Source organism: Caulobacter sp. GW821-FHT12A07 (assembly GCF_058807655.1).
The window spans coordinates 57,135-154,522 of sequence record NZ_JBXAQX010000014.1; the positions used below are offsets into that span (position 1 = coordinate 57,135).

A 97,388-nucleotide genomic window follows, 5' to 3' on the forward strand; every position below is an offset into this window, starting at 1 on the left:
CCGCCTACCAGTATGGAACGGCCACGACCACCTTCACTCTTAGCAAGCAGCTCGGCCCGCAGCTTGGTCCGCACACCAAGGTCTTCGACCTCGGCAGCTACTTCGTGAACGGCGGGCTCAGGGGAAAGCTCGGCAACTACATCTGGGAATTGGGCGCGGCGCACGGCGTGTCGACCCAGAAGTGGACCACGGAACGCAACATAAACCTGCAGCACCTGGCGGCCGCGCTCGACTCCGTCTCGGTTGGCGGGAACATCGTGTGCCGGATCAACGCCGACGCCATCACCACCAACGACGACGCGGCTTGCGCGCCGTTCAATCCCTTCGGCCCGAATGCGGCCTCGGCGCAGTCGGTCGCGTATCTGACCGACAGGACCGTCGGTAAGGCCAAGGGAACGATCGCCGACATCACCGGATCCATCACCGGTTCGCCTTTCGACACCTGGGCGGGGCCGGTGAATGTCGCGCTGTCGGGTGAGTGGCGCCGCGTCGGCCTGTCGGCGACCAGCGAGGTCCCGCCGGAGGACAAGGCTGACTGCACCGGCATCCTCTACAACTGCACCCAGGGCACGACCAATCTTCACCAGGTCACCTTCGGCATCACGCCGCTGGTGCATCAGACCGTCCAGGAGGCGGCGCTGGAGGTCGAGGTCCCGCTGCTGAAGGACGTGTGGCTGGCGCAGGACCTGAGCGTCAATCTGGCCGGCCGCTACGCCAACTACGACAGCTTCGGCGGCGCATGGACCTGGAAGGTCGGCGGCGTCTGGCGGGTCAATGACGAGCTGACGATCCGGGCGACCCGCTCGCGCGATTTCAGGGCGCCCAACCTCAACAACCTCTACGGCCCCGGCACGGTCAGCCGCTCCACGGTGATTGACCAGCTCACCGGCGCGACCCTGGTCAATGCGCCCAATCAGGGCGGCGGCAATCCGGATCTGAAGCCCGAGATCGGCAACACCCTGACCGCGGGCGTGGTCTATCGGCCTGGCTGGCTGACCGGCGCCAGCGTCTCCGTCGATTTCTACGCCATCAAGATCAAGGACGCGATCACCGCCCTGAACGGGGCGAATGTGACCGTGCAGAAGCTCTGCATCGCCAGCGGGGGAACATCCTCGCTCTGTGATCTGATCGTCCGGCCCAACGGCTATACCGACACCAGCACGGCGAACAACGCGACCTACTTCTACACCCGCTCGGTCAACGCCGCGGAGATCTACACCAGGGGCGTGGACCTCGAGTCGAGCTACGCGACCCGGCTCCTGGGCCGGCCGCTCTCCCTTCGGGTGCTGACCACCTACCAGCCTGTCTTGCGCCAGGACACGCCGAGCATCGGGGTCGTCGACATGGCGGGCTACGCCTACGCCCCGGCCGGCGGCCTGGGCGCGTCTCCGAAATGGCGCGTGACCAGCTTCGCCAGCTATGCGCTGACCGAGCAGTTCAAGGCGACGGTATCGACCCGCTGGCGCAGCGCCCTCGGCTGGAACGCGGACAAGACGCTGGTCTATGACGAGCCCAAGATCTCGGCCTTCTGGACGGCCAACCTCAATCTCGCCTTTTCGCCCGAGATCCAGGGCGTCAGGCCCGAGTTCTTCTTCAATATCCAGAACCTCTTCGACAAGTCTCCGCCGATCGCGATCAACTCATCGGCCGACGCCGGGCGGTTCGGCGCCTACCTGCAGTCGGACGACCTGGTCGGCCGCTACTACACGACGGGCGTCCGTCTCAAGTTCTGATCATCGCGACAGCAACAAGCTCCTGGAAAGCACGAGACCATGGATCGTAGAATCTCCCGTCTGGCGTTGCTTGCGACGACGCTGATCGCGCCCCTGGCCATCGCCGCGGCCGTCGTCGCGCCGACGATCGCGCCGGCTCAGTCCGGGGCGAGCCCTCCGCCGACGGCCGCCCCGCCCGCCAACGGCGCGCTTCTGGCCGGGGCGGCGCGGATCGACATCACCCCCGCCGTCGAAGACCTGCCCAAGCCGTTCGAAGCCATCGAGAGCCGGCTCCATGTCCGGACCGTGGTGCTGGACTCGGGCGGCAAGCGCGCGGTGCTGGTGGTCGGCGACCTGCCGATGTTCGCGCCCGACATCTTCGAAGACACGATGGCGCGTATCGCCAAGGCCTCCGGCGCGCCGCCGGAGAACATCCTGCTGGCCGTCACCCACACCCACGACACGGTGCGGATGGACAACAATCCCGTCGGCATCATCCTGCCGGGATCCGAGAAGATCACCCGCATGACCACCGACGCCATCGTCGCGTCGGTGAAGCAGGCGATCGCCAACCGCCAGCCGGCGCGTGCGGGCTACGCCAACGGCGTTTTCCGGCTGGCCGGGCGCAATGAAGGCGGCCCAGGCGCCGAGGGGGCGGCCGAAAGCGGCCGAACCCAGAGCGCGGACGCCTCGATCGGCGTGTTCAAGGTCGAAACCCTGCAGGGCGAGCCCATCGCCCTGATGGTCAGCAACGGCCCGGGACCCGGCGTGCCGGGGCTGGGCGGCGGCAAGCGCTCGAAGGTCAGCGCCGACATGGTCGGCATGGTCGAGCGCTACGTCGAGCAACGCTTCGGCGACAAGGTCGTGGCGATGTACACGGTCGGCGCGCCGATGGGGATCGCGATGAACCCCGGGCGCAAGGGGGCGGGGCTGACCCCGCCCGAGCCGAACGCGGTCAAGGGCGCGGTGGCGACCGTGCTGGGCGAGGAGGTCGTGGCGACCGCGCTCAGGATCAAGACCTCGGACAAGCTGACGATCTCCGGCTCGCTCGAAGTCCTGATGTGTCCGGGCAAGTCGACGTTCCCGCTCAACAATCCGGGCGCATGCTCCGATGCGCCGGACTCGAAGCTGCCCCGATGCGTGTTCACCGACACCGACATCGCGCCCGTGCCGCTGCGGTTCGGAACCATCCAGCTCGGCGACTTCACGATCGTCCACAGCGACGCGAACGTGATGCCGCCGCTGTGGGTCAGGGTGAAGCAGGGCGCGCCCCGGCCCGCCAGCACCATGCTCGTGTCGCTGGGCTACGGCCCGGTCCACTACGTCGTGCCCGACGAGGACTATCCCTCCAACAGCTATCCGGTGACGGCGAGCATGGCCAAGCGCGGCTGCGCGGCGGGCGGCTTCGTCGAAGGCGCGCTCAAGATGGTCAACGCCTCCAGGGCCAGCGGCGGATGACGACCCCGGAGCGACCTTCAACCCAATCGAGATCGACCATGACAGATGTCCAACCTGGCAAGTTCCATCCCCAGGCCGCGCTGAAGGGCTACGCGCTCAACCGCATGTGCTTCACGCTCAATTCGGCGGAAAGCCGCGCCGCCTTCATCGCCGATCCGGACGGCTACTGCACGCGGTTCGGCCTCAACGACGAGGAAGTCGCGGCGGTGCGGTCGCGGGACAAGAAGCGGCTCTTCGCGGCGGGGGGGAACATGTACTTCCTGGCCAAGCTCGACAGGGTTCCCAAGCCGCAGGGAGACCGCTGATGGGCGTCGTCATCGGAGGACTGGGTACCAGCCACGTGCCGATGATCGGCCGGGCGATCGCGGCCAACAAGCAGGCCGAGGTGCCGTTCGCGCCGTTCTTCGCCAGCTTCGGCAGGGTCCATGCGTGGCTGGACGAGGCCAGGCCCGACGTCGTGATCGTCTTCTACAACGATCATGGCCTCAACTTCTTCCTCGACAACATGCCGACCTTCGCGATCGGGGTGGCGCACGACTATCGCAACGCCGACGAGGGGTGGGGCCCGCCCGAGCCGAGGACCTTCCGCGGCGACGCGGAACTCGCCTGGCACATCGTCGGGTCGCTGATGGCCGACGAGTTCGATGTCGCCACCTGCCAGGAGATGATCTTCGATCACGCCGGCATCACCGCCCTGGACCTGCTTTTTCCGGCCGAAGGCGCGGGGCACGGCGACATCCCCGTCGCCACGATCCCGATCATGATCAACGGCGTCCTGCCGCCGCTGCCGACGCCCGCCCGCTGCTACAAGCTGGGGCAGGCGATCGGTCGGGCCATTCGCTCCTTCCCCGGCGATCGCAGGGTCCTTCTGGTCGGCAGCGGCGGGCTGAGCCACGAGCTCGGCGTCAGCGGCAAGATCAACCAGGACTTCGACCGGCTGACCCTTGAGAAGATCGAGCACGACCCGCAAGCCCTGACCCAATTCACCAATGACGAGATCGTCGATCTGGCCGGCGCCCAGGGGCTGGAGCTGATGACCTGGCTGGCCATGCGCGGCGCGGCCGCGGGCGGCGACATCGTCACCAGCCTCTATCACGCCCCGATCTCGCATACCGGCGGCGCGATGATGCTGATCGACACACGCGAAGGCGAACGCTGATGACTAAGGCCGTTTCCCTGAGCGCGCCGACCGAAAAGGCGCCGCCGCGCGCCAAGCACTGGGGCATCTTGCTGCTGCTCTCGGTCGGCGTGCTGATCGCCTATGCCGACCGGTCGAGCATTTCCGCGGCGCTGGCCAACAAGGACTTCGTCCGTCACTTCGGCATGACGTCCGTCGGGCGCGGCTGGGTCGGGGCGGCGTTCTTCTGGGCCTATGCGGCCGCCCTGATGCCGCTGGGCTGGGTGGTCGACCGCTATGGCGCGAAGATTCCCTACGCCATCTGCTTCGCGCTCTGGTGTCTGGCCACGGCGGCGACCGGGGCTATGCCGGCCCTGATGGGCATCGTGATCATGCGCTCGCTGGTCGGGGCGGCCGAGGGGGTCGTGATGCCGGCCAGCTACCGCTGGATCCGCCACAACGTGCCCGAGCGCCACACCGGCGCGGCGCTGGGCGTGTTCTCGTTCGGCAACAAGGTCGGAACGGCCATCGGCGCGCCGATGGGCGCCTGGCTGATCACGGCCTCGGACTGGCGGCTGATGTTCGTCATCACCGGGGCGTGCGGCCTCGTGTGGCTCGTTCCCTGGATGATGCGCGTGCAGAACGACTTCCCGCGCAAGGACCAGCGCGCCGAGGCCCGGCGGCGGGCCGCCTCGGTGCCGTTCGGGCGCATCATCACCTCGCCGGTGGTCTGGGGCGGGATCATCGTCAACTTCTGCTACAGCTATTTCGTCTTCTTCTGCATGACCTGGATGCCGTCCTATCTGGTCGAGCAGCGCGGGTTGTCGCTGACCAATTCGGGGCTCTACACCTTCTTCAGCTTCGCCGGCATCGCGATCGTCGCCGTCGTCGCGGGCTGGGCGGCCGATCGCATCATCGACCGGGGCGGAGACCCGGTGGTGACGCGCAAGGTGTTCATCGTCGCCGGCTTCATCGGCGCGACGACGGTGTTGTTCGGCGCCTACGCCCACAGTCTGGGCGCGGCCCTGTTCTGGAACATCTTCTCGCTGTCGTGTCTTGGCCTCGCCAGCGCCAACAACCTCGCGCTCACCAAGGTCACGCTCATTCCACGGCCGGCCATCGGCATGATCGTCGGCGTCCAGCACGTCGCCGCGGGACTGTCCGGCGGCGCGGCGGCGGCCATCTCCGGCTGGCTGCTCCACGTCAGCGGCGGCTATCAGCTGCCGATGCTGGTGATCGTGGTGTTCCTGGTGCTGGGGGCCACGACGTCGGTCGTGCTGCTGCGCCCCAAATGGTCGCCGAAGGTGACGGACGGGGAGGCGTGATCCGTCCGCCGCCAACCCCTTGTGACGCGCCGATCCCAGGTTTCGGAAAATTTCCGGGCGGCGTTCGGGGGGAACTCGCCGCCTGACGCATCTAACCCTCAAACAAACGGGCAAGCGCCCAAGAACGAGGGGAAACGATGAAGCGCTATCCGAGCATTTTCTGTGGGGTCTCGCTGGCGGTCATGCTGGCGGCGACCGGCGCGGCGGCGCAGGAGCGGACGTTCGACGTGCCGGCCGGACCGGCGTCCGACGCCATCCCGCTGTTCGCGCGCCAGGCGGGCGTCCAGATCATCGCCCCCGCCGGCCGCCTGAAGGGCGTCTCGACCCCGGCGGTGAAGGGCCGCCAGGACGCCCGCGCGGCGCTGAAGACCTTCCTGGCCGCGACCAATCTCGAGATCGCCGCCGATAACGGCTCGGTGATCATCCTACGCGAAGCCGCCCGGCCCGCCGCCGCTCCGGCCCAGCAGACCTCCGCCACCGGCGACGCGGTCGAAGGCGGCGCCGAGCTGGCCGAGGTGATCGTCACCGCCGCCCGCCAGACCCAGAACATGCAGAAGGTCTCGGCCGCCGTGCAGGTGGTTGGCGGCGACGAACTGCGCCGTCAGGCGGCGAGCAACGTCTCGCAGGTCTTCGCCTCGACGCCCAGCGTCCAGGTCACGGCCCAGCCCGGCGGCTTCTCGATCGACATCCGGGGGCAGGGCGGCGACATGCCGTCGGGCACCACCCAGGGCTCGGTCGCGCTCGAGTTCGACGGGGTCTACAGCATCCTGTCGCAGTCCTCGATCGTCGGCTTCTTCGACGTCGATCGGGTCGAGGTGCTGCCGGGGCCGCAGAGCACCCGCTACGGACCCAACGCCGACGGCGGCGTGGTCAATGTCATCACCAAGGACCCGATCCTGAACGACGCCTCGGGCGCGGCGTCTCTGAGCGTCGGCAACTACGGCCTGGTGCGCGGCGAGGCGGCCCAGAACCTGGCGCTCGGCGACAAGGCCGCCCTGCGGATCTCGGCGGCCGCCATTCACCGCGACGCCTATCTCAAGCCGATCGGCGCCAACGCCGTGGGCCAGTCGGTGCGCCTGAAGTTCCTGGCCCAGCCCACCGACGACCTGACCCTGAAGCTCGCCTACCAGTACGACCACATCGGCGGCACCGGTCCCGGCGTCGAGCCCTATGTGATGTCCAAGGTCGCGCCCTACAGCGGCGACAGCATCAACGACGCCTCCAACCCCTGGGACATGGGCGACAGCTCGACCAACACCACCTCGTCGGACAACAAGGCAGACATCAAGCAGCAGACCCTGACGGCCAATCTGGACTACCGGATCTCCGACTGGGGCGTGTTCGACGTCACCTCGTCCTACACCAAGGTGACCGGCAAGGAGACCGACTGCTACGCTGGCGGTCCGCCCTGGATCACGGGCGGCGACCACACCTGCTACCAGTACTACCAGTTCGCGCCGTTCCATCAGTTCTCGACCGAGGCGCGCCTGCACAACGCGCCGGGGGCCGAGATCCTGTGGAACCTGGGCTACTACCACTTCGACTACCGGCGCGGGACCTACAACAACACCTCGGGCAACGTGCCCTCCGGCATCGTCGGCGGCACCATCGCGGCCACCACCACCAACGCCGTGTTCGGCGAGCTGACCTATCCGGTGAGCGAACGCCTGCGCGTCATCGTCGGCGGCCGCCAGAGCTACGACACCCGTGAGCTGAAGCCGGCCGGGATCGCCACCAACTATTCCCGCGACCTGCATCATTTCGACTATCGGCTGGGCGGCGAGTTCGACGTCTCGCCGACCTCCATGGCCTATCTGACCGTCTCGACCGGCTACCGTCCCGGCGGCCTGACCGGCTACGACACCACCACGGCCAAGCCCTACACCTACGAGAGCGAGGTCAACACGGCCTTCGAGCTGGGTTCGAAGAACCGCTTCCTCGACAACCGCCTGCAGGTCAACGCCGACCTCTTCTACTACAAGCAGGACGGCTATCAGAACATCGACACCTACCACGGCTTCGTGCCGTCGACCGGCGGTTCGGCCTGCACGCCCAACGACGCGCGGCCGTCCTGCACCGTGCCGACCTTCAACCTCGACGCTCATGCCATTGGCTTGGAGACCCAGGTGCGGTTCAACCTGACGCGGGTCGACACCGTGGGCCTGAACGCCACCTGGCTGAAGGCCAAGTTCGACAAGAGCCAGGGGACCTGCGCGACCGTCGGGGCGCCGACCACGGCCGGTTGCTGGATCGGCTACAACGACCAGGGCACCGACGCCCTGCTGTTCTTCGACGTGGCCGGCGCGGTGCAGCCGCACTCGCCGAACTTCGCCGGTACCCTGACCTATCGCCACAGCTTCGAATTCGCCTCGGGCGCTTCGCTGGCCGTGGGCGGCGAGGTCTTCTACAGCGGCGGCTATTGGGTCCACCCGGTGCAGGACGCCTCGAAGTACGGCTGGCAGCCGGCCTATACGCAGGGCGGGCTGAACGCCAGCTACACCCCGGCCGACGGCCCGTGGAGCCTCAGCGCCTATGTGCGCAACATCAGCAACTACGCCGTCAAGCAGTCGACCCTGCCGGTGACCACGATCGGTGATCCGCGGACCTTCGGCCTGACGCTGAGCACCCGCTGGTGATCGACGACGCCCGGCCGTTCACGCGGCCGGGCGACACATGAAGGCGCTGAACGGAGACGACAGATGGGTGCGAAGACCGGGATGGCCATGGGGGCCGTGATGGCGCTGACGCTGGCGATCGCCGCCGTCGCGTCGCCGGCGATGGCGCAACTGCGGGCCGGCGCCGGCAAGGCCGAGATCGTGCTGGGGGCGGACCTGCTGCCGATGCAGGGCTTCTCGGCGCAGCGCGACCCGCTGGAGGCCCGGGTTCTGGTGGTCGAGGCCGGCGGCCGTCGCGCCGCATTGGCCGTGATCGACCTGACCTCGATCTTCGCCGACGAGGTCGCGGCGATGCAGGGCGTGGTGGCCGATGCGACCGGCGTCGCGCCGACGAACGTCCTGATCGTCGCCAGCCACACCTTTTCGGCGCCGCACATCATGCCCGTCGGTCGGCCGTTCCCCGGGCTGGAGTCCGAGGCCGAGCAGCGCAAGAACGCCCTGTTCAAGGCCGCGGTCGAGGACGCCCTGAAGCAGGCGGCCCTGGCGGCTAGCCACCTCAAGCCCGCCAGGCTGGGCGCGGGCCGGGGCGTCAGCGACATCAACATCAACCGCGACCAGCACACGCCGGAGGGGTTCTGGCTGGGCGTCGACAGCGCCGGCGCGTCCGACAAGACCCTTTCCGTGGTGCGGATCGAGGACGAGGCCCGCCATCCCATCGCGCTGCTGGCCAACTACGCCGTACAGCCGTCGGTCATGGACCAGGCGATCGTCTCCGGCGGCGGCAAGGCCGTCACCAGCGACCTGGCCGGTGCGGCCATGCGACGTGTCGAGGCGCTGTACGGGGAGGGGACGGTCGGCTTCTTTCTGATCGGCGCGGCCGGCGACCAGGCGCCGATCCTCAAGGCCGTCCGCGCGGTTCCCGACAAGGACGGCCGGCTCAAGACCGTCGACATCGGCGAGGGCGGCTATCTGCTGGTCGATCTTCTGGGCGAGCGCCTGGCCCAGGACGTGGTGCGCACCAGCGAGCGCATGGCGCCGCCGGCCGACGTGGCGCTTGTCGACATCGCCGGCGGCGCGGTCGATCTCACCGCCCAGGCGCGGCCCAAGGCGCTGGCGGACCTCAAGCCCAGCAAAACCTACGCCTTCACGCCGGCGGGCCCCGCGACCGCGCCGTTCACCGTCCTGCGTCTGGGTCCGGTGGTCATCGCCGGGGTCCAGGTCGAGCTTTCCAGCGAGACGGGGCGGCAGATCCGGTCCCAGTCGCCGTTCGCCGACACGCTGGTGACGACCATGGTCAATGGCGCGGCCAAATACATGCCCGACGCGGCCGCCTATGACAAAATCACCTACGAGGCCATGAATTCGTCCTTCGCGCGCGGCTCGGCCGAAACGCTCGCGGCCGAGGTCGTCGGCCGGTTGCGGCAGCTCGGCGCGGGCCAGTCCAGCAAGTGATCACGGGACCTCCCGTTGGTCCGGGAGCCCACCAGCGTTCTCCCGCCGGACGGCGCGAGGATCGAGAATGAGAAGGGTTTGAGGAATGGGACGCATGAAAGGCCTGTCGCGGCGCAATTTGGTATCGATGGGCGCGGCCCTGGTGTCGGCTGGCGGGCTGGGCGTGCGCAAAAGCCGTGCCCAGGCCGACGGTTTCACGGCGGCGACCTCGGCGGCGAGCGGTCCTGGCAAGCGCAAGAGCGCCGGCCCAGGCCTGCAGGCCATTCAGGCGCTCTGCGAGGTCACCGGCGGTGGTCAGAAGGTCTACGGGATCGCGGTCGAGTATGACGTGGCGATCGACCCCGCGAGCCTGGCCCTGGACACCTACGGCGCGGCGGTCTTTCCGGCGGCCAAGGGCTTCTTCGCGGGCATGCCCCAGTCGGTCGACAAGAACGCCACGACGGCGCAGGCCGCGGCGCGAAGCCCCGTGGCCGTCTACACCAACGCCGCGCCGGCCCTGCGTTCCGATCGCGCCAGCGTGGCCGGTCCCTATGTCATCGTGGAGTTCGCGCGTGACCCCGACCTCAGCCTCCCGACGGGCGACAGCGACAAGGTGGCCCTGACGCAGGACAAGGATGTCAGGACAGCGGCCGGCGCCGTCTATCCCGCCAGCGAGACCGCCTGGAGCAATGCCGGGTCCCGCGGCAACAGCGTCGTCATTCGCGGCGTCGACGCCTGGGAGCAGAACCACTGGTGGTGGGACGACACGCGCTCGGCCTGGCTGGAATACAGCATCTACCTGCCCAAGTCGTTCCTGGAGAAGGGCGGCGAGAACAAGGCCTATCCGCTGGTCCTGGCCGTCACCCACTCGGGAACCAGCTATGACGGAACCTGCGCCCAGACCCTGACCGAACAGTGCATCGCCAGCATCTGGAGCCTGCCCGAGGAGCAGGCGCGGAACGAGTGCGTGGTCATCACGCCGCGCTACGAGCGCACGACGATGAACGACTATTGGGAGCATACCGCCGACGTCGAGAACACCTACAGGCTGGTGCAGTCGCTGTTGAGCAACACCTGGAACTTCGGCAATCCCAACCTCGACGACCGCAGGGACAAGGTGCTGAAGATCGATCCCAAGCGGGTCTACTGCACCGGCTGGTCCATGGGGGCCATGACCTCCCTGTGGCTGATGGCCAAGCACCCCCAGACCTTCGCGGCGGGCCTGATCATCGCCGGCCAGCAGCGGCCCGCCGACGTCGCGACCTTGGCCAAGCAGAAGCTGCTGATCATCACGGGCACGGAGGACAGCAAGGCCACGCCCTGGAACGAGCAGTGCGTTCCGATCTGGGAGCACGCGGGCGGCAAGGTGACTCGGCCGGCCGAACGCCTGGACCCCGCCCTGATCTTCCCGGTCGAGAAGCAGCAGGCGCTGACCTCCCAGATCGACGGTTATCTGGGCAAGGGCGGCAACATCACCTTCCTGACGTTCGAGGGCGTCGACCACATGGCGTCGGCGCGCAAGTTCTTCCACATCCAGGCGGCTCGCGACTGGTTGTTCAGGCAGAGGAAAACCTAGAGGCGGTCGAGCCGCCGACGTCCTACCTCCCGACTTTGCCCGGCGCTATGCGCCGGGTTTTCTTTGTTCGAAAGTACAGGGTGCGCTATCGGCAAATAGAAATGCGAACCTGGTGATAGGTTTTGCGCGCGCCATAAATCATCGCCTGCTCCTCGTGTTACCGTCCTGAAAAGATCATGCTTCGGGAGATCAGGGCGTGAACGAGCAAGTTTCCTTCGAGCGCTATTCGCGGGTGGCCGTGTTTCTGCATTGGGTGATGGCCGCGCTCATCCTGGTCAATCTGATCCTGGCGGTCTTTTCGGCCAATTCCGAGGGCGGCGCGCACCGCGTCGTGCTCAATCTGCACAAGTCGATAGGCTTCAGCGTGCTGCTGCTCAGCCTGGGCCGGCTGGCCTGGCGGCTCTATCGTCCGCCGCCGCCGATGCTCGCGGGCAAGGCGGCCTGGGAGCGTCCCGTCGCCGGGATCGTGCACACGGCCTTCTACTTCATGATGGTGCTGATCCCGTTCCTGGGCTGGTGGGTCAGCTCGGCCGCGCCCAAGCGCCATGCGATCAATGTCCTGGGCTGGGAGGCGCCGTTCCTGCCGGTCATGCAGGGCAAGGCCTTCGCCGGGGCGGCGATGGCCGGCCACAAGGTGCTCGGCTTCACCATGGCCGCGCTGCTGGTGCTGCACATCGGCGCGGCGCTCAAGCACCATTTCGTCGATCGCGACAAGGTCCTGAGCCGCATGACCTTTCCGCCCCTTCGGCCGCGCGCCTGACGTCTGGAAGCCGCTTCGCGACCGCGCCGGAATCAATGCACGCCGTCGTCGATTGAATGATCGCCGCGGCCTGGCTTTGGTCATGCTGGCGGTCACGATGCGGCCTCGCGCCGCGTCGTCGGGCCGCCGTTTCGGCGTCGGCCCCAACGACTTGGGAGGACGGCGCCCGTGAAGAGGCCCGCAGAAGACCTGGCGCCCGAAGCCCGCGCCTATTTCGACCCGGAGCGCGCGCTCTGGCTGTCGCGCAACATCCTGCCTCACGAGCCGGCGCTGCGCCGATGGTTGCTCAAGCGTCGCCAGCCGCCGGCCGACATCGACGATCTGATCCAGGAGAGCTACGCCAAGATCTCCGGGCTCAAGTCGGTGGCACACATCGATCACCCGAAGGCCTATTTCTTCCAGACCGCCCAGTCGCTGATCCTGCGCCAGGCCAGGCGGGCCAAGGTCATTCCCATCGGCGCGATGGAAAGCCTGGATATTCCAAGCCTTACCGACGAACTCTCGCCCGAGCGCCAGGTCGCCGGCCGGGAAGAGTTGCGCCTGATCAACGAGGCGCTGGAGACCTTTCCGAGCAAGCGCCGCGAGGCCTTCCGCATGCGCAAGGTCGAGGGGCTGTCGCAGAAGGAAGTCGCCGCGCGGCTAGGGCTAACGGAGAAGGCGGTGGAGAAGCACGTGGCCCGTGCGGCCGCCCTGCTGATAAATCTTTACAGCCGTGGCGGGAAAATCGGTTCTCGCGCATCTATCATGGAGACCATCCGCTCCCGGTTCAGGCGTGACCAGACGAGACACTAGCCAGGAAATCGACGAGGCCGCCGCCGCCTGGGTGGCGCGCCTCGATCGTGGCCCTTTGACCGACGACGAGCGCGGGGCGCTCGACGCCTGGCTGGACGGTGATGTCCGCCGCCAGGGCGCCTTCGCGCGCGCCAACGCCGTCATGGCCCGTCTGGACTCCGCCTATCCCACGCTCGAGGCCGCCTACAGCCTGCGCGGCTCGGCCATGTTGCGTCGGCGCCTGATCGGCGGCGGGCTGGCGGCCGGGTTCGCCGGCGTCGTCCTGGTCGGGGCGCGGTCCTGGAGCGCGCCACTGGTCCTGAAGTCGTCCAAGGGCGAGGTGCGGCGCGTGCCGCTTCCCGACGGCTCGAACGTGACCCTCAACACCGCCTCGCTGGTCAAGGTGCGCTACACCTCCAGGAGCCGCGACGTTCAGCTGCTGTCGGGCGAGGCCCTGTTCAATGTCGCGCCGGACCCGCAGCGGCCTTTCCTGGTCCGGGCCGGCGAGGTGAGCCTCGCCGGGCAGTCGGGCAGCTTCGTGGTGCGCAAGGACGAGCAGGGGCCCGTCCGCGTCCTTGTCCAGGGCGGACATGTCGAGATGACCTGCAAGGGCGCGCCCGCGCCGCGCCTGGTCGCCGCCAACACGGCCGCCGTCGTGCCCAGCGGCGATCTTGGCGGTCGCGAGGCGCCGCACCCCGTCAGGCTCGACGCCGACGAGGTCTCCCGCCGTCTCAGCTGGCAGGACGGCCTGCTGTCCTTCAACGGCGAGACCCTGGCCCAGGCGGCCAGCGAGTTCGCGCGCTATTCCTCGACGCGGATCATCGTCGATGATCCGGCCCTGGCGGCCGAAACCCTGACCGGCCTCTATGCTTCAAGCGACCCGGGCGGCTTCGCCCGCGATGTCGCGGTGTCGCTCGGCGCGCGCACGGTCAGCACGGCGGACGGCGTCCACATCCTCCGTTAGTATTGCGGGCTTGAAAAAATATTGCGGCAGGGGAGGGGGAAATCCTCTCTCGGCGCATCTTTTCCCAAAACAACGGGCGACAGCCCACGCAGGGGGAAACGATGACCACCACTTCACGCATGTTCTGCGGCGCGTCCTTGGCGGTTCTGCTTTGCGCGACCAGCGCCATGGCTCAGGACCGCACCTTCGACGTTCCGGCCGGTCCCGCGGCCAACGCCATTCCCATCTTCGCCCGCCAGGCCGGTCTTCAGATCGTCGCGCCGGCCGGCCGCCTGAAGGGGATCTCAACCCCGGCCGTGAAGGGCCGCCAGGACGCCCGCGCCGCCCTCAAGGCCCTGCTGGCCGGCGCCAACCTGGAGATCGCCAGCGACAACGGCTCGACGATCATCCTGCGCGAGGCCGGGAGCGCCGCTGGCCCCCAGGCCGACCGGGCGGCCGAGTCCGCCCAGGCCGCCGGATCCACGATTGAAGAGGCTTCGGCCGTCACCGAGGTGGTGGTCACCGGTTCGCGCGTGATCCGCAACGGCAACAACAGCCCGACCCCGATCACCGTCGTTCCGGCCGAGGACATCCAGCGCGTCCAGCCGACCACGATCGCCGACGGCCTGAACCAGCTGCCGGTCTTCTCCAGCCCGCGCAACCAGTACGGCAACCCCAACGCCGGCGTCGGCGGCGGGGCGGGCGGCAACGCGGCCGCCAACCAGCTGAACCTTCGCAACCTCGGTTCGGTGCGCAATCTGATCCTGCTCGACGGCCACCGCGTGCCGCCGACCTCGGTCAACGGCATCGTTGACGTCGACATGATCCCTCAGATGCTGCTGCAGCGGGTCGACACGGTCACCGGCGGCGTCTCGGCCGTCTATGGCTCGGACGCGGTGACCGGCGTCGTCAACTTCGTCACCGACACCAAGTTCAACGGCCTGAAGCTGGCCGCCCAGGCGGGCGTCTCCAAATACGGCGACGACGAGCAGCAGAGCTTCGGCGTCGCCTACGGCCGCAAGATCCTCGACGACCGCGGCCATTTCGAAGCCAGCTACGAGTACCGCAACGACGAGGGCGTGCTGCGACGCTCGGACCGTCCCTGGTTCCGCCAGCAGAGCATCAGCGGCGCCGGCACGACGGCCGCGCCCTACCAGCTTTACAGCGACGTGCGCCTGCTGAACTTCCCGTTCGGCGGCAAGATCACCAACGGCGTCCTGGCCAACCAGTATTTCGCCGCCGACGGGGTGCTCAGCCCGTTCGTCAACGGAACCGCGATCACGGGGTCCAGCTGCTGCCAGATCGGCGGAGCAGGGGGCTATTACGACTCGTCGCTGAAGGCGCCGCTGCGCAGCCACCAGGCCTATGCCCGCTTCGACTACGACCTGACCGACGACGTGCACGCCTATGCGGCCGTCAGCTTCAACGACAAGCGCAACGAACAATATCTGACCCCGCCGCTGCTCAGCAACGTCACCATGAGCAGCACGAACGCCTTCCTGGCCTCGGCCTACCAGACCCAACTGGCGACCGCCGGCCAGTCGACCTTCACCTTCAACCGCATGTTCGCCCAGGCGCCGCGGCTGAACCCGGTCGCCGAGGAGCGCCAGACGACGGTCAACATCGGGCTGGACGGCAAGCTCGGCGACTACAGCTGGGGCCTGAACTACACCCACGGCGGCGCGCGCCTGAAGACGACGCTCAACAACAACCCCAACAACCAGCGCCTGGCCGCCGCGCTCGATGCGGTCATCAGCCCCACGACCGGCCAGCCGGTCTGCTACGCCTCGCTGACCAACAGCGCCTACGCCAACTGCGCGCCGCTGAACGTCTTTGGCCCCACCTCGGCCAGCCAGGCGGCGATGGACTACATCATGGGCAGCACGCACATGGTCGCCGACACGGGCCTGGACGCCTTCTCGGCCGAGATCGGCGGCGCGCCGTTCTCGACCTGGGCGGGGCCGGTGAACATGGCCCTGTCGGCCGAGTGGCGACGGCTGGAATACCAGTCGTCCAGCGACGCCCTGCCCACCGACCGGGCCAACTGCGCGGGCCTACGCTACAACTGCACGAGCTCGACGGTGCTCTACCAGAACACCTTCGCCGCCCGCTCGCCGGTCAGCGACGAGGTCAAGGAGGCCGCCGCCGAGATCGACGTGCCGCTGCTCGACGGCTTCGTCCTGGCCAAGTCGCTGAACCTCAACGGCGCAGCCCGCTTCACCAGCTACGCCAGCAGCGGGAACTACTGGACCTGGAAGCTGGGTCTGGACTGGCACCTGACCGACGACCTGCGGGTGCGGGCCACGCGTTCGCGCGACATCCGCGCGCCGACCCTCGACGACCTCTACGCCCCGGCCTCGGTCAACGTCCTGACCAACAAGGACGAACTGACCGGCCTGACCCCGGGCCTGACCGCCGGCACCTCGCCGGTGCCGGGTCTCTCGGCCGGCAATCCCGACCTGAAGGCCGAGATCGGCCACACCAGCACGGTCGGCGTCGTCTGGCAGGCCCTGCCGCGCCTCAGCTTCGCGCTGGACGCCTACTGGATCCGCATCAGCGACGCGATCACCAACATCCAGGGCTTCAACCCGACCATCCAGAAGGCCTGCTACGACAGCGGCGGCTCCTCGCCCTACTGCGCCCTGCAGGTCCGCCCGCTGGGCTACACCAACACCACGGCGGCCAACCTGGTCACCCAGTGGATCTCGACGGTGATCAACATCGCCGAGATTGAGAGCAAGGGCGTCGACTTCGAGGCCAACTACGGGACCGAACTCTTCGGTCGCTCGCTGTCGCTGCGGGGCCTGGCCAGCTACCAGCCGCACATCTACTACCGCACGCCGGCCCTGGTGACGATCGACGCCGCCGGCAGCGCCTTCGGCACCAACGGCCTGCAGGCCAGCCCCAAGCTGCGCCTGACCGGCTTCCTGCGCTACGCCATCACCGACACCCTGACCATCGACGTCATGGAGCGTTGGCGCAGCGAGCTGAAGCACAGCGCCGATCCCACCCAGGTCTGGACCGACAACCACGTCGACGCCTTCGCCACCACCAACGTCAATCTGCTGTTCCGACCCAAGGACGCGTTCGGCGACGCCGAATACTTCCTCAACGTCCAGAACCTGTTCAACGCCACCCCGCCGGCCACCGCCTTCTTCGGCGCGGCCACCATCCCGGGACAGTTCGGCGGCTTCGCCATCGGCGATGATCCGACCGGCCGCTACGTCACGGTTGGCGCGCGGATGAAGTTCTAGCGTCCCCCCCTGGGTGTTCCTTCATCCCCAGGGATCCTGCGCCGAGGCGGCGGCCTTCTTCTCCACGTCGCCGCCTCGGTTCTTTTCGGCCTCGCTTCTCTCGGGGACGGCCGAATAGTGTGAGAACGACATGATGCACGGCTTTCGCGGCGTCGCGGCTTTGATGGCCCTCCTGCTTCTGGCCCCGGTCGCGGCCGGGGCGCAGACAGCGCTCGCGCCCTCGATCGGTCACGCGCCGACCCTGCTGACGGCGGCTGTCCCAACGCCGACGGGCGCGCGCCTGATCGTTTCTTCGCCGGCCTTCGCCGATGGCGGCGACCTGCCGATCGACAACACCCAGTACGGCGCCAACCGCTTTCCGGGACTGGCCTGGTCGGCGGGGCCGGCCGGAACGCGGTCCTATGTCGTGGTCCTGCAAGGGCAGGGCGGCAAGGCCACCTCCATCCATCTGACCTTGTTCAACATCCCCGCCGGTACGACGCGCCTGGCCCCCGGCCTGACGGATCCGCCGTCGGGCGCGATCTACGGCGTCAACGTCCATGGCGCGAACCAGCCCTATGTCGGTCCCCACACCCACGGCGCGGCCAAGGTCGCCTATCCCTTCCAGGTGTTCGCCCTGGATCGGATCCTGCCGGCCGATCCGAACCTGAGCTTCGAGGCGCTGACCGACGCCATGCGAGGCCACGTGCTGGCCAGCGGAACCCTGACCGCGATGTCGGCCCGCCCGCCTGGGGCCGGTGAGGAGACCGCGCGCTCGTCCCTACGGATCGAGGCTGGCCTGCTGGCCGGCGTCCCTGGGCGGGATCCGGCGATCACCGTCTACAAGGGCGTGCCCTATGCCGCCGCGCCCGTGGGGCCGCTGCGCTTTCGTCCGCCGGCCGCGCCGGTGGCCTGGGAGGGCGTTCGCCAGGCCGACCGCTTCGGCGCGCTCTGTCCTCAGCCGCAAGGCGGCGGGCCGCCGCCGGCCGGCCCGATGGACGAGGACTGCCTGACCGCCAATGTCTGGACCGCCGCAGCGGCCGGCGAGAAGCGGCCGGTGCTGGTGTGGATCTACGGCGGGGGCTTCCTCACGGGCACGGGCGCCAGCCCCGAGTTCGACGGCGAGGGTCTGGCCCGCAAGGGCGTCGTCGTCGTCACCTTCAACTACCGGCTGGGCGCGCTGGGCTTCCTGGCCACGCCCGCGCTCAGCGCCGAGGCCGAGCATGGCGTCTCGGGCAACTACGGCCTGCTCGACGACATCGCCCTGCTCAAGTGGGTCAGGCGCAATATCGCGGCCTTCGGCGGCGATCCCGACCAGGTGACCATCGCCGGCCAGTCGGCGGGCGCCGGTTCGGTCGGCTTCCTCAGCATGTCGCCCCTGGCCAAGGGGCTCTTCAAGCGCGCCATCGCCCAGAGCCATTCGCGCTATCCCCGCGACCCCGATCTGCGTTTCCTGTCGGTGTCCTACCGCACCCGCCCAGCGGCCGAGCAGGCGGGGCAGGCCTACGCCCAGGCCCATGGCGCGACCACCGTCGAGGCCCTTCGGGCCATGCCCTGGCGCGAGCTGATCGAGGGCAGCGACGCGGTCGAAGCCGCGGTCGAGACCGGCTCGACAGGCAAGCCGCCGCTGTTCCGGCCGGTGCTCGACGGCTGGGTGATCCCGTCCACCTACGAGGCCGCTCTGGCCAAGGCCGCGTTCAACGACGTGGTCGTGGTGACCGGCAACAATCGCGACGAGACCGGCGCTGTCCCGGTCACCGCCTTTGCGGCCCTGCGCGCCCGGTCGGGGCCGCCCAGGGCCGGGGCGCCGCAGGTCAGCGTCACCCTGGCGGCCTATGTCCAGGCCGCGCGCGCCAAGTACGGGGCGATGGCCGATGCGTTCCTTCGGCTCTACCCGGCGACCACCGACGACGAGGCGGCCCTGGCCAGCAACGCCGCCGCCTACGACAACAACCGGGTCTCCACCTATCTCTGGGCGGCCGAGCGCGCCAAGGGGACCTCGCGGCCGATCTTCACCTACTGGTGGACCCACGCGCCGCCCGGCGCCGGCCACGACCTGCGCGGCGCCTATCACGGATCCGAGATCACCTACGCCTTCGGCAATCTCGACGCCAACGACCGTCCCTGGACGGCCGAGGACCGGGCCATCGCCGAGCGGATGTCGTCCTATTGGGCCAACATCATCAAGACCGGTGATCCGAACGGGGAGGGGCTTCCGACCTGGGCGCCGTTCGACGTCAAGGCCCGCTCGGTGATGATGCTCGGCGACCAGTGGGGCGCGACGCCCGTCGCGGCGAGCCCGGAGAAACTCGATTTCTGGCGGCGCTTCTACGCGACCCAGGACGCGTGGTGAGCACGACCATGCGCCTGGCCGCGCGGGCTCTGTCGGCGGCGATGCTTCTCGTAGCGAGCGGAGCCGTCGCCGCGCCACGGGACCAGATCCCCTATATCGACGCTCATTCGCACCTGCTGACGGTGATTTCGCCGGACGAGGAGATCGCGCTGTTCCGAAAGGCCGGTCTGGCGGGCGTGGTGATCATGTATCCCGACATCGAGGCGCTGCAGCGCGTCGCGGCCCGCAATCGCGGCTATGTGATCCCGTCGGCCAGCGTGGCGCGCACCGCCGAGGCCGCAGGCCTGCGCCTTGGTCCCGACACGGCGGCGGTCCTTGGGCGGTTGCAAGGGCAGGGGACGATCTGCGGGTTCGGCGAGTTGCCGACGCGGTTCGCGCCCAACCCCTATCCCAGCGATGCGGCCTCGCTCACCGCGCCGGAGCGGCGGGCGATCTACGCCCTGGCCGCCGCGCGAGGCGTTCCGGTGTCGGCGCATGTCAGTCTGGAGACGGCCGAGACCATCGCCGCCGTCGAGACCATGGCCGCGGCCTATCCCGGCATGCCGCTGATCCTCGCCCACGCCGGATGGGGCGCCGACGCCGCGTTGATCGGACGGCTGATGGCGGCGCACCCCAATCTCTACGCTGACCTGTCGATCCGGCTCGATCCGGCGCGCGCCGACAATCCCAATCTGGCGCTCTCGATCCTGACGCCGGAAGGCGCGCTCAAGCCCGCGTGGCGGGCCGTGATCGAGCGCTTTCCCGGCCGCTTCCTGTTCGCCATGGACATCACCGAAACCCAGCGCCACGGCCGTATGTCCGAACTGCTGGCCGCCGGCCGCACGGCCTTGGCGCCGCTCGCCCCGGAGGTCGAAGCCGCCGTGGCCCACGGCAATATCCAGCGCCTGATGCGCGGGTGTCCGGCGGACTGACACGCACGTCCATCATACGGAGATTTTCATGTTGAACGGGTTCTCGCTGGCCGGTCCGCTGGTCGTGGTTTCCCTGCTGGTCTCGACGGCGGGGCAGGCGCAGCCCGTCGAGCATCCGATCGGCCGCGCCGGCGCCCTGGTGAGCTATTCGGACGCCGACGTCACCCTGCGGGACAAGGAAGGCAAGGACGTCGTCGTGGCGATGACCCCGGGGTGGACGGTGGTCACCGCGCGCAAGGTCGCTCCGGACACGATCAAGGCCGGCGATTTCGTCGCCACCATCAACACCGACCTCGGACCCGACGCGGGCCGGGCGACGGAGCTGCGCCTGTTCGAACCCGGCTATCGCCCCGAACTGGGCACGCACGCCATGCCGCAGCCGGCGACGTCGATCACCCACGGAACGGTGACCCTTGTCCGCAAGACCGAGGCCGGGCTGGAGTTGGAGGTCGGTTATCCTGGCGGCGCCCGCCGCATCGAGGTTCCGGCGGCGATCCAGCCGATCGCCTACGAGGTCCACGACCGCCTGTTTGCTCAGCCCGGAATGCAGGCGACGGCGGTCACCCGACGAGACGCCGACGGCGTATGGCGCGGGGGCCGTATCATGCTCCAGCCTTAGGGGGGGGCGAAAGCGCCGGGCGTCCCTGGAAATTTTGATCGTCACGCCGGCTTCCGGCCACTCGACTGTTCCGCGACCGGCGAAACCTTCGCGACCCTTTATCCTGCATTCGCACTCGCCGCCCAATCACAGCAGGCGGGAGGATCCATAGGCGTAGTCCGCACGGATTTTGTCGAAGTGAGGATTCCACTCGCACACACCAAAATGCCCCTGCACAGCCTCCTCAATCGCTGCCGGCGACGACACGCTGCGGTATCTCAGCATCTCGGCTTCAGACGGGGATGCCGGCCGGCTCATCGAGCGATCCCGGGCTTCGATATGTACGATGCCTGATTGCCGCACCTTGAAGGCCGGTTGCGGCAGGCCCGAAAGGTTTTCCTGCACGTTCCCAATAATCGGCCATTCCCCGTGGAATAGCTTGGCGTCCAGGGTCAAAGCCAGAAGAGCTGGCTCTAGGCCAATGACGCTGCGAGGGTCCACTTGCCGCGTTTCGAACTTCTGGCCAAATATCGCCACGTACAATTCCTCGTTCCATGCGCTGACAAGCTGGCCGAGCGCCCAGCTCTTACCGTCCAGAGGAACGAGGAATACGTCGCCGATATTCACTTGAATGCCCATAATTTCTCGCTCTTACTTTGGCTCAGGAAGTCCGAAGATATGCGATCGACGAGGTCCGGCGCCTTTAACAGCGCGAGGGCCTCATCCCGGTCGCCTTCCGACAGGATCGCTCTCTCGACCTTCTGCAAGGCCTGCACGATCTCGCTGTCCTTTAGGGCTTCGACCTTCAGCAGCACCCTGGCGAGGTCGTGCTTGATCGGCTCTTCGGCCTCGCCGATCTCGATGCCTGCCTGCCTGCCTGCTTGACGAAGCTGGCGCGCGCCTTCGCGCGGTACAGGTCGAGGGTGTCCACGTGGAACCGCTCGCCGCGCTGGACCAGCAGATTGATCTTCAGCGACTCCGGGTTCAACGGCTTCTTCCAGCCGCGGATGCGATAGCGGCGATCGCCAAACAGCATGACGATCTCGTGCTCGGCCTGGGAGAGCACTGGGTCGTCGATCGGTGGCTGGATGGATGACGGTTGACCTAACGGTTCAGCACGGTCTTCCAGCGGGCTGCCGACATCGTCATCTGACCCGGCCGTGGTCGCCGCCGCCGCCCGTCCCTGCCCCAGCCACGTCGCCTTCCGGATCAGTCTGCCGAGGATTTCGGCGGCCGGGCCAACCTTCAGGGCGTAGGTGTTGGCGCCCATGCCCTTCGGGAACTCGATCCGGTAGATGGCGAAGCCCTCGGCCATCAGCCGCTCGGCGACAGCATCCGCCGACGACTGGCCCTCGTCGTCGCGGGCGAAGGCGATCAGCACGCGCTTGATGCGGGCCGCGTGGAAGGCCGCCACGATGTCGCCCGTCAGACCGTCAGGACCAAAGGCGGCCGTGACATTGCGAAAGCCCGCGCACCAGAACGTCATCGCGTCGAGCAACGACCCAGCCAAAACAACCTCGCCCTGGCCACCGGCCAGGGCTTCTCGGTTCCAGACGCCGCGCATCGGGCCGGGCAGGTAGAGGTCGGTGGGCGTGCCCGGTCGCAGATCGTCCCTGATCTTCCGGCCATGCACCTGCACGACTTCACCGTTCTCGCCGAAGATCGGGACGATGAGCGAACCGTTGAAGTGCTCGTGGCCGGATGAGCGGTAGAGGCCGATCCGCTCCAATTGGCCCCGGATCGCCGCGCCAGCCTTGCGGTTCTTCTCGGGCAGTCGCAGGCCGAGCGTGCGGTTGGCGTAGCCGAGGCGGAAGCAGTCGATCAGTTCGCCGTGGACCAGACCCTTGGCCTGAAGGAACTCGATCCCTTCCGGCGCCTGCTTGAGAGCGTCGGTGTAGAAGTCGAGCACACGCTCAAGCAGAGAATGGTCGTCGATCTCCGACGCGAAAGATGGATGCAACGCTTATCCTCGATATATTTCCAAGATGCGTTCAGCGAAATCGCATAAAGTTTACAAAATTCGCCGCAACTATGGAAACATACCGGGATCACCTTACGATAACCAGGGGATTTAGAAACCGCAAAGCGCACTAAACTCTTTTATAGAAATGAAATTCCTTTGCATCTCGGCGAAGCTTACCGCGCGCGTAGACACCGATAAGGCCATGATCCTGCGGAGCGTTACTGGGCACGGTAATCTTTTCCCCCGGAAAGCAAAGCTCGCTTAATCGAGAAATTATCTCGCTTCTACGCGCCTGAAACTCGCCTTCCGACACGTATACTGCGACCGCATCATGGAAGCCGACCAAATACCCGCCCACATCCACAGGAACGACCTTAAAGTTGTATAAACGGTCGAATTCTTGGATCAAATCGCGCGCAAACTCCTCATCATCATCGTTCTTCTTGACAAAAAGCAAGGTCCCATTCTTTAGAATGCTTACACCACCCCTACCATCCGTAAGCTTACCGATGACAATCTCAAGCTCTTCCAAAGAGATTGCACTTTCTGGATTCCACAAAACCTTTTCGGGAATCATCGCGGCTTAACCTTCACCTGCCCGGCAACATATTGAGCGTCAACCTTACCACTGAACAAATACTCCCGTTCAGGCAGGCCAATGCTTGGGTTTGGCTCGAAGAATGACATCGGATTATCAAAATTCCTTATCGCCAGCCTTTCCGCATCCGCCACCGGAACTCTGAAGGTTGTGACATACCCAAGCTGATCCTGGCCTGGACCACGTGCGAAATATTCTGCAACCCTGATATCATCGGTCACGCTAATCAGCGGCGAGTCCATGCTGTGGATGCCATGCATAGCATAGATGTCCGTCAACCCACCGGTAGATGCTGCAGCATCAAGACGCGCTGTCGCTGACGGCAGACCGCTGACCTCCGCCATGTTCGACAGGAACTCGGTGCGCGCAAACGAATCCCCTCTGTAGAAGGTCTTAAACACCGGTGCTGCCTCGGGAGCAAACTCACCACCCAACACGAGAGGCCGAGTCGTCAAGCCGCTGGAGGCGGCCTTTCCGCCAGGAAGCAAAACAGTTTGCGCGGCGGTCCCCACGATACCCCCAGCGACCGTCTCTACCGGTGACTGAGAGGCTCTTACGCCATCCTTTCGCTGCTCCCACTGCAACTGGCGACTAAACGATGCCTCATCCCGCGCTGTGAACAAGGCTATGCCCTTGTTCACAAGCCCGAAGGTGACCGTATTGGCCGCGCTGCGAACAAACGCGTCCGCCCTTTCAAGTACATTAGGGGTGTAGGGCGCGCTGAGAGTCGGCTCGGTGTTCAAGTCTCTCGCATCGAGCCAGGAGAGACTACTAAATCCTCCAAGAACGGGACTCTTGTAGAGGTCCCCTTCCTGCCAAACACCATTTCGGCCGGAAGCCCCCGCGCGCTTGTAGAATTCTCCGCCATTCTCGTCAGAAACAAGCACGGTGTCTTCGGTTAGCAAGAACCGGGTTTGGTCGACATCGTGATCATTCCAAGTGGGCGCCTGCCTCACCCACCCGCTCGCAGGCGTGCTTCCGCCAGGAATTAGCGGGAGCAGGGATGACGATACTTTTCCAGGCGAGCGAACCCGCACTCCCGTCAAGCCATTGTCGACAGGCGCGAAGGCTTGCTTCAAGCCGCCAAGCGAAAGCTGGCGACCGTTTTCCCCCTGATAGCCGAACCGTCCGTCGAAGCCGAGGAAGTCGCCAACGCTGCCGATCAGCCCGTCCTTCTTCAACCGCAGTTCGCCGACATCGCTGTTGGACGCTTGGCTGGACCGTTGTGTCGACAGTTGTGATGAGAGTTTGGCGCCGACAGCGTTTCCGATGGTGCTGCCGATCACGTCGGGCAAGGCGGCGATGACGTTGTCGCCGAAGTCGGTGCCGTCGATCAGCGAGCGGGTGGCGGCTCCGGCTACGGCGCCGGCGGCGCCGGATATGGCGCTGTTGAGCAGGCCGTCGGACGTCCAGGCCTTGCCTTGCGGCATCCAGGAGGCGTTGCTGAGGCTGGCCGACACGCCGCCGACCACGGCGCCGACCACGGCGCCGACGGCGACGCCGGTCCAGTCGAAGCGGCTCTGCAGGCCGGTGGCGGTCGCGACGCCCTGGGTGATGACGTTGGCCGCCGCGCCTCGCGCCGCGCCCTGCAACAGCGGGCTGGAAATGCCGTCGAACAGGTTGAAGGCCTTGAAGCCGCCGCCGACCGCGCCGCTGATCGCGGCGAGCGCCACGCCCTTCCAGTTGAACTTGTCCTGGATGCCGGTGGCCACACCGAAGGCCTGGCTGGCGATGCTGCCCGCCGCGGCGGCGATGGCGCTGCCGGCGATGGTGGCTGCGGCCGTAACTGTCGCGCTGCCTGCGGCCGCCGTTACATTCGCGACTGCGGCTATTGCATACGGGGCGACAATCGCGGTGACCGCCACGGCGATGACCACCATGATGATCGCGCCGACCCCGCCGCAGCCCTTGACCTTGCCCTGCGGCTTGACCTGGGCGAGCGCCGTCGGGCTGGTGTCGCCGATCGCCTTGTTGGGGTCGTAGACCCGGAAGGTGTCGGCGTTGTGCTTGGCGTTGAGAATGTTGGCCGGGACCACCAGGGTCTGGCCTGCCGCCACGCTGTCGTTGACCGACAACCCGTTGGCCTCGGCCAGCTTCCACCACAGCGAAGCGTCGCCCCACAGGCTTTCGGCGATCGAGGCCAGGGTGTCGCCCGCGCGCACGGTGACGCTGGTGTCTGCCCGGCCGCCGTTGTTGGTGTCGGGATTGATCGGGACGTAGTTCTGCGAGAAGTCGCCGGACTTCACCGCCGCGCCGGTGCGGAACGGCGAGGTCTTGGCCGAGGCGCGCAGGGCCACGGTCTCGGCCCAGTTGAGATCGGAGGCGCCGTCGTTGCCGTACTCCCCGATCCGGTGGTCCTCCATGAAGTAGCTGTAGGTATAGGGATCGGCCAGGGCGCTGTTGCCGTCGGCCTCGCGGCGCGACAGAACCATGCCCCCGGCGTCCATCACGTAGCTCACCGTGCGCGTCCGGCCGTCGTTGATGGTGACCGACTGCAGCTTCCCGGCGGGGTCGTAGACGAAGAAGGAGTGGTTGCTAGCGGCGTTGTTGATATTGGCCTGGTAGTAGATTTGGCTCTGCCGCGCGGTGTCCCACCAGTCGTACGAGGTGGTGGTGCGGGAGGTGACGCCGGCCGCGGTCGTCGTGGTGGAGATGACGACGCCCTGGTAGACGCCCCATGCGTCCACATAGCTGTTGACGCTCTCGGCCGAGGTGGTCGTGGTCTGACTGCCGCTGGTCACCTGGCGCCAGGTGGCCTCCCCGACGACGTTCGAGGCCAGATCGTAGGTCAGCGTCTGTTCGTAGGTCTTGAAGTAGTTGGTGTATTCGATGTGCTTGGTCAGCCGGCCCATGGCGTCGCGGGTGTCTTCCCACGTCATCACCGTCTGGTCGGGCTCGGTCTCGCCGATGTCGCCGACCACTTCCTTCCCGGACATCGCCGAGAGCAGGTAGCCGTCGGCCGTATAGGTGTAGTTCTCGACGTTGTAGATTACGTAGGTGCGCGTATTGCCCGGCGCGCTGGCGTCCGGGATCGTCTGGGTGGTCGTACGGGTCGCTTCCACCCGCTGGCCGGCGGCGTCGTAGAGCACATCCGTGCCCTGCATGCCGCGGACGATGCTGCTGACTCCGTTGACGGTCTGCAGCACGCCCTTGTCGGTGACCACGCGGTCCATGGAGTCGTAGCGGAACCACTGGTCCTGGGCGAGATAGGTGGCCGAGCCGGAGACGCCGTAGGTGGCGACGATGTTCCGCACGTTGCCGGACTTGTCGTACTTCCAGGCGACATTGACCGGCCAGGTCCCGTTCTCGCCGCCGTCGGTGTACGAGATCATCCGGCCCAGGGCGTCATAGGTGGCGCGGGCCGAGCGATAGACGACCAGGGTGTTGTACTCGACCGGGATCAGGTTTTCCTCGGGCTCCTGGTATTCGGTCTGCCAGGGCGGCGGAGTGCTCTCGGCGGGGACGTAGGTCACGCCCTGGTGGCGGATCGAATAGTCCTCGGCCACGCGGTTGCTGGTCAGGTCGTAGGCATAGGTGGTCGTGCCGGTCATCAGGTCGTCGCCCGACTGCACCACCTCCAGGATCTGTCCCACCAGCCCCGAGTTCAGGTAGCTGATGATCTTGGTCTCGATCAGTTCGTTGCCGAGGGGGCTGTAGGTCTTCTGCTCGATCGAGCGACCCGCCTGGTCGTAGGTCTGGACCGAAGAGCGGCCGCCCAGGTCGACGTGCGAGAGCCGCCGCCCGAAGACGTCGATGCTGTCGGTGCTGGTCCGGCCGCTGACCGTGGTGGTGGTCTGGACCCAGCCGCCGGCGACGTAGCCGGCGCTGGCGAGGCCGGCGTCGAAAGCGTAGCTGTAGGTCGTGGCGTGGCCGGCGAAGTCGGTCTGGCTGATGACGCGGCCCTGCAGGTCGTAGGTCGTGACCTCCGATACGCCGGCGCCGAGCTGGCTGTTCCAGTGCTTCAGGCGCTGGCCCAGCCCGTCATAGGAATAGTATTCGGTCAGTTGCACGCCATCGGCGCGCATGGGCAGCCCCATGGCGAAGACGCGGCCCATCTTGTCGTAGTCGCGCACGATGGTCTTGTTCAGCGCGTTGATCTCGACGCGCAGGTCGCCGAACACATCGTAGTTCCGGCGAACGAGGCCGCCGTCGGCGTGCATCTCGACGACGCTCAAGGCCTCGACGCCGTCATAGCCGCTGCCCTGGGCCAGCTGGCGCAGGGTGCGGTTCCCGTTGGCGTCCTCGGTCGCGACCAGGCGGCCGAGCCGGTCGTACCAGTAGCGCTCCGTCGGCCGGGCCTGGGCGGTGACGCCCGCCTCGTTGGTCCAGGAGATGCTGGGCGACTCCCGCTTCGTCAGCTTGCCCAGGGTGTTGTAGGTGTAGTCGGTGGCGTAGTTGCGGGAGTCGATTTCCTGCACCACCTCGCCGAAGGCGTTGTAGACGCGCCGTTCGATCAGGGCGGAAAGCTGGGTCGGGCTCGAGCCGCTGGTCTGGCGATAGGGTCTGCGGGTGGCCGCGATCTGGCCGCGCCGGTCGAACACGGTGACCGTCACAACGACGTCGGACGAGGCGCTCATGCCCGTGAAGGCGCTCTGGCCGATATCGGCGATGGCGGCTTCGAGGCTGGCGTAGGCGGCGAGGTTCTTGGCGCCGGAGGACTCGATCGTCAGCGTCGCGCCGCCGGCCCCGTCGTACATGTAGAGCCGCACCACGCCGTCGGCGCCCCGCGACCGCCACAGGCGGCCGCCGGCGTCGTACTCATATGTTTCCTGATAGGTCGCCGAGGCGGTTCCCGCGGTCAGGCCCTTGCCGGTGACCTCGCCATAGGCGTTGTAGCGAAGGTGGGTCTTGTCGCCGCGAACGATCACGTTGCCGTTGAACGAAGCGGAGGACTGGGTCTTCAGCCGGCCCAGCGCGTCATAGTCATAGAGCGTGCCTTCGATGGAAGTGGTCCCGTCCGCCTTGGCGCGCACGTAGTTTTCGCGGACGGTGCGTCCGGCGATATCCTGGGCGAAATAGCGGATGAAGCCCGAGGCGTCGGTCGTGGCGGCCAGCATGCCGCCCTTGCCATAGTGGTACTTGGTGATCCGATCCCGGGTCGCGTCGACCTCGGTCCGTCCCTCGCTGGTGCGCACCAGGTTGTTGAGGCCGTCGTACTGATTGGATAGCCGGTGGCGGGTCGCCGCGCCGTCGTAGTCGGTGGTCGCTGGGCCGAGGGTCTGGGTCAGCCGTCCCATGAGGTCATAGCTGTAGTCGGTCCGCTGCAGGTCGCTCTGGATCTTGGCGGTGACCTGGCCCAGGCCGTTGTAGGCGTAGGTGATGGTGGCCCCGGCGACGCCTTCGGCGAGAGACCCGCCGACGATGGCGCCGTTCTGCACGTTGAAGACCGACTGACCGTAGGCCACGTTGAGGCGGGTCTGGGTCAGGCGGCGGCCGTTGCGATCGTAGGTGAAGCTCGTCTGGCGATCGTCGGCGCCGACCGCGACGCCGGCCTTGAGCTGGGCCAGGGTCGTGCCCACGCCCGCCTGGATCGACAGTTTGGCCGCGAAGCGGGTCTCCAGCAGGACGTTGCCGGCCGCATCGCTGTCGTAGACGGTCAGGTAGGTGTCGTTGTCGACCGTCGCGATCTTGCGCCCGACCTTGTCGTAGTAGCTGAACGACCAGCCGCGCTCGTCGAACTGGGCCACGACGTTGCCCATGGCGTCGTACTGGGTGCGCGCCGTGATCGTGGTGATCTGGGTGGCGAACGTCTCGCCCTGCTGCGAGCCGGTGCGCAGGTTCGCCACGCTGGTGGCGACCAGCCGATTGTTGCGGTCGTATTCGTAGGTGGTCACCCGATAGGAGGCGGGGTTGACCGGCGGGGGACGGGCTCCGCCCGGCTGGGTCGGCAGCGTCAGGGCCTCGCCGTAGATCTTGACCTGCACGGCGTTGCTGGCCGCGTCGTAGGTCCACTCGGTCAGCGTGCCCAGGGCGTCGATCTGGCCGATCTTGCGATCGAGGGCGTCGAAATAATACAGCGTGCGCGCGCCGGCAGGATCGACGCTTTCGATGATGTTGCCGCGCTTGTCGTAGATGATCTTTTGCTTGGGAACGACCGTGGAGAGGGTGATGAGGTCCGCGTTCAGGACGTCCACGGCCTCGCCGATCTGCTCCACCACCCGGTCGAGCTTGTCATAGACGAAACGGGTGATGCGCTGCTCGGCCAGGCCCGACGCCTCGATCTTGCGTTCGAGGTTGCCGCGCGCATCGTATTCGAAGCGGTTGACGATGTTGGTCGCTCTCAGCCCGCCCTCGACGTCGTAGACCGTGACGGGCAGGGTCTCGCTCAGCTTCAGGCCGCGCTTGTCGAACGTGTTGACGACAATGCCGCCCAGCTTGTTGGTGACCTTGACCCGATCGCCGAAGGCGTTGAGCTCGTAGACCTCGCTGAAGTTCTCGGCGTCGGTGATCGAGATCACCCGATCCAGCTTGTCGCGGCCGATGACGGTGACCGCATCGGCGGCGTTGGCGGTCAGGGTCGGGCGCGTGGTGGTCGAGCCGAGGTTCGTGGCCTTCGTCGCATACTGCTTGATGCTCTTGACCTCGCCGGTGACCGTATAGCCGGTCTCGGTGGCGTAGCCTTCGGGATCGATCTGCAGGACCAGTTGGTTGGCGCTGTCATAGTAGAAATAGCCGACCGAGCCGCGGGCGTCGGTCACCTTCACCCGGTTGCCGAAGGCGTCGTACTCGTAGCTCGTGACGGCGTTCGCGCCCGCGTCGAGGGGGACGGTCTCGCTCTTGAGCTGGCCGGCGGCGTCGTAGGCGTAGGTGGTGGTGAAGTTGCGGCCGTTGGTGCGCGTCAGAACTCGCCCGACGCCGTCGTAGCCGTAGCTGGTGGTCGAGGCCTCGGCGAACCCGTAACCGAGGGTCTCGCTCGTCAGCCGGCCGGCGGCGTCATAGACCCGATGGGTGGTGGTCGCGTCGGCGGTTCCGTAGGCCACCGTGCTGTCGGTGACCCGGCCCATGGCGTCGAGCACTCGGTGGGTGACGACGCCGAGCGGGTCGGTGACGTCGGTCAGCCGTCCGGCCGCGTCATAGGTGTAGCGGGTGGTCTTCGCGGAGGCCGGCAGGGCGCCGATCAGGGCCGCCAGGCTGGCCTTGGTGGAGCTGTCGCTCACCGCATAGCGGTCGGCGTAGCGGATCACCTGGGTGACTTGCCCGGCCGCGTTGTACTGGGTTTCTGTGACGTAGCCTTCCGCGTCGACCTGGTAGACGGGGCGTCCGGCGCCGTCATAGAGGGTACGGCCGATCCGGTCGTCGTCGATCTGGGCGCCCGCCAAGCCTGCAGACCAGGCGGTGATGGCCGCAAGGCTGACATCGGCGGTGTCGGTGTAGAGCGTCTCGTAGAGACGGCTCTTCACCACGTTGCCGGCCCGGTCGTAGGTGTAGGCGGTGACACGCCCCCCCTCGTCGATGCTGAAGGCCAAGCGGTTGGCGGAGTCGTAGATCGAACGGGTGATCCACTTGTCCTGCGCCAGATTGTTCTGGGCGTTGATCTGCGCTTCGACATAGGCGACCGAGTAGCTGGCCGCCGCTGCGATCGTCAGTGAGGAGCGCACGGTGCGGACGAGGTTACCGGCGGCGTCGTAGGCGTACTTCGTGCGGTGCAAGGTCGAGTCTACGACGAAGACCAGGCGGCCGTCGCGGTCGTAGACGTAATTGGTCGTCTGGTCGTTTGAGCCGGACGAAACCAGAGCGCTGGCGGCGGCCGCCGTGAGGGTCTGGGACAGTCCGACTAATGTCGCCGTCGGGACCTGGGCCGCATAGACCAGTTCGGTTACGATCCGGCCTTCGCCGTCATAGGTGGTGCTGGTCACGGTCCCCGTAGGGCCTACCGTCCAGATCACCCGGTTCTCGCCGTCATAGACGTAGCGGGTGACGCCGCCGGCCGCATCGGTCACGGCCACCGCGTTGCCGTTCTTGTCGTAGGCGTACTGGGTGGTGAGGTTCTGGCTGGCGGGATTGACCTGGGTCTTGGTCAGTCGGTCGGCGTTGTCATAGGTGTATTGGGTGACCCGCGCGGCGCCCGTGCCGGCGGCCTCGGTGACGGTGAGAACGCGACCCTTCTTGTCGTAGGCGTACTCCGTGCGCAGGGCCAGGCCGCCGGCGTCGGTCACGATCGCCGTCTGTCGGCCGGCCAGGTCGTAGGTGATCGTCGTGACCCGCAGCGTGGGGTCGGTGACCTTCACCTGCTGTCCCTTGGCGTCGTATTCGTAGCGGGTGACGAGGTTCAGGCCGTCGGCGTCCTCGGTGCGGGTCAGCACGCGGTCGGCGGCGTCGTAGGTGTAGGTGGTCTTCGAGCCGTTCGGATTGGTCACCCGGATGAGATGGCCGGCGGCGTCGTAGTCGGTCTTGACCTGGTTGGCGAGGTCGTCGGTGACGACGATCAGGTCGCCGTCGGCGTTGTACTGGTAGTAGGTCGAGCGATTGGCGCCGTCGGTGACCTGGATGGTCTGGTCCAAGGCGTTGGTGATGGTGGAGACCACGATCCCTTCGGGCGTGGTCATCGTCATCTGACTGTTGAAGGCCGTATAGGCGAAGGACGTGACGGCGCCGGTCCGATCGGTCCAGGTCAGGACATTGCCGCGCCCGTCATAGGTATAGCTGGTCGTCAGTCCGGCGGTGTCCGTCGCGGTCACCACCCGGCCCGCGCGGTCATAGTCGGTCTTGGTCCACCTGTTGTTCGGGTCGGTGACCTGAGTGACCCGCCCGAAGGCGTCGAGGGCGAAGATGGTGATCAACTGCAGGCGGTCGGCGCCGACGTCCCGACGTGCGGTGACGAGCAGGCCGCGCCGGTCATAGGAGCGGTTGTCGACCACCACGGTCGAGCCCTCGGTGGGCGTGCGGACGGCGGTCAGCTGGCCGAAGGAGTTGTAGTCGTAGGTGGTCGTCACGCCCAAGGCGTTGGTCGTCTGGCTGACCGCGCCGTTGAGGTTGTAGTCGGTGTGGGTCTTGCTATCGAGGCTGGCGTTGGCGATCGCGGCGACCGCCGAGGTGAGGGCAGGGGTGATCAGCCCCCCCGTCAGCGTGGCCAGGACGCTGGTTCCGATCCGCGCGCCGTGGATGATGACGTCCGACAGGCGGCCAAGGCCGTCGTAGACCCGCTCTTCCACTTCGCCCAGGGCGTTGACGACGTGCGTCAGGTTTCCGTCGCTGTCGTAGTAGTAGAGCGTGCGCTGACCCGCGCCGTCGACGCCGTTGGGCTCGGTCTTGGAAATCAGGCGATCGGCGGCGTCATAGGCGTAGGTCGTGCCATAGATAGCGTAGATCGCATTGACCTGCGCGGCGGTCGGATTTTCGCCCAAGCCCGCCAAGGCCGCGCTGCCCACGCCCGACAGTTCGCCGATCAGGCGCCCGTGCAGATCGTAGCGACGGGTGGTGGCCTGGGACACGCCGGTGGCGCTGACGAGGGTCGTGGTCAAGCGGCCCAGGGCGTCGTAGCCATAACCGATGGTCTCGGTTCCGCCGCTGGCGAGATACTTGATCTTGGCGACCACCTGCCCGTTGGCCCCGCGAGTGTAGGTCGTGGTCTCGAGGGCGCCGACAGCGCTCGCCGCGAGGACATTGGCCAGGGTCGCGGCCACGCCGCTGGCTAGCCGCTGGCCGCGCACCTCCTGGCTGACGTCGCCGGCGGCGGTGTAGCTGTAGCGGGTGATCTCGCCTTCGCCGTTGACGATCGCGCGCAAGCGGTTCTGGCCGTCGTAGACGTTGCGTTCGTGGATGTCCTTGGCGCTCAGGGCGCCGGAAACCACGCTCGCCAGCAATTGCGCGAAGGTGTCGGTTTCGCGGTTGCCGCTCGTCGACGTCGCGAAACGGATGGTTTCGATCAGGCGCCCGGCCTTGTCGTAGACGAGCTGGGTGAGCAAGCCCTCGCCGTCCAGGGTTCCCACCAGTCGATCGGCGCCGTTATAGAAGTTGCGGGTCACGCGGTCGTAGATCGGAGCCGCGGCCGGCAGCACCTTGGCGGTTGGCGGCGTCGCCTTCAGCGTCGCGATCGTCAGGCGGTTGTCGTAGCCTCGCGTCATGACGAGGCGCGATGCGCCGTCGTAGATGAATTCGACGACAGCGCCGCTTGCGTCGATCGTCTCGACCAGGCGGCCGGCCGCGTCGTAGATGCGCCATTCCCATTGATCGACGGCCGCGTCGGCCGCCGGCCGCACGCTGGCCAGTTCGACGCTCGTCGGCTTTCCGGCGCTGTCGGTGAGACTGGCGAGCTGGCTGGCCGACAGCGGGGTCTTGTAGCGGATCGTGCGGATCAGCAGGTTGTCGCCGTTGTAGACGTATTCGATCAGCGACCCGTCATGGGCGATGTCGGCGACCTTCCGGCCAAGGCGGTCGTAGAGATACTGGGTCTTGATCCCGGTAGGATCGGTGCTCGCCCGCAGACGGCCGAGGTTGTCGTAGACGAAGCTGGTGGTCGAGATTCCCTGTCCGGCCGCCGCGGCCGAGCGCGAATAGCTGATCAGTTCGCCCGCCGTATTGTAGGTCGACGTCTGGATCAGGCCGTCGGCCAGCGTCACGATGGTCTGGCTGGAGGCGTCGACGAAGGCGATGTCCGTGCGCTTGCCGCGCAGATCGGTCGAGGCGATCAGCCGGCCCAGGCCGTCATAGACGAAGGTCTCGTAGGGCTGGGCGCCCTCCGGATCGCCGTAGCCGTTCGTGGTCATCCGCCGCAGCAGGTTGCCGGCCTGATCGTAGATGAAGGTCGTGACGGTGTTCTGCGAGGGATCGGACAGGTCGCCCTGTCCGTTGGCCAACAGCTTGCCGTAGCGCGTGACCGTGGCGACGCCGCCGCGATAGTCGTAGGTCGTTTCGATGCGGACGCCGGTGCTCTTGTCTGTGATCGTGGCCCACCAGTCCGCCATCTGGGTTTCCGGCGGCTGCATATCCGGAGTCCAGGGGGCGATCTCCAGGTAGTTGGCGGGCAGGCTGAGCTCGACGATCCGTTGGCCGGCGGCGTTGTATTCGTAGGCGATCGCCAAGCCGTCCGGATCCATGCGGAAGCGCAGATGGTTCTCGGCGTCGTAGACGAAGCGGGTGGTCAGGGGCGTCGCCGGCTGACCGGCGCCGGCCCCGTCCGGATCAGGGGTCAGGTAGCGCGTTTCGGCCAGCAACTCGTTCCTGGAACCGTAGATGCGGGTGATGGTGACGCCGGCCTGATCGCGTTCGAGCGTGATGTTGCCGTTGGCGTCGTATTGGTAGGTGACCGAACCGGTTCCCGAGGTCACGCTCGTGACGTCGCCATTGGCGTTGTAGGTGAAATCGGTGACCTGGGACGTCCCGCCGGCGACGTCCGGCGGCGTGGTCACCCGCGTCAGCTGGCCGGCGGCGTCATAGACCAGGCTGGTGACCTGGCCGGACGGGTCGGTGACCGTCGTGGTCCGCGTCGCGGTGTTGTAGGTGAAGCTCGTCGTCCGCTGGACGCCGTTCACCGTCTGGGTCAGCGTGGCGACCCGATAGTCGTTGGCGGACGGCTGCACGTAGGTGATCTGCAGCAGCGAGCCGTCGCTCTGGGCGATCGACGCCACCAGCTTGCTATCGCCGAGGTAGGTATAGGTGGTGACGTAGGTCTTGCCGTCGGTGATCGAATTGTCTTCGGGCGTGAGGTCGACGCTCACCGTGCTGAGGCGGCCCTGGGCGTCGTAGCCGTAGCGCACCCGCGTGAGGGTCGTGACGCCGCCCGATCCCGGCTTGTAGCCGGTGACCACCTGGGTCAGCAGCGCGCCGGAGTAGACGAGATCGGTGTAGTAGCCGTCGGCCGTCGTCACCCGCGACAGCTTGCCGTTGGCGTAGGTGAAGGTCAGCGCATTGCCGTCGGTATCCCTGCTGGAGGTGATCCGGCCGCTGCTGGCGTGATCGTAGAGTTCGACGGTGCGCGTCGAGCCGTCGGTCCAGGTCCAGGTCGAACCGGCGAGGGTCAGGGTGTCGTAGGCGCCGTCGCCGTCCTTGGAGACATAGGCGCCGCGCGCGGTGTCATAGGTGTAGACGGCCTCGGAGCCGTCCCAGTCCACCCGCTTGACCGTGCTGCCGGCGGTGTTGACGCTGCCCTGTAGGCCGATGACCTGCCGATAGGCGCTGATGCGCCAGTTGTCGCCGTTGTCGTCGGAAAGATCGCCGCGGCTGTTGTAGGCGCGGGCGATGACGTCGTCGGGCCCCAGGCCCATCAACATCTCGTCGACCTTCTGGATCACCAGATTGCCGTTGGCCGCGTTGACGTAGACGTTCTCGCCGGCGCGGCCCAGCGAGGCCTGCCCCAACTGGCCACGCGACCCGAGCACGAAGGCCGAGCTTCGCGCCAGGCCGACGCCGTCGCCGCTGATGATCGCAACCATGAAACGCCCCCGAGACCTGGGGCGTCATCGACTGTACTCCGCCCCTATCTAAGGGTCCGGACCTGGAAAAATCCGTTTAGCGATTTCTTCCGGCGATCCGCAGAAAAGCGCCTAGTGCTTGAGGCCGGAGCCGTCGAAGCGCTGGAGCAGAAGCTGCGTCGATGACAGCGGCTCGTCCTGCGCGCCGGCCAGCTGAGTTCGGATCGTCTCGATCAGAAGGCGCATGTCGGCGTTCATCGGCGCGTTTTCGTGATTGAGGGCGATGCCCCGCTCCAGGGTGGCGATCCCGGCGTCGATCTCGTCGCGCGCCAGTTGGCCCAGGCCTTGGGCGAACAGCCGCGGAGGCGTGTCGGCCGGCAGGTCCGCCAGCGGCAGCCAGACCCGCTCGGCGGCCTGGGCGTCGCCGGAAGTGTAGTGCAGGAAGCCCAGCTGGAAGCGGGCGGGCACGAAGTCCGGAGCGATCTCCACCGCCTTGCCGATCGCCGCGATCGCGGCTTCGTAGCGCTTCAGCCCGGCCAGGACCGACCCGCGCAGGAAGTGCAGCCGGGCGTCGCCGCCATAGTCGTTCAGCAGGATGTCCAGGCGCTCCAGGCCGAGTTGATCGTCCTGGCCGAGCACCTCCAACAGGCTGCTCAGCAGGGCGGGGGGGCATGTTTGAGAGGTCATGGGTCTTCCTATCGTCTCAGCCTGAAGTCCTGGGAATTCAACATTCGCTTTTTCATCAGCATCAGCGCCGCCCGGTGCAGCTGGGATACTCGTCCTTTGCTGACCCCCAGCACCGCGGCGATCTGCTCGAAGGTCATGCCGTCGAGATAGTGCCGGGTGATGATGAACTGCTCGCGGGGCGGCAACTGCGCGATCTCGGCCCGCGCCCGTTGCTGGGTCTCTCGCCAGACGAGGCTGTCATAGGCGTTCGGGTGCGGATCGGCTTCCTGATCGGCCACGTAGAGCGAGGTGCCTTCGAGCATGAAGCCCAGGGCCAGGCCCAGCGCGGCGTCGATCAGCTCGTCCATGACCTCGGTCGAGGTCAGGGCGTCGACGTCGCCGCTGACCATCGAACGGGCGCGCTCGTAGCGGACGCGATTGCGGAACGAGATCTGCTCGCGCATCTCGCTCATCTTGGCGATCCCGTCGCGTATGCTGCCGGACACCCGGCGTGAAGCATATCCGGTGAAAGGGGAGCCCCGCTCGGGATCGAAACGGTCGATGGCTTCCAGCAGGCCCGCATAGGCCAGCTGCAGCAGATCGCCGAACTCGATGTCGCCCGTTCTGCGGTCGAGCGCATGGCGTCGGGCCAGCCTGCGCGCGAACGGCGTGTAGGCGGCGAACAGCGCTTCGCGCGCGGCGGTCGATCCGGTGTTTCGAAATTCCGCCCAGAGCGCGGCCTCCTCGCCGTCAGACGGCATGTCCGCGCTTCGGGCTCGCGGCCCCAGGATCACCGAAAGCTTCCAACCACGTTCTCGAGCACGAGCGACCAACCGTCGATCAGCACGAACATCAACACCTTGATCGGCAGGGAGAGCGTGGAAGGCGGCACCATCAGCATGCCCAAGGCCAGCAGGATGCTCGACACCACCAGATCGATCAGCAGGAACGGCAGCAGGATGACGAAGCCGATCTTGAACGAGACGCGCAGCTCATTGAGCATGAAGGCCGAGGTCAGTTCCATCAGTCCGACGTCGGCGGCCCGCTCTGGCAGCGCCTTCTTGCCCATGCGGTAGACCGCGGCGATGTCCTGGTCGTGAACCTGGCGCAGCATGAACTGGCGCATCGGTTCGGCGCCCCGGTCCATCGCCTGCTGCACCGAGATCGAACCGTCCATGAAGGGCTTGAACGCCACGTCGTTCACCGTCGTCAGGGTCGGCATCATCGTGAACGCGGTCAGGAACAGGGCGAGGCTGACCAGAACCTGGTTGGGCGGGGTCTCGGGCATCCCGAAGGCGTGGCGGATCATCGACAGCACGACGACGATGCGCACGAACGGGGTCATGCAGATGACGATCGCCGGGATCAGGGCCGCGACGGTCAGCAGCAGGGCCGTGCGCAGCACTTCGGAGGTGCGGGCCGGCTGGTCGGCCTGGTTGACGGCCTTGGCGCGGGACGACAGGGCGGCCGCGGCCTGGGCGGGGACCGACTGGGCGTGCGCCACGCCGGCGGGGATCGCCAGGCTAGCCGTGAGCGCCAGGACGAGCGCGAGCAGCCACGGCAGGAAGGCGAAACGGGTCATGCCTGCGTCTCCGGCTGGACCGGGGCCGCAACATCGACGGGCTTCGACAGCAGGATCACGCCCTGGGCCGTCGCGGCGATCACGAAGTCGGCGTCGTCGCAGCGCATCAGGCAGATGTCGGTCTGGTGGCTGAGGCGAACGGTTTCGACCAGCTTCAGCCGCCGATCGACGGGCGCGAAGGCCCGCCCCAGGGCTGGGACGCCCGACCCTCGCAGGCGATGGCGCAGGGCGTAGGCGCCGGCCACCGCCAGAACCAGGCACAAGAGCAGGGCGCCCAGCACGCGCCAGATCGACACGTCGCCGGCGCTGGTCGCCTGGCCGAGCTTCTGCGCGATCGCCGGGCCGCTGGCGGTCCACAGGACCACGGTCGTCGAGCCGAGCGACAGAAATCGCCCGAGCTTCATGTGGCCTTCGCGATCTCGGTGATGCGCACGCCGAAATGGTCGTCGACGGCGACGATCTCGCCGCGCGCGACGACCGCCTGGTTGAGCCGCAGTTCGATCAGGTCGTTGAGCTTGGCGTCGAGTTCGAGCACCGCGCCGGGCCGCAGGCCCATCAAGGTGGCGATCGACAGGGTGACCTGGCCGAGCTTGGCTTCCAGGTCGACCTGGACGTCCTTGAAGATGGCCGCGTCCAGCCCCGCCAGGAGCGGACCGTCGGCCCCCGTTTCCGGTTGCGTATCCGCAGGCTTGGATCGGGTTGTCATGACTCAAACACGCTCTTTTACAATGGACTGCAGGGTCAGGGCTCTCCGACCCTCATGTTCGACGAGCCGGGCCCCGGCGACAGCGCCGCTGGGGGCGGTCAACAGGAGCTCGCCGGCCAGCGGCGTGGCGAGGACGAGGACGTCGCCGGCCGCCAAGCCCCGCACGTCCGCCAGTCCGGCCCGGGCCCGGCCCAGCACCACGTCCAGCGTGACTTCGGCATCGGCCGCGGCGGTCAGGATCGGCGTCAGCGGCGCGCGCGGCGCGGCCGGCGGCCCGGCCAGGGCCTTGCGCAAGGCCACGAAGACCGAGAGCGGCGCCGCCAGCGACAGCAGCTTCAGGCCGTTGGCGTCCGCGAGGTCGAGCGTCAGCCGCTCGCCGCCGCCGCGGGACGGTTCCTGGCCCGAAACGCCCAGGGTCTCCTCCAGCGCGCCGACCAGATCGTCGACGGCCTTGTCGAAGAACGCGTCGAGGACGCGGTGATCCGCCGGGCTGGGCGTGTCCTGCTCGAAACTGACGTCCAGCGCCCATTCCAGCAGCCGGGTCTTGCCGCGAGCGGGGCAATGGGCGGCGACGGCTGTGCGGGGAACACGCCAGTCGCCTTCGGGTGCGGCGCGGTCGGCGGCGGGAGACGCGCGCCAGCCGGAAACCACCATGCGGCGCTGGCCGAACCAGCGCGCCGCCCAGCCCTCGACGACCGTCGCCGTCCTGGCGACGATACGCGGGTCCGAAGCGCCGCCGGGCGGCGCCCAGGGGCGAGGCCTTGAGCTCACCCCTGACCTCGGACGCCGAACAGCTGCTGGATCATGTCGTTGGAGATGCTGACCACCTGCGAGGCGGCCTGGAAGCCGCGCTGGATCAGGATCAGCTCGCCGAACTCGGCCGACAGGTCGACGTTGGACGCTTCCAACTGTTTGGACACCAGCTTGCCGACGCCGGCCGCGCCGCTGCTGGTGACGTAGGGGATGTTCGATCCGGCGTACTCGAACAGGCCGTCGCCGATCTGCTTCAGCTTGTCCGGGTCACGGAAGTCGACCATGGCGACCGCTCCCAGGAGCTTGGTCTCGCCGTTGTCGTAGGACAGCTTGATCTTGCCGTCGGCGTCGACGCCGACGGAGCTCAAGGCGCCCGAGGCCGAGCCGTCCACCGAGTCGGCGCGCAGCGAGGAGGTCGTGCCGGAGGAATACGAGGTCACCCCGACGGAGAAGTCGAGCACCACCGAAAGCGGATCGGCGCCCGCCGGGGTGTCGGTGATCGTCATGGTGGCGCTGGTCGAGTCGACGATGCCGCCGGTGAACATGATCGTGGAGGTTCCCATCGTCTTGCCGTTCTGGTCGGTCACCGTCGCCGTCCACTGGCCTGTGGCCGAGGTGACCGGCGTCAGCTTCACCTGCCAGACCTGCTTGGCCCCGGCGGAGTCGTAGACGTTGATGCTGGAGACCGTGGCTTCGGTTCCGGTCGACGAGATGTTGCCGGAGAAGGCGATCTTGGTGGTCGCGGCCGGCGGATCGACGCGGTCGCCGTCGATGTCGAGCGGGGCCGGCTTGCCGTCGGCGCCGATCACGGCCAGCCGGCGGTCCGTGCCGGAGAGGGTGATGTAGCCGGAGTCGTCGACCACGAACTGCCCTGTGCGGGTGTAGTAGGTTTGCGAGCCTTCCAGCAGCATCAGGAAGCCGCCGCCATCGATCGCCAGGTCGAGCTCGCCCGTCGAGGTGCGCAGCTCGCCCTGCTTGAAGTCGATCTGCGGCAGGCCGACGTGAACGCCGGTCCCGCTTTGCGCGTAGGCCAGACCGCTGGCCGAGCCCAGCCAGCCGCCGCCGCTGTTGAACGAGTCGGCGAAGCTCGCCTTCGTCGCCTTGAAACCGAGGGTGTTCATGTTGGCGACGTTGTTGCTGATGGTCTGAAGGCCTTTGGAGAAGGCGTTCATGCCGCTCAGTCCGACGTAGATGGATCCAAGCATTTGATGGGCTCCTAACGGACTTGGGTGATGTCGGCGATCGAGATGCTGGAGATGATCGCGCCGTCGGACGTCTTGATCGTCGCCAAGGGCTGACCGTTGCTGAATGAGACCGACTGGACCACGCCCGACTGGGTCGTCACGTCGCTGACGACGTCGACCGTGCGGCCCAGGAGGCTGACCGCCTGGTTGGCCGCCTGGGCGGAGAGCAGGTTGGTGATCTGGTCGTTGAGCGTCTGGCTCTGCTGGAGCTGCGAGAACTGCGCCAGCTGCGAGACGAACTGGAAGTTGTCCACGGGCTTCAGCGGATCCTGATAGGTCAGCTGGGTCAGGATGATCTTCAGAAGGGACTGAAAATCGAGGCCGTAGGCGGCCGACGAGCTCACGGAACTAACGGACTCGGTCGCCATGGACGTCTCCAAGGGCCAGAGGGAAGGAAGGATCGAGGGTCTCGCCGTTCAGCGAGAGCTCCGACAGGGCAAAACCCAGTTCGGCCGCCAGTTCGGCGATCTTGCGCCGCAGGCGATCCAGCGCCGACGGGGCGAGCGACAGGCCGCCGATGGCCACCCGCAGGCCGTCCGGCTGATCGGCGACCACCACGCTGAGGTTCGAGCCGGCCGGCGGCCGGGCGTCGGGCCTGGCGGGCGGCGCGGCGGTCGCTTCTGGACCTTCGGCGGTCTCGGCCAGGGCGGCGGCCGGGTGGACGAAGATCTCGATGGGGCCATCGGCATGAGCGGCGAGCGCCGAAGGACCAAGCGTCGTCGGTGGCGCGGCTTCCGCGGTTTCCCGCAGGACGATATGGGCCACGCCGGAGGCGAAGCCGTCAGGCGTCGACGGGGGTGCGGCCTGCGCCCGGGGCGTCGCAGAGAGCGCGGTCTCGCCGTCGCTCACGGGGGCGGCCGACTGGTCGGACGGAGCCAGGGGCTCGTCCGCGCGGTCGGCGGCCTCGACGACTTCGGGACGGCGGCCGAACATGCCCAGGTCGTCGAAACCGCGCGGCTGGTCGGCGCCGCGCAGCAAGGCCTCGAACGCGCCCGTCGGCAGGTCGGCGCGCAGTGTCGGCGCGCTTCGGGAAACGAGCAGGGGAGGGGCGGTCGCGGCGATCTTCATCGGCCGACGCTCCTCTGCGTCGTACGGTCGGCGGCGTCGGCCAGCTGGGCCTCCTCCCTGGCGCGCCGCGCCCGGCGCGCGGCCGAGCGTTCGACCCGCTGGGCCTGGCGTTCCTTGGCCAGGGCGACGCGCCAGGCCTTCGAGCGGGCGTCGGCGACATCGCCGGCGTCGCAAAGGCGCGTCTCCAGGACGCCCAGTTCGGCGCGCGCGAGGTCGATCGAAGCACTCCAGGCGCCGATCACCTCCAGCGCCATCGACGGGGCGGCCAGGGCGGCCGCCCAGCGGCCCTGTTCATCGGCCAGGCGCTCGTCGCCACGGTCGCGACGCGCGCGGGCCTCGTCGAGGTCGGCGGCGGCGCGGGCGGCGGCGGCTTCGGCGACCTGGCTCTGCAGCGCCCGCACGCGGCCGATCTGGCGCAGTCGCTCGGGCTGATCGCGTCGCGCCATCAGGCCCTCGCTCCGATCAGAGAGACCAGTCGCTCGCAGGCGGTCGAATAGGGCGTGCGCTCGTCCTCGGCCTGTCTCAGATAGTCGAGCAGCGCCGGTCGAAGCTCGAGCGCCCGGTCGATGTCGGCGTTGGCGCCGCGCACGTACATGCCGGTCTCGATCAGGGTGCGCGAGGTCTCGTAGGTGCTGAGCGCCTCGACGGCCCGCGTCGCCGCGGCGCGGGCGGTGGGTTCGGCCACCGCGCCGGCGAGGCGACTGATGCTGCGCGGCACGTCGATCGCCGGATACCGACCTTGCTCGGCCAGGTCGCGCGACAGCAGGATGTGGCCGTCGAGCAGCGACTTCATCATTTCGGCGATCGGGTCGTCGATGTCGTCGGTTTCGCTCAGCACGGTCATGATCGCCGTGATCGAGCCGCCGCCGGCTACCGCGCCGCAACGCTCGACGATCCTGGGAATGGCGGCGAACACGCTGGGCGTATAGGCGCGAATGGTCGGCGGCTCGCCGGCCGCCAACCCGATCTCGCGCAAGGCCATGGCCAGGCGCGTCGCCGAGTCGATGAACAGCAGCACGTCGTGCCCCTGGGCCCGCCAATGCTCCGCCAGGGCCAGGGCGTAGCGGCCGGCGCGGGCGCGCATGGCCGCGCTCTGGTCCGAGGTCGCGGCCACCAGGGTCGAGCGCGCCTTGGCCTGCGCAGGCAGGCCGCGCCAGAACGCCTCGACCTCGCGGCCGCGCTCGCCGACCAGGCAGATGACGCAGCGGTCGACGCCGACCTGCCGCGCGATCTGGGTCATCAGGGTCGTCTTGCCAACGCCGGCGGCGGCGAAGATGCCGACCCGCTGGCCGCGGGCCAGGGTCAGAAGGCCGTCGATGGCGCGCACGCCGGTCTCGAACACCCGCTTGGGCGAGGTCCGCTGCATCGGCGCGGCGACCTCGCCGTCGAGGCGTCCGCGCGCGGTGGCGGCTACGGGGCCACGGCCGTCGATCGGACGGGCGAGGGCGTCGACCGCCCGCCCGAGGAAGGCGTCGCCGACCGGCGCGCCGTCGGACTGGGCCGAAGCGGCCGTCACTCGCGCGCCCGAAAAGGTCGCCGCCGCGTCGTCGAACGGCGCCAGCACGACGCTGTCCTCGTTGACGCCGACCACCTCGGCCAGGCTGACGCGGTTCTTCGCCGTGGTCTCGATCTCGCACAGCCCTCCCATCGGCAGGTTGGGCCCGTCCGCCTCGATGTAGGTGGAGCGAATGCGGCGCACGCGTCCGGTGCGGACCACCAGGTCGACCGCGCGGACCGCGTCCAGGAAGGCGTGCTCGATCATTCGGCGGCGCTCCGCGCGCCGAGATCGGCGAACAGGGCGTTCAGCCGCTCCCATTGGCGATCGACGCCGATCTCCATGGCGCCGAGCTTGAGCCGCAGCTGGCAGTCGCCCGAGGCCAGGTCGGGGGAGGCGACCAGCCGCAGTTCGGAGCGATCGACCCCGCTGGCCAGGCGCGCGAGAGCCTCCGGATCGGCGAAGTCGTCGCGGGAGACCGCCACTTCTATGACCGTTGCGCCGGCGATCGCATCGACATGGTGGCGGATCGTCCGGGCCAGCAGGTCGTGGTGGACCTCGACGTCGCCGATGATCTTGCGCAGGCCCTCGGCGGCCAGGGCCACGGCCAGCTGCTCCATCCGCTCGGTCTCGACGGCGAAGCGGTTCAGGGCGGCGTCGAGGGTCTTGTCCAGGCGTTCGAACCGGCGCGCGCCGTCATCCTCGGCTTCCCGAAGCCCAGCCTCGCGCCCCTCGGCGCGGGCTTGCCGAACGGCTTCGGCCAGCTGCTCGTCCAAGCGTCCGATCCGGGTGTCGCGATCCGCCAGTTCGGCGGCGAGGGCGGCGCCTTGCGCCTGGGCCTGGCTCAGCTCTTCGGCCAGGGCGGCGAGCTTGGGATCGACCGGCGTCGCCGAACGGGGCGCCGATAGCGGGCGCACCGCCCGCGCGGCCTGATCGGACTGCGAGGACTTGATGATGCTCATCGTCGCCCCCGCAGGCGGGCCAGCAGGCCATCGAGGCCGTTGGCGCGACCAGGCGTCGGCGCGCGCGGCCGCGGCGACGGGCGCGCCTCGTCGCCGAGCGCGGGGATGCAGCCGCGCAAGGCGACCGTCGCCGTCGGGGTCATGGAGAAGCCGAGGTTCGGACCTGCGCTCCGGGCCCGAGCCTCCAGCCAGGGGGACAGGCCCGATGGTTTGGCCTGTTCGGCCGTGCGTGGACGGACGGTTTCCACGGGCGCGCCGTCATAGGCGGCGAGCAGGGCCCGAACCTCATCCCGGTGGGACGGGGCGAGCTGATCCAGTACGCCCCGAACGTCTTCGGGGGCGGCCTGGGCCAGTTCGGCGACGAGCCTGCGGAAGGCCCGGTCAGATACCTGAGGTCGCAACGGCGTCCCTCTCATCCAACAGCGCCGCCAGGCGACGGGCATAGGCTTCCTGTTCGCGCGCGCTCAGACGGCGGCCAGGGCGACGGGCGTGGAGCAGGAAGGCCACGGCCAGCAAGGCGACCAGCAGGACGACCGCATAGACCGTCACGACGCCGCTGAACGGCGTTTCCGACCGCGCCGCCGTCGGGGGCGGGGGCGCGACGGCTGGGATGGCGGGGGCGAGGGCCGGCGCCGTCGGCTCGGCCACGACCGGCGCCAGCGGCTGATCAGAGGCCGACACGGTCACCAGGTCGCCCGCCGTGGGATCGGCGCCGATCGCCGCCTCGGCCAGGGCCTTGGCGCGGAGCTGAAGCTCGGGGCTCGCCGGGGCCTCCAGCGTGATGTCGACACGCACGCCCGAGCGGGCGCCGGGCACGGTCTGGGCGTCGGGGACGATGGCCTTGCCCGCCAGGACGACCACCTGGAAGCGGCCGTCGGGCAGCAGGCTCGACAGGGCGCGCCGGACCCGGGCCGAGAGGTCGGTTTCCGCGGCCGTGGACCCGGTGTCGAGCTGGGCGGAGGGCTCGGCGCTGACGATCTGGCCTTCGCCGTCGAGGACGACGACGTCCGACGCCTTCAGGTCGGTGACGGCGGCGGCGACCAAGCGCTGGACGCCGCGGATCGTCGCCGGCGTCAGGATCCGGCCGGTTCGCGGCGCGAGGGTCACCGAGGCCTTGGCCGGCTGGCGGTCTCCGCGAAAGATCGTCTGCTCGGCCAGGGACAGGTGGACGCGCGCGGTCTCGATCCCGTCCAGGGTCATGATCGTGCGCGCCAGCTCGCCCTGCAGAGCCCGCTGATAGTTGATCTTCTGGGCGAACTCGGTCAGCCCCATGTCGGACTTGTTGAACAGCTCGAAGCCGACCATGCCCTTGAGCGGCAGGTCCTGGCTCATCACGTCCAGGCGCGCGCCGTCGACCTGATCCTCGGGCACCAGGATCGTGGCGCCGTGATCGGCCAGCTTGTAGGGGATCTTCTTCTTGTCGAGCTCGCCTACGATGGTGGCGGCGTCCATGTCGCGCAGATTGGTGAACAGCAAGCCGTAGGGCTTGCGGAGCACCAGCCAGTAGACGGCGAAGAAGACGGCGCACAGCAGCACGACGCCGGTGGCCACGATGGCCACCTGGCGGGTCGGGGAAGCGGTTCGGAACTGTTCGAGCGGCGTCATGCTAGGACGAAGTCCGGGGAGAGGAGAGGGCGGCGCGCGTCATCGACGTCTAGAGCTGCATCTTCGAGAGGTCCTGGTAGGCCTCGACCAGCCTGGCGCGGACCTGCAGGGCCAGTTCGAACGACAGACGGGCCTCTTCCAGCGCATAGGTGACCTGGTGCAGCGGCACGCTGTCGTCGAGGGCGAAGGCCGTGGCCATGTCCTCGGCGGCGAGCAGCTTGCGGTTCACCCCATCGACGCCGTCGGCCATCAGCTGGCTGAACGAGGTTTCGGGGGCGCGCGAGACGGCCGGCGCGGGCGTCATCGGCGCCATGGCGCGGGCGAGAACGGGATCGACCGCGGCGGCGTCCAGGGCCTGGATCGGTACGATGCTCATCAGCGGCGTCCCAGTTCCATGGCCTTGGCGTACATCTGCCGCGCCGCGCCCAGCGCGACGAGATTGGCCTCGTAGGCCCTGGAGGTTTTCAGCATCAGGGTCATTTCGCCCGCGTGGTCGTAGCCGGGATAGGAGACGTAGCCGTCGGTGTCGGCCTGCGGATTGGCCGGCTCGTACACGCGCCGAGCCGGGGCGTTGATCGGCTCGACGCCATAGACCATCACGCCGTCCGCGGGGGTCTCGCCGGCCTTGAGCATGTCGGCGAAGCCCTGCCGCGGCCCCGACACCAGACGCATCGCCCGATAGGGCTCGCCCGTCGCCGTGCGGGCGGTGTTGGCGTTGGCCAGGTTCTCGGCGATGATCTCGAGCCGTCGCCATTCGACGTCCAGGCCGGTGCGGCTGATTTCCATGGCCTGCATGGTCAGAGGCTCCCCTTGATCGACAGGGCCCGCAGCTGGGCCTGCCGGTTCAGCACCTCGATCAGCGCCGCGTAGCGCATCTGGGTGGTGCTGGCCGTCGACATTTCCAGGTCCAGCCGGACCTGCGGCTCGACCGAGGCCTCGACCGACGGTTCGACCGCCAGCACGGCCGGCGCGCCGCTACCTGCGGCGCTGGCCAGGGCCTGTTCAAAGCTCACCCGCCGGGGGCGGTAGTTCGCCGTTCCCGCGTTGGCGATGTTCTCGGCGGTGACGACCGCGCGACGGGAAAGCCCGTCCAGAGCCTTCAGCGCGACGATGCTCGAAAGGGAACTCACGGCGCGCTCCTATTGAACCAGGATGTCGGCATGCAGCGCTCCAGCCGCCTTGATGGCCTGGAGGATGGCGATGGTGGACCGCGTGTCGACGTGGGCGCGCGTCAGGCCCTGCACGAGGTCGGCGACCGTCGTGTCGGGAAACTGCACGACCGCGTCCTTGGATTCGGCCACTTCGAGCTTGGTGTTGGTGACGATCAGGCTGCGTACGCCGCCCCCTTCGCCGCCGGCGCCGTAGGTGTAGCCGTAGACCGGCTGCGAGGCCTGGTTCTCGGCGGTCACCGAGACGCGCACGTCCCCCTGCGAGATCACCACGCTGGAGATCCGCACGCCGCCGCCGGCCACCACCGTGCCCGAACGCTCGTTGATCACCACGCGCGCCTGGGCGTCCGGATTGACCCGGACGTTTTCGACCCGCGTGATCAGCCGATAGAGGCGGGCGCGGTCGGCCTGGGCCGCGATCGACACGGCGTCGGCGTCGCGCACCGAGGCCACGCCGCTTCCCAGGGCCTGGTTGATCGCGTCGGCCACGCGCTCGGCGGTGGTGAAGTCCGGATCCTTGAGGATGAAGGTGAGGGTCCCGTCCGCTCCCAGCAGGTGGGCGTCGACGGCCGCCTCGACCGTGGCGCCGGCCGGCATGATCCCCGAGGTGGGGTAGTTCTTCTGCTGGCGGTTGAGGTCGGAGTCGAAACGGTATCCCCCGACGACCAGCTGTCCCTGGGCCAGGGCGTAGCTCTTCTGGTCGGGACCGACGAGCGGGGTCATCAGCAGGGTGCCGCCCACCAGGCTGCGGGCGTCGCCGATCGAGGAGACGGTGACGTCGATGCGGTCGCCGACATTGGCCGACGGCGGCAAGGTGGCGGTCACCATCACCGCCGCGACGTTGCGGCTCTGCACCTGGTCCGGCGTCACGTTGACGCCCAGGCGTCCCAGCACGTTCTTCAGGGCCTGGCGGGTGACTTCGCTGCGCGGGGAGTCGCCCGAGCCCGACAGGCCGATGACGACGCCGTAGCCGACGAGGGCGTTGTCGCGCCAGCCCTGGAAGCGGCCGATGTCCTTTACGCGCACGTCCTCGGCCCGGGCGGGCGCGGCGGCCGTGGCCGCGGCCAGGGCGAAGACGGCGACGAGGAGGGCGAGCGGACGGCGCATCACAGCAGGCCCAGCCAGTTGAAGATCCGCGCGGCCGCGCCGGGCTTGCCGGTGCGGGCCACGAAGCCCGAGCCGTCGTAGTCGATCATCACGTCGGCCAGCCGCGAGGAGACGATCGCATTGTCGCCGGAAATGTCGCTGCGCCGGGCGCGCCCCTTCAGGCGGATGAAGGTGCGGTCGCCATTGATGTTCAGGACCTGTTCGCCGGCGACATGCAGGTCGCCGTTGGGCAGGACCGCATCGACGGTCACGCTGATCTGGGCCAGCAGCTTGCCCGAGCGACCGGTCTGGCCCGAGCCGTCGTATTCGCCGCCGAGGTTCAGGTGCGCGCTCTTGCCGGCGCCGCTTCCTGTTCCGGCTTCGCCGGACAGCCGGTGGGTCTTGCGCGCGCCGGTCTGGGCGGTGTTCGAGGCGCTCGAGCTTTCGTAGATCACCACGGTCAGGGTGTCGCCGACCTGCTCGGCGTGACGGTCGGAGGCCATCGCCGACCAGTTGCCGGGCTTGTAGAGGTCGGACGCGACGGCCGCACCGATCGGCGCGATCGCGATGGCCAGGGCCATGACGGCGGCGCGCCTCGCGGCCTGGGCGGGGAGGATCATTGATCTTGCTCCACGGCGGCGACGGCGAAGATCCCGCCGCCGGCCTTGACGAAGAGCGGTCGGCCCGCGCGCGCGGCCTGCACCGCCTGGGCGTCGCGCTCGACCGTGACGGCGCCGATCCGCGCGGTGACACGGACGGTCTGGCCCGGGCGCACGGCGGCCAGCAGGCTGGCGGGCGGGGCGGCGAGGGTGTCGCTGGTCGCCAGGTCGCGATCGGCGCGCAAGGCCTGGGCGGCGCGGTCATAGCGCCAAGCCGTCCGAGGCGCGTCGACGGCGCAGGCCGCGTCGGTGAAGTCCGCGGCGGTCAGGATCTGGTCGCGATCGATCGCGTGGAGGGGGCGCACGCATGCGGCGGAAGTCTGGAGCGACGGCGCGCCCGTCGTACGGCGCACCACGACCCCGGCGGTTTCGCTGGACCGCCAGGCGGCCAGCAGGGGCATCCGCCGCCGTCCGTACGCCTGGATCTGCTCGGCGGTCAGCGTCGCGCTCGCGCCGGGGCGCAGGGCCAGGATCGGCGTTTGCGCGGCGCGCGCGCGCAGGTCGGGCCGCAGGCCGGACAGGTCCGCCACGTCGCCCAGCCGTACGACCGGGCCCTCGATCTCCACCAGGCGCGGCGCGTCGGGCGCGGGCGAGGCGAGGGCTGGCAGGATCGCCGTGGCGAGAAGGCTCCAGGCGAGGGGCACTAGCGTTTCAGGCCGTTGGCGATCGCCATCAGCTGGTCCCCGGCCTGCACGACCTGGGCGTTGGCCGCATAGGCCCGCTGGGTCAGCAACAGCGTCACCATCTCGTCGGAGATCTGCACGTTGGAGGCTTCGACCGACCCCTGGACGAGAAGGCCGGCGCCCTCTTCGCCGGGGGCGACCGTGGTCGCCCGACCGCCGTCGGCCAGTTCGTAGACGCCTTCGCCGACGGCCGAGAGGGCCTCGGGATCGCGCACCATCGTCAGGTCGATGCGGCCGATCTCGCTGCGGGTCTGGTCGTCGAGCAGGGCGGTCACCTTGCCGTCCGCGCTGATCAGGAAGTCGTGCGCGCCGGTCGGGGCGGCGATCATGCCGCGCAGCGACATGCCGTTCGAGGCGGCGAGAAAGCCGTCCTCGCCGACCTTCAGGGTCCCGCCGCGCCACAGCACGCTGCGGCCGGAGGGCGCCATCAGTTCGATGAAGCCTTCGCCGCGGATCGCCAGGTCCATGGACCCGCCGGTCTCGCGAAGGTCGCCTTGCGTGAAGACGCGCTCGACGCCGCCGGAGGACACGCCCGAGGGAGGAGCGCCTTCCGTCGCCAGCGGATTGGAGGCGACCAGTTCGGAGAACCGCACGGTCGCGCGTTTGAAGCCCGAGGTGTTGAGGTTGGCGATATTGTTGGCGGTGACGTCGAGCGCGCCCTGCTGGGCCCGAAGCCCGGTGGCGGCGATGTAGAATGCCCCGTTCATGCTCTAGACCTGTCCAAAAGTCGTGATCGCGCGGCCCATGAGGTCGTCGTAGACGTTCGCCAGCCGCTGCCCGCTCTCGGCGCGGCGCAACGCTTCCATGACGGCGATCATCTCGTCGCCGCTGTTGACGTTCGAGGCTTCGAGCACGCCCTGGCGCACGACCGGACTTTCGACCTCGGCGAGGGCGTCCGCGGGGGCGGAGAACAAGCCGCCTTCGGCGCGGACGAAACGCGAGCGGTCGGCGGCGTCCACGATGGCCAGACGTCCGACCGGCTGGCCGTCGTCGAGCACCACGCCGTCGGCGCTGACCTTGAACGCGTTGCTGCGGACGATGACGTCGCCGCCGCCCTGAAGCTGCAGGGCGTGGCCCTGGACGGTGAGCAGGCGGCCGTCTTCGGCGCGCTTGAACTGGCCCTGCCGGGTGTAGAGAACCGTGTCGGCGGTCCGCACCGCGAAGAAGCCCTCGGCGCCAAGGCTCAGATCGTAGGGGTTGTCGGTCACGACGGGCTTGCCGACGGAAAAATCGGTGCCGCTGGCCGTCTGGAGGGTTCCGTCAGCTCCCATCAGGGAGGCGAAATCGACGCGCCGCTTGTAGCCGGGCGTCGTCAGATTCGCGAGATTCTGGGCAACGATCTCAGCGCGACGTTGCGACTGCCCTAGAATGCTCGATACGAAATCAATGTACTGCCCCATAAGGCATGGCTAGCAAAAGGCCTCAACCACAGGAAGGCGCAATTGGAAGATTTGTGTCGATATTTTTCAGCAATGTAATGATCGGTAGCGCCTGAGGCGGCGTCAGTCGAGGTTGACGACGTCGAACGACTTCAGGTCGATGGTATGCGGGATTTCGTTGACCGAAACGATCGACAGGCGAGGCACGGCGCGGCGGGTGAATGTGCGCAGGTGGCGGCGGACTTCGTGGCCGCACAGCAGCACCGGCGCTAGATTCTGTTGCATCATCGCATCGACCATCGGGATCAATTTGCGCATCAGTTGCTCGGCCAGGCGAGGGTCGATCACGAAGCCGCTCTTGCCGTCGCTGCGCCGCACGCTTTCGGCGATTTGAGCCTCGACGCGGGGATTGAGGCTGAGCACGGCCAGTTGCTCGTTGGCGCCGCGCAGATCGTGGCAGATGCCGTGGCTGAGTTTCTGCCGCACCAGTTCGGTCAGTTCGGCATGGTCCTTGGTGGTGCGCGCCACGTCGACCAGCGCCTCGGCGATCAGGTCGACGTTGCGGATGGAGACGCTTTCGGCGAGCAGGTTCTGCAAGATCCTCTGGATGTCGGAAACCGTCATCAGAGCGGGGACCAATTCTTCGACGAGGCCCGGCTGGCGCGTCCGGACGCCTTCCAGGATCTGCACGACGTCGGTTCGCGTCAGCAGCGACGGCATCTCGACGCGCAGGACCTCCCCGAGGTGGGTCATCATCACCGTCACCGGATCGACCAGGGTGTAGCCGGAGTCCTGGGCGTGGTCGCGCTGGTCGGCGTCGATCCAGACGCCGGGCAGGCCGAAAGCGGGGTCGCGCGCCTCCACGCCCGTCAGGGGCGGCTTGGCCGGCCCCGTGCCGATCGCCAGCGTCTGCTGCGGAAACAGCTTGCCGTGGGCGTGGCGCGAGCCCGACAGCACGATCTCGTAGGCGTAGGGGTCCAGCTGCGCGCCGTCCTGGAAGAGGACGGCGGGGAATGCGAAGCCCGTCGCCTTCTCCTGCTGGCGACGCAGTGTGGTGATCCGGTCGCTGAGCAGGGGCTTCATCGATTGCCAGTGCTGTCCGAGCTCGCGGCCGAGCAATACTTCGATCGGCGCTGGCGCGCGGCTTTCCGCGGCGGCGGCTTCGTCGGCGGGGCTCTCGATGCTGGCGCCCATCAGGTCCTCCGGGCGCTTCTTGCGCGACGCGAACCACACGGCGCCCAGCACGGCGATCAGGATCAGCAGCGGCCACTTGGGCATGCCCGGCAGGGCCAGGAGCACCAGCAGGGCGCCCAGGACGATCAACGGGATCTTGGGGATCGACGAGAGCTGGTTGAACACCTCGCCGCTCAGTTGGCCGTCGGCCGAAGAGCGCGTGACGATGATGCCCGTGGCCACCGAGATGATCAGGGCCGGCACCTGGGTGACGATGCCGTCGCCGATCGTCAGCAGGGTGAAGGTCTGCAGGGCCTCGGTCCAGCCCATGCCCATCTGGGCGACGCCGATGAACCAGCCGGCGAAGATGTTGATCAGCAGGATGATGACGCCGGCCACCGCGTCGCCCTTGACGAACTTGCTGGCCCCGTCCATCGCCCCGTAGAAGGCGGCTTCCTTTTCCAGTTCCTTGCGGCGGCGCTTGGCCTCGTGCTGGTCGATAAGGCCCATGTTGAGGTCGGCGTCGATGCTCATCTGCTGGCCGGGGACCGAGTCCAGGACGAAGCGCGCGGCGACTTCCGACACCCGCTGGGCGCCGGAGGTGACGACCACGTACTGGACGACGACCAGGATGAAGAACACCACCAGGCCGACGACGTAGCTGCCCTGCACCGCGAAGGCGCCGACCGCGTCGATCACCTGGCCCGCATGGCCCTGGGTCAGGATCAGCCGCGTCGCCGCGACGTTCAGCGCCAGGCGATAGAGCGTGGCCACCAGCAGAAGCGACGGGAAGGTCGAGAACGACACCGGCTTGGCGACGTAGAAGGTCAGCAGCAGGATCGTCAGGCCGAGCGAGAAGTTGGTGATGATGAACAGGTCCAGCAGCACCGCCGGGATGGGCGTGAACAGGATGAGCAGGATCGCCACCACCCCGCCGACCAGGTAGAGGTCCTTGTTCTTGCTGATGATACGCTGGAGCATGGACTATAGTTCTCTGGCGGGTTGCTCACGCTGGCGCTCGCGCAGCGTCATGTAGATCCTGGAGACGGGACCGTAATAGTCGGCCGGCACGGCCTGCCGCAGCTGGCAGCTGCTATAGAGGGCCCGGGCGAGGGGCGGGTCCGGCACGATCGGTACGCCGTAGCTGAAGGCCAGCGCCTTGAGCCGTTGGGCGAACTGGTGGGCGCCCAGCGAGACGACGATCGGCGCTTCCATGCTGCGCGGATCGTATCGCAACGCCACGGCGAAATGGGTCGGGTTGGTCAGCAGCACATCGGCCCCGCGCAGGTTGCGCAGGCTCTGGCTCATCTTGACGAATTCGCCGTGCAGCTGCCGGCGCCTTTGCTTGATGCGCGGTTCGCCTTCGCGATCGCGGGACTCGCGGCGCAGTTCGCGGCGGCTCATGCGCATCTGCTTGAGGAATTCGCGGCGCACCAGCCACTGGTCGAGGATGGCGAAGGCGAGGGCCGCGCCGACGAAGAAGGTCAGCAACCGCAGGCCCATGTGTCCCATCGCCTGGACCAGCCGGGCGGCGTCGGTCGCGGCGGGGCCCTCCACCGCCCAGGCGATGCGGAGCACGATGGCGACGAGCGCCGCATAGACGGCCAGCTTCAGCAGGGTCTTGGCCGTCTCGATGAGGGTGCGCACCGAGAACACCCGCTTGAAGCCCTTGGCGGGGCTGAGTTTCGAGAAGTCGGGTTTCAGGGGCTGGGTGGAGAACACGAAGCCGGTCTGCGCCACCTCGAACAGTCCCACGACCAGGAAGGTGGTCGCGCACAGGAAGGCCAGGGGCCGGAACATCGAGGTCAGGACGCCGGCGGTGACGATCATGATCTCGTGGCCGCTGGCCGAAACGTTCGGCGCGGCGACCAGGGCTCGCTCGGCCGCCCGCGAGATCTGAACCCACAGGGTGTCGCCGCCGATCCAGAGATAGGCCAGCAGGGCGAACGAGCCGGTCAGGAAGCTCAGGTCCATGCTCCGCGCGACCGATCCCTTCTCGCGCGCCTTCTTCAGCTTGAAGGGGGTGGGCTTCTCCGAGCGGTTCTGTTCGGTGTTCTCCATCCTAGAGCAGGCCCGGAATGGCTTCGAGCGTCAGGGTCGCCAGGCGGGCGAGCAGGGCCCCCACCGAGCCGATCATGATGGGCAGGACCAGCAGCAGCAGCAGGGTCTTCACCTGCAGCCCCAGGATCAGGACGTTCATCTGCGGCATGGTCCGCGACATCAGGGCGATGGCGAGATCGGCGACGAACAGGGCCAGCACCGCCGTCGCCACGACGCCGAAGCTGGTCATGAACACCACGGACATGAAGGTGGTCAGCGGCCGCAGGCTGTGGGGCGCCTGTCCCGTCCCCAGCGGGACGGCCTCGACGGAGGCCCGCAGCAGGCGCAGCAGTTCGATGTGCCCGTCCATGGCGAAGAACACCGCGCCGGCCGCGTAGGCCAGCAGCGCGCCGACCAGGGGCGTCTGCCCCCGCGTGGTGGGATCGATCAGCATCGCCAGGCCGTAGCCGGCCTGGATGTCGACGGTTCGGCCGGCCAGGTAGAGGCCCGCGAACATCACCTGGAACGCCAGGACGAAGATGGCGCCGAGCAGCAGCTCGCGCGCCCCGGCCGTCAGCAGGTCGCCGGCCCCGAGCGCCGAGGCCCATTGGTCCTGGGGCAGGGACGAGGCCAGGACGCCGGCCAGGCCAAGGCCCAGGAACACGCGAAAGAGCGCCGGGGTCCGCGTGAGGGTGAACGGCGGCGCCATGGCGAACACCGGCCCGATCCGCAGGCCGAGAAGCAGGCTGGTCACCACCCATCGGATCAGGGTTTCGAACGTCATGGCCTAGACGAGCGAGGGGATCATCTGGATCAGGTGGGTGGCGAAGCTGGTGATGCGGCCCATCATCCAGCCGCCCAGCGCCATCAGCACCAGCACGGCGACGATCAGCTTGGGCACGTAGCCCAGCGTGGCCTCCTGCAACTGGGTGGCCACCTGCAGGACGCTGATCAACAGTCCCACCACCAGGGCCGCGATCAGGACCGGCGCCGAGACCACGGCGCTGTTCCAGAACAGCAGCTTCATCAATTCCAGAGCCTGATCGGCGCTCATCGTCACTCACCCGCCCGTCGCCTGACCTCCCACAAGCGGACGTGTGGAACAAGGGGCAACCGCAACGCGTGGGCGAGCTCATGCGGCGCGGGCCGCAACCGGGTCTATCGAATTCCGGATCTCAGGTCCTGGATCGCTCTTTGCAGCAGCACGGCCGAGCGGGGTTCGCCCTCCAGCGTTTCGACCACGCGCTCGACCACCTGCTGGAACTTGGCCTCGTTCAGAAGCTCGCTTCCGAAGCCTTCGGCCAGGACCGCCTCGATCAAGGCGCGGCCCAGCTGTCGATCATCCACGTCGCGCACGGCGGCGAGGGCGTAGACGCCCTCGATCATGGCGGCGTCCCGCGTGGTGGAGCGCGTCGCACGCGCCTTGCCCGCCGTTCCGGCCGCCCGCGCCTGCAGCCGCCGCCGCAGCAGGGCCACGAGGCCGTCGATGTTGGAGATGGGTTCCACGAGCGCTTCGCGTCCAGAGCCTGGGGTGACTGCGCGGCCAGCCTTAGCGGAGTTGCGGCCGGGCGCAAACCCGTCGCCCGGCCCGCCCGGGCGGCAGGGCTCAGCCGGCGCCGTTCAGGCCCGAGCCGAGCTTGGCCATGGCCTGGGAAAGGGTTCGGCCGTCCGGTCCGAGCGGCGTGTTGAGGGCGATGGCGCGGATGCGTTCGGCCGTGGCGGCGTCGCCTTGCCGCGTGGCCATGAGGCTGCGGGCCAGCGCGGCCGAAAGGCAGGCCTTGTCGAGGCGGAAGGCGACCTGGCAGCGGCGGGTGGCGCTGTCGATGCGGTCGTCCATGACATCGAGGACCGCCAGCGCCCCATGGGTCTCGGCGAAGGTGTCGTCCAGCGCCAGGGCCTTTTCGAAAAGGCGGCGGGCGGCGGCCTGGTCGCCTTGCGCGAAGCGGCCCCAGCCGGCGGCGACCCACGAGCCCAGGTGATCGCCGAAGCGCGCGGCCGCGGCCTCGACCAGGGGCGCGCCGGCGGCGGCGTCGCCTTCGGCCAGCAGGGCCAGACCCTTGCCCAGCTGGGCGCGGCCGCTGGTCGGATCGACCGCAAGCGCGCGATCGAACAGGCCCGCGGCTTCCGACACGTGGCCCTGGTCGAGGGCCAGGGCGCCGAGGGTCGAAAGGCCCTCGTGGGTGTCGCCCGCCCGCAGCGCATAGGTCCGGGCCAGGTCCGGCTCCTCGGCGTCGATCGCCGCCACGGCCAAGGCGCTCATCAAGGATTGATCGTCGTGTCCGGCGGCCGCGTAGCCGGCGCCGACCGCGAGCGCCTCGTCCAGCCGATCGAGACGATGCAGGGCCTGCACCTTGAGCGCCGCGGCGGCCGGCGTGGCCGCGACCACGGCGTCGTCGACCAGGTCGACGACGGCTTCGGCGGTCCCCGCCATGGCGCTGGCCCAGGCCAGGTTGAAACGGAGATGCGGATCCTGTGGGGCGGCCGCCAGCAGCGGCTCGAACAGCGCGATCGCGTCGGCGTAGTGGGCCTCGTGCAAGGCCAGCAGGCCGGCGGTGTTGCGCAGGCGGGGCGGCAGCGGCTCGAGAGCGGCGTACCGCGCGATCATGTCCGAGACGTCAGGCCAAAAGCCCTCGTCCAGCGCGGCGTCGGCCGCGTCGGCGATCAATTGCAGGTTCGACGGATCGACGCGCAGATAACCTGACAGGCGCTCGAAGCGGGAGGCCGTAGCCGCGGGTGCTGGTTGGGACATCGGACGCTGCAATCTACCTGTCGGCGCAAGGCGCCATGCGCTTCGCGCTCAACCTATAAGCGGAGGAGAGGGGCGGCAAGGCTGGGTGACGCCTGGGACGCGGCGAGGGATGGCGCGCGCTCCGCTCCTGGATGGCGGCTTGATGTGGAGCGCCGGACGGGTCGTCTTCAGGAAAAGTCCGTGGAGCGCGACAGGGTCTCGCCGGCGTCGAACTCTCCGGCCAGGACGCCCAGCTTGGCGCGGGCGAACCTGGGCCTTTGGCCCTGGGGAGCAACGACCAAAGTCTAGGCCGGCGCCTACGTTTGGCCGGATGGGCGGCGCGGAGGCGTCGAGCTATTGCCGACAGGACGCGCCAGGTGCTCCTTCCGAGCGTTGGAACGCGCTTTTCCGCGAGGTTCCGGCATGGCGACACAAATTTCGAAGACGCGCTTGGAAGCGTTTAGCGACGGCGTGATCGCGATCATCATCACCATCATGGTGCTGGAGTTGCAGCCGCCCAAAGGCGGTGACCTGGCCGCGCTGATCCCGCTGCTGCCGACCTTTCTCGGCTACGCGCTGAGCTTCACCTATGTCGGCATCTACTGGAACAACCACCACCACCTCCTGCGGGCCGCGGGCGGCATCAGCGGTTCGGTGATGTGGGCCAACCTGCACCTGCTGTTCTGGCTGTCGATGATCCCCTTCGCCACGGCCTGGATGGAGCAGAGCCACTTCGCCCGCGTGCCGGTGGTGACCTACGGCGTGCTGCTTCTGATCACCGGCGCGGCCTTTCGCCTCCTGGCCTCGCGCCTGGCGCGTCACGAGGGACGGGAGTCGGCCCTGGCCGCTGCATTGGGCGTCGACTGGAAGACGAACCTGTCGATCGCCGGCTACGCGGCCGGGGTGCTGGTCGCCATCGTCTCGCCCACGGCCTCGTTGGCCCTCTACGTGGCCGTCGCCGCGTTGTGGCTGCTGCCCGATCGACGCGTCGCCCACCTGGCCGACGGTCGCCACCACGCCGCCGAGAACTGATCGGCGGCGCTTCCAGAAACGAGGATCGAAATGGATTTCGAAGGCGAACATCAGGGCAAGGTCGCCCTGGTGCTGGGCGGGTCGCGCGGTATCGGCGCGGCCATCGTCGAGCGGCTGGCCATGGACGGAGCCAAGGTGGTCTTCACCTATTTCGCCTCGCCGGATCAGGCGCGGAACCTGGCCGCGAGGCTGGGCGGCCAGAGCTGCGAGGTCGTCGCCCTCCAGGCCGACAGCGGCGACGCCGCCCAGGTCGAGGCGACGATCGACGAGACGCTGGCGCGGTTCGGGCGGCTGGACATCCTGGTGGCCAGCACCGGCGTTCTGCACCGTGGTCCCATCGAGCAGATCTCGCTCGAGGACTTCGATCGGGTGATGGCGGTCAATGTTCGGGGGGCCTTCGCGGCCGTGCGCCACGCCGCGCCCCTGATGACCGACGGCGGGCGGATCGTCACCATCGGCAGCAACATCGTCGCCCGTGTCGGCTTCACGGGGGCGACGCTCTACACCATGGCCAAGGCGGCCGTGGCCGCACTGGTCAAGGGCGCGGCGCTGGACCTCGCTTCGCGGGGGATCACGGTCAACAACATCCAGCCCGGGCCCACGACCACCGACATGACCTCGGCCCACGTCGAGATGATCCTGCCGCTGATCCCGCTGGGTCGCATGGGCCGGCCCACGGAAGTGGCGGGCCTGGTCTCGTACCTGGCGCGCGACGAGGCGGGCTTCATCACCGGCGCCAGCCTGACGATCGACGGCGGCGTTTCGGTCTAGCGAACACGAAAGGGACCGGCTGGAGTGACTGCTCCGGCCGGTCCCGCAACTATTCTGAACGATCGGATCAGCGTCCCAGGATCAGGGCGGCCTTGTGAGTATTGCGCGCGGCCCAGAGGGTCGCGACCCAGCCCAGGATCGCCGGCAGGGTGACCGCCGGGAAATCGCGGGGGATCACCGAGACGGAGCAGATCCCGACCGCCACCTCCCAGAAATGGAACAGGGCGTGGCCCGAGAGCCAGAGGGTCGGGGCGGCCCACAGGAACAGGCGCAGGTCGGGCCGTTTCGCACCGCACAGGAAGCTCGCGCCGATCAGCATGAAGACCAGGCCGATGTCGCGGATGAAGTGCTGGTTGTACGACCCGGTCGTAGTCACGCCGGGCACGGCGAAGTACCAGCCCTCGGGCGAGATCAGCATGAACAGGCCGTTGGCGATGGCCGCCACGCCGAGGATGACGGCGAGGCCGACGATGATGGATTTCGTCACGGTGGATCCTCCGAGGAGCAATGGAAAAGTCACGCCCCGGCGCGCGGGGAGCCGGGGCGTGACGGAGGGCGGCCCGACGTCGCGGGGTAGCAGGGACTGGCCGCCTTCCGGCGTCGAACAAGCGGGGGGAGAGTTCGACGTGTCCTTTAGGCCGCGGAGGCGGCGGGCTGCACGGCGTGACCGGTGCGCGCGGCCACCTGCAGGCGGTTCCATGAGTTGATCTGGCCGATCAGCAGCGACAGCGCGGCGATCTCGGCGTCGCTGAACTGGGCCTTGACCAGGGCGTAGTCGGAATCCGGGGCGCGGGTCGTGGCGATGAAGGTCAGGGACTCGGTCCAGGCCAGGGCGGCGCGCTCACGGTCGGTGTAGAGCGGGGACTCGCGCCAGGCGTCGAGCATCTGGATGCGCAGGTCGGTTTCGCCATGCTGGCGGGCGTCCTGCACGTGCATGTAGATGCAGAAGGCGCAGCCGTTGATCTGCGAGGCGCGCAGACGGACGAGCTCGGCCAGGCTGTGCTCGAGGCTGGTCGCGTTGATGGCGGTCTCGACGGCCAGCATGGCCTTGGTCACTTCGGGGACCAGCTGGAACGGGGCGAAGCGGGGCGTGTTGGTCATCGTCGTTTCCTTTTGTGACGGTGAAGACGACACCACTGTGCTCGGCGACCCGGGATGTGAGCCATCATGCGGGAAGGGCGAAGCCCTACCGCCTTGGTCTAGGGCGGCTGTTCGCTGTCCGGCGGGCGCGGAAGGCGGCAAGCTGTCCGCGGGAGAGGGCGAGCTCGCCCGGCGGCCGGGCGCCGTACGCCTTTGGTTCAGGTCCGACCCGCCCAGCGTATCGATCTGGTTAGAGCAGCCTCGCCCCCAGACGAGACGGGCCAGCCCTTGGTTCATGTGCTGGGCCAGACCGTACGCCGTCGCGGCCCGCGTCGCATACCCTCGTACCGATGGCGGGGGCGGGCGCTTCTCCTAGGCTGTGGCGGCTGTCTTTGGAGGAGAAGCAAGATGAAGATCGTCGTCATCGGCGGAACGGGCCTGATCGGCTCGAACGTCGTCGCCAAACTGACCCGCCTGGGCCACGAGGCCGTCGCGGCCGCGCCCAACACCGGCGTCAACACTGTCACCGGCGAAGGCCTGGCCGAAGCGCTGGACGGCGCCGAGATCGTCATCGACGTGGCCAACTCGCCGGTCTTCGAGACCGGTCCGGCCCTGGAGTTCTTCCTGGCCTCGGGCGGCAACCTGCTGGCCGCGGCGGCCAAGGCGGGGGTCAAGCACCACGTCGCCCTGTCGGTGGTCGGCGCCGAACGCCTGCAGGACAGCGGCTACTTCCGCGCCAAGATCGTGCAGGAGGCCCTTATCCGCGCCTCGTCGATCCCGTTCACCGTCCTGCGGTCCACCCAGTTCTTCCCGTTCGTGGCCGGCATCGTTCAGGCCGGAACCGTGGGCGACGAGGTTCACGTCTCGCCCGCGCCGGTGCAGCCGATCTCGGCCTTCGACGTCGCCGAGGTGTTGACCGACGTCGCCCTGGCCGCGCCGGTGAACGGTCTGCTGGAGGTGGCCGGACCGGAAGCCTTCGGCCTCGACAGGTTCGTGGCCCGCTATCTCCAGGCCAAGGGCGACACCCGCAAGATCGTGAGCGACCCCAAGGCGCTCTATTTCGGCGTCGAGCTCGACGAACGCTCGCTGGTTCCGGGGGCGAACCCGATCCTGGGATCGGCCGCGTTCGAGGATTGGCTGAAAACCAGCATCCCGGCGCCAGCACCGGCCGCCTGATCCACCCGCCTCGTCATGACGGCGCCGGACGCAGCCCTTCGCGTCCGGCGCCGTTTTAGTTTCAGCCGCCCGCAGGAGGCCGCCATGAGCCAGTCCGACATAGATGTCTCCCGTCCCGATCTTTCCCTGGGCGTGACGGCCGAGGAAGTTCCCGAGCAGGGCGTGTTCGCCGGCCGGGTCGGCGATCAGCCGGTGATCCTGGCCCGGGTCGACGGCGAGATCGTCGCCCTCGACGGCGCCTGCACCCACTACAACGGCCCGTTGCACGAGGGCCTGCGGGTGGGCCAGACCATCAATTGCCCGCTGCATCACGCCTGTTTCGACCTGCGCACCGGCGCCGCCCTGAAGGCGCCCGCCCTGGCGCCGCTCGACCGCTGGAAGGTGGAGGTCGAGGGCGAGCGGCTCTTCGTCCGCGAAAAGCTGCCCAAGGTCGCGCCGAACCTGGCGCCCGGGCGCGACGCGTCGGCCGATCCGGCGTCGATCGTCATCGTTGGCGGCGGCGCGGCGGGCTTCGCGGCGGCCCAGCGGCTTCGCGACCTCGGCTACGCCGGCGACCTGACCCTGGTCAGCGCCGACCGCGACGCGCCCTATGATCGGCCGAACGTCTCCAAGGACTACCTGTCGGGCGACGCCGATCCCTCCTGGATGCCACTGAAGGGCGAGCGCTTCTACCTTGAACGCGGGATCGCGCTGCGGCTCGACACCCGCGTTGAAGCCGTCGACGCGGCCGAGCGCCGGGTGACGCTGCAGGGCGGGGAAACCCTCGGCTACAACCGGCTGCTGCTGGCCACAGGCGCCGAGCCCAACCGACCGCCGGGGCCGGACTTCGTGCGCGACAACGTCCACCTGTTGCGCAGCCTGGCCGACGCCGACCGCCTGACCGCCGCCCTGGGCTCGGCCCGGCGGGCGGTGGTCGTCGGCTCCAGCTTCATCGGCCTCGAGGCCGCCGCCGCTTTGCGGATCCGGGGGCTTGAGGTGCGCGTCGTCGGTCCCGACGCCACGCCGCTGGAGGCCAAGCTGGGCCCCGAACTGGGCGCGATGATCAAGGCCGTGCACGACGAGCGCGGCGTGGTCTTCCACCTCGGCCGCAAGGTGCAGGGCTTCGACGGCGCGCGCCTGACCCTCGACGACGGCGCGACGATCGAGACCGACCTGGTGGTGCTGGGCATCGGGGTGCGGCCACTGCTGGAACTGGCGCAGGCGGCGGGCCTGGCCGTCGATCGCGGCGTGGTGGTCGACGAGCGCCTGCGCACCAGCGATCCGCACGTCTTCGCCGCCGGCGACATCGCCCGCTATCCGGGCCTGGGCGGGGAGCTGGTTCGTGTCGAGCACTGGGTGGCGGCCGAGCGCCAGGGCCAGATCGCGGCGGCGACCATGCTGGGCCTGCCGTCGGAGCGCGAGCCGCCTTACTTCTGGAGCGCGCACTATGACCTGACCATCCGCTATGTCGGCCATGCCGAGCGCTGGGACAGGATCGAGGTGATCGGCTCGACGGCCGACCGCGACGCCGAGGTTCGCTACTTCGACGCAGAGCGCCTGGTCGCCGTGGCGACGGTGAATCGCGACATGGCCGCGTTGCGGGCTGGGCAGATTCTGGCCGGCGGCTGATCTTCGAGAAGATTGAAGAGAACTCGCGCGCCCAGGGGATCCGGGGCGCGCGAGCCGTCCGTTCTCAGGCCGCGGCGGTGGAGGCGCGGCGCAGCCAGAGATCGAACTCGGTATGGCCGAAGCGCGGCGTGCCGCCCGACAGCAGGGTCTCGTCGCTGAGCGGCGTTCCGAAGTAGAGCGCCCGCGGATCGGCGACGACGGCGCGGTTGTCGCTGCGCGAGGCCATGTAGCGCTTGACCAGATCGTCCAGCTGGAACGGGTCGGGGCCCGCCACCTCGATGGTTCCGTTGACCGGCGAGCGCTCGACGAGGTCGGCCAGGGCGCCGGCCACGTCGTCGGCGGCGATGAACTGCACGCGCGCCGGATTGAGGCGTACGGTCTCGCCGTCCAGGCCGTCCTCGACGATCGCGTCCAGGAATTCGAAGAACTGCGTGGAGCGCAGGATCGAGAACGGCACGGCGCCGGCCTGGACCAGCTTCTCCTGCGCCAGCTTGGCGCGGAAGTAGCCGCTGCCCTGCAGCCGCTCACAGCCGACGATCGACAGCGCCAGGTGGTGGCGGACGCCCTCGGCGGCGGCCGCGGCCAGGATGTTGCGGCTGGAGGCCTCGAAGAAGGCCATGGCCGTCGCCTCGTCGAACGCCGGGGCGTTCAGCACGTCGACGACCACGTCGGCCCCGACCATGATCTCGTCCATCCCCTGGCCGCCCGTGACGACGTCGACGCCCGAGCCGCGCGAGGCGATCCGGACATTGTGGTTGCGGCGGCGCAGGACGTCCACCAGCCGGGAGCCGACCACGCCGGTTCCCCCTGCGACTACGACTTTCATGACATTCACCCTTGCTTGCGGCGGTTCTGGTTGGCGGGGACGGGCGCCTGCAGGCTGGCGCGCAGCCAGTCGTGAAAACGGGTCTGGGCCAGGCGCGGGGTCTCGCCGGGCAACAGCGAGGCCTCGTCGAGGCGAGCGCCGAAATAGGGAACCTCGTCGTCGACGGTGACGCGGCGAGGGTCCTCGTAGGCGGTCAGCACCTCGGTCGCCAGTTCGTGCAGGCGGAAGCGCTCGGGGCCGGCGACCTCGACCGTGCCGTTCAGGGGATCGCTTAGGGCGATGTCGGCCAGGGTCTCGGCCACGTCCTCGGCGGCGATCGGCTGCACGCGGGCGGACGAGAGCGCCACCTCGCGGGCCGAGCCGTCCTGGACGACGCCGCTGATGAACTCGAAGAACTGGGTTGAGCGCAGGATGCTGAACGGCAGGCCCGAGGCCTTGAGCAGGTCTTCCTGGCGCTTCTTGGCCCGGAAGTAGCCGCTGGCCTGCAGGCGGTCGGTCCCGACGATCGACAGGGCGACGTGGTGGCGGACGCCCGCCGCCCTGCCGGCGGCCAGGATGTTGTGTCCGGCCGTCTCGAAGAAGGCCAGGGCCGCGTCGCCGTCGAGCAACGGCGACTGGGTCACATCGACCACGACGCTCGCGCCGTCGAAGGCCACGTCCAGGCCTTGGCCGGTCACCGCGTCTACGCCGAAGGACGGCGAGGCCTCGAGGACGCGATAGTCGTCCTGGCGCAGGTTGTAGACGAGCTTCTCCCCGATCCGCCCGCTGCCGCCAACCACTACGATCTTCATCTCGAAAGCCTCCGCTTGCGGCCCGAAGGCCTGGGCGGAAAAGCTAGAAGACGGGGCGGGATGGGGTCGATTGGGGGAAAGGGCGGGGGCGACCTATACGGGCGTACAGGTCGCCCCCGATCTCAGACCTGCAGGCCTTCGCTGGCCAGGGCGGCGGCGACGGCCGGGCGGGCCTTCATGCGCTCGAAATAGGCCGCCAGCGGCGCGGGCAGGACCACGCCGTTGGGTCTGGCCCAGGTCATGATCACGAACAGGTAGGGGTCGGCCACGGTCAGGTCCGGGCCCAGGAGGTAGCCGTCTCTGAGGCTGGCGGCCAGGTACTCCAGGCGCAGGCTCGCCACGGCGCGGGCCTTGTCCTTGGCCTCTTCGGTGACGTTGGGGACGAAGAAGGCGTGGAAGCTCTTGTGCACCTCGGTCGAGATGTAGGCGAGGGCCTCCAGCAGGCGGAACCAGCCCAGCGGCCCTTCGGGGCGCAGCTGCGGCGACTGTTCGGCGATCCACGACAGGATGGCGATGTTCTCGGTGATCATCTCGCCGCTGTCGAGCACCAGGGCCGGCACGTAGCCCTTGGGATTGATGGCCGCGTAGTCGGCGCCGGTCTCGGTCGTGCGGGTGTGCAGGTCCACGCGCTCGAATTCGCAGGCGATGCCGGCCTCTGCCAGGGCGATGCGGTCGGCGAGGCTGCACGCGCCGATGGCGTAGTAGAGTTTCATGGAATGGGTCTTCCGCGGAGTTGTCTGAGGGGGACGACGCTAGGACGCGGGCCCGGTTCGGGCGATCGGGCCAGGAGGCGGGGGCGACCTATCCCAAGGTATGGCGCGTTCAGGCCCTCGGCGGCTGGTCGCGCCAGCAGCGGCCCAGGGCGGCGGCCAGATGCCGTAGCAGCACCTGATCCCTGATCGGCTTGATCAGATAGGCGACCGCGCCGGAGGCCAGGCAGCGCGAGCGGATCAGCGCTTCCGGATTGGCCGAGATGATGATGACCGGCAGGCCGGGATCTATGCAGCGCATGTGCTGCTGCAGCACCAGCCCGCTCTTGCCGGGCAGGTTGAGATCGGTGACGAGGCAGATGAAACGGCCTGGTGAATAGGCCGACAGGAAGCCGTCGGCGTCGGCGAAGGTCCGGCAGTCGTAGCCGGAAACCTCGAGGAGCTCGGCCAGCGCCTGGCGCAGCGCCTCGTCGTCGTCGATGATCGCGAAAACAGGCGCGGTGGACAAACTGTGGCCCTTACTCGGCGAACGGCGATAGCGGCTCTTATCCATCGTCCCGATCCGAGGTCGGTCCTACCTATCCAAAAGGCTTATCCGGGAAGTTCGTCCCGCAGATGCTCGGGCAGGGACTGCCAGGCGCGGACGAGGTGGGTGACGAAGGGCGCGCGCATCTTCTTCATCACACTGCTGCGGTGAAGCTTCACGGTCACCTCGGTGATGCCGAGGTCGTAGGCGATCTGCTTGTTGAGCGCGCCCTGGACCACGGCCCTCATGACCTGCCGCTCGCGCGGGGTGAGGGTGACGAACAGGCTGGCGTTCTCTCGGGTCGTATGGGCGTCGCCGCGCTTGGCCAGATCGGCGGCGATGGCCTTGTTGACCGCGTCTAGCAGGGTCTGGTCGCGGGCCGGCTTGGCCAGGAAGTCGACGGCGCCGGCCTTCATGGCCTGCACGGTCATCGGGATGTCGCCATGCCCGGTGAGGAAGATGATCGAGGTGAGGATACCGTTGGCGGCCAGGTGGCTCTGGAAGTCGAGCCCGCTGAGGCCAGGCATGCGCACGTCCAGGATCATGCATCCGGGCCGGTGCAGCACCTCGGCGTCGAGCAGTTCGCGGGTCGAACCGAAGCAGATCGACTCTATGCCCACCGACTCCAGGAGTTCGCAGATCGATAGCCGTACGGCGTCGTCGTCGTCGACCACGATCACCAGCGGCACGAGGTCGCCGGTCCGGGTCTCGGCGGCCGAAAGGCTGCGCGGTTCGCCGGCGACCGTCATGCGCGACGCTGGCGACCAGGCGTTGGCGATGCGCGCGCCGTGGTCGTGCGCATACGAGACGAGCTCAGTCATCTGAAGACCTCCTGCGCGTTCCGGCCCTGATGGCCGAGATCCGTGATTGTTCTCTGTCGCGCGCCCGTGCACTGAGCCAGACGTCGATCTCCGGCATGAACTCGGGCGGAGCGGGGATGTTGGCCACGACGTCGAGGAGGCTGGTGCGGGCCAGCTCGGCGCGCATGGCCTTCTCGGCCCGGAGCATGATGGCGTGGATGCCGCAGACGCGGCGAGTGGCCCAGCGCGGGGCCTCATCCTCGAACAGCGCGCAGTTGCGGCGCACTTCGCGGCAGGTGATCAGCGACTTGCGACCGTCGATCGCGTCGGCGACGTCGAGCATCGAGATGGTCTCGGGCGGTCGCGCCAGGCGATAACCGCCGTTGATGCCGCCGCTGGAGGCGACGATCCCGGCCTTCTCGAGCTTCGGCATGATCTTGGCGATCATGGCGGGCGACACGCCCTGAAGTTCGGCGAGGTCGCGGCTGCTGACCGGGGCGTCGCGGGCGACCAGCCAGGTCAGGCAATGCATGCCGTACTCGACCGCCGCGCCATAGAGCGCTCCGCCGCCCTGAGGCGGGGAGGGCGGCTTTCCGGCGGGCTTTTCGGCGTGGGGCTGGGGGCTGTTCATCGTAACGCGACCTTGGTTGGTCCGCGTTATCACGCTGCTCTCCCAGGGCGTGCAACGGCTAACCGATGCACGCCCTCTTCAGGGGGGAGAGCCGCTCCCCCCGCCCGGGCGGGGGGGGAGCGCTCTAGTCGTCATATCCGGCTTCGAGCGCCGCCTCGGTCTCGGCGGCCGAGCCGCCGTCGACCTGGAATTCCACGTGGGCGGCCAGAAACGCGATACGGCCCGACAGCGAGTGGAAGGCCGCCTTGGGCGCTTCGTAGCTCCAGGCCACGTTGTCGACGATGTGCTGGTCCCGATAGATCGTGAAGTAGCGCGCCTCGCCCTTGTGCGGGTTGTGGGTGACCTTGTCGGTCTGGCGCAGGAAGATCATGAACACGTCGCGGCGCGGGAAGTAGTAGACCGGCCGCCGCCCGGTTTCGCGCACCGTGATCACGTCGTCGCTGTCGGCGATGTCGTGGCCTTCGAACAGGGCGCGCACACGCCGCGCCTCGCGCGTCACCGTGTAGATCTGGTCTGTTTCCCCGGTGGTCATGGCGGTGGCCTTTCCTTGCTTCTGGCGAGAAGGGGCGAGCCGGACAGGTAGGGTGCTCGCCTACCGCTTCGTTGGTCGCAGGATGAAATCGGAAAAAATCCTGCGTTCACCATCCCTGTCACGTCCGATTGACACGGCTCGCCGTCATTGGGGCGGTGATCGGGCGGCGGTTGTAGCTATCCGCTGGACGCGCCGTTCCGGGCCCTGCGCCCGGCGACCGACGGGGTATGCTCGGAGAAGGCTTAGTTCGGCCCATGCCAAGGGATAGGCGCGGCCGCTTCCAGGCGAGGTCTCCCGCGCCAGGCGGCGGTTCGAGAGGGCGTTGGCGAACGGGCCTCCAGCCTGCAAAGCCGAGCGCCGAGCGCCAAGCCCGGCGATCAAGGCGGGACTAGTCGATCTGGAACGCGAAACACCTTCGCGGACCATCCAGAGGCAGAAGCCATGTCCAAGACCACCACTGTAGCCGCCGCGGCCCTCGTCGCGACCGCGCTGTCGGGCGCCGCCGGCGCCCAGCCGATCCTCGATCCCGCCGCCCAGGCCTTCGTGGACTCCCTGGCCGGAGGCAAGCCGATCTACACGATGACCCCGACCGAGGCGCGCGGCGCGCTGTCGGGCGCCCAGGCGATCCCGGTCGCCAAGCTTCCCGCCCGCATCGAGGACAAGGTGTTCCCGGTAGGCCCGACCGGATCTGTCCGCGTTCGCATCGTTCGCCCCGAGGGCGCGAAGGGCAAGCTGCCGGTGGTGCTGCACATTCACGGCGGCGGCTGGGTTCTGGGCGGGGTCGACACCCATGATCGCCTGACCCGCGAGATCGCCGTTGGCGCCAAGGCCGCCGTGCTGTTCGTCGACTACGACCGTTCGCCCGAGGCGCGCTATCCCGTGGCCGTCGAGCAGGCCTACGCCGCGCTCCAATACTTCATCGAGCATGCCGACCAGTTCGAGGTCGATCCGTCGCGGCTGGCCATCGTCGGCGACAGCGTCGGCGGCAACATGTCGGCCGCGCTCACCCTTATGGCCAAGGCCCGCAATGGCCCGAAGTTCGACCTGCAGGTGCTGCTCTATCCGGTCACCGACGCCAATTTCGAGACCGGATCCTACACCACCTTCGCCGAGGGGCCGTGGCTGACCCGCAAGGCCATGCAGTGGTTCTGGGACGCCTATGCCCCTGACACGGCCAGCCGCAAGCGTTCGACTGTCGCGCCGCTGCAGGCCAGCGTCGAAGAGCTGAAGGGCCTGCCCGAGGCGGTGGTGATCGTCGACGAGAACGACGTGCTGCGCGACGAAGGCGAGGCCTATGCCCGCAAGCTGCTGCAAGCCGGCGTGCGGGTGACCTCCACGCGCTACAACGGCACGATCCATGACTTCATGATGCTGAACGCCGTCGCCGAGACCCCGGCGACGCGGGCGGCGGTGCTCCAGACCAACACGGCGCTCTACAAGGCGCTGCACAAGTAGTCGCGGATGGCGCGGCGGACGGTCTGGAGATCGTCCGCCGCGTGGATCCCGGACCGGGTCGAGCCGCCTTCCGTGGGACCGTCGGTAAGGAATGACGCGGATTGGGGGCGCGCGGCGCCCCCGTCCGTGTGAGGGCGGCGAGTGGGCGGGGGGCTACCCTGGGCTCCATGAAGAGGTCCCACGCACGCTCCATCGTCCCATCCCGCCGGCCCTTCCTGTTGGTCATGCGCCCGGGCGAGCGCGTTTTCGAGGGAGGGCGGCGATGAGCACGGTCTTCCGCAGCCTGGCCCGTAGCGAGCGGGGCGATCTCGTCGACCTCGCCTCCGAGGCGGTGGTGGTCTGCGACCCGTCGGGCGTGGTGCGGTACTGGAACCCCGCGGCCGAGGCCCTGTACGGCTGGCCGGCCATGGCGATGGTGGGGCTGGGGCTCTCGGACCTGGCGGCCGATCCGCTGCTGCACGACGAGGAATGGGCGCTGCTCCTGCTGGAAGGCGCCTGGGAGGGGGTGATGCGCAGGCGCGGCGCGGTCGGGCCGGCCGTGGCGGCCAGCGGTCGGCGCACGGTGCGTCGCAATCCGGATGGTTCCCCCCGCGACATCGTCGAATACAGCCAGCCCCTGGCCGAGCGGACGGAGGACACGCTGTTCGAGGCCCGCGCGGGCCATCAGCGGGCCTCGGCCGCCTGCTGGGAGCTGGATGTCTCGGCAGCCGCTGGGACCGAGAAGGGCGCGGCCCTGCTCGAGGCCTGCAGGATCATCGACGCCAACACCCGGGCCGTTCGCCTTTTCGGCGCGGCGATCCGGCGTGAACACATGGCGGGACGCCCCTTGGTCGATTTCTGGCCGGCCGAGAGCCGCGAGAGTCTGGCCGAACTGCTGGACGCCGCCTTGCAGCAGCCTTCCGCGTCGCCGCTGGCCCGCGCCCTTGGTCCGCACGGCCTGCTGGCCGGCGCCACGGCGACCGCCTGGCGTTCGGCTGAGCCCGCGCGCCCGGATGTGCTGTTCCTGATGGTCAACGCCGCGGTTTGCGATGATCGCACCGCCTGGGAGCTGCAGGCCAGCGAGGACCGCTATCGCAAGCTGATCCACTTCTCGCCGACGCCGCTCTGGCATGTCGACGCCAGGCGCTCGGGCGACGAGCTGCACCGCCTGCGCGCCGAAGGGATTGACGACATCATGGCCTATCTCGACGCCAATCCGGCGCTGGTCGAGCTTGCCAAGGACATCGTCGTGGTGACCGACGTCAACCAGGCCGCCGTGTCGCTGTTCGGCGCCCGAAACCCCGCTGAGCTTCTGCAGTCGGTCCGCTACCTGTTCTCGGCCACGCCGGAAATGGCCAAGCGGGTGATGAAGGCCCACTTCGAAGGGGCGCGGAACTATGTCGAGCAGGCCAAGATGGCCACCTTCGACGGCCGCATGCTCGATGTGGTGTTGAGCGTCACCTATCCGACGCCGCCCGAGTACATGGACACCACCTTCATCACCATCGAGGACATCACCGAGCGTCTGCGGACCGAGGCCGAACTGCGCCGGCTGCAGTCGAACTTCGCCCACGCCGCGCGGGTCTCGACCCTGGGAGAGTTGGCGACCTCGATCGCTCATGAGGTCAATCAGCCCCTGTCGGCCATTCTGACCAACGCGGAGACCAGCCTCCGCTGGCTGGGTCAGCCGCATCCCAATCTCGGCAAGGTGCGCACCCTGACCGAGCGCATCGCCGTCAGCGCCAGCCGGGCCAGCGAGATCATCCAGCGTATCCGCGGCATGGCGATGAAGCGCGAGCCCAAGCCTGGGTTGCTGGATCTGTCCAGGATCATCGACGAGGCGCTGACGATCGTCCGGCACGACGTGGAGACCAAGGCGATCGCGTTGATCCTGATGGTCGAGCCGGGCCTGCCGGCGGTGGATGGTGACCGGGTCCAGCTGCAACAGGTGCTGGTTAACCTCCTGGTCAACAGCATCCAGGCCATCGAGAACGCCGGCGTCAACCTGCGCGAAATCCGCCTGGGCGCGGTCCGGGAAGGACGCGGAGTGGTGATCTGGGTTCACGACAGCGGGCCGGGGATCGCCGATCAGCACCTGGCCAGTATCTTCGACGGCTTCTTCACCACCAAGGAAACGGGCATCGGCATGGGGCTGGCCATCTGCCAGTCGATCATCGCTGAACATGGCGGCGAGATCTCGGCGGCCAACCATGAGGACGGCGGGGCGATCTTCCAGATCACCCTGCCGTTCGGGCGGGACGTCTAGGCGTTCTTCTCCGCCGTTTGCCGCAGTTGGCTATGGGCTCGCCGCCAGGCGTTGGGCGGCGCGCCGTACTCGCGGTGGAACAGGCGGGTCAGGTGGGGCTGGTCGGTCAGGCCGCAGGCCAGGGCGACCTGGCTGATCGGCGCTTCGGTGTTGACCAGCAGCATGCGCGCCCGCTCCAGGCGCAGGCTCATCACATAGCGCGAGAAGCACTGCCGAAAGCTCTTCTTGAAGGCCCGGGAGAAGTGGCTGCGGCTGACCCGGACCATCGCGGCCAGGTCGTCGAGGCGCAGCTGCGTCTCGAGGTTCTGGCTGATGTGGGTCTCAATCCGCTTGCTCTGCCAGGGGGCGAAGCCGCCGCTATGGACCAGCGGCGCGGGCGCGCCGCCGACCAGCTGGATGGCCCGCGCGAGCTTGGCGCGGATCTCGGACTGCTCTGGGGCCAGTTCGTCGAGCGCGGCGACCAGCAGGCCGGCGACCAAGCGATACGAACCGCTGCTGGTGGTGAAGTTGATCGCTGGCTCCATGGCGCAATTTCCGTCTCTGCATCCGTCTCGCCGAACCCGTGGATCCCGTTGGTGGGGCGCATGGGCTGGCAGCGTCGAAAGGAAGGGTACGGACGGCGAGGGCGGCGATCGATCCGGGCGTTGGGCAGGGCTGACCTATACCGGCGGGTAGGATCGGGCGGCGAGCGGCGTGTCCGCGGCTCAGGAAGGGTTGCGCGCCATGGCCGCCAGCTGTTCGGCGACGAAGTCGGAGAACAGTCGCGCGCGCAGAGGCTGGAAGCGGCCGAAGGCGTGAAGCATCCGCAACGGCACCACCGGCAGGGGGGCGTTGGGCATGACGATTTCCAGCCGGCCCGCGCGGATATCTTCGTCGACGGTCCAGCGCAGCAGCTGAGCGACGCCGACGCCGTTCACCGCCGCCGCCCTCAGGGCGAAGCCGGAATCGCAGTCCAGCACGCCCTCCGGCGACAGCGTCGCGCCGTCGGCGAAGCGGATGGGGAAGGGGCGTCCGCCCAGGCGGTAGCCGACGTGCCGGGCGGCCGCCAGCTCGGCCAGGGTCTCGGGGCGGCCGTGGCGGTCGAGATGCTCGGGCGACGCGACCAGGGCCAGCGGCGCGGCGCCCAGCGAGCGGACGACGAGGTCGCTCTCCTCGACCTGGCCGGCGCGCAGGGCCAGATCATAGCCCTCGCGGATCAGGTCGACATGGCGGTCGCTCATGTCGAGTTCGAGCTTCACGCCCGGGTGCCTTGGCATGAACACCCGGGTCAACGGGTCCAGCAGCAGGCGGCCGAGGTCCGTGGGCATCGACACCCGCAGACGTCCGGTCGCCGCGGCGGCGGTCTGCACCACGTCCTGCGCCTCGCCCAGGGCCCGCAGCAGCGGCATGACCCGCTCGAAATAGGCCGCGCCTTCGGGCGTGAGGGTCAGGGTGCGGGTCGAGCGCGCGAACAACTGCACGCCCAGTCGGGTCTCCAGCCGCGCGACGCTCTTGGATACCGACGACGGCGTGGCTCCGGCCTTGCGGGCGGCCGCGCTGAACGAGCCGGTCTCCACTGCGTCGATGAAGGCCGACAATCCGGCTGCGTTTTCGAGAGGATTGTTCATTTTGTCCATGATGGCACAAAAGATGTTCTATTCTGCGTTCTTATAAGAATTTCGCTCACGTCTATCTAGGTCTCCGAACGCAAGCAGACGCGATCGGAGCAAAGCGAAATGGACACTCTCAAGAACAAGGTCGCCGTGATCACCGGCGGCGCCAGCGGCATCGGCCTGGCTTCGGCCAGGCTGTTCGTCGAGCAGGGCGCGAACGTGATTGTCACGGGGCGGCGACCAGACGCGGTGAAGGCGGCCGTCGCCGAAATCGGCCCGCGAGGCTTTGGCGTCGTCGGCGACGTCGCCGACCCGGCCCACCATGAGGCGGTGGCCGATGTGGTGCGCGAGCGCTTCGGCGGCCTCGACGTCTACATGGCCAACGCCGGGATCAACACGATCACGCCGTCGCCGCTGGTCTCGGAAAGCGAGTACGACGCCCAGTTCGCGGTCAACACCCGCGGCGTCTTCTTCGGCGTCCAGAAGGTCGAGCCGCTGCTGCGCGACGGCGGGGCGATCATCCTCACCGGCTCCATCGCCGCCGGCAAGGCGCTGGACGGACACGCCGCCTACGCCGGCTCGAAGGCGGCCCTGGGCGCCTTCGCGCGGGTCTGGGCCATCGAACTGCGCGAGCGCCGGATCCGCGTGAACCTGCTCAGCCCGGGCCCGACCGACACCGCCATTCTCGAAAAGCTGGGCGTGCCTCCCGAGCAGCGACCGGCCTTCGAAGCCGGCATGGCCGCCCGCATTCCGCTCGGCCGCATGGCCCGTCCCGACGAGACGGCCAAGGCCGCGCTGTTCCTGGCCTCCGACGCCAGCAGTTTCATCACCGGCATCGACCTGAAGGTCGACGGCGGCATGACCTTGCTGTGAGCGGGCGCCAATCAGGAGACAACGTCATGACCAAGGAAATCTACGATCCCGCCATCATCGACTTCGTGCTGCGGGTGATCCGCCTGGGCAGCGCCTACGACATGGAGGGCATGGAGGCGCTCTACACCGCCGACCAGTCGCTGCTGTTCCTCGACGATGAGGGACGGGTGGTGCGCAGCAGCCGCGCCGACATGCTCGCCGAGTTCCGAGGGCGTCGCGACGACGGCGAGGCTTCGTTGTCGACCGAGCACCGCTTCCTGCACGTGGAGCAGCAGGGCGACCACGCCACGGTGCTGCTCTATCGCCGTATGAGCCCCGCGACACGCCCGGCGCTCTACGAACTTCGGCTGCGCAAGGAGGCGGGAAACTGGATGGTGGCCGGCGAGACCGTGCTGCCCTGGCCCGACCTGGCTCATGCCGGGGATTTCCTGCCGCCCCGAGCGCTTGCGCGGGCGCCGCAGGCCGGAGGGGCCGGCGACCCTAGACCTTAGCACGAGAGGGGCAGGCCCATCCGCGAGATAGGCCTGCCCCCGGCCGCCGGCTCATCCTTTTTCGCGAGGGCCCTTCCGCCCGTCACGGAGATATCGATGCGCAAGTCCATCCGAGCCCTGTCGCTGGCCGCCGCCATGGCGCTGTCCGGCGCGGCCTCCACCCATGCGGCCGAGACCGCCGGGGGCAAACCCACCATCGTCCTGGTCCATGGAGCCTTCGCCGACGCCTCGGGCTGGAACGGCGTGGTCGGCAAGCTGTCCCGCGACGGCTACACCGTGATCGCGGCGGCCAACCCTCTGCGGGGCCTGAGCTCGGACGCGGCGTCGCTGTCGGCGCTGGTCGACTCCATCCCGGGGCCGGTCGTGCTGGTCGGCCATTCCTATGGCGGCGAGGTCATCACCGAGGCGGCCGCCGGCAAGGCGCACGTCTCGGCGCTGGTCTATGTCGCGGCCTTCCTGCCGGAGGTCGGGGAGTCGGCGTTCACCCTGTCGGCGAAGTTTCCGGGCGGCACGCTGGGCGAGAGCCTGACCTCGGTGCGCCTGTCGGAAGGCGGCGAGGACTTCTACATCAAGCCGGCCAAGTTCCACGCCCAGTTCGCCGCCGACGTCCCGCCGGAGACCGCGGCGCTGATGGCCGCGACCCAGCGGCCGGTGACCAAGGCCGCCCTGGCCGAACCGGCCACCGTCGCCACCTGGAAGCAGTTGCCGTCCTACGTCGTCTACGGCACGGCCGACCGCAACATCCCGGCCCAGACCGAGCGCTTCATGGCCGAACGCGCCAAGGCCCGGAAGACCGTGGCCGTCGAGGGCGGGTCGCACGCTCTGATGGTCTCGCATCCCGACAAGGTCGCCGCCCTGATCGAGGAAGCCGCTTCGGCGCGATGAGGTCGCCCCCGTCCGTCGCTTGGTCGGCGGCGGACGGGGTCTTGTACGATGACGCCGGCCGGATGCGCGCGTCCGGATCAATCCCCAAGGGCGCGCCCCGCGGCAGCATGGCCGGCCACGGGGCGCCGCATACGCTGGAGATTTCGATGAGCAGTCCTGGTCCGATCCGGATTCTCTTGCAGACGACGATTCCGACAACCGAGGACGACTGGTCGATCGCGAGGTTCAGCGCCCTGCGCGACCTCCTGTCCGGCGCGGTCGATGACGAGGGGCGGGCGCTCTACGCCGTCGAGACCCGCGACCGCGAGGCGACGGGCGCGCCCGATCCGGTGCTCTCACGGATGCAGGACAGCGATTTCGACCAACTGTGGCTGTTCGCCGTGGATGTCGGCGACGGGCTGACCGAGGAGGACTGCGTCGCCGTCTCGCGCTTCCGCGAGGCCGGCGGCGGACTGATGATCGCCCGTGACCACATGGATCTCGGCTCGTCCGTCTGCACCCTGGGCGGGGTGGGGGCGGCGCACTGCTTTCACAGCAGGAACCTCGAGCCCGACACCGCGCGTCACGTTCGCGACGACGAGGAGACGCGGGCCATTTCCTGGCCCAACTATCGCTCGGGCGCGAACGGCGACTATCAAGAGATCGTGGCGATCGCGCCGGCGCATCCCATCCTGCGTGATCCGACCTCGCCGACGGGCGTGCTGCGCTATCTGCCGGCGCATCCGCACGAAGGCGCCGTCATCGCGCCGGCGGACGGCGACGCTCGGGTGATCGCCGCCGGCGCAAGTCGTACGACCGGCAGGGCCTTCAACCTCGCCGTCGCCTTCGAGCGCGGTCCGGCGGCGGGGGCGGCCGTCGCCCAGAGCACCTTCCATCACTTCGCCGACTACAACTGGGACCTGGCGGCGGGCTGTCCATCCTTCGTTTCGGAGACGCCCGGCGAGGGCATGGCCCGCGAACCCCGCGCCCTGGCCGACACCCATCGCTATATGCTGAACTTGGCGGCCTGGCTCGGAAGGCGAGGGTTGTCCTCCTAGAGTTCGATGATGCCCCGGCGGGCGGCGACGGTCACCGCATGGGTGCGGTCGGATACGTTGAGCTTGGTGAAGATGGTCTTCAGGTAGCCCTTCACCGTCTCCTCCGAGATCCCCAGTTCCCGCGCGATCTGCTTGTTGGCCTTGCCGATCGCGACCAGTTGCAGGACGGCGACCTCGCGCTCGCTGAGGCCGTCGTCGAGCACGTGGATGGCGATCTCGTCGGCGATGCTGCGATGCAGGTAGCGCCGGCCCTGCCTCACGGCGTGAATGGCGTCGAGCATTTCGGTGCGCAGGCTGCTCTTGAGGAGGTAGCCCAGGGCGCCGGCCCGCAGGGCGCGAACCGCCTGCACGTCGCCGTCATAGGTGGTCAGCACCACGATGCGGGCGTCAGGATGCTCGTCGCGGATGGCCTTTATCGCCTCGACGCCGCCCATGCCCGGCATCTGCAGGTCCATCAGGGTCACGTCCGGCTGCAGGTCGCGGAACTGGACGATGGCCTCCACCCCGTCCCGGGCTTCGCCGACTAGCACCATGTCGGTCCTGTCTTCCAGGATCGCGGCGACGCCTTCGCGCAGGATGGGGTGGTCGTCGACCACGAGGATGCGGATGGGACGCGAACTCGACTCAGCCAACCTGGCTTCTCCTGAAACGACGAAGGATATCGGACAGCCACGTCCACGGCTGGGCCTCGGCCACGTAGGCGAGACGAGCCGGTAGTCGCAGGCTGATCTCGGCGCCGCCGGACGGCTGGTTGTCGATCGACAACACGCCGCCGATCCGCTGGGTTCGCTCGCGCATGCCCATGAGGCCGAAGTGGCCCGGCTTGTGCCCTTTGGCGATGACGTCCGGGGGAAAGCCCACGCCGTCGTCACGGATCCGGACGCTCAGTTGATGGCGGGCGAAGCCGATCGTGATCGCGACCGATTTGGCGCGGGCATGACGGGCGGCGTTGAACAGCGCCTCGCCGGCGATCCGCCCGATCTCGCCCGCGACCAGCGGGTGCGCCGGGCGAGGAACGCCTTCCGTCGACACCTTCACGAGAACGGACGGGTCGAAGCAGGCGGCGTTCGCCCGCTCTTCCAGGATCGCCGCGAGGTCGCCGGTATTCTCGGCCGAGCGCAGGTCGCGAACCCGGTTGCGGCCGTCGATGATCACGTCGTCGGCGCGCTTCAGCGCGGATTCCATGAGGTCCCGAGCGTGGTCGCCCGGCGGCATCTTGTTGGCGATCGACTGGAAGCGCAGCACCAGCCCCTGGACGCTCTGGAGCAGGGTGTCGTGCAGTTCGCGCGCGATCCGCTCGCGCTCGCCAAGCCGCGCCTCATGGCCGACGTGGATGCGTTGCGCGACCTGGGCCACGCGCAGGCGATAGAGCAGCCACAGCAGCGCCGCGCCCAGCATCAGGCAGGCGGCAAGGAACCAGCGCGATTGGAGGAAGGTGGGCGGAATCTCGAAGGTGATCGCGGCGCCCGTGCGGTTCCAGACGCCCTCGCTGCTGGCGGCGATGACGTGGAAGCGATACTTGCCGGGCTTGAGGTTGGTGTAGAACGCTTGGCGTCGCGCGCCGGGGTCGACCCATTCCCGGTCGAAGCCTTCGAGCTTGTAGCGGACGCTGGCCTGCCTCGGATCGGCGAAGCTGAGCACCGCATAGTCGATCTCGATGCTGGAGGCGCCTTTCTTCAGGCTCAGGGCGGTCGGGTCGCGAATGAGAAGCCCGCCCGCCGTCAACGACTTGATCGCTACGCCGGGCGGCTGGCCGTCACGCGCGATGCGCCGAGGGTCCATCCACAGGACGCCGGTTTCCGTCGCCACCCAGAGCCGTCCGTCGCCGCCCTGAACGAGCGAGCGTTGGGTGTGCGAGTGGGGGCGGCTCGTCAGGCCATCGCCAAAGCCCAGGGACAAGCCCGCGGGGGAAAAGGCGCGATTGGCGAAAGCCTGTTCCAGGTCCGAGCCCGAGAGCCGGACCAGGGCTCGGGGATAGGCCAGCCAGGTGTCGCCCTCGGGCGTCTGCACGAGGCCGCTGATCCGGCCGCGCAGGGCGCTCCGATCGGGATTGATGGTCTCTGTGCGGCCATCACGGAAGCGAGCCAGGCCAAACGCGCCCGCGGCCAGGATGTCGCCGCGAGAGTCTGGATAGAGCGTCACGGCCGTGGCGTCGCGACCGAGCTCGAGCGCCTGGAATCGGGGGGGCGACTGGTCCAGCCACGCCAGCTTGCGCAGGTCCCACTGCACGACGAGGCGTCCCAGGCTGTCCCTGACCATGGTCGTCGGACGAAAGCCCTCGCCCAGGCCCGGACCGAACATCGTCTCCCATCGTCCTTGGCGATAGCGCAGCAGGCCTCCGGCCGCGGCCGAAATCCAAAAGTCGCCCTCGGCGTCGAACGCGCAGTCGTAGATGATGCTGTCGGTGTTGGGGCGAACCAGCGCCCTTTGCGCCCGGCCGGCCTTCCAGACGACGATGCGATCGGCAAAGGCGATCCAGACCGAGCCGTCCGGCGCCTCGCACAGGCTCTGCGGCTCGCGGATCCCCCCCAGAACCAGTTTGGGATCTCCTCCCGGAGCGGCTCGGTAGATCGCGTCCGCCTGGCCGATGAAGACCCCGCCGTCCGAGGCGGCCAACAGCTTGTCGCCGAAGGCTGCTGGATTGGTCAGCGCGGGCTCTGATCTCAGCGTCGCCGGGCGCAGCTTGTCCAGGCCCTTTTCCGAGCCGACCCAGATGTTGCCTTCCCTGTCCTCGAAAACCTGGCTGGTCAGGTCCGAGGACAATCCATCCCGTCCGCGAAGCGACTCGACGAGGCGCGGTCCCCGGCCTGGAACGGCGGCACCGGCCGTTCTCTGCAGGCCTTGATAGCGGGTGGCGATCCACAGGTTGCCCGTGCGATCGAAGTAAGGCGCGCCGCGGATCTGGGCGGCGTCGGTGGGCAACGGGGGTTGGAGGGGCGGCGATCCGTGCCCGCCAGGGCCCGTGAGCGGATAGCTGCCGCGGCTTTCCGAAAGCCACACCCGGCCTTGCGGGTCCTGGGACAGCATGCCGTTGGCGCGTGGCGTTCGGCGCACGACCTCGAACCGTTCTGCGCCGGGCGCCAGGCGCGCGACGGAGTTGCTGAGAGAGACCCAGACAGCGCCGTCGGCCGCCACCAGCAGGCTGAGGGCGTCGTCGCGCGGCAGGCCGTCGGCGGCGGCGAACGCGCGCCAACGCCCATCGCGCAGTCGCAGCAGCTCGGCGTCGAACTTGGCGGTGAGCGCCCAGATCGCACCGTCTCGCCCCTCGGCCATCGAGACCACCCGGTCGGGCGCGGCGGGCATGGGCAGGACCTTGAGCGCGCCGTCGCGATAGACGGCGAAGCGGCGGGATCGGGCAAGACTGGTCCAGATGTTCCCGTCACGCGTCGCCAGCAGCGCGCTTGGCAGGTCTTGCTGCTCCTCGCCGCTCTGGGCGACGATCCGCTCGAAGACTATGCCGTCGAAGCGATACAGGCCCGTGCCCGTCGCCAGCCAGAGATAGCCGTCGCGGCCCTGCGCCATGGCCAGGATCGGCGCGGGCGCCTCGCCTTCCTCGGTCCATCTCTGGTGGGTGTAGTGAGTGATGCGGCGCGCCGGTTCGGCCGCGACCGAGGTCGTCGTCTGCAGCAGCATCGCCGCGAAAAGGACGACCTTGATCAATCGCACAGGTGAGTTCCGCCGCTTCCCAGACTCCGAGTCTGGAGCTGGCCGCATTTGCCGCCCGAAAGGACGCGGGTGGCAAGACCCGGTTGGGGGGAGAGAAGAGCACTTGGTTGGCTGCGGCGAGGGCGAACCGGATTATCCGGCTCATCGGGTTCTGCCGCCTGCAGCTTGTCTTCCGGCAGGGCAGGATACGCGGGGAAGCGCGGTTCCCGCTCTGGGCCTCGGGGCGCCTCATGTGGCTGCTGGCGGAACGTTTGGGGGCGTATGCGGTGAGCGGCGATTTTCGCCATGTCATTGCACACGAGATTCCGCTAAGTCGTTGAAAAGCTTGCCAAGTCGCTCCAGTTCCCGGCCGGTGCGATTTTTGTGAAAAATACTCAGTAAAATCAAATGCCTATGACGAAATTTTCCGTTGCGCCCATGATGGATTGGTAGTTTAATTTATAAAAATCAGTAACTTGCTTCTAAAATTGCACACGGATTGTACACGCGCATTTGCGCTTTTCTTCGCTGCCTTTCGCCTGAATTCGTCCGCATACGCTCTCCTGCGCCCGATCTGGCGCGCTAGCGTTTCAGGCTTCCCTCTGCCCCTCTCGATGGCCCGCAAAGTCACGCCTCACCGGATGGGCCGGACCTGACTCTTAGCCGACGTTGGAAGTGTCAGCTTCCGACCCGACTTTTAAACTGAATGTCTATGGCGCGAGGCAAGATGGAGCTTGGATCTTGCGAGTTGTCCGCAATTCGCTAAAATGGGTGAATTGTAGTGGGTTTGCGCGTGAGTCGCGCTGGAGCGATCCTTGGTGCGTGCAATCGACCTCTATGCCGGTATCGGGGGATGGAGCCTTGGGCTGCGCCTGGCCGGCGTCGAGGTGGTGGCCTCTTATGAGTGGTGGCAGCCTGCGGTTGATACCCATAACGGCAATCACGGCGGTGCGCTGAAGCCGACTGATGTCCGTCAGTTGCGACTGGAAGACCTGCCGTCGAATATCGATCTAGTCGTCGGCAGTCCGCCCTGTACGGAGTTCTCCTATTCGAACCGGGGCGGGGGAGGCGACCTCGACGAGGGGCTCAAGGACCTTGTTTGCTTCCTTGAGGTCGTGGAGCATCTGAACCCGAAGTTTTGGGCGCTCGAGAATGTGCCGCGGGTGGCCCAGGTGCTCAAGCGGGGAATGGCGGATGCCAAGCATCCGCTCTATCGCTTCCGCGACCTCGGCATGCAGATCGAGATTATCGACTTCTCAGACTACGGGACGCCTCAGTCGCGTCGTCGCTGCATCGCGGGCAATATTCCGTTCGATCTGATCAAGGCCTACCGGCCTCGTCTGCCGCGGCGTACCCTGGGCAATGTCGTCGAGGCGATCGCCGCCAGTAGCGATGTCGTCGATCCCGTCTGGGGCTGCGCCTTGCCTGCGGCGATGGTGACGGAACGGGAGGCCGAAGGCACGCTCAATGCGGAGGAGCTCCGCATGAATCGAGAGGCCAAGACCTATCATCCGGTTTACAACAATATGGCCTTCCCGGACGTGATGGATTTGCCGGCCCGGACCGTCACTGCCACCTGCACCCGCGTCTCGCGCGAGAGCATCGTGATCGGTGATGACGACGTCGGCTTCCGCCGGCTGAGCATCCGGGAGCGCGCCTGCCTCCAGGGCTTCCCGATCACCTACCAATTCTATGCACGCTCCTTCCCGGAAAAGGCGAAGATGGTGGGCAACGCTATTCCGCCGACCTTCACCTATCTGGTCGCTCAAGCGGCCCAGGACGTCTCGGCTGAAGACTTGGTTCCCTACGCGCAGGTCGGTTTGAGCCTGCATCGACCTGAGGCGGAGGCACCGGTGACGCCGCCGACGACGGAGGGCCGCATCTATCCGGCGGGCCGTAGCTTCCGGGCTGCCCTGCCGGGGTTGCGTTTCAAGAGCGGCATGAGGTTCGAGCTCGCCAACGGACGGGGACTGGAGCAGGACTGGCAGGTTCGTTTTTTCTTCGGCCCCTCGATCGATATTCGCGAGATCACCCTTGATGGCGATCTACTAGGGGAGCTGCGCAAGTCACCGTTGATGCGGTCCTTGATGATGGCTCTGGGTGTCGAGTTCGCCAACGCTGGTCAGGTGCTGCAGACGAGCACCCCGGACAATCTCCAGGCCGCGTGGTCGCACCGCGCTGGCGGTCTCCGCCCCTATCAGGTCGTGGACCTCCTAGGCGAGCTGGCCGGCAAGGTTCACCAGCGACTGCTCTCCGCCGCGACCGACGAGCAGCACGCGGTCATCGGCTATGTGATGGAGGCAGCGGCCGAGGGCGAGGAAGGGGACAGCATCCCCGGATCCAAGAAGTTGACCACCCACGCTCTGCCTATTCTGAGCGGGCTATTGGTTGGGGCTTGGTTCAACACGTTGCCCTGGCACCGTCTTCAGAAGTCGGTGGCCTGATCAAGGCAGGGCTGGGCCAAAGAGGGTCTCGAAGGCCGTGAAGGGAACTTCGACGGCTTCCCAGCCGCCTGCACCAGCGTCCATCGGAATATGGATTTCCATTTCATCCATTCCGACGATTGCTAGTCTAGGTGGAGCGCACGACAAATCCCAGAGATGGAACACGTGGAGAGGGCGATCGAGCGCGATCTCCCATTCATGCCGAGTGAGGTGCAGCGTTCCGCTCATCCCGCCCCGGCTGGCCTTGACCTCAATGGAGAGAAAGGCGCGGTTGTTCGCTGCCTTGACCGAGAGCACGTCATAGCCGTCCTGGTTGCTTTCGATCGCCACCCAGCGAGGCGGGGTTCCGGTGCGAGCTTCTTCATGGGCCAGCGTTAGTCGCTCACCTTCGCGTCCGATGGCGAGAAGATGATCCTTCTGAAGCCCTCGACCGATGCTGGCGAGCCCATCCCAGAAGTCCACCACCTCGTTGCTCGGCGCACCGGCCAGACCGGCTTCGACAAAAATCTGACGAACCCCGACAGGGCAGAAGTTCAAAACCCGGGAGCGGCCGTACACAGCGTTCTGGAGCCAGTCGGGGTTCTGGGTCTCGACATAGTGGAGCAGGATGCAGCGCAGGGCCGCTTCATATCCTTCGGCGGCGTGGACCTTCAGACCCGACGCCGAAACCTGCAGCTCACCTGCCTCATTGATGTCCAGCCAGGTCAGCGCCTCCGCCAGCGCCAAAGCGGCGGTCGAGGACATTCCGCCTACCTTGGGAAGGCCGGAAATCAGTTCCAGCGCAGACAGGGGGCGCCGTTGTAGCAGGTCGAGCAGTGCGATGCCCGCCTGGGCCAGGCCGGGGGACAGTAGAAGTGTCACTCCGGCCGACCCAGATCAGCGGCGATCGCCTGGATGTCATCCAGCTGAAGCCCAGTGACATAGTCCTCGACATCCGCGGTTCCGACCTGGACCGGGTCGATCGGGATGGGGTCCGGCGCTAGGGACGAATCCGCCAACGCTTTGGCCATCTCGCCGATCTTGAAGCCGAGCCGGTTGCGGACCGTTTCATCGACCGTTTCGGTGCATTCGACGATTTCGATGACCGTCTCCTGATCCTTTGGCAGGCCGAAGCGATGAATCCGGTCTTCCGACTGAAGGTAGTGTGCGGCGTTGAAGGTGCGATCCAGATAGATCGCATGGTGGCAGACGCGGTGCAGGCTGATGCCCTCGCTGGCGGCCGCCGGGTTGGCCACCATCACCCGGACATTGTCGTCGTCGTGGAAGGCCTTGATCTTTCCTTCCCGGGTGTCGGCATCATCTTCGTCGCCAGCATCCACCCCGCCGTGGATATAGACCGCGCCCAGATCGGCCAACCGGGAGGCCATATACTCGACGTTGCGGACAAAGGACGACCAGATCAGCACCTTGTGGCCCTGGCGCGAAAGCTGACGCGCCCGCTTGAGGACGTATTCTAGCTTGGGGCCCTCGCCCTCAGCGAGCACGGCCGCCAGGAGGTCGTGGTGAGCAAAGCCGATCTGAGCCGCGAGGAGCGAGGGGTTGGAGACGAATTGGAGAAGGCGGGATACGGAGCGCCCGAGGGCCCGAAAGGTCTGCCGGCCCCGGGCGTCCAGCACGGCAGAGGCTTCGCGGGCGACCTCAAGGCGCATCAACTCATAAAGCTCTCGCTGAACTGGGGCCATCGGCAAGGGCACTAGACGGCGGGTGACCTCGGGAAGATCGAGTTGCTTCTTATTGGTGCGGACATGTATCGGTCGCACCAGATCGACAACCGTCTCCTCCTCGACGCGAACCTCAGGATAGAGGAACTGGAACTGCGGGATGAGATCACTCGGCGACTGGGGCATGGGCGTTCCGCTCATGACCAGCTTGCCGATCGGCAGGTGCGACAGTTCGATGACCGAGCGTCCGCTAGCTCCGTTCACGCCCGACTTGATCCTATGACTTTCGTCCAGAAAGACGAAGGTCCGGTGTTGGGCGAGGTGCTGGGTGATCAGGTCCTGCACCCTCGGCAACTGTTGATAGGTCATCAGCATGAGCGGTGGGTCCGTCTCAAGGGCGGCGCGAATGCGATCGCGGCCACCGCGTAGCCGCACGAAGCTGCAAGGGGTGTTGGGTAGGCACTCCAGAATTTGTTCGTCCCAGGCGGCGAAGGCGTTCTTCGGTGCGATCACCAGAAGGCGATCGCCGGGCTGTGCGCGAAGCGTAAAGAAGGCCAGAGCTTCGGTTGTCTTGCCGGCACCCGGAACCGAAAAGGTCGCTGCTGCCGGCAGAGCGGCGAGGCGGGCCACATTCGGAGCTTGGTGTTCGGACAGGCTGCGACCGAACCCCGAAGCTTCAAGCGAGGCCTTCAACTCATCCAAAGGCAGCGGCGATGCGTCCGAGGCCGCCCAATAGCTCGCGGCGGCGCGCTGGGACGATTGTAGAAGGGCCGTTGCCTCGGAGTTGATGGAAAGGCCTGAGCCGAGCTTCAGCCGATTGGCGCGAAAGACCTGCAGAAACTGGTCGCGGGCGCCGACGAACGCCCACCACGGCAGAGAAAACCCAGCCACGCCTTCGAGCGTGGTGTCCGGGCTCGCGTCATAGGCGACGCGGGTGAGCATCGCCGACCAGACGTTCGCGCCGTCCCCGGCCTCCCAGGTGAAAACGGCCCGGCCGTCCTTGCCCCGGTAGGCGAGGTTAAGCATGTTCGGCCAGATAGGCGCGAATGGTGGCGACGCGTGTCTCGATCTCATCGAGCTGCTTGGCTACGCCCGTGAGCTTGGACTCCGGTCTGAGGCCTTCCTTGGCTGCGGCCGTCAGGAAGCTGTTCGCCTTGGCGCACTGGTCCAGCAGATAGCCGGCCTTCTTCACATCTTTTTTGACCTGTCGCTCGGTCTCCAGAACCTCTCCGATCGCTTCGCGGGCCTGCGCGCGTTGGGCTGGGTCCTTCAGTGCTTGGATCAGTCCGGCTTGTTGGGCGTCACTGTCGTCGTCCTGACCACCCCCGAACAGATCGTCGAGACCGTCATCCGGCGTAGTCGTCTCCAAGTCCAGTTCACTCGCGAGCCGTTCAACGACCTTATCCAGATTGGCCGCCAGTTCCGGGATAGCGATGTAGAGACGGCCTATAGCAGCGGGATCGTCGATGAGGGCGAAGGCGGCTTCCTTAAAGATTTCCTTGCGCCCCACGCCGGAGAGCTTGGACCTGCTTTGGACGAGACGCTGGAAGGTGTGCTCCTGCCCAGACACCTCCGACCATCGGTTCGCTTTGTCGCGTGATCGCAGATATTCGTCGGCGTAAGCGCGCATATCGAGCAACTGGGCGAATTCGCTGTCCTTCATCTTGTAGAGCTTGCAGAGCTCCTCGGCCTTGATGTCATCGCGCTCCATCTTAGCGACCATCATATTGGCCTGAGCGTCCCAACTATAGTCCGCCCGGATGTCCTTCTCGATCTGGAGCTGCGCCTCCAGTCGGTTGATGTCCTTCTCCGTCGCATGAGGCAGGACAACCACTTCGATGTGCTCGAAATGGCCATACTTTTGCGGGTCGTCGTGCAGGAGCTGGCGCCACATGGACAGGCGGCGGTTGCCGTTAACGACGAAGCCTTCTTCGTCGAGTAGCAGCGGGTTCACCTGCCTGTTGGCCGAATCTTCGAAATATCCGTCCAGATCGGATAGTCGGCCTAGCTTGAGCAGAAGCTCATGCTGTACCTCCTGCGCGTCCCACATCTCCGGATCGCCGGTGAAGAGGTCCGGGCGCAGGTCCGCGTTAAGGGCGAGATGTTCGACCTGGAGAGATGCTGTCCGTCCGTTGACCAGGCGGTATTTGGGAAGATCGATCGGAATGCGGATAATCGGCAGGTCCTGGTTCAGGCCCTGAAACACCACCCGGTCGGTCGCCAGTCCCTTGGCCTCAAGCCGCGTCTTGAATTCCTCCAGGCGGGCGGGGCGAGGCCAGCCGAACCGGGAGCCTTTAGGCGTATCGGGAAGATCGATCTCTGGCATGTTCACTCCAGTGCGACGACCAGGGTCGGGACGTAGAAGGCCTTGCGAAAAATTTCGAGCTCGCGCTCCAGACGCGTGGCCTGGGCGATGTTGTCGCCGATTGCCAGAGCGATGGGCTGGGACGGCAAGACGAGGACAGCGGCCTGGATGGCGTTATTGAGGTAGAGCGTCTGAAGCTTCATCAGGTCTGCGTACATGCGCGCCATATTGCCGGTCTGAAGGCACAGGCCGATGTCTTCACGCATGGAGGTGATGCTCATGTCGGAGCCGCGGGCAACCGTCACCTCGCTGGACCAGCCTTTCAGCCGCAGAGCGGCGACAAACTGGTCGCGGATACGCGGCGCGGCGCCGCGTTCGATGCGGATGTCGACAGCTTCTGCGGCCGAGAGGACCTCTTCGAGGATGTGGGGTGGAACGCGTTCAGAACCGGCGCAGTGACTGTGCAGTGAGGCCTTCATGATGCTGTCTTCAGATAGAGGGAATTCCAGTGATGCGTCACGTGCGCCTCGAGAATCGTTAGCCGCAAGCGCCGAAAATCACTCAAGACCTAGCGGATGTCAGCGGCCTTCAAAACCGTCAAGGTTGCGAACGGTCTGAACAAACACGAATTCCGGCATGAAATCGCATGCCTGCTTCGGTGTCGGACCTAATGTCTCCGCTATTGGCGCAGCACTGCTGGGAAGGCAGCTGCCCGGATGGCCTGGGCATGTAGCCGGTTTTGACAATGCCATACGCCCCGCTGAAGACCATGTGGGTGGGAGCGATCACGCAGTCCTTGGCCGGGCCTGCACTGGCCGGCAGGGCGCTCGCCGGAAAACCGAAGCAGGCCGCAGCGGCATCGGGATGGTCGAGCTGAAAATGGTCGGGGCCACGCGCGCCTCCGAGGAGACAGTGGTGCTTGACAGCGGAGAAAGACAGGGCTTTTCCATCCGGGGCGGGCTGACTATCGTGGCGGTCGGGGGCGCACGGAAACGACTTGCGGTAGATCGGCGCCGGAGGTGGCGCATTGATCAAGCTCGAGAGCATATCGTACGACCTGCGTGAGGATTCGGCGGTCGGGCGCGCCCAGGCGGTGCTCATCTACTATCTGCGCCGGCCCGCCGCCGAGCGGGCCTCGCGCCGCGCGCCGTTCGACGCGGCCGTGCTACGCCAAGAGCACATAGTGCAGGCCGTCGCCAAGCGCAGCTTCGGGAAGTGTGCATTCTGCGAAATGGACCCGCTCGGCGTGGAGTCGGTCGACCATTTCCGGCCTCTCGACGCGGCGCGCGATCTCCGAGGCCGGCCGCACCGCGACTACTATGCCTGGCTCGCCTACGAGGCCGACAACCTGATCCTCCTTTGCAACGAATGCGCCTACCACAAGAACTCGCTCTTTCCGCTAGCGAGTGAACGGGCCCCCTTCATGGCATCGCTGGCCGAAATCCGGCGTCTGGAACGGCCGCTTCTGATCGATCCCACCCACGAGGAGCCCAGCAAGTACCTGGACTTTCGTCTCAATGGCGTCTGCGTGCCCCGCGACAAGCGCGGCAAGGTGACGGTCGACATTCTGCAGCTGAACCGAGAACATCTCGTCGATCTCCGCGCTCACGCGATGCGGCAGACCCTGGGAGAGCTGCGATCGGCGATCCAATCGGCAGCCGCGGACCCGGAGTTCACCTCGCTGTTCGCGCCGAGCCGCTCCTACGCCGGGGCAAGGCTAAGCCTCTTGCGACGTCTTCTGAGGGGCATCCGCCTCGACGGACGAGCCCTGAGCACGTCAGTCAACGAATCGGCGTTTCAACTCGGCTTGGCCTTGGGGTCGGAGATGGCGCAAGCGGACCGCGAGAGGCTGCTGCGCCGGCTCGATCAACTCGAACGGCTGGATGCGCGTGGCGGCCCCGTCCCTGAGACCTATCGCGAGGCGGACGAGGAGATCGAGCCCGACCGGACATGGGCCCGACAAAGAGAGGCGTTCACGGGCGGCATTGCGTCCATCGCCATCGAGAACTTCAAGGGCGTGGAACGCCTCAAGCTGCAGCTTGAGGCTGGACGTCGTCGCCATGCCGCGCCGTGCTTGATGCTCCTGGGCGAAAACGCCGTCGGCAAGTCGAGCATCCTGCAGGCCATCGCCTTGGCCTTGATCGGCGCCAAGGCGGCCAGTGCACTGAACCTCCAGCCAACCGACATCTTGCGCCGGCGTTTCGACGAGGCCTTGGACCAGGTCCCCCTCACCGATGCGAGGGCGTCTGTGGAATTCGACCATGCGCCCCCGGCTCGGTTCGAACTCGAGGCCGAGACCCACCGGGTGACGGAAGCAGAACGGTCCCGAGCGGTGGTGCTGGGTTACGGTCCTCGGCGCTTCTTCGATCGGACGAAGTCGCGGCGCGCCCACACGCCGCACGGACGAGTCCAGACGCTCTTTTCCCCGGCCGCGACCATCCCCTATCCCGGCGCGTGGCTCAGCCAGCTCGACGTCGATCGGTTCAATGAGGTGGCCCAGATCATCCGCATCGTCCTAGCTGTCAGTGACGACGACGATCTGGTGCGAAGCCCCGCAGGCCAAATTTGCCTTCGCCTGGACGATCGCGAAGTGCCGCTGGACTGGCTCAGCGATGGCTATCGGTCGGTGTTTGTCATGGTAGCCGATATCGTGCGGCAGCTGAGCGCCCACTTCCGCTATTTGAAGGAGGCCGAGGCCGTCGTCCTGATCGACGAAATCGAGACCCACCTGCATCCGCGTTGGAAGATGTCGATCATGCCGGCCCTTAAACGCGCCCTGCCTCGGGTCCAGTTCATCGTCACGACCCATGATCCGCTCTGCCTGCGCGGCATGGAGGATGGCGAGGTGGTCGTGCTGCAACGGACGGCCGGCGGGCGAGTCGCGCTGCTCGAGAATCTGCCGAGCATCAAGGGTATGCGCGCCGATCAGATTCTCACCTCCGATTATTTCGGGCTCTTCTCCACCAGCGATCCTCAGGCCGAGTTAGAGTTGGCGAAGCATGTGCGCGCATTACGGGACGGCGCGGACGGGGTTTCGCCCCAGGCCCAGGCTCTAATCAAGCATATCGCGATTGGCGACGATGCGCAGGAACAGCTGCTTCAACGCGCCATGCGACAGTATATCCGTACGCGGGAAAGGCCGGCCGACGAGCTTCGACCCGACGTGAGCGAAGACGCCTTGCGCGCGGTGGTCGCGGCCCTGCGGGGAGACGGCCGCGGATGATCTTCGTCGAACGTCCGGCCGACGTACCTGCTTCGTTGGCCGCCGATGCGTCCGTCAAGCAGATGGAAGCGGCCGAGCTATTCTATCATACCTGGACAGCCGGGCAGGCTGCCTACGGCGACTTCACGCGCTACAGCGGCGACGACGTCAAGGCCTCGCTCAAAAACGCTTTCCACTGGAAGTGCGCCTATTGCGAAACATACGTGGGCAAAGGCGCATTTGAAGTCGAGCACTACCGCCCCAAGGGCGGCGTGGCCGGCTGCGACCATCCTGGCTACTGGTGGTTAGCTCTTGAGTGGACGAACCTCCTGCCGGCTTGCCCCGGCTGCAACAAGGCTCTGTTGCAGCATGTGGTCACCGCCGACATGACGGTCGAACAAGCCAAGGCGCTGCTTCTCACCAAACCGACCGATCTCCACGGGAAAGCGACGCAGTTCCCGGTGGCGGGGGCGCGATTGGTCGCCAAGTCGCACGACCATGCCGCTGAAGGTCCGTTGCTGATCGATCCGACCCGCACCGACCCGGAACCGGAACTGCAATGGCGCTTTGATTGCGAGCTGAGCGTTGTGGTGCCGGCGGCGGGCCCTGCAGGCCTCAGCGCTGAAGGCGACGCCACCATCGCCTGCGTGGCGCTTAACCGGATGGATTTGGTGCAGAGCCGCACCGCAATCCTTGATCGACTGAAGGTGCAGCGGATTCGAATCTTCAAGGAACTGAACAAGCTCGGTCCAGAGACGGGTTTGGCGACCTTCATTGGGGTTATGACCGGGATAAACATGGTTATCGAGGACATGTCGGGCGCTGGGGAGCCCAACCAGCCGTTCGCGGGAATGGCGCGCGCCTTTGTACGCAAGCTGACGCAGGAAATCGTGGAGTTTGCAGCCGCGCGCGGCGTCAATCTCGACGAAGCGCTAGCCCCCGTACCGGCGGGAGCCTGAACGCGGGCTGGCCGTGTTAGACCCCACGGTGCGCCCACCAATTTGCCTCAAACCTTTGTCATTGGTGCTGACGGGGGACAGTCGTGGTAACGACCAGGACCACGCCCTTGCCCGGCCACGTCGGTAATACACGTTCCAGACTTCGGTGGCTGAGATATCGCCGCCTGAGACGGCCCAGGAATACCCCGTCGTTGCGGGTGAGACCGGAGTTCCCGATTTCCAGGGCCGTCGACCAACGCGACAAGCCGAAGGTGCCGGATCGACCCGCTCTCTCGCGCGCGTAGACGAGATCATGGCGACCCGACAGGTAGCTGAGCGTCCAGTTGCTGGAGACGAGCTAAGATCCGTTCCTGGCGCAGCGCGGAAGCGCGATCCCGGTGAAATGCCTCGTGATTTGAGGCCGGGGAGCGTGCGGCGGTCTTCGTTCGCGTAAAACTGGCCGGTTGCTTCGCTTATAGTGTTATACTGTAACATTTTGGGTGGGCGGAGCATTCTCATGGCAGATAGTGGTGACGGTGCGTTTCCGAGCAAGTTCCTGCGCACGCATGAAGCCGGGGCTTTTCTAAATCTCTCACCCAGAACTATGGAGAAGCTCCGTACTACGGGAGGAGGGCCGCTCTATCGCAAGTTGGGAGGTAGAGTCGTCTATGCCCTTGCGGATTTGCAGGCTTGGGCCGACGCAGGAACAAAGCGGCATACGGCCGATCCACTCGGTGGTCATCCAGCGCCGTTAAGCTCGACGAGCAAGCGTCCCCGTCCTGTTCGCAATTAGGCGCTCGGCGTGTACAACGCGTGTACAGTGAGCGTGATTTTGAGTGTGTTCTCGCACCTCGAATTCCGCTAACTTATTGAAATCCTTCAGTCCGGTTTCTGTCGGTCCAATTCTCCAATGGAGTGATTGGTGTGAAAATTATTGAATAAAATCAAAGACTTATGACGAAATTTTCCGTTGCGCCGATGATGGATTGGAGCGACCGCCACTGCCGGTCGCTGCATCGCGTGCTGTCGTCGCAGGTGCTGCTCTATTCGGAGATGGTCACCACCGGCGCCGTGCTGCACGGCGATCGCGAGCGGCTGCTGGGCTATTCGAGCGACCAGCATCCGGTGGCGCTGCAACTGGGCGGCTCCGAGCCCGCCGACCTGGCCGCCGCCGCCCGCATCGGCGAGGACTACGGCTATGACGAGATCAATCTCAACGTCGGCTGCCCGTCCGACCGCGTGCAGAGCGGCCGGTTCGGCGCCTGCCTGATGCGCGAGCCCGACCTGGTGGCCGAGTGCATGGCCGCCATGGCCGACGCCGTGAAGGTGCCGGTGACGGTCAAGTGCCGCATCGGCGTCGATGACCAGGATCCGGAGGAGGCGCTGTTCACCCTGGTGGACAAGTGCGTCGCGGCCGGCGTCACCAGCTTCATCGTCCACGCCCGCAAGGCCTGGCTGCAGGGCCTGTCGCCCAAGGAAAACCGCGACGTCCCGCCGCTCGACTACCCGCTGGTCTATCGGCTCAAGCGCGAGCGCCCGGACCTGTTCATCGCCATCAACGGCGGCGTGCCCGACGTCGACGCGGCGCTGGAGCACCTGCGGCACGTCGACAGCGTCATGCTGGGCCGCGCGGCCTACCACGAAGCCGGCCTGCTGGGCGAAGTCGACCGCCGCGTCTATGGCCTGGATGTGCCCGACGTCTCGCCCTTCGAGGCCGTCGAACGCTACCGCCCCTATATCGAGCGCAGCCTGGCCGAGGGCTGGCGCCTGGCCGGGATCACCCGCCACATGCTGGGCCTGTTCCACGGCCTGCCGGGCGCGCGCGCCTGGCGGCGGATCCTCACCGTCGAGGGCGTGGCCGAGGGCGCGGGGATCGCGGTCGTCGACAAGGCCCTGGAAGCCGTCCGTCGCGCCGTCGACGAGCGCGAGGCGAGGGGACTGGAGCCGGCCGCAGGCTGAGCCTTAGGAACTCTTGTCGTCTTTCAAGGGTTTGCCGCCCGAACAAGACTTCAAGGGACGTCCTGAAATGAAGATTCGATTTTTCGTGGCGGGTGTCGGCGCGGCGCTGCTGGCGGCCGCCGGTTCTCAAGCCCTGGCCCAGGACGGCGGAAACTTCGCCGTCGGCGGCAACATCGGCACGCCCGGCATCGGGCTCGAGGCCCAGTATCGCCTGAACGACAGCTTCGTGGTCCGCGGCGGCGGCGACTGGCTCGACTTCGACCACGACGAGACCTACAGCGGCGTCGCCTACACCGGCAAGGTCAAGTCCAAGACCGCCGGCCTGTTCCTCGACTGGCATCCGATGCAGGGCGGCTTCTTCGTCTCGGGCGGCAGCTATTTCGGCAAGCGCAAGATCAACCTTTCGGGCACGCCCACCGAGAACACCCAGATCGGCGGCGCGACCTTCACCCCCGCCCAGATCGGCACGATCACCGGCGATGTCGAGCTGTCCGACGCCCAGCCGTTCCTGGGCCTGGGCTGGGACAACACCTTCAGCGACGAGGGCGGCTGGGGCTTCCGGGTGCTCGGCGGCGTGTCGTTCAGCGACAGCCCCAAGGTCGACCTGACGGCCTCGGGCGGCACGCTCTCCAACGACCCCACCTTCCAGCAGCGCCTGCGCGAGGAAGAAGCCGAGGTCCGCGACGACGCCAAGGACTTCAAGTACTTCCCGGTCGCCCAGATCGGGCTGACGTACCGGTTCTAAGCCACCAGCGCCGCCCGGATCGCGCCCGCCGCCGCCATCGCGTCGGCCGGGGCCAGCAGCACCTGCAGTCCCCGCTGGCCGCCGTTGATGAACACGCGCTCCAGCACGAAGGCCTCGTCCTCGATGGCGGTGGGGACCTTCTTGCGCTGGCCGAACGGGCTGACCCCGCCCACCTTGAAGCCGGTCAGACGCTCGGCGTCGGCCGGCTTCATCATGGCCGCCGCCTTGCCGCCGAAGGCCGCGGCCAGCTTCTTCATGCTGACCTCGCGGTCGGACGGCACGATCACGCAGACCGGCTTGCCGTCCACCTGGGCCATCAGGGTCTTGAGCACCTGGCCGGGCTCCACGCCCAGGGCTTCGGCCGCCTGCAAGCCCACGCGTTCGGCGTTGGGGTCATAGTCGTAGGTCGCCACCTCGAAGGCGACGCCGGCCTTGGAAAGCGCCAGGGTCGCGGGCGTGCTCTTGGACATCGGTCATCCCCCTTCAACTGTCGCGGTTGATGGCGCAAACCGCAAAACCCGTCTAGCAGTCGGCCTCTGTTTTCCGACGGACCGCCTGCCGATGACCCGCGCCGAGATCGAACCCTTCCACGCCATCGGCATCAGCCGCCTGGCGCACCAGTTGAAGGGGGAGGGCGCTTCTGTCATCCACATGGAGTTCGGCCAGCCCTCGACCGGCGCCCCCGCGCCCGCCATCGCCCGCGCCCACCAGGTGCTCGACAGCGACGGCATGGGCTATTGGGAGAGCCCGGCGCTCAAGGCCCGCATCGCCCGCCACTACCAGGAGACCTACGGCGTCGCCATCGAGGCCGAGCAGGTCATCCTGACCTGCGGCGCCTCGCCGGCGCTCGTTTTGGCCCTGTCGAGCGCCTTCTCGCCCGGCGACCGCGTCGCCCTGGCCCGGCCGGGCTACGTCGCCTACCGCAACAGCCTGAAAGCCCTGCACCTGACGCCGGTCGAGATCGCCTGCGGTCCGGAGAGCCGCTACCAGCTGACCGCCCAGGCCCTGGCGGCGCTGGATCCGGCCCCGGCAGGCGTGATCATCGCCAGCCCCGCCAACCCCACCGGCACCATCATTCCGCCGGAGGAGTTGAAAGCGATCGCCGAGGTCTGCCGCGAGCGGGGCATCCGCATCGTCTCCGACGAGATCTATCATGGCCTCAGCTACGTCGGCCCGACCCACTCGATGCTGGAATTCGAGCCGACGGCCCTGATCGTCAACAGCTTCTCCAAGTACTTCAGCATGGTCGGCTGGCGTCTCGGCTGGCTGGTCGCGCCGGCCGATCTCGTGGTCCGCGCCCGCGCCTTCGTCGGCAACCTGTTCCTGACCGCGCCGTCGCTCAGCCAGCACGCGGGCCTGGCCGCCATGGACGCCCGCGACGAGCTGGAAGGCCACGTCGCCGTCTACCGCGCCAACCGCCAGCTGCTGCTCGACGCCCTGCCGGCCCTGGGCCTGACCGCCATCGCCCCGCCGGACGGGGCGTTCTACATCTGGGCCGACATCGGCCACCTGACCAACGACAGCCTGGCCTTCTGCGAGCGCCTGCTGCGCGAGACCGGCGTGGCGACGGCCCCCGGCCTCGATTTCGACCCGGTCGAGGGGCGACACTTCATCCGCTTCAGCTTCGCGGTATCGACGCCGCTGGTGAAGGAAGCGCTGGAGCGCATCACGCCGTGGTTCGCGGCTCAAACAGCATATTCCAAATAATGCATTGACTATCCATTATGTGAGAATAAACCTGCGCTCGTTCCGGTGTTGAATGGGCGGGTAGTCTTCCGTCTGCGCGGCGTCTCGACCGCCCCGGTACGGGAGGGCGCACCGCCATGGATCCTTTCAACCGCCGCGATTTCCTGCGCACGGCCGCCGTGGCCGGGGCCATGGTCCCCGTCGCCGCCCAGGCCGCTCAGGCCGCCGCTCCGGCCCCCGTCGCGCTGGACGCTGACGGCGTCCGCTGGCTCGACGGCGCGCCGCCCGCCGCCCACGAGGGCCAGACCTTCGGCCTGCCGTGGCCGCGACGCGCCCAGAAGGCCAGGACGACCTTCACCATCGCCGGCGCCGACGGCCAGCCCGTGCCCGTCCAGACCTGGCCGCTGGCCTACTGGCCCGACGGCTCGCTGAAGTGGACCGGCCACGCCATCCCCGCCGGCGCCGGCCTCGGCGCCGTCGCCCTCAAGGTTCAGCCCGGCAAGCCGGTCGCTCCCGCTGCCGCGGTTTCGGTGCGTGAAACGGCCGACGCGGTCGAGATCGTCAGCGGCGAGCAGTCCTGGCTGATCCCCCGCAAGGGTCCCAACGTCATCGCCCGCGCCACGGTGGCCGGCCGCGAGACCCTGCGCGACGTGCGCCTGGTGGCCCTGACCCAGGACAAGCCCGACCTCGACGACGGCCCCGTCACCCAGACCCGCTTCGAGGGCGAGGTCACGGCCGTCACCGTCGAGCAGAAGGGCCCGGTCCGCGCCGTCGTGAAGCTGGAAGGCAAGCACCGCCAGGGCGAGCGCGCCTGGCTGCCCTTCACCCTGCGCCTCTACGTCCATGCCGGCGCCCGCTCGCTGCGGATCATGCACAGCTTCATCTTCGACGGCGACGAGAACCGCGACTTCCTGCGCGGCCTCGGCCTCGTTGGCGCGGCCCCGCTGACCGACGCCCTCTATGACCGTCACGTCCGCTTCTCGGGCGAGGGCGACGGCGTATGGGGCGAGGGCGTGCGCCCGCTGACCGGCCTGCGCCGCGATCCCGGCAAGGCCTGGCGCGACGCCCAGGTGGCCGGCCAGAAGACCCCGGGGCTGGAGGGCATGGCCCCGACCGTCTCCAAGCGCCTCGACCTGATCCCGGCCTGGGGCGACTTCACGCTCAGCCAGCCCAATTCCGACGGCTTCTCGATCCGCAAGCGCACCAAGGCCGGCCACGGCTGGATCGACGCGGTGACCAGCGGCCGGGCCACGGGCCTGGGCTATATCGGCGGGGCCAGCGGCGGCGTCGCCTTCGCCCTGACCGACTTCTGGAAGCGCTGCCCCACGCGCCTGGACATCCGCCACGCCCATACCGACGCGGCTGAGTTCACCATCTGGCTGTGGTCGCCGGACGCGCCGGCCATGGACCTGCGCTTCTATCATGACGGCCTGGGCCAGACCGATCACGCCGCCGAGCGCGAAGGCCTGGAGATCACCTACGAGGACTACGAAAAGGGCTGGGGTCGCCCGCTGGGCATCGCCCGCACCAACGAGATCACCCTCTGGGCCCTGCCGACCACCCCGTCGCGGGATGAGTTCGCGGCCATGGCCGGCCGCCTGCGCGCCGCCCCGCGCCTGGTCGCCACGCCGGCCCGCCTGAAGGCGGCGCAGGTGTTCGGCGACTGGAGCCTGGTCGATCGCTCCACCCCGACCCGCCGCGTCATCGAAGACCAGAACGACGGCCTGCTCGACTTCTACATGAAGGACGTCGAACAGCGCCGCTGGTACGGCTTCTGGAACCACGGCGACGTCATGCACACCTATGACAGCGACCGTCACGTCTGGCGCTACGACATCGGCGGCTTCGCCTGGGCCAATTCCGAGCTGTCGCCGGACCTGTGGCTGTGGCTGTCGTTCGTGCGCTCGGGCCGCGCCGACGTCTTCCGCTTCGCCGAGGCCATGACCCGCCACACCGGCGAGGTCGACGTCTGCCATCTCGGACCCTATCGCGGCTTCGGCACGCGCCACGGCGTCCAGCACTGGGCCGACAGCTCCAAGCAGCCGCGCGTCTCCAACGCCGCCTATCGCCGCTACTACTACTACCTGACCGCCGACGAGCGGGTCGGCGACCTGATGCACGACCTGATCGGCGCCGACGAGACCCTCAGCCGCGTCGATATCAGCCGCAAGCTGCCGGGCGGTCCCGCCTCGCATCCGCCGGGCGTCGTCGACATGGGCTTCGGCACCAGCTGGAGCGCCTTCGCCGCGGCCTGGCTCACCGAGTGGGAGCGCACCGGCGACAAGCGTTGGCGCGACCGCCTGCTGGCCGGTATGGACAGCATCGCCGGCTTCAAGCAGCAGTGGTTCGCTGGCGGCGCCGACTTCGACCTTAAGACCGGCCGCTTCCTGGGCGCGGGCGACAAGGTCAGCGTCTCGCACCTCAACGCGGTGTTCGGCGCGGTCGAGGTCCACTCCGAGCTGTTCCAGCTGATCGACGACCCGGCCTACAAGAACGCCTGGCTCGACTACTGCCAGTTCTACAACGCTTCGGACGCCGAGTTCCGGGCCAAGACCGGCGCGCCGGCCAAGGGGCGAAACCTCAAGGAAGGCCATTCGCGCCTGACCGCCTACGCCGCCTTCCAGCGCAAGGACGCGGCCCTGGCCGAACGCGCCTGGCTGGAGTTCTTCAGCGGCGATGCGGGCCTGGGCATCGGCGCGGTGGCCACCGAGCGCCGCATCGAGGGCCCGGCCGTCATCGAGCCGATCGTCGAGATCCCCCGCGTCTCGACCAACGCCAGCTCGCAATGGGGCCTGGCGGCGATCCAGAACCTCGCCCTGGTCGGCGACGCCCTGGAAGCCGCCCGCGCCAAACTCCCCACCGCCCCCCGCCGCTCCAACGGCGGCGACGCCGGCAAGGACGCGTTCTGAACCTGCTCCTCCCCCGTGCAACGGGGGAGGGGGACCACGAAGTGGTGGAAGGGGCGAGACTGGGCGCTGTGCTCGATCCCCTTCCTCCGTAAAATCCCCGCGAAAGCGGAACAACTGATCC

General features: G+C 67.8%; 84 protein-coding genes (1 of these 84 only partly in view). 33 read left to right on the forward strand and 51 right to left on the reverse strand.

The features are described from left to right. From AC1RRS_RS22230 to AC1RRS_RS22300, 15 genes are all read left to right on the forward strand, one after another. Positions 1-1,733, forward strand: partial view of a TonB-dependent receptor domain-containing protein gene (locus AC1RRS_RS22230; RefSeq protein WP_492857060.1) — the 3' portion only. Its footprint begins 1,117 nt before the window's first position; only the last 1,733 of its 2,850 coding nucleotides appear in the window; its start codon lies beyond the left edge, outside the window; it ends in the stop codon at positions 1,731-1,733. Positions 1,734-1,772: 39 nt separating this feature from the next. Next, complete coding sequence (locus AC1RRS_RS22235; RefSeq protein ID WP_492857061.1) at positions 1,773-3,170, forward strand: hypothetical protein; 1,398 nt, start codon at positions 1,773-1,775, stop codon at positions 3,168-3,170. Positions 3,171-3,208: 38 nt separating this feature from the next. After that, complete coding sequence (locus tag AC1RRS_RS22240; protein WP_492857062.1) at positions 3,209-3,475, forward strand: hypothetical protein; 267 nt, start codon at positions 3,209-3,211, stop codon at positions 3,473-3,475. Continuing rightward, on the forward strand, positions 3,475-4,329 hold the full coding sequence (locus AC1RRS_RS22245; RefSeq protein ID WP_492857063.1) for a class III extradiol dioxygenase family protein: 855 nt from the start codon (positions 3,475-3,477) through the stop codon (positions 4,327-4,329). Before AC1RRS_RS22240 ends, AC1RRS_RS22245 begins: the two co-directional genes overlap by 1 nt. After that, positions 4,329-5,612 (forward strand): MFS transporter, encoded by a 1,284-nt coding sequence (locus AC1RRS_RS22250; protein ID WP_492857064.1) that lies wholly within the window; start codon positions 4,329-4,331, stop codon positions 5,610-5,612. The genes AC1RRS_RS22245 and AC1RRS_RS22250 overlap by 1 nt, the downstream gene beginning before the upstream one ends. A 137-nt stretch (positions 5,613-5,749) precedes the next feature. Continuing rightward, on the forward strand, positions 5,750-8,248 hold the full coding sequence (locus tag AC1RRS_RS22255; RefSeq protein WP_492857065.1) for a TonB-dependent receptor: 2,499 nt from the start codon (positions 5,750-5,752) through the stop codon (positions 8,246-8,248). A gap of 63 nt (positions 8,249-8,311) precedes the next feature. Then, positions 8,312-9,679 carry a hypothetical protein gene (locus AC1RRS_RS22260; RefSeq protein WP_492857066.1) on the forward strand — a complete coding sequence of 456 codons (1,368 nt, stop codon included), beginning with the start codon at positions 8,312-8,314 and terminating at the stop codon, positions 9,677-9,679. A 94-nt stretch (positions 9,680-9,773) separates the two neighbouring features. Then, positions 9,774-11,234, forward strand: coding sequence for a prolyl oligopeptidase family serine peptidase (locus AC1RRS_RS22265; protein ID WP_492857067.1), 1,461 nt, complete (start codon positions 9,774-9,776; stop codon positions 11,232-11,234). 196 nt (positions 11,235-11,430) lie between these two features. Continuing rightward, positions 11,431-11,994, forward strand: a complete 564-nt coding sequence (locus AC1RRS_RS22270) for a cytochrome b (protein WP_492857068.1) — start codon at positions 11,431-11,433, stop codon at positions 11,992-11,994. Between the two features lie 168 nt (positions 11,995-12,162). Continuing rightward, complete coding sequence (locus tag AC1RRS_RS22275; RefSeq protein ID WP_110132841.1) at positions 12,163-12,786, forward strand: RNA polymerase sigma factor; 624 nt, start codon at positions 12,163-12,165, stop codon at positions 12,784-12,786. After that, entirely contained in the window at positions 12,767-13,729 is a 963-nt protein-coding gene (locus AC1RRS_RS22280) for a FecR family protein (protein WP_492857069.1), read from the forward strand. The genes AC1RRS_RS22275 and AC1RRS_RS22280 overlap by 20 nt, the downstream gene beginning before the upstream one ends. Before the next feature lie 101 nt (positions 13,730-13,830). Further along, on the forward strand, positions 13,831-16,962 hold the full coding sequence (locus AC1RRS_RS22285) for a TonB-dependent receptor plug domain-containing protein (protein ID WP_492857070.1): 3,132 nt from the start codon (positions 13,831-13,833) through the stop codon (positions 16,960-16,962). Between the two features lie 130 nt (positions 16,963-17,092). After that, complete coding sequence (locus AC1RRS_RS22290) at positions 17,093-19,294, forward strand: carboxylesterase family protein (RefSeq protein WP_492857071.1); 2,202 nt, start codon at positions 17,093-17,095, stop codon at positions 19,292-19,294. Beyond that, positions 19,291-20,205 (forward strand): amidohydrolase family protein, encoded by a 915-nt coding sequence (locus AC1RRS_RS22295; RefSeq protein ID WP_492857072.1) that lies wholly within the window; start codon positions 19,291-19,293, stop codon positions 20,203-20,205. Before AC1RRS_RS22290 ends, AC1RRS_RS22295 begins: the two co-directional genes overlap by 4 nt. A 28-nt stretch (positions 20,206-20,233) precedes the next feature. Continuing rightward, positions 20,234-20,824 (forward strand): hypothetical protein, encoded by a 591-nt coding sequence (locus AC1RRS_RS22300; protein WP_492857073.1) that lies wholly within the window; start codon positions 20,234-20,236, stop codon positions 20,822-20,824. 126 nt (positions 20,825-20,950) lie between these two features. On the opposite strand, the gene AC1RRS_RS22305 is transcribed toward AC1RRS_RS22300, so the two are convergent. From AC1RRS_RS22305 to AC1RRS_RS22465, 33 genes are all read right to left on the reverse strand, one after another. After that, a complete protein-coding gene (locus AC1RRS_RS22305; protein WP_492857074.1) occupies positions 20,951-21,442 on the reverse strand; it encodes an Imm26 family immunity protein in 492 nt (163 codons plus the stop codon). Then, positions 21,427-21,618 (reverse strand): hypothetical protein, encoded by a 192-nt coding sequence (locus AC1RRS_RS22310; protein ID WP_492857075.1) that lies wholly within the window; start codon positions 21,616-21,618, stop codon positions 21,427-21,429. Before AC1RRS_RS22310 ends, AC1RRS_RS22305 begins: the two co-directional genes overlap by 16 nt. Beyond that, positions 21,609-22,763 (reverse strand): toprim domain-containing protein, encoded by a 1,155-nt coding sequence (locus AC1RRS_RS22315; RefSeq protein WP_492857076.1) that lies wholly within the window; start codon positions 22,761-22,763, stop codon positions 21,609-21,611. The genes AC1RRS_RS22310 and AC1RRS_RS22315 overlap by 10 nt, the downstream gene beginning before the upstream one ends. Positions 22,764-22,893: 130 nt before the next feature. Then, on the reverse strand, positions 22,894-23,343 hold the full coding sequence (locus tag AC1RRS_RS22320; protein ID WP_492857077.1) for a hypothetical protein: 450 nt from the start codon (positions 23,341-23,343) through the stop codon (positions 22,894-22,896). Beyond that, positions 23,340-35,735 carry a LysM peptidoglycan-binding domain-containing protein gene (locus AC1RRS_RS22325; protein ID WP_492857078.1) on the reverse strand — a complete coding sequence of 4,132 codons (12,396 nt, stop codon included), beginning with the start codon at positions 35,733-35,735 and terminating at the stop codon, positions 23,340-23,342. The genes AC1RRS_RS22320 and AC1RRS_RS22325 overlap by 4 nt, the downstream gene beginning before the upstream one ends. A gap of 111 nt (positions 35,736-35,846) precedes the next feature. Next, a complete protein-coding gene (locus tag AC1RRS_RS22330) occupies positions 35,847-36,401 on the reverse strand; it encodes a tetratricopeptide repeat protein (protein ID WP_492857079.1) in 555 nt (184 codons plus the stop codon). Positions 36,402-36,409: 8 nt separating this feature from the next. Then, on the reverse strand, positions 36,410-37,174 hold the full coding sequence (locus AC1RRS_RS22335; RefSeq protein WP_492857080.1) for a sigma-70 family RNA polymerase sigma factor: 765 nt from the start codon (positions 37,172-37,174) through the stop codon (positions 36,410-36,412). After that, positions 37,171-37,962: a flagellar type III secretion system pore protein FliP gene (gene fliP / locus AC1RRS_RS22340; protein WP_492857081.1), complete on the reverse strand. Its 792-nt coding sequence runs from the start codon at positions 37,960-37,962 to the stop codon at positions 37,171-37,173. The genes AC1RRS_RS22335 and fliP overlap by 4 nt, the downstream gene beginning before the upstream one ends. Further along, a complete protein-coding gene (locus AC1RRS_RS22345; RefSeq protein ID WP_492857082.1) occupies positions 37,959-38,366 on the reverse strand; it encodes a flagellar biosynthetic protein FliO in 408 nt (135 codons plus the stop codon). Before AC1RRS_RS22345 ends, fliP begins: the two co-directional genes overlap by 4 nt. Further along, on the reverse strand, positions 38,363-38,668 hold the full coding sequence (locus AC1RRS_RS22350; RefSeq protein WP_492857083.1) for a FliM/FliN family flagellar motor switch protein: 306 nt from the start codon (positions 38,666-38,668) through the stop codon (positions 38,363-38,365). The genes AC1RRS_RS22345 and AC1RRS_RS22350 overlap by 4 nt, the downstream gene beginning before the upstream one ends. Before the next feature lie 3 nt (positions 38,669-38,671). Next, on the reverse strand, positions 38,672-39,439 hold the full coding sequence (locus tag AC1RRS_RS22355; RefSeq protein WP_492857084.1) for a FliM/FliN family flagellar motor C-terminal domain-containing protein: 768 nt from the start codon (positions 39,437-39,439) through the stop codon (positions 38,672-38,674). Next, positions 39,436-40,626 (reverse strand): flagellar hook protein FlgE, encoded by a 1,191-nt coding sequence (locus AC1RRS_RS22360; protein ID WP_492857085.1) that lies wholly within the window; start codon positions 40,624-40,626, stop codon positions 39,436-39,438. Before AC1RRS_RS22360 ends, AC1RRS_RS22355 begins: the two co-directional genes overlap by 4 nt. Positions 40,627-40,637: 11 nt before the next feature. Continuing rightward, complete coding sequence (locus AC1RRS_RS22365; RefSeq protein WP_492857086.1) at positions 40,638-41,033, reverse strand: flagellar hook capping FlgD N-terminal domain-containing protein; 396 nt, start codon at positions 41,031-41,033, stop codon at positions 40,638-40,640. After that, the gene (locus tag AC1RRS_RS22370) at positions 41,014-41,733 is read right to left on the reverse strand and encodes a hypothetical protein (protein ID WP_492857087.1); all 720 of its coding nucleotides are present in this window, start codon (positions 41,731-41,733) and stop codon (positions 41,014-41,016) included. The genes AC1RRS_RS22365 and AC1RRS_RS22370 overlap by 20 nt, the downstream gene beginning before the upstream one ends. Then, on the reverse strand, positions 41,730-42,179 hold the full coding sequence (locus AC1RRS_RS22375) for a hypothetical protein (RefSeq protein ID WP_492857088.1): 450 nt from the start codon (positions 42,177-42,179) through the stop codon (positions 41,730-41,732). Before AC1RRS_RS22375 ends, AC1RRS_RS22370 begins: the two co-directional genes overlap by 4 nt. Continuing rightward, positions 42,179-43,495, reverse strand: a complete 1,317-nt coding sequence (locus tag AC1RRS_RS22380; protein ID WP_492857089.1) for a FliI/YscN family ATPase — start codon at positions 43,493-43,495, stop codon at positions 42,179-42,181. Before AC1RRS_RS22380 ends, AC1RRS_RS22375 begins: the two co-directional genes overlap by 1 nt. Next, positions 43,492-44,190 (reverse strand): FliH/SctL family protein, encoded by a 699-nt coding sequence (locus AC1RRS_RS22385; protein ID WP_492857090.1) that lies wholly within the window; start codon positions 44,188-44,190, stop codon positions 43,492-43,494. Before AC1RRS_RS22385 ends, AC1RRS_RS22380 begins: the two co-directional genes overlap by 4 nt. Beyond that, the gene (locus tag AC1RRS_RS22390; RefSeq protein ID WP_492857091.1) at positions 44,187-44,591 is read right to left on the reverse strand and encodes a hypothetical protein; all 405 of its coding nucleotides are present in this window, start codon (positions 44,589-44,591) and stop codon (positions 44,187-44,189) included. Before AC1RRS_RS22390 ends, AC1RRS_RS22385 begins: the two co-directional genes overlap by 4 nt. Next, complete coding sequence (gene fliF, locus AC1RRS_RS22395; protein ID WP_492857092.1) at positions 44,572-45,795, reverse strand: flagellar basal-body MS-ring/collar protein FliF; 1,224 nt, start codon at positions 45,793-45,795, stop codon at positions 44,572-44,574. The genes AC1RRS_RS22390 and fliF overlap by 20 nt, the downstream gene beginning before the upstream one ends. A 49-nt stretch (positions 45,796-45,844) precedes the next feature. After that, positions 45,845-46,171 (reverse strand): flagellar hook-basal body complex protein FliE, encoded by a 327-nt coding sequence (fliE, locus tag AC1RRS_RS22400; protein ID WP_492857093.1) that lies wholly within the window; start codon positions 46,169-46,171, stop codon positions 45,845-45,847. Further along, entirely contained in the window at positions 46,171-46,590 is a 420-nt protein-coding gene (gene flgC / locus AC1RRS_RS22405) for a flagellar basal body rod protein FlgC (protein ID WP_492857094.1), read from the reverse strand. Before flgC ends, fliE begins: the two co-directional genes overlap by 1 nt. A 2-nt stretch (positions 46,591-46,592) precedes the next feature. Then, the gene (locus AC1RRS_RS22410; protein WP_492857095.1) at positions 46,593-46,925 is read right to left on the reverse strand and encodes a flagellar basal body rod protein FlgB; all 333 of its coding nucleotides are present in this window, start codon (positions 46,923-46,925) and stop codon (positions 46,593-46,595) included. Between the two features lie 9 nt (positions 46,926-46,934). Next, on the reverse strand, positions 46,935-48,071 hold the full coding sequence (locus AC1RRS_RS22415; protein WP_492857096.1) for a flagellar basal body P-ring protein FlgI: 1,137 nt from the start codon (positions 48,069-48,071) through the stop codon (positions 46,935-46,937). After that, a complete protein-coding gene (locus AC1RRS_RS22420; protein ID WP_492857097.1) occupies positions 48,071-48,670 on the reverse strand; it encodes a flagellar basal body L-ring protein FlgH in 600 nt (199 codons plus the stop codon). The genes AC1RRS_RS22415 and AC1RRS_RS22420 overlap by 1 nt, the downstream gene beginning before the upstream one ends. Further along, a complete protein-coding gene (locus AC1RRS_RS22425; protein ID WP_492857098.1) occupies positions 48,667-49,353 on the reverse strand; it encodes a hypothetical protein in 687 nt (228 codons plus the stop codon). The genes AC1RRS_RS22420 and AC1RRS_RS22425 overlap by 4 nt, the downstream gene beginning before the upstream one ends. Further along, entirely contained in the window at positions 49,353-50,099 is a 747-nt protein-coding gene (locus AC1RRS_RS22430) for a flagellar hook-basal body protein (protein WP_492857099.1), read from the reverse strand. The genes AC1RRS_RS22425 and AC1RRS_RS22430 overlap by 1 nt, the downstream gene beginning before the upstream one ends. A 3-nt stretch (positions 50,100-50,102) precedes the next feature. After that, positions 50,103-50,792 (reverse strand): flagellar hook-basal body protein, encoded by a 690-nt coding sequence (locus tag AC1RRS_RS22435; RefSeq protein ID WP_492857100.1) that lies wholly within the window; start codon positions 50,790-50,792, stop codon positions 50,103-50,105. 102 nt (positions 50,793-50,894) lie between these two features. Beyond that, a complete protein-coding gene (locus AC1RRS_RS22440; protein ID WP_492857101.1) occupies positions 50,895-52,925 on the reverse strand; it encodes a flagellar biosynthesis protein FlhA in 2,031 nt (676 codons plus the stop codon). Between the two features lie 3 nt (positions 52,926-52,928). After that, complete coding sequence (locus tag AC1RRS_RS22445; RefSeq protein WP_492857102.1) at positions 52,929-54,005, reverse strand: EscU/YscU/HrcU family type III secretion system export apparatus switch protein; 1,077 nt, start codon at positions 54,003-54,005, stop codon at positions 52,929-52,931. A gap of 1 nt (position 54,006) precedes the next feature. Next, positions 54,007-54,768, reverse strand: a complete 762-nt coding sequence (locus AC1RRS_RS22450) for a flagellar biosynthetic protein FliR (RefSeq protein ID WP_492857103.1) — start codon at positions 54,766-54,768, stop codon at positions 54,007-54,009. Positions 54,769-54,771: 3 nt separating this feature from the next. Then, complete coding sequence (gene fliQ, locus AC1RRS_RS22455; RefSeq protein ID WP_492857104.1) at positions 54,772-55,038, reverse strand: flagellar biosynthesis protein FliQ; 267 nt, start codon at positions 55,036-55,038, stop codon at positions 54,772-54,774. A gap of 104 nt (positions 55,039-55,142) precedes the next feature. Beyond that, positions 55,143-55,490 carry a hypothetical protein gene (locus AC1RRS_RS22460; protein WP_492857105.1) on the reverse strand — a complete coding sequence of 116 codons (348 nt, stop codon included), beginning with the start codon at positions 55,488-55,490 and terminating at the stop codon, positions 55,143-55,145. 100 nt (positions 55,491-55,590) lie between these two features. Beyond that, on the reverse strand, positions 55,591-56,733 hold the full coding sequence (locus AC1RRS_RS22465; RefSeq protein ID WP_492857106.1) for a tetratricopeptide repeat protein: 1,143 nt from the start codon (positions 56,731-56,733) through the stop codon (positions 55,591-55,593). A gap of 429 nt (positions 56,734-57,162) precedes the next feature. Here AC1RRS_RS22465 and AC1RRS_RS22470 point away from each other — a divergent pair, with 429 nt between their 5' ends. Both AC1RRS_RS22470 and AC1RRS_RS22475 read left to right on the forward strand, forming a co-directional pair. Next, a complete protein-coding gene (locus AC1RRS_RS22470) occupies positions 57,163-57,744 on the forward strand; it encodes a TMEM175 family protein (protein ID WP_492857107.1) in 582 nt (193 codons plus the stop codon). Between the two features lie 30 nt (positions 57,745-57,774). Then, positions 57,775-58,515 (forward strand): SDR family oxidoreductase, encoded by a 741-nt coding sequence (locus AC1RRS_RS22475; protein WP_492857108.1) that lies wholly within the window; start codon positions 57,775-57,777, stop codon positions 58,513-58,515. 67 nt (positions 58,516-58,582) lie between these two features. Here the strand turns inward: AC1RRS_RS22475 and AC1RRS_RS22480 are convergent, their stop codons facing one another. Together AC1RRS_RS22480 and AC1RRS_RS22485 are read right to left on the reverse strand one after the other, a co-directional pair. Then, positions 58,583-59,002 carry a hypothetical protein gene (locus AC1RRS_RS22480; RefSeq protein WP_492857109.1) on the reverse strand — a complete coding sequence of 140 codons (420 nt, stop codon included), beginning with the start codon at positions 59,000-59,002 and terminating at the stop codon, positions 58,583-58,585. 146 nt (positions 59,003-59,148) lie between these two features. After that, entirely contained in the window at positions 59,149-59,616 is a 468-nt protein-coding gene (locus AC1RRS_RS22485) for a carboxymuconolactone decarboxylase family protein (RefSeq protein ID WP_492857110.1), read from the reverse strand. 387 nt (positions 59,617-60,003) lie between these two features. Between AC1RRS_RS22485 and AC1RRS_RS22490 the strand changes: the two genes are divergently transcribed. Next, a complete protein-coding gene (locus AC1RRS_RS22490; protein WP_492857111.1) occupies positions 60,004-60,771 on the forward strand; it encodes an SDR family oxidoreductase in 768 nt (255 codons plus the stop codon). Between the two features lie 84 nt (positions 60,772-60,855). Continuing rightward, complete coding sequence (locus tag AC1RRS_RS22495) at positions 60,856-62,379, forward strand: FAD-dependent oxidoreductase (protein ID WP_492857112.1); 1,524 nt, start codon at positions 60,856-60,858, stop codon at positions 62,377-62,379. Between the two features lie 64 nt (positions 62,380-62,443). Here the strand turns inward: AC1RRS_RS22495 and AC1RRS_RS22500 are convergent, their stop codons facing one another. The 7 genes from AC1RRS_RS22500 to AC1RRS_RS22530 all read right to left on the reverse strand — a co-directional run bounded on the left by AC1RRS_RS22500 (position 62,444) and on the right by AC1RRS_RS22530 (position 67,195). Continuing rightward, positions 62,444-63,205 (reverse strand): SDR family oxidoreductase, encoded by a 762-nt coding sequence (locus AC1RRS_RS22500; RefSeq protein WP_492857113.1) that lies wholly within the window; start codon positions 63,203-63,205, stop codon positions 62,444-62,446. Between the two features lie 5 nt (positions 63,206-63,210). Further along, positions 63,211-63,996, reverse strand: coding sequence for an SDR family oxidoreductase (locus AC1RRS_RS22505; RefSeq protein WP_492857114.1), 786 nt, complete (start codon positions 63,994-63,996; stop codon positions 63,211-63,213). Positions 63,997-64,118: 122 nt separating this feature from the next. Further along, entirely contained in the window at positions 64,119-64,709 is a 591-nt protein-coding gene (locus tag AC1RRS_RS22510) for a glutathione S-transferase N-terminal domain-containing protein (protein WP_492857115.1), read from the reverse strand. Between the two features lie 109 nt (positions 64,710-64,818). Further along, positions 64,819-65,214, reverse strand: a complete 396-nt coding sequence (locus AC1RRS_RS22515) for a response regulator transcription factor (RefSeq protein ID WP_492857116.1) — start codon at positions 65,212-65,214, stop codon at positions 64,819-64,821. Positions 65,215-65,297: 83 nt separating this feature from the next. Further along, positions 65,298-66,053, reverse strand: a complete 756-nt coding sequence (locus AC1RRS_RS22520; protein ID WP_492857117.1) for a response regulator transcription factor — start codon at positions 66,051-66,053, stop codon at positions 65,298-65,300. Next, positions 66,046-66,663, reverse strand: coding sequence for an RrF2 family transcriptional regulator (locus AC1RRS_RS22525; protein WP_492857118.1), 618 nt, complete (start codon positions 66,661-66,663; stop codon positions 66,046-66,048). Before AC1RRS_RS22525 ends, AC1RRS_RS22520 begins: the two co-directional genes overlap by 8 nt. 124 nt (positions 66,664-66,787) lie before the next feature. Further along, a complete protein-coding gene (locus AC1RRS_RS22530) occupies positions 66,788-67,195 on the reverse strand; it encodes a DUF427 domain-containing protein (protein ID WP_492857119.1) in 408 nt (135 codons plus the stop codon). A gap of 441 nt (positions 67,196-67,636) precedes the next feature. Here AC1RRS_RS22530 and AC1RRS_RS22535 point away from each other — a divergent pair, with 441 nt between their 5' ends. Then, positions 67,637-68,650, forward strand: a complete 1,014-nt coding sequence (locus tag AC1RRS_RS22535; RefSeq protein ID WP_492857120.1) for an alpha/beta hydrolase — start codon at positions 67,637-67,639, stop codon at positions 68,648-68,650. Between the two features lie 262 nt (positions 68,651-68,912). Next, positions 68,913-70,895 (forward strand): ATP-binding protein, encoded by a 1,983-nt coding sequence (locus AC1RRS_RS22540; RefSeq protein WP_492857121.1) that lies wholly within the window; start codon positions 68,913-68,915, stop codon positions 70,893-70,895. Here AC1RRS_RS22540 and AC1RRS_RS22545 read toward each other — a convergent pair. Together AC1RRS_RS22545 and AC1RRS_RS22550 are read right to left on the reverse strand one after the other, a co-directional pair. Further along, on the reverse strand, positions 70,892-71,419 hold the full coding sequence (locus AC1RRS_RS22545; protein ID WP_492857122.1) for a helix-turn-helix domain-containing protein: 528 nt from the start codon (positions 71,417-71,419) through the stop codon (positions 70,892-70,894). The two genes, AC1RRS_RS22540 and AC1RRS_RS22545, sit on opposite strands and share 4 nt — an antisense overlap. 180 nt (positions 71,420-71,599) lie before the next feature. Further along, positions 71,600-72,502, reverse strand: a complete 903-nt coding sequence (locus tag AC1RRS_RS22550; RefSeq protein ID WP_492857123.1) for a LysR family transcriptional regulator — start codon at positions 72,500-72,502, stop codon at positions 71,600-71,602. Positions 72,503-72,610: 108 nt separating this feature from the next. Between AC1RRS_RS22550 and AC1RRS_RS22555 the strand changes: the two genes are divergently transcribed. From AC1RRS_RS22555 to AC1RRS_RS22570, 4 genes are all read left to right on the forward strand, one after another. Then, positions 72,611-73,360: an SDR family NAD(P)-dependent oxidoreductase gene (locus tag AC1RRS_RS22555; protein WP_492857124.1), complete on the forward strand. Its 750-nt coding sequence runs from the start codon at positions 72,611-72,613 to the stop codon at positions 73,358-73,360. Positions 73,361-73,386: 26 nt separating this feature from the next. Beyond that, positions 73,387-73,851, forward strand: a complete 465-nt coding sequence (locus tag AC1RRS_RS22560; RefSeq protein ID WP_492857125.1) for a hypothetical protein — start codon at positions 73,387-73,389, stop codon at positions 73,849-73,851. 96 nt (positions 73,852-73,947) lie between these two features. Continuing rightward, a complete protein-coding gene (locus AC1RRS_RS22565; protein WP_492857126.1) occupies positions 73,948-74,736 on the forward strand; it encodes an alpha/beta fold hydrolase in 789 nt (262 codons plus the stop codon). A gap of 146 nt (positions 74,737-74,882) precedes the next feature. After that, a complete protein-coding gene (locus AC1RRS_RS22570) occupies positions 74,883-75,773 on the forward strand; it encodes a hypothetical protein (RefSeq protein WP_492857127.1) in 891 nt (296 codons plus the stop codon). On the opposite strand, the gene AC1RRS_RS22575 is transcribed toward AC1RRS_RS22570, so the two are convergent. Both AC1RRS_RS22575 and AC1RRS_RS22580 read right to left on the reverse strand, forming a co-directional pair. Then, positions 75,770-76,405 (reverse strand): response regulator, encoded by a 636-nt coding sequence (locus AC1RRS_RS22575; RefSeq protein WP_492857128.1) that lies wholly within the window; start codon positions 76,403-76,405, stop codon positions 75,770-75,772. The genes AC1RRS_RS22570 and AC1RRS_RS22575 overlap by 4 nt on opposite strands. After that, positions 76,398-79,439 carry a sensor histidine kinase gene (locus AC1RRS_RS22580; protein WP_492857129.1) on the reverse strand — a complete coding sequence of 1,014 codons (3,042 nt, stop codon included), beginning with the start codon at positions 79,437-79,439 and terminating at the stop codon, positions 76,398-76,400. The genes AC1RRS_RS22575 and AC1RRS_RS22580 overlap by 8 nt, the downstream gene beginning before the upstream one ends. A gap of 797 nt (positions 79,440-80,236) precedes the next feature. On the opposite strand from AC1RRS_RS22580, the gene AC1RRS_RS22585 reads away from it, so the two are divergent. Then, positions 80,237-81,862 carry a DNA cytosine methyltransferase gene (locus AC1RRS_RS22585; RefSeq protein ID WP_492857130.1) on the forward strand — a complete coding sequence of 542 codons (1,626 nt, stop codon included), beginning with the start codon at positions 80,237-80,239 and terminating at the stop codon, positions 81,860-81,862. Here AC1RRS_RS22585 and AC1RRS_RS22590 read toward each other — a convergent pair whose 3' ends face one another. Genes AC1RRS_RS22590 through AC1RRS_RS22605 form a run of 4 tightly spaced genes read right to left on the reverse strand, consistent with a single transcriptional unit; the run spans position 81,863 to position 86,307 of the window. Next, positions 81,863-82,723, reverse strand: coding sequence for a protein NO VEIN domain-containing protein (locus AC1RRS_RS22590; RefSeq protein ID WP_492857131.1), 861 nt, complete (start codon positions 82,721-82,723; stop codon positions 81,863-81,865). Next, entirely contained in the window at positions 82,720-84,549 is a 1,830-nt protein-coding gene (locus AC1RRS_RS22595; protein ID WP_492857132.1) for a DEAD/DEAH box helicase, read from the reverse strand. Before AC1RRS_RS22595 ends, AC1RRS_RS22590 begins: the two co-directional genes overlap by 4 nt. Continuing rightward, the gene (locus AC1RRS_RS22600) at positions 84,542-85,849 is read right to left on the reverse strand and encodes a hypothetical protein (RefSeq protein ID WP_492857133.1); all 1,308 of its coding nucleotides are present in this window, start codon (positions 85,847-85,849) and stop codon (positions 84,542-84,544) included. The genes AC1RRS_RS22595 and AC1RRS_RS22600 overlap by 8 nt, the downstream gene beginning before the upstream one ends. Before the next feature lie 2 nt (positions 85,850-85,851). Then, positions 85,852-86,307, reverse strand: coding sequence for a BglII/BstYI family type II restriction endonuclease (locus AC1RRS_RS22605; RefSeq protein ID WP_492857134.1), 456 nt, complete (start codon positions 86,305-86,307; stop codon positions 85,852-85,854). A 548-nt stretch (positions 86,308-86,855) separates the two neighbouring features. Between AC1RRS_RS22605 and AC1RRS_RS22610 the strand changes: the two genes are divergently transcribed. The 5 genes from AC1RRS_RS22610 to AC1RRS_RS22630 all read left to right on the forward strand — a co-directional run bounded on the left by AC1RRS_RS22610 (position 86,856) and on the right by AC1RRS_RS22630 (position 92,672). Further along, a complete protein-coding gene (locus tag AC1RRS_RS22610) occupies positions 86,856-89,051 on the forward strand; it encodes an AAA family ATPase (RefSeq protein ID WP_492857135.1) in 2,196 nt (731 codons plus the stop codon). Beyond that, positions 89,048-89,989 (forward strand): HNH endonuclease family protein, encoded by a 942-nt coding sequence (locus AC1RRS_RS22615; RefSeq protein WP_492857136.1) that lies wholly within the window; start codon positions 89,048-89,050, stop codon positions 89,987-89,989. Before AC1RRS_RS22610 ends, AC1RRS_RS22615 begins: the two co-directional genes overlap by 4 nt. A gap of 496 nt (positions 89,990-90,485) precedes the next feature. Then, the gene (locus AC1RRS_RS22620) at positions 90,486-90,761 is read left to right on the forward strand and encodes a helix-turn-helix transcriptional regulator (RefSeq protein WP_492857137.1); all 276 of its coding nucleotides are present in this window, start codon (positions 90,486-90,488) and stop codon (positions 90,759-90,761) included. A 161-nt stretch (positions 90,762-90,922) separates the two neighbouring features. After that, entirely contained in the window at positions 90,923-91,927 is a 1,005-nt protein-coding gene (dusA, locus tag AC1RRS_RS22625; protein ID WP_492857138.1) for a tRNA dihydrouridine(20/20a) synthase DusA, read from the forward strand. 67 nt (positions 91,928-91,994) lie between these two features. Then, complete coding sequence (locus tag AC1RRS_RS22630; RefSeq protein WP_492857139.1) at positions 91,995-92,672, forward strand: hypothetical protein; 678 nt, start codon at positions 91,995-91,997, stop codon at positions 92,670-92,672. Here the strand turns inward: AC1RRS_RS22630 and ybaK are convergent. After that, positions 92,669-93,142, reverse strand: coding sequence for a Cys-tRNA(Pro) deacylase (ybaK, locus tag AC1RRS_RS22635; protein WP_487290505.1), 474 nt, complete (start codon positions 93,140-93,142; stop codon positions 92,669-92,671). The two genes, AC1RRS_RS22630 and ybaK, sit on opposite strands and share 4 nt — an antisense overlap. A gap of 91 nt (positions 93,143-93,233) precedes the next feature. Between ybaK and AC1RRS_RS22640 the strand changes: the two genes are divergently transcribed. Together AC1RRS_RS22640 and AC1RRS_RS22645 are read left to right on the forward strand one after the other, a co-directional pair. Further along, on the forward strand, positions 93,234-94,379 hold the full coding sequence (locus tag AC1RRS_RS22640) for a pyridoxal phosphate-dependent aminotransferase (RefSeq protein WP_492857140.1): 1,146 nt from the start codon (positions 93,234-93,236) through the stop codon (positions 94,377-94,379). Between the two features lie 116 nt (positions 94,380-94,495). Beyond that, entirely contained in the window at positions 94,496-97,267 is a 2,772-nt protein-coding gene (locus tag AC1RRS_RS22645; RefSeq protein WP_492857141.1) for an exo-rhamnogalacturonan lyase family protein, read from the forward strand. Positions 97,268-97,388: the final 121 nt, after the last annotated feature.

Excerpts from the sequence above, each read along its gene's own strand:
- AC1RRS_RS22235 (WP_492857061.1), top strand. The coding sequence starts at position 1,773 with ATGGATCGTAGAATCTCCCGTCTGGCGTTGCTTGCGACGACGCTGATC.
- AC1RRS_RS22240 (WP_492857062.1), top strand. The coding sequence starts at position 3,209 with ATGACAGATGTCCAACCTGGCAAGTTCCATCCCCAGGCCGCGCTGAAG.
- AC1RRS_RS22245 (WP_492857063.1), top strand. The coding sequence starts at position 3,475 with ATGGGCGTCGTCATCGGAGGACTGGGTACCAGCCACGTGCCGATGATC.
- AC1RRS_RS22250 (WP_492857064.1), top strand. The coding sequence starts at position 4,329 with ATGACTAAGGCCGTTTCCCTGAGCGCGCCGACCGAAAAGGCGCCGCCG.
- AC1RRS_RS22255 (WP_492857065.1), top strand. The coding sequence starts at position 5,750 with ATGAAGCGCTATCCGAGCATTTTCTGTGGGGTCTCGCTGGCGGTCATG.
- AC1RRS_RS22260 (WP_492857066.1), top strand. The coding sequence starts at position 8,312 with ATGGGTGCGAAGACCGGGATGGCCATGGGGGCCGTGATGGCGCTGACG.
- AC1RRS_RS22265 (WP_492857067.1), top strand. The coding sequence starts at position 9,774 with ATGAAAGGCCTGTCGCGGCGCAATTTGGTATCGATGGGCGCGGCCCTG.
- AC1RRS_RS22285 (WP_492857070.1), top strand. The coding sequence starts at position 13,831 with ATGACCACCACTTCACGCATGTTCTGCGGCGCGTCCTTGGCGGTTCTG.
- AC1RRS_RS22290 (WP_492857071.1), top strand. The coding sequence starts at position 17,093 with ATGATGCACGGCTTTCGCGGCGTCGCGGCTTTGATGGCCCTCCTGCTT.
- AC1RRS_RS22300 (WP_492857073.1), top strand. The coding sequence starts at position 20,234 with ATGTTGAACGGGTTCTCGCTGGCCGGTCCGCTGGTCGTGGTTTCCCTG.
- AC1RRS_RS22305 (WP_492857074.1), bottom strand. The coding sequence starts at position 21,442 with ATGGGCATTCAAGTGAATATCGGCGACGTATTCCTCGTTCCTCTGGAC.
- AC1RRS_RS22320 (WP_492857077.1), bottom strand. The coding sequence starts at position 23,343 with ATGATTCCCGAAAAGGTTTTGTGGAATCCAGAAAGTGCAATCTCTTTG.
- AC1RRS_RS22325 (WP_492857078.1), bottom strand. The coding sequence starts at position 35,735 with ATGGTTGCGATCATCAGCGGCGACGGCGTCGGCCTGGCGCGAAGCTCG.
- AC1RRS_RS22330 (WP_492857079.1), bottom strand. The coding sequence starts at position 36,401 with ATGACCTCTCAAACATGCCCCCCCGCCCTGCTGAGCAGCCTGTTGGAG.
- fliP (WP_492857081.1), bottom strand. The coding sequence starts at position 37,962 with ATGACCCGTTTCGCCTTCCTGCCGTGGCTGCTCGCGCTCGTCCTGGCG.
- AC1RRS_RS22345 (WP_492857082.1), bottom strand. The coding sequence starts at position 38,366 with ATGAAGCTCGGGCGATTTCTGTCGCTCGGCTCGACGACCGTGGTCCTG.
- AC1RRS_RS22350 (WP_492857083.1), bottom strand. The coding sequence starts at position 38,668 with ATGACAACCCGATCCAAGCCTGCGGATACGCAACCGGAAACGGGGGCC.
- AC1RRS_RS22360 (WP_492857085.1), bottom strand. The coding sequence starts at position 40,626 with ATGCTTGGATCCATCTACGTCGGACTGAGCGGCATGAACGCCTTCTCC.
- AC1RRS_RS22365 (WP_492857086.1), bottom strand. The coding sequence starts at position 41,033 with ATGGCGACCGAGTCCGTTAGTTCCGTGAGCTCGTCGGCCGCCTACGGC.
- AC1RRS_RS22370 (WP_492857087.1), bottom strand. The coding sequence starts at position 41,733 with ATGAAGATCGCCGCGACCGCCCCTCCCCTGCTCGTTTCCCGAAGCGCG.
- AC1RRS_RS22375 (WP_492857088.1), bottom strand. The coding sequence starts at position 42,179 with ATGGCGCGACGCGATCAGCCCGAGCGACTGCGCCAGATCGGCCGCGTG.
- AC1RRS_RS22380 (WP_492857089.1), bottom strand. The coding sequence starts at position 43,495 with ATGATCGAGCACGCCTTCCTGGACGCGGTCCGCGCGGTCGACCTGGTG.
- AC1RRS_RS22385 (WP_492857090.1), bottom strand. The coding sequence starts at position 44,190 with ATGAGCATCATCAAGTCCTCGCAGTCCGATCAGGCCGCGCGGGCGGTG.
- fliF (WP_492857092.1), bottom strand. The coding sequence starts at position 45,795 with ATGACGCCGCTCGAACAGTTCCGAACCGCTTCCCCGACCCGCCAGGTG.
- fliE (WP_492857093.1), bottom strand. The coding sequence starts at position 46,171 with ATGAGCATCGTACCGATCCAGGCCCTGGACGCCGCCGCGGTCGATCCC.
- flgC (WP_492857094.1), bottom strand. The coding sequence starts at position 46,590 with ATGCAGGCCATGGAAATCAGCCGCACCGGCCTGGACGTCGAATGGCGA.
- AC1RRS_RS22415 (WP_492857096.1), bottom strand. The coding sequence starts at position 48,071 with ATGCGCCGTCCGCTCGCCCTCCTCGTCGCCGTCTTCGCCCTGGCCGCG.
- AC1RRS_RS22420 (WP_492857097.1), bottom strand. The coding sequence starts at position 48,670 with ATGATCCTCCCCGCCCAGGCCGCGAGGCGCGCCGCCGTCATGGCCCTG.
- AC1RRS_RS22430 (WP_492857099.1), bottom strand. The coding sequence starts at position 50,099 with ATGAACGGGGCATTCTACATCGCCGCCACCGGGCTTCGGGCCCAGCAG.
- AC1RRS_RS22435 (WP_492857100.1), bottom strand. The coding sequence starts at position 50,792 with ATGGGGCAGTACATTGATTTCGTATCGAGCATTCTAGGGCAGTCGCAA.
- AC1RRS_RS22440 (WP_492857101.1), bottom strand. The coding sequence starts at position 52,925 with ATGCTCCAGCGTATCATCAGCAAGAACAAGGACCTCTACCTGGTCGGC.
- AC1RRS_RS22445 (WP_492857102.1), bottom strand. The coding sequence starts at position 54,005 with ATGGAGAACACCGAACAGAACCGCTCGGAGAAGCCCACCCCCTTCAAG.
- AC1RRS_RS22450 (WP_492857103.1), bottom strand. The coding sequence starts at position 54,768 with ATGACGTTCGAAACCCTGATCCGATGGGTGGTGACCAGCCTGCTTCTC.
- fliQ (WP_492857104.1), bottom strand. The coding sequence starts at position 55,038 with ATGAGCGCCGATCAGGCTCTGGAATTGATGAAGCTGCTGTTCTGGAAC.
- AC1RRS_RS22465 (WP_492857106.1), bottom strand. The coding sequence starts at position 56,733 with ATGTCCCAACCAGCACCCGCGGCTACGGCCTCCCGCTTCGAGCGCCTG.
- AC1RRS_RS22475 (WP_492857108.1), top strand. The coding sequence starts at position 57,775 with ATGGATTTCGAAGGCGAACATCAGGGCAAGGTCGCCCTGGTGCTGGGC.
- AC1RRS_RS22485 (WP_492857110.1), bottom strand. The coding sequence starts at position 59,616 with ATGACCAACACGCCCCGCTTCGCCCCGTTCCAGCTGGTCCCCGAAGTG.
- AC1RRS_RS22490 (WP_492857111.1), top strand. The coding sequence starts at position 60,004 with ATGAAGATCGTCGTCATCGGCGGAACGGGCCTGATCGGCTCGAACGTC.
- AC1RRS_RS22495 (WP_492857112.1), top strand. The coding sequence starts at position 60,856 with ATGAGCCAGTCCGACATAGATGTCTCCCGTCCCGATCTTTCCCTGGGC.
- AC1RRS_RS22500 (WP_492857113.1), bottom strand. The coding sequence starts at position 63,205 with ATGAAAGTCGTAGTCGCAGGGGGAACCGGCGTGGTCGGCTCCCGGCTG.
- AC1RRS_RS22505 (WP_492857114.1), bottom strand. The coding sequence starts at position 63,996 with ATGAAGATCGTAGTGGTTGGCGGCAGCGGGCGGATCGGGGAGAAGCTC.
- AC1RRS_RS22510 (WP_492857115.1), bottom strand. The coding sequence starts at position 64,709 with ATGAAACTCTACTACGCCATCGGCGCGTGCAGCCTCGCCGACCGCATC.
- AC1RRS_RS22520 (WP_492857117.1), bottom strand. The coding sequence starts at position 66,053 with ATGACTGAGCTCGTCTCGTATGCGCACGACCACGGCGCGCGCATCGCC.
- AC1RRS_RS22525 (WP_492857118.1), bottom strand. The coding sequence starts at position 66,663 with ATGAACAGCCCCCAGCCCCACGCCGAAAAGCCCGCCGGAAAGCCGCCC.
- AC1RRS_RS22530 (WP_492857119.1), bottom strand. The coding sequence starts at position 67,195 with ATGACCACCGGGGAAACAGACCAGATCTACACGGTGACGCGCGAGGCG.
- AC1RRS_RS22535 (WP_492857120.1), top strand. The coding sequence starts at position 67,637 with ATGTCCAAGACCACCACTGTAGCCGCCGCGGCCCTCGTCGCGACCGCG.
- AC1RRS_RS22540 (WP_492857121.1), top strand. The coding sequence starts at position 68,913 with ATGAGCACGGTCTTCCGCAGCCTGGCCCGTAGCGAGCGGGGCGATCTC.
- AC1RRS_RS22545 (WP_492857122.1), bottom strand. The coding sequence starts at position 71,419 with ATGGAGCCAGCGATCAACTTCACCACCAGCAGCGGTTCGTATCGCTTG.
- AC1RRS_RS22550 (WP_492857123.1), bottom strand. The coding sequence starts at position 72,502 with ATGAACAATCCTCTCGAAAACGCAGCCGGATTGTCGGCCTTCATCGAC.
- AC1RRS_RS22555 (WP_492857124.1), top strand. The coding sequence starts at position 72,611 with ATGGACACTCTCAAGAACAAGGTCGCCGTGATCACCGGCGGCGCCAGC.
- AC1RRS_RS22560 (WP_492857125.1), top strand. The coding sequence starts at position 73,387 with ATGACCAAGGAAATCTACGATCCCGCCATCATCGACTTCGTGCTGCGG.
- AC1RRS_RS22565 (WP_492857126.1), top strand. The coding sequence starts at position 73,948 with ATGCGCAAGTCCATCCGAGCCCTGTCGCTGGCCGCCGCCATGGCGCTG.
- AC1RRS_RS22570 (WP_492857127.1), top strand. The coding sequence starts at position 74,883 with ATGAGCAGTCCTGGTCCGATCCGGATTCTCTTGCAGACGACGATTCCG.
- AC1RRS_RS22595 (WP_492857132.1), bottom strand. The coding sequence starts at position 84,549 with ATGCTTAACCTCGCCTACCGGGGCAAGGACGGCCGGGCCGTTTTCACC.
- AC1RRS_RS22600 (WP_492857133.1), bottom strand. The coding sequence starts at position 85,849 with ATGCCAGAGATCGATCTTCCCGATACGCCTAAAGGCTCCCGGTTCGGC.
- AC1RRS_RS22605 (WP_492857134.1), bottom strand. The coding sequence starts at position 86,307 with ATGAAGGCCTCACTGCACAGTCACTGCGCCGGTTCTGAACGCGTTCCA.
- AC1RRS_RS22615 (WP_492857136.1), top strand. The coding sequence starts at position 89,048 with ATGATCTTCGTCGAACGTCCGGCCGACGTACCTGCTTCGTTGGCCGCC.
- AC1RRS_RS22620 (WP_492857137.1), top strand. The coding sequence starts at position 90,486 with ATGGCAGATAGTGGTGACGGTGCGTTTCCGAGCAAGTTCCTGCGCACG.
- dusA (WP_492857138.1), top strand. The coding sequence starts at position 90,923 with ATGACGAAATTTTCCGTTGCGCCGATGATGGATTGGAGCGACCGCCAC.
- AC1RRS_RS22630 (WP_492857139.1), top strand. The coding sequence starts at position 91,995 with ATGAAGATTCGATTTTTCGTGGCGGGTGTCGGCGCGGCGCTGCTGGCG.
- ybaK (WP_487290505.1), bottom strand. The coding sequence starts at position 93,142 with ATGTCCAAGAGCACGCCCGCGACCCTGGCGCTTTCCAAGGCCGGCGTC.
- AC1RRS_RS22640 (WP_492857140.1), top strand. The coding sequence starts at position 93,234 with ATGACCCGCGCCGAGATCGAACCCTTCCACGCCATCGGCATCAGCCGC.
- AC1RRS_RS22645 (WP_492857141.1), top strand. The coding sequence starts at position 94,496 with ATGGATCCTTTCAACCGCCGCGATTTCCTGCGCACGGCCGCCGTGGCC.